This is a genomic window from Streptomyces sp. NPDC058697 (assembly GCF_042715345.1).
GTDB lineage: Bacteria > Actinomycetota > Actinomycetes > Streptomycetales > Streptomycetaceae > Streptomyces > Streptomyces liliifuscus.
In genome coordinates this window covers 339,934-454,101 of sequence record NZ_JBHXSU010000001.1, presented here as the reverse complement: position 1 = coordinate 454,101, position 114,168 = coordinate 339,934, and the positions used below count along the sequence as shown (strand labels likewise).

The 114,168-nt window shown below is 71.5% G+C and carries 95 protein-coding genes and 1 riboswitch (2 of these 96 cut by a window edge); of the genes, 38 read left to right on the top strand and 57 right to left on the bottom strand.

The features are described 5' to 3' along the window. The 3 genes from ACFWXQ_RS01990 to lanKC all read right to left on the bottom strand — a co-directional run. Positions 1-217 carry the 5' end (the start) of an ABC transporter ATP-binding protein gene (locus ACFWXQ_RS01990; RefSeq protein WP_386267312.1) on the bottom strand. The gene continues 1,505 nt to the left of window position 1, outside the view, so only the first 217 of its 1,722 coding nucleotides appear in the window; the start codon lies at positions 215-217; the stop codon falls past the left edge of the window. Between the two features lie 83 nt (positions 218-300). Next, positions 301-417 (bottom strand): SapB/AmfS family lanthipeptide, encoded by a 117-nt coding sequence (locus ACFWXQ_RS01985; RefSeq protein ID WP_055617622.1) that lies wholly within the window; start codon positions 415-417, stop codon positions 301-303. An 83-nt stretch (positions 418-500) separates the two neighbouring features. Next, complete coding sequence (gene lanKC / locus ACFWXQ_RS01980) at positions 501-3,254, bottom strand: class III lanthionine synthetase LanKC (RefSeq protein WP_383954060.1); 2,754 nt, start codon at positions 3,252-3,254, stop codon at positions 501-503. A gap of 292 nt (positions 3,255-3,546) precedes the next feature. Between lanKC and ACFWXQ_RS01975 the strand changes: the two genes are divergently transcribed. From ACFWXQ_RS01975 to ACFWXQ_RS01955, 5 genes are all read left to right on the top strand, one after another. After that, positions 3,547-3,936 (top strand): hypothetical protein, encoded by a 390-nt coding sequence (locus ACFWXQ_RS01975; protein ID WP_383954056.1) that lies wholly within the window; start codon positions 3,547-3,549, stop codon positions 3,934-3,936. Continuing rightward, positions 3,929-8,371, top strand: coding sequence for an AAA family ATPase (locus ACFWXQ_RS01970; RefSeq protein WP_383954054.1), 4,443 nt, complete (start codon positions 3,929-3,931; stop codon positions 8,369-8,371). The genes ACFWXQ_RS01975 and ACFWXQ_RS01970 overlap by 8 nt, the downstream gene beginning before the upstream one ends. A 120-nt stretch (positions 8,372-8,491) precedes the next feature. Next, on the top strand, positions 8,492-10,993 hold the full coding sequence (locus tag ACFWXQ_RS01965; protein WP_383954058.1) for a SpoIIE family protein phosphatase: 2,502 nt from the start codon (positions 8,492-8,494) through the stop codon (positions 10,991-10,993). 4 nt (positions 10,994-10,997) lie between these two features. Then, positions 10,998-11,513 (top strand): metallophosphoesterase family protein, encoded by a 516-nt coding sequence (locus ACFWXQ_RS01960; protein ID WP_383954052.1) that lies wholly within the window; start codon positions 10,998-11,000, stop codon positions 11,511-11,513. Positions 11,514-11,620: 107 nt separating this feature from the next. Continuing rightward, positions 11,621-12,559: an aminoglycoside phosphotransferase family protein gene (locus ACFWXQ_RS01955; RefSeq protein WP_386267309.1), complete on the top strand. Its 939-nt coding sequence runs from the start codon at positions 11,621-11,623 to the stop codon at positions 12,557-12,559. A 115-nt stretch (positions 12,560-12,674) separates the two neighbouring features. On the opposite strand, the gene ACFWXQ_RS01950 is transcribed toward ACFWXQ_RS01955, so the two are convergent. The 6 genes from ACFWXQ_RS01950 to ACFWXQ_RS01925 form a co-directional block, all read right to left on the bottom strand. Further along, complete coding sequence (locus ACFWXQ_RS01950; protein WP_386267307.1) at positions 12,675-13,778, bottom strand: XdhC family protein; 1,104 nt, start codon at positions 13,776-13,778, stop codon at positions 12,675-12,677. Beyond that, entirely contained in the window at positions 13,771-14,979 is a 1,209-nt protein-coding gene (locus tag ACFWXQ_RS01945) for a VWA domain-containing protein (protein WP_383954338.1), read from the bottom strand. The genes ACFWXQ_RS01950 and ACFWXQ_RS01945 overlap by 8 nt, the downstream gene beginning before the upstream one ends. Positions 14,980-14,989: 10 nt before the next feature. After that, positions 14,990-15,847 (bottom strand): AAA family ATPase, encoded by an 858-nt coding sequence (locus ACFWXQ_RS01940; protein WP_383954340.1) that lies wholly within the window; start codon positions 15,845-15,847, stop codon positions 14,990-14,992. A 568-nt stretch (positions 15,848-16,415) separates the two neighbouring features. Next, complete coding sequence (locus tag ACFWXQ_RS01935; RefSeq protein ID WP_383954342.1) at positions 16,416-17,276, bottom strand: FAD binding domain-containing protein; 861 nt, start codon at positions 17,274-17,276, stop codon at positions 16,416-16,418. Next, positions 17,273-19,654: a xanthine dehydrogenase family protein molybdopterin-binding subunit gene (locus tag ACFWXQ_RS01930; RefSeq protein ID WP_383954344.1), complete on the bottom strand. Its 2,382-nt coding sequence runs from the start codon at positions 19,652-19,654 to the stop codon at positions 17,273-17,275. Before ACFWXQ_RS01930 ends, ACFWXQ_RS01935 begins: the two co-directional genes overlap by 4 nt. Next, positions 19,651-20,202 carry a (2Fe-2S)-binding protein gene (locus ACFWXQ_RS01925; RefSeq protein ID WP_386267305.1) on the bottom strand — a complete coding sequence of 184 codons (552 nt, stop codon included), beginning with the start codon at positions 20,200-20,202 and terminating at the stop codon, positions 19,651-19,653. The genes ACFWXQ_RS01930 and ACFWXQ_RS01925 overlap by 4 nt, the downstream gene beginning before the upstream one ends. A 259-nt stretch (positions 20,203-20,461) precedes the next feature. Here ACFWXQ_RS01925 and ACFWXQ_RS01920 point away from each other — a divergent pair, with 259 nt between their 5' ends. The 3 genes from ACFWXQ_RS01920 to ACFWXQ_RS01910 all read left to right on the top strand — a co-directional run bounded on the left by ACFWXQ_RS01920 (position 20,462) and on the right by ACFWXQ_RS01910 (position 26,027). Then, positions 20,462-22,429: a GTP-binding protein gene (locus ACFWXQ_RS01920; protein WP_383954348.1), complete on the top strand. Its 1,968-nt coding sequence runs from the start codon at positions 20,462-20,464 to the stop codon at positions 22,427-22,429. Between the two features lie 98 nt (positions 22,430-22,527). Next, positions 22,528-24,387: a cellulase family glycosylhydrolase gene (locus tag ACFWXQ_RS01915; protein WP_383954350.1), complete on the top strand. Its 1,860-nt coding sequence runs from the start codon at positions 22,528-22,530 to the stop codon at positions 24,385-24,387. Between the two features lie 200 nt (positions 24,388-24,587). After that, positions 24,588-26,027, top strand: coding sequence for a M6 family metalloprotease domain-containing protein (locus tag ACFWXQ_RS01910; RefSeq protein WP_383957453.1), 1,440 nt, complete (start codon positions 24,588-24,590; stop codon positions 26,025-26,027). A 175-nt stretch (positions 26,028-26,202) separates the two neighbouring features. Here ACFWXQ_RS01910 and ACFWXQ_RS01905 read toward each other — a convergent pair whose 3' ends face one another. Beyond that, positions 26,203-27,087 (bottom strand): sigma-70 family RNA polymerase sigma factor, encoded by an 885-nt coding sequence (locus ACFWXQ_RS01905; RefSeq protein WP_383957318.1) that lies wholly within the window; start codon positions 27,085-27,087, stop codon positions 26,203-26,205. 105 nt (positions 27,088-27,192) lie between these two features. Between ACFWXQ_RS01905 and ACFWXQ_RS01900 the strand changes: the two genes are divergently transcribed. Further along, positions 27,193-27,954, top strand: coding sequence for an SDR family oxidoreductase (locus tag ACFWXQ_RS01900; RefSeq protein ID WP_383957316.1), 762 nt, complete (start codon positions 27,193-27,195; stop codon positions 27,952-27,954). Positions 27,955-28,078: 124 nt separating this feature from the next. Here the strand turns inward: ACFWXQ_RS01900 and ACFWXQ_RS01895 are convergent, their stop codons facing one another. Both ACFWXQ_RS01895 and ctaD read right to left on the bottom strand, forming a co-directional pair. Next, a complete protein-coding gene (locus tag ACFWXQ_RS01895) occupies positions 28,079-28,426 on the bottom strand; it encodes a hypothetical protein (RefSeq protein WP_383957319.1) in 348 nt (115 codons plus the stop codon). Positions 28,427-28,431: 5 nt separating this feature from the next. Further along, the gene (ctaD, locus tag ACFWXQ_RS01890; protein WP_386267301.1) at positions 28,432-30,114 is read right to left on the bottom strand and encodes a cytochrome c oxidase subunit I; all 1,683 of its coding nucleotides are present in this window, start codon (positions 30,112-30,114) and stop codon (positions 28,432-28,434) included. Between the two features lie 106 nt (positions 30,115-30,220). Between ctaD and ACFWXQ_RS01885 the strand changes: the two genes are divergently transcribed. Continuing rightward, positions 30,221-30,784 (top strand): RNA polymerase sigma factor, encoded by a 564-nt coding sequence (locus ACFWXQ_RS01885; RefSeq protein ID WP_383942075.1) that lies wholly within the window; start codon positions 30,221-30,223, stop codon positions 30,782-30,784. Next, entirely contained in the window at positions 30,777-31,814 is a 1,038-nt protein-coding gene (locus ACFWXQ_RS01880; protein WP_383942073.1) for a CU044_5270 family protein, read from the top strand. Before ACFWXQ_RS01885 ends, ACFWXQ_RS01880 begins: the two co-directional genes overlap by 8 nt. On the opposite strand, the gene ACFWXQ_RS01875 is transcribed toward ACFWXQ_RS01880, so the two are convergent. After that, positions 31,815-32,663 (bottom strand): bifunctional 5,10-methylenetetrahydrofolate dehydrogenase/5,10-methenyltetrahydrofolate cyclohydrolase, encoded by an 849-nt coding sequence (locus tag ACFWXQ_RS01875; RefSeq protein ID WP_383942070.1) that lies wholly within the window; start codon positions 32,661-32,663, stop codon positions 31,815-31,817. 20 nt (positions 32,664-32,683) lie between these two features. After that, positions 32,684-32,770, bottom strand: a riboswitch (ZMP/ZTP riboswitch). A 212-nt stretch (positions 32,771-32,982) separates the two neighbouring features. On the opposite strand from ACFWXQ_RS01875, the gene ACFWXQ_RS01870 reads away from it, so the two are divergent. Continuing rightward, positions 32,983-33,219, top strand: coding sequence for a hypothetical protein (locus ACFWXQ_RS01870; RefSeq protein WP_383942067.1), 237 nt, complete (start codon positions 32,983-32,985; stop codon positions 33,217-33,219). Between the two features lie 21 nt (positions 33,220-33,240). Here ACFWXQ_RS01870 and ACFWXQ_RS01865 read toward each other — a convergent pair whose 3' ends face one another. After that, positions 33,241-33,615, bottom strand: coding sequence for a nuclear transport factor 2 family protein (locus tag ACFWXQ_RS01865; RefSeq protein ID WP_383942064.1), 375 nt, complete (start codon positions 33,613-33,615; stop codon positions 33,241-33,243). Positions 33,616-33,801: 186 nt separating this feature from the next. Between ACFWXQ_RS01865 and ACFWXQ_RS01860 the strand changes: the two genes are divergently transcribed. Together ACFWXQ_RS01860 and ACFWXQ_RS01855 are read left to right on the top strand one after the other, a co-directional pair. Further along, on the top strand, positions 33,802-34,098 hold the full coding sequence (locus ACFWXQ_RS01860) for a hypothetical protein (RefSeq protein WP_189842815.1): 297 nt from the start codon (positions 33,802-33,804) through the stop codon (positions 34,096-34,098). Positions 34,099-34,238: 140 nt separating this feature from the next. Further along, positions 34,239-34,466 carry a hypothetical protein gene (locus ACFWXQ_RS01855; RefSeq protein ID WP_383942059.1) on the top strand — a complete coding sequence of 76 codons (228 nt, stop codon included), beginning with the start codon at positions 34,239-34,241 and terminating at the stop codon, positions 34,464-34,466. Between the two features lie 306 nt (positions 34,467-34,772). Here the strand turns inward: ACFWXQ_RS01855 and ACFWXQ_RS01850 are convergent, their stop codons facing one another. From ACFWXQ_RS01850 to ACFWXQ_RS01840, 3 genes are all read right to left on the bottom strand, one after another. Beyond that, entirely contained in the window at positions 34,773-36,011 is a 1,239-nt protein-coding gene (locus ACFWXQ_RS01850; protein WP_383942057.1) for a hypothetical protein, read from the bottom strand. 131 nt (positions 36,012-36,142) lie between these two features. Beyond that, on the bottom strand, positions 36,143-37,243 hold the full coding sequence (locus tag ACFWXQ_RS01845; RefSeq protein WP_383942055.1) for a polyprenyl synthetase family protein: 1,101 nt from the start codon (positions 37,241-37,243) through the stop codon (positions 36,143-36,145). Further along, the gene (locus tag ACFWXQ_RS01840; protein ID WP_386267295.1) at positions 37,240-38,403 is read right to left on the bottom strand and encodes a tetratricopeptide repeat protein; all 1,164 of its coding nucleotides are present in this window, start codon (positions 38,401-38,403) and stop codon (positions 37,240-37,242) included. The genes ACFWXQ_RS01845 and ACFWXQ_RS01840 overlap by 4 nt, the downstream gene beginning before the upstream one ends. A 900-nt stretch (positions 38,404-39,303) precedes the next feature. Between ACFWXQ_RS01840 and ACFWXQ_RS01835 the strand changes: the two genes are divergently transcribed. The 6 genes from ACFWXQ_RS01835 to ACFWXQ_RS01810 all read left to right on the top strand — a co-directional run bounded on the left by ACFWXQ_RS01835 (position 39,304) and on the right by ACFWXQ_RS01810 (position 55,123). After that, positions 39,304-46,500 carry an SDR family NAD(P)-dependent oxidoreductase gene (locus ACFWXQ_RS01835; RefSeq protein WP_383942049.1) on the top strand — a complete coding sequence of 2,399 codons (7,197 nt, stop codon included), beginning with the start codon at positions 39,304-39,306 and terminating at the stop codon, positions 46,498-46,500. Position 46,501: 1 nt separating this feature from the next. After that, the gene (locus ACFWXQ_RS01830) at positions 46,502-51,538 is read left to right on the top strand and encodes a beta-ketoacyl synthase N-terminal-like domain-containing protein (RefSeq protein ID WP_383942046.1); all 5,037 of its coding nucleotides are present in this window, start codon (positions 46,502-46,504) and stop codon (positions 51,536-51,538) included. Positions 51,539-51,663: 125 nt separating this feature from the next. Beyond that, on the top strand, positions 51,664-51,918 hold the full coding sequence (locus ACFWXQ_RS01825; RefSeq protein ID WP_383942088.1) for a phosphopantetheine-binding protein: 255 nt from the start codon (positions 51,664-51,666) through the stop codon (positions 51,916-51,918). Between the two features lie 3 nt (positions 51,919-51,921). After that, positions 51,922-52,770 (top strand): alpha/beta fold hydrolase, encoded by an 849-nt coding sequence (locus ACFWXQ_RS01820; RefSeq protein ID WP_383942043.1) that lies wholly within the window; start codon positions 51,922-51,924, stop codon positions 52,768-52,770. Continuing rightward, the gene (locus tag ACFWXQ_RS01815) at positions 52,767-54,023 is read left to right on the top strand and encodes a glycosyltransferase (RefSeq protein ID WP_383942040.1); all 1,257 of its coding nucleotides are present in this window, start codon (positions 52,767-52,769) and stop codon (positions 54,021-54,023) included. Before ACFWXQ_RS01820 ends, ACFWXQ_RS01815 begins: the two co-directional genes overlap by 4 nt. Further along, complete coding sequence (locus tag ACFWXQ_RS01810) at positions 54,020-55,123, top strand: class I SAM-dependent methyltransferase (protein WP_383942037.1); 1,104 nt, start codon at positions 54,020-54,022, stop codon at positions 55,121-55,123. The genes ACFWXQ_RS01815 and ACFWXQ_RS01810 overlap by 4 nt, the downstream gene beginning before the upstream one ends. 48 nt (positions 55,124-55,171) lie before the next feature. On the opposite strand, the gene ACFWXQ_RS01805 is transcribed toward ACFWXQ_RS01810, so the two are convergent. The 3 genes from ACFWXQ_RS01805 to ACFWXQ_RS01795 form a co-directional block, all read right to left on the bottom strand. Then, the gene (locus ACFWXQ_RS01805) at positions 55,172-55,681 is read right to left on the bottom strand and encodes a DinB family protein (RefSeq protein ID WP_383942034.1); all 510 of its coding nucleotides are present in this window, start codon (positions 55,679-55,681) and stop codon (positions 55,172-55,174) included. 88 nt (positions 55,682-55,769) lie between these two features. Further along, positions 55,770-56,180, bottom strand: a complete 411-nt coding sequence (locus ACFWXQ_RS01800; RefSeq protein ID WP_383942086.1) for a Zn-ribbon domain-containing OB-fold protein — start codon at positions 56,178-56,180, stop codon at positions 55,770-55,772. Positions 56,181-56,287: 107 nt separating this feature from the next. Continuing rightward, a complete protein-coding gene (locus tag ACFWXQ_RS01795) occupies positions 56,288-57,019 on the bottom strand; it encodes a TetR family transcriptional regulator (protein ID WP_383942083.1) in 732 nt (243 codons plus the stop codon). Between the two features lie 241 nt (positions 57,020-57,260). On the opposite strand from ACFWXQ_RS01795, the gene ACFWXQ_RS01790 reads away from it, so the two are divergent. Beyond that, positions 57,261-58,286: a hypothetical protein gene (locus tag ACFWXQ_RS01790; RefSeq protein ID WP_383942031.1), complete on the top strand. Its 1,026-nt coding sequence runs from the start codon at positions 57,261-57,263 to the stop codon at positions 58,284-58,286. Between the two features lie 55 nt (positions 58,287-58,341). Here ACFWXQ_RS01790 and ACFWXQ_RS01785 read toward each other — a convergent pair whose 3' ends face one another. The 3 genes from ACFWXQ_RS01785 to ACFWXQ_RS01775 form a co-directional block, all read right to left on the bottom strand. After that, a complete protein-coding gene (locus ACFWXQ_RS01785; RefSeq protein ID WP_383942028.1) occupies positions 58,342-59,610 on the bottom strand; it encodes a hypothetical protein in 1,269 nt (422 codons plus the stop codon). A gap of 59 nt (positions 59,611-59,669) precedes the next feature. Beyond that, positions 59,670-60,059 carry a hypothetical protein gene (locus tag ACFWXQ_RS01780; RefSeq protein WP_143641084.1) on the bottom strand — a complete coding sequence of 130 codons (390 nt, stop codon included), beginning with the start codon at positions 60,057-60,059 and terminating at the stop codon, positions 59,670-59,672. 282 nt (positions 60,060-60,341) lie between these two features. Beyond that, positions 60,342-61,274, bottom strand: a complete 933-nt coding sequence (locus tag ACFWXQ_RS01775; RefSeq protein ID WP_362076322.1) for a MurR/RpiR family transcriptional regulator — start codon at positions 61,272-61,274, stop codon at positions 60,342-60,344. Between the two features lie 257 nt (positions 61,275-61,531). On the opposite strand from ACFWXQ_RS01775, the gene ACFWXQ_RS01770 reads away from it, so the two are divergent. Together ACFWXQ_RS01770 and ACFWXQ_RS01765 are read left to right on the top strand one after the other, a co-directional pair. Beyond that, a complete protein-coding gene (locus tag ACFWXQ_RS01770) occupies positions 61,532-62,245 on the top strand; it encodes a ribonuclease H (protein ID WP_384085069.1) in 714 nt (237 codons plus the stop codon). A gap of 100 nt (positions 62,246-62,345) precedes the next feature. Further along, positions 62,346-62,540, top strand: a complete 195-nt coding sequence (locus ACFWXQ_RS01765) for an antitoxin (RefSeq protein WP_383942024.1) — start codon at positions 62,346-62,348, stop codon at positions 62,538-62,540. A 108-nt stretch (positions 62,541-62,648) separates the two neighbouring features. On the opposite strand, the gene ACFWXQ_RS01760 is transcribed toward ACFWXQ_RS01765, so the two are convergent. From ACFWXQ_RS01760 to ACFWXQ_RS01745, 4 genes are all read right to left on the bottom strand, one after another. Further along, the gene (locus tag ACFWXQ_RS01760; RefSeq protein ID WP_383942021.1) at positions 62,649-63,545 is read right to left on the bottom strand and encodes a hypothetical protein; all 897 of its coding nucleotides are present in this window, start codon (positions 63,543-63,545) and stop codon (positions 62,649-62,651) included. Between the two features lie 156 nt (positions 63,546-63,701). Continuing rightward, positions 63,702-65,039, bottom strand: a complete 1,338-nt coding sequence (locus ACFWXQ_RS01755) for an alpha/beta hydrolase family protein (protein ID WP_383942078.1) — start codon at positions 65,037-65,039, stop codon at positions 63,702-63,704. Between the two features lie 335 nt (positions 65,040-65,374). Further along, a complete protein-coding gene (locus ACFWXQ_RS01750; protein WP_383942018.1) occupies positions 65,375-66,253 on the bottom strand; it encodes an alpha/beta hydrolase in 879 nt (292 codons plus the stop codon). A 71-nt stretch (positions 66,254-66,324) separates the two neighbouring features. Further along, entirely contained in the window at positions 66,325-67,479 is a 1,155-nt protein-coding gene (locus tag ACFWXQ_RS01745; RefSeq protein ID WP_383942015.1) for a helix-turn-helix domain-containing protein, read from the bottom strand. A 323-nt stretch (positions 67,480-67,802) separates the two neighbouring features. On the opposite strand from ACFWXQ_RS01745, the gene ACFWXQ_RS01740 reads away from it, so the two are divergent. Continuing rightward, a complete protein-coding gene (locus tag ACFWXQ_RS01740) occupies positions 67,803-69,137 on the top strand; it encodes a helix-turn-helix domain-containing protein (RefSeq protein ID WP_383942011.1) in 1,335 nt (444 codons plus the stop codon). A gap of 34 nt (positions 69,138-69,171) precedes the next feature. On the opposite strand, the gene ACFWXQ_RS01735 is transcribed toward ACFWXQ_RS01740, so the two are convergent. The 3 genes from ACFWXQ_RS01735 to ACFWXQ_RS01725 all read right to left on the bottom strand — a co-directional run bounded on the left by ACFWXQ_RS01735 (position 69,172) and on the right by ACFWXQ_RS01725 (position 71,165). Then, complete coding sequence (locus ACFWXQ_RS01735) at positions 69,172-69,906, bottom strand: ankyrin repeat domain-containing protein (protein ID WP_383942008.1); 735 nt, start codon at positions 69,904-69,906, stop codon at positions 69,172-69,174. A 132-nt stretch (positions 69,907-70,038) separates the two neighbouring features. Further along, entirely contained in the window at positions 70,039-70,695 is a 657-nt protein-coding gene (locus ACFWXQ_RS01730) for a DUF3105 domain-containing protein (RefSeq protein WP_383942005.1), read from the bottom strand. Positions 70,696-70,784: 89 nt separating this feature from the next. After that, on the bottom strand, positions 70,785-71,165 hold the full coding sequence (locus ACFWXQ_RS01725) for a hypothetical protein (RefSeq protein ID WP_383942003.1): 381 nt from the start codon (positions 71,163-71,165) through the stop codon (positions 70,785-70,787). A gap of 161 nt (positions 71,166-71,326) precedes the next feature. Between ACFWXQ_RS01725 and ACFWXQ_RS01720 the strand changes: the two genes are divergently transcribed. Continuing rightward, entirely contained in the window at positions 71,327-71,905 is a 579-nt protein-coding gene (locus ACFWXQ_RS01720) for a TetR/AcrR family transcriptional regulator (RefSeq protein WP_383942000.1), read from the top strand. Then, positions 71,902-73,293 (top strand): MFS transporter, encoded by a 1,392-nt coding sequence (locus ACFWXQ_RS01715; RefSeq protein WP_383941998.1) that lies wholly within the window; start codon positions 71,902-71,904, stop codon positions 73,291-73,293. Before ACFWXQ_RS01720 ends, ACFWXQ_RS01715 begins: the two co-directional genes overlap by 4 nt. Here ACFWXQ_RS01715 and ACFWXQ_RS01710 read toward each other — a convergent pair. From ACFWXQ_RS01710 to ACFWXQ_RS01700, 3 genes are all read right to left on the bottom strand, one after another. Next, entirely contained in the window at positions 73,284-73,970 is a 687-nt protein-coding gene (locus ACFWXQ_RS01710) for a hypothetical protein (RefSeq protein ID WP_383946918.1), read from the bottom strand. The two genes, ACFWXQ_RS01715 and ACFWXQ_RS01710, sit on opposite strands and share 10 nt — an antisense overlap. 133 nt (positions 73,971-74,103) lie before the next feature. Then, positions 74,104-75,303 (bottom strand): damage-control phosphatase ARMT1 family protein, encoded by a 1,200-nt coding sequence (locus ACFWXQ_RS01705; protein ID WP_383946916.1) that lies wholly within the window; start codon positions 75,301-75,303, stop codon positions 74,104-74,106. 60 nt (positions 75,304-75,363) lie between these two features. Continuing rightward, positions 75,364-76,776, bottom strand: a complete 1,413-nt coding sequence (locus ACFWXQ_RS01700) for a S1 family peptidase (protein ID WP_383946913.1) — start codon at positions 76,774-76,776, stop codon at positions 75,364-75,366. Positions 76,777-76,998: 222 nt separating this feature from the next. On the opposite strand from ACFWXQ_RS01700, the gene ACFWXQ_RS01695 reads away from it, so the two are divergent. The 3 genes from ACFWXQ_RS01695 (at position 76,999) to ACFWXQ_RS01685 (ending at position 79,559) form a co-directional block, all read left to right on the top strand. Next, positions 76,999-77,616: an RNA polymerase sigma factor gene (locus ACFWXQ_RS01695; RefSeq protein ID WP_383946910.1), complete on the top strand. Its 618-nt coding sequence runs from the start codon at positions 76,999-77,001 to the stop codon at positions 77,614-77,616. Further along, positions 77,613-78,383, top strand: coding sequence for a hypothetical protein (locus tag ACFWXQ_RS01690; protein WP_383946908.1), 771 nt, complete (start codon positions 77,613-77,615; stop codon positions 78,381-78,383). The genes ACFWXQ_RS01695 and ACFWXQ_RS01690 overlap by 4 nt, the downstream gene beginning before the upstream one ends. 183 nt (positions 78,384-78,566) lie before the next feature. After that, positions 78,567-79,559 (top strand): alpha/beta fold hydrolase, encoded by a 993-nt coding sequence (locus ACFWXQ_RS01685; RefSeq protein WP_383946906.1) that lies wholly within the window; start codon positions 78,567-78,569, stop codon positions 79,557-79,559. Here the strand turns inward: ACFWXQ_RS01685 and ACFWXQ_RS01680 are convergent. Next, positions 79,549-80,208, bottom strand: a complete 660-nt coding sequence (locus ACFWXQ_RS01680; RefSeq protein ID WP_383946903.1) for a response regulator — start codon at positions 80,206-80,208, stop codon at positions 79,549-79,551. The two genes, ACFWXQ_RS01685 and ACFWXQ_RS01680, sit on opposite strands and share 11 nt — an antisense overlap. After that, positions 80,205-81,425 (bottom strand): sensor histidine kinase, encoded by a 1,221-nt coding sequence (locus ACFWXQ_RS01675; RefSeq protein ID WP_383946900.1) that lies wholly within the window; start codon positions 81,423-81,425, stop codon positions 80,205-80,207. The genes ACFWXQ_RS01680 and ACFWXQ_RS01675 overlap by 4 nt, the downstream gene beginning before the upstream one ends. A 132-nt stretch (positions 81,426-81,557) precedes the next feature. On the opposite strand from ACFWXQ_RS01675, the gene ACFWXQ_RS01670 reads away from it, so the two are divergent. Both ACFWXQ_RS01670 and ACFWXQ_RS01665 read left to right on the top strand, forming a co-directional pair. Continuing rightward, positions 81,558-82,466 (top strand): ABC transporter ATP-binding protein, encoded by a 909-nt coding sequence (locus tag ACFWXQ_RS01670; protein WP_383946897.1) that lies wholly within the window; start codon positions 81,558-81,560, stop codon positions 82,464-82,466. Continuing rightward, the gene (locus ACFWXQ_RS01665; protein WP_383946895.1) at positions 82,463-83,350 is read left to right on the top strand and encodes an ABC transporter permease; all 888 of its coding nucleotides are present in this window, start codon (positions 82,463-82,465) and stop codon (positions 83,348-83,350) included. Before ACFWXQ_RS01670 ends, ACFWXQ_RS01665 begins: the two co-directional genes overlap by 4 nt. A 37-nt stretch (positions 83,351-83,387) precedes the next feature. Here ACFWXQ_RS01665 and ACFWXQ_RS01660 read toward each other — a convergent pair whose 3' ends face one another. The 4 genes from ACFWXQ_RS01660 to ACFWXQ_RS01645 form a co-directional block, all read right to left on the bottom strand. Continuing rightward, on the bottom strand, positions 83,388-83,918 hold the full coding sequence (locus tag ACFWXQ_RS01660; protein WP_383946892.1) for a hypothetical protein: 531 nt from the start codon (positions 83,916-83,918) through the stop codon (positions 83,388-83,390). Between the two features lie 20 nt (positions 83,919-83,938). Then, positions 83,939-84,820: an oxidoreductase gene (locus ACFWXQ_RS01655; RefSeq protein ID WP_383946890.1), complete on the bottom strand. Its 882-nt coding sequence runs from the start codon at positions 84,818-84,820 to the stop codon at positions 83,939-83,941. 81 nt (positions 84,821-84,901) lie between these two features. Then, positions 84,902-85,684, bottom strand: coding sequence for a class F sortase (locus tag ACFWXQ_RS01650; protein WP_383946887.1), 783 nt, complete (start codon positions 85,682-85,684; stop codon positions 84,902-84,904). Then, positions 85,671-86,348 carry a hypothetical protein gene (locus tag ACFWXQ_RS01645; RefSeq protein WP_383946885.1) on the bottom strand — a complete coding sequence of 226 codons (678 nt, stop codon included), beginning with the start codon at positions 86,346-86,348 and terminating at the stop codon, positions 85,671-85,673. The genes ACFWXQ_RS01650 and ACFWXQ_RS01645 overlap by 14 nt, the downstream gene beginning before the upstream one ends. A 178-nt stretch (positions 86,349-86,526) precedes the next feature. On the opposite strand from ACFWXQ_RS01645, the gene ACFWXQ_RS01640 reads away from it, so the two are divergent. Further along, positions 86,527-86,913: a PPOX class F420-dependent oxidoreductase gene (locus tag ACFWXQ_RS01640; protein WP_383946882.1), complete on the top strand. Its 387-nt coding sequence runs from the start codon at positions 86,527-86,529 to the stop codon at positions 86,911-86,913. On the opposite strand, the gene ACFWXQ_RS01635 is transcribed toward ACFWXQ_RS01640, so the two are convergent. Further along, on the bottom strand, positions 86,899-87,369 hold the full coding sequence (locus tag ACFWXQ_RS01635; protein WP_383946879.1) for a GNAT family N-acetyltransferase: 471 nt from the start codon (positions 87,367-87,369) through the stop codon (positions 86,899-86,901). The two genes, ACFWXQ_RS01640 and ACFWXQ_RS01635, sit on opposite strands and share 15 nt — an antisense overlap. Positions 87,370-87,533: 164 nt before the next feature. Here ACFWXQ_RS01635 and ACFWXQ_RS01630 point away from each other — a divergent pair, with 164 nt between their 5' ends. Beyond that, complete coding sequence (locus ACFWXQ_RS01630) at positions 87,534-88,037, top strand: VOC family protein (RefSeq protein ID WP_383946876.1); 504 nt, start codon at positions 87,534-87,536, stop codon at positions 88,035-88,037. A gap of 82 nt (positions 88,038-88,119) precedes the next feature. Here ACFWXQ_RS01630 and ACFWXQ_RS01625 read toward each other — a convergent pair whose 3' ends face one another. From ACFWXQ_RS01625 to ACFWXQ_RS01605, 5 genes are all read right to left on the bottom strand, one after another. Continuing rightward, entirely contained in the window at positions 88,120-88,872 is a 753-nt protein-coding gene (locus tag ACFWXQ_RS01625) for a DUF4142 domain-containing protein (protein ID WP_383946873.1), read from the bottom strand. Between the two features lie 236 nt (positions 88,873-89,108). Further along, positions 89,109-89,921 (bottom strand): SAM-dependent methyltransferase, encoded by an 813-nt coding sequence (locus tag ACFWXQ_RS01620; protein ID WP_383946870.1) that lies wholly within the window; start codon positions 89,919-89,921, stop codon positions 89,109-89,111. A 212-nt stretch (positions 89,922-90,133) separates the two neighbouring features. Beyond that, a complete protein-coding gene (locus ACFWXQ_RS01615) occupies positions 90,134-90,487 on the bottom strand; it encodes a hypothetical protein (protein ID WP_383946866.1) in 354 nt (117 codons plus the stop codon). Between the two features lie 167 nt (positions 90,488-90,654). Continuing rightward, complete coding sequence (locus ACFWXQ_RS01610; RefSeq protein WP_383946864.1) at positions 90,655-91,332, bottom strand: hypothetical protein; 678 nt, start codon at positions 91,330-91,332, stop codon at positions 90,655-90,657. Between the two features lie 65 nt (positions 91,333-91,397). Continuing rightward, the gene (locus tag ACFWXQ_RS01605) at positions 91,398-91,868 is read right to left on the bottom strand and encodes a hypothetical protein (RefSeq protein WP_383946861.1); all 471 of its coding nucleotides are present in this window, start codon (positions 91,866-91,868) and stop codon (positions 91,398-91,400) included. Positions 91,869-92,102: 234 nt separating this feature from the next. Between ACFWXQ_RS01605 and ACFWXQ_RS01600 the strand changes: the two genes are divergently transcribed. Further along, positions 92,103-93,398: a sensor histidine kinase gene (locus ACFWXQ_RS01600; RefSeq protein ID WP_383946858.1), complete on the top strand. Its 1,296-nt coding sequence runs from the start codon at positions 92,103-92,105 to the stop codon at positions 93,396-93,398. Next, positions 93,395-93,997: a DNA-binding response regulator gene (locus tag ACFWXQ_RS01595; RefSeq protein WP_383946855.1), complete on the top strand. Its 603-nt coding sequence runs from the start codon at positions 93,395-93,397 to the stop codon at positions 93,995-93,997. The genes ACFWXQ_RS01600 and ACFWXQ_RS01595 overlap by 4 nt, the downstream gene beginning before the upstream one ends. A gap of 59 nt (positions 93,998-94,056) precedes the next feature. On the opposite strand, the gene ACFWXQ_RS01590 is transcribed toward ACFWXQ_RS01595, so the two are convergent. The 10 genes from ACFWXQ_RS01590 to ACFWXQ_RS01545 all read right to left on the bottom strand — a co-directional run bounded on the left by ACFWXQ_RS01590 (position 94,057) and on the right by ACFWXQ_RS01545 (position 105,671). Continuing rightward, positions 94,057-95,607 carry an ABC transporter ATP-binding protein gene (locus ACFWXQ_RS01590; RefSeq protein ID WP_383946853.1) on the bottom strand — a complete coding sequence of 517 codons (1,551 nt, stop codon included), beginning with the start codon at positions 95,605-95,607 and terminating at the stop codon, positions 94,057-94,059. After that, positions 95,604-96,461: an ABC transporter permease gene (locus ACFWXQ_RS01585; RefSeq protein WP_383946850.1), complete on the bottom strand. Its 858-nt coding sequence runs from the start codon at positions 96,459-96,461 to the stop codon at positions 95,604-95,606. The genes ACFWXQ_RS01590 and ACFWXQ_RS01585 overlap by 4 nt, the downstream gene beginning before the upstream one ends. Then, complete coding sequence (locus ACFWXQ_RS01580; RefSeq protein ID WP_383946847.1) at positions 96,458-97,411, bottom strand: ABC transporter permease; 954 nt, start codon at positions 97,409-97,411, stop codon at positions 96,458-96,460. The genes ACFWXQ_RS01585 and ACFWXQ_RS01580 overlap by 4 nt, the downstream gene beginning before the upstream one ends. Continuing rightward, positions 97,408-98,985: an ABC transporter substrate-binding protein gene (locus ACFWXQ_RS01575; protein WP_383946844.1), complete on the bottom strand. Its 1,578-nt coding sequence runs from the start codon at positions 98,983-98,985 to the stop codon at positions 97,408-97,410. The genes ACFWXQ_RS01580 and ACFWXQ_RS01575 overlap by 4 nt, the downstream gene beginning before the upstream one ends. A gap of 59 nt (positions 98,986-99,044) precedes the next feature. Continuing rightward, positions 99,045-99,824 (bottom strand): class I SAM-dependent DNA methyltransferase, encoded by a 780-nt coding sequence (locus tag ACFWXQ_RS01570; RefSeq protein ID WP_383946841.1) that lies wholly within the window; start codon positions 99,822-99,824, stop codon positions 99,045-99,047. Beyond that, a complete protein-coding gene (locus ACFWXQ_RS01565; protein ID WP_383946838.1) occupies positions 99,821-101,053 on the bottom strand; it encodes an MFS transporter in 1,233 nt (410 codons plus the stop codon). Before ACFWXQ_RS01565 ends, ACFWXQ_RS01570 begins: the two co-directional genes overlap by 4 nt. Beyond that, positions 101,037-102,137 (bottom strand): mandelate racemase/muconate lactonizing enzyme family protein, encoded by a 1,101-nt coding sequence (locus ACFWXQ_RS01560; RefSeq protein WP_383946920.1) that lies wholly within the window; start codon positions 102,135-102,137, stop codon positions 101,037-101,039. Before ACFWXQ_RS01560 ends, ACFWXQ_RS01565 begins: the two co-directional genes overlap by 17 nt. Next, positions 102,134-103,219, bottom strand: coding sequence for a PLP-dependent cysteine synthase family protein (locus ACFWXQ_RS01555; RefSeq protein WP_386267279.1), 1,086 nt, complete (start codon positions 103,217-103,219; stop codon positions 102,134-102,136). The genes ACFWXQ_RS01560 and ACFWXQ_RS01555 overlap by 4 nt, the downstream gene beginning before the upstream one ends. Next, a complete protein-coding gene (locus ACFWXQ_RS01550) occupies positions 103,216-104,073 on the bottom strand; it encodes a Rossmann-like domain-containing protein (RefSeq protein WP_383956074.1) in 858 nt (285 codons plus the stop codon). The genes ACFWXQ_RS01555 and ACFWXQ_RS01550 overlap by 4 nt, the downstream gene beginning before the upstream one ends. A 341-nt stretch (positions 104,074-104,414) precedes the next feature. Next, complete coding sequence (locus tag ACFWXQ_RS01545) at positions 104,415-105,671, bottom strand: ATP-grasp domain-containing protein (RefSeq protein ID WP_383956065.1); 1,257 nt, start codon at positions 105,669-105,671, stop codon at positions 104,415-104,417. A gap of 328 nt (positions 105,672-105,999) precedes the next feature. Here ACFWXQ_RS01545 and ACFWXQ_RS01540 point away from each other — a divergent pair, with 328 nt between their 5' ends. Next, positions 106,000-106,746 carry a methyltransferase domain-containing protein gene (locus ACFWXQ_RS01540; protein ID WP_383956069.1) on the top strand — a complete coding sequence of 249 codons (747 nt, stop codon included), beginning with the start codon at positions 106,000-106,002 and terminating at the stop codon, positions 106,744-106,746. A gap of 236 nt (positions 106,747-106,982) precedes the next feature. Then, positions 106,983-107,702: a peptidoglycan-binding protein gene (locus ACFWXQ_RS01535; RefSeq protein ID WP_383956072.1), complete on the top strand. Its 720-nt coding sequence runs from the start codon at positions 106,983-106,985 to the stop codon at positions 107,700-107,702. A 39-nt stretch (positions 107,703-107,741) separates the two neighbouring features. On the opposite strand, the gene ACFWXQ_RS01530 is transcribed toward ACFWXQ_RS01535, so the two are convergent. Next, on the bottom strand, positions 107,742-108,437 hold the full coding sequence (locus tag ACFWXQ_RS01530; protein ID WP_386267276.1) for an alpha/beta fold hydrolase: 696 nt from the start codon (positions 108,435-108,437) through the stop codon (positions 107,742-107,744). A gap of 74 nt (positions 108,438-108,511) precedes the next feature. Then, positions 108,512-111,799: a family 78 glycoside hydrolase catalytic domain gene (locus ACFWXQ_RS01525; RefSeq protein ID WP_386267274.1), complete on the bottom strand. Its 3,288-nt coding sequence runs from the start codon at positions 111,797-111,799 to the stop codon at positions 108,512-108,514. A gap of 284 nt (positions 111,800-112,083) precedes the next feature. Between ACFWXQ_RS01525 and ACFWXQ_RS01520 the strand changes: the two genes are divergently transcribed. Continuing rightward, positions 112,084-114,168 carry the 5' portion of an ATP-binding protein gene (locus ACFWXQ_RS01520; protein ID WP_383947428.1) on the top strand. The gene runs 516 nt beyond the window's last position, so only the first 2,085 of its 2,601 coding nucleotides appear in the window; its start codon is at positions 112,084-112,086; its stop codon lies beyond the right edge, outside the window.

The following is a 114,168-nucleotide window of genomic DNA, read 5'->3' as shown; positions in this document are numbered from 1 at the left end:
CGCCCAGTACCGTCTCGCACGCGTCGAGCACGGCGAGCACCAGTATCAAGGCCGTGCAGTAGAGCACCCAGTTGGTGGCCCGGGAGGGGGCCGCCAGCAGGGCGTCGAGCGCCCGGCCCAGTGCGGCCGGCAGTAGCAGGCCCGCCGCCGTCCCGGCCAGGGAGAGGAAGGCGAGGGTCGTGCAGCGGACGCCGCTGTGCCGGGTCGCCGCACGCAACAGCGCGCCACCGTGCGAGGCCCCGGGCGGCCCCTCCCCACTGGGGGTCGGGAACCGCCCGGAGCCGTGTGAACGCGGTGCTGTCAGAGACACAGGGTGACGCTGGCCGCGCTGATGCACGAGAGCAGGCTGAGGGTGCTGTTCGCGCCGCCGTCCGTCTGCTCGTCGGATTCCATCGTCTGCAGGTCGAGAAGTGCCATGGTGATGTCCTTTTCTCTGAGTGAAGTCGCCCTGTGGGGACGGGGTTTGGTGTCACGACTCCGCCGGACGGCGGAACCGCGTATCAGGGCCGCCGTGGAGGCGGCGGGAGGAACGGCAGATGGGCGAGGGCCTCACCGTCGAGTGCGGCGCCGAGCGCGAGCAGACACCCTGCCGTTCCGGTTCCCAGGTCCATGGAGAGGCGCATCATCTGGTGCCCGGGGAAAGCGAGTTGGCCCTGGTAGGGCATCGCGAACCAGCCGAGCCCGGCGATCTGCGCGGCGAGCTGTCCGGGGTCCGCGCCGGTGCGGCTGAGGTGCAGGATCATGCCCGCCCGGCCCTGGAAGAGCCCGGGCTGCGCGTAGAAGCGCGAGGTGGCGGCGGTCAGGATCTGCGACCGGACTCGCTCGAACTCGGCCCGGCCGTAGGAGTCTTGGCCGCGCGAGACTTGGCCGTTCACGCGCCGGCCGTTCGACCGCCGGCCGTGCTCGCTCCGGCGGTGCTCGTCTCCGCTGTCCTCGCTCCGGCCGCCGTCGGCGTGCGCGAGGGCGAGGTAGTCGTCGACGGCCAGGCCGATTCCGGCGCTGCCGTCGCCGAGGTAGGGGAGGGTGCGTCGGCCCTCGTCGACCTCCAGGCCGCCGCCCCGCTGGACGACGCAGCACTCCAGGTCCCGCCGCAGCGCCTCGGCGGCCGACGTCAGCAGCTCGGGGTCACCGGTCGACTCGTACCGGCGCAGCAGGAACAGCGCGGGCCCGCTCGCGCCGCGGAGGAGTCCGGCGCGGCGCTTCTTCGGTTCGGGCCGCGGCTCGGCCAGCCGTTCCCGGAGGATCCGCGCCACCTCAGCCGCCCGGAGGTCCAGCTCAGGCTCCCCGGTCGTACGCGCCAGCCGGTCGAGCACCAGGCCGAGCCCCGCGAGCCCGCCCTTCAGGTCGGAGGACAGCTTCCGCCACTTCTCCTTGAGCACGGTGTCGACGAGGTCCAGCGCCCGCTGCCGGTGCCCGAGCAGGTCGAGGACGTACGCGACACCCGCGAGACCGTCGTACAGGCCGAGCGGTGTTCCCGTCGGCACCGGGTCGGTGTGGTCGAGCAGCCAGCGCTCGCCCTCCTCGTACCGGTCCGCGCCGGTCTCCGCCAGGGCGTACAGCACACCCGAAGCCCCGTACGCGAGCCCGAGTCCGCCGCCGTCGGAGAACTGGGCGATGTCGCCCGGGAACAGCCGGTCGTCGCGCTCCGGGGTGGCCGAGGCGAGGATCGCCTTGACCATCGAGTCGCGGCTGTACGGCCAGTCACCGGGCTCGGCGAGTGCGGCGTACGGCAAGGCGTTCGACGGGGACGGCAGGACAGCCGCGGTGGCCGATGCGGCGGCAGGCGATGGCGGGGCAGGGGCGCGCGACGCCGGGTCCCGGGTGATCTCGGCGACCGCCTCGGCGAGGAACTCCTGTGGTACGTCCGGGAATTGGTCCGTGATGACCTCGGCGAGGTGTGCCGCCTTCGCGCGGTCCACCACGAACAGCGTGGTGACCGGCATGAACATCGCGAGCCGCAGACACGCCAGCGCGTACCGGTCCACGTCCGCGCCCCTCCGGTCCGGCGGCGCGAAGAACCCCGGATGGGCGACGACCTGGCGACCGTCCTCCTCGATCGGCGCCGCCGCCTCGAAGTCGAGGAGCGCGACCGACCGTTCGTCGGGGGCGACCATGATGTTGAACATGTGCAGGTCGTTGAAGGCGATGCCACGCGCGTGCACCGCCTCGACCGCCTCCTCGACAAGCCCGTGAATACGCAGCGCCCAGGCCGTGTAGTCGGCGACGGCGGCGGGGTCCGGGTCGGCGGTGAGCAGCGGATGGCGTTCGGCGAAGAAGGAGTTGAGGGGCCGGCCCTCCAGGAAGTCCATGACGAGGAAGCGATGCTCGCCGAGCATGAACCAGTCGCGCACCCCGGGCACCACACCGAGCCCGGACACTCGCTCCAGGGCGTACTTCTCCCGGGCGAGCCGGGCGACGGCGTCCGCCCCGTCGGCGGCGAGCCCCGCGTGCGGACGGCCCTCCTTGAGGACGACCCTGCTTCCGTCGCGGGTGTCGACGCCCGCGTACACACCACCGCCGTTGGAGAAGTGCAGCGCCTTCTCGATGCGGTACGGCAGTTCGCCGACCGTCGTCGTGTTGCGCGCGGCGAGCTGCGGTTCCAGGAACGCGGGCAGGGTCACCCACTCCGGCACCTGGAAGGAGGGCGCCCGCCGGTCCGGCACGAGCCGGCCCTCGCCGTCCGTCACCGCGGGCACCAGTGTGCCGCGCTCGTCCACGACGAAGGACCGAGCGAAGGCCCCGTAGCGCACGTACAGCGGACCGTCGTTCCAGCGCAGGTCGGTGAGGATGTACGGCCCTTCGAGACCGTCCAGCAATTCACCCAACTCATCCAATACGACCTGGAGTTGGGCCTCGTCCGCCGGATAGACGGTGACGAACTTGCCGCTCGCGTCGCGGGCGGCGTACTTGACGTTCCGCAGGTACAGCAGGTGCGGACCCGGCACGAACTTGAAGGGGATCAGCCGGGGCACGCAGTAGTCCCACACGGCCGCCGCGATCCGCTCCGCGTTCTCCCGCGTGGCCGAGGCGTGGATCTTCCAGCCCTGGACCGGGCCGGACCGTGGCCGGCCCTCCCCGTCGACGGGGGTCATCGTCAGCCAGTCCCCGATCCGGGACGCCCGCCATCCGTCGGGCACCGCACGCCGGGCCGTCTCGTAGTTGGACGCTTCGCCGCGTCCCTCCCCGGTCAGCCGGTCCGGCGTCTCGTAGAAGTACCTGTCGGCCAGCGCGTAGACCTCGTACCGCTCGTCCATCGCATTCCCCTCGACGGCTGCCGAGCCTTCCACCCCACGAAGGGCCCGCACAGTCACGGCTGTCACGAGGTGACCGTGAGGAATGCACGGGTCGGGTCCTATGAGGAGCGCACGGGTCGAGTCGTGTTCGGTCTCTTTCGGGCGGTCGTGGTCGAAGCGGTGCCACAGACCGCCGCATTTGCCTCATGGATAGTCAATTGGAGCTTGACCGGTGCTTATGGCGTGGACCGCTGGCACCATCACAGGTCTCTGCCAATGGCGGCGCGCCGATCACGGCGCGAAGGGGGACCCCATGGATGTGAGCGTGCGTCTCGACGGCGCCAACCAGTCCGGCCAGCTGCGTTCGCTGGCCCTGTGGCTCACCACGGAACGGGAGCTGCGCGGAAGGGTGCGAACGGTCGAACCGCCGCCGGAGGAAGGGACGTTGGGCCCGGTGGTCCAGGAGGTCCTGATAGCCGTCGCCCAAGGAGGCATAGGGGCCCTCGTCGCCGCTCTCGTCGGGTGGATACGCCAGCGCGGTGTCGACATCACGTGCTCGCTCACGACGGCGTCCGGTATCACCGTCGAGGTGTCCACCAGCCGGGTCCGGGCGGCGTCCCCGGAGGAACTGCAGGCCCTGGTCGCCGACTTGGCGGAGGGCCTCGGCCGCACCCACGAGCTGCGGGGCCAGTCCGATGAGTGACCTCTCCGAGCGTCCCGGACGGCTGCTTCTGCCCGCGCTCGCCTCCCCCGGGAGTCGTGCGCTGCTCATCGGCACGGGTTCCCATCCCGACGGCTCCGGGCTGCCCTCGGTGCCGGCGGTCGCCGGTACGCTCACGGATCTGGGGCAACTGCTCGTGGAGCGGTGCGGCCTGGCCGAGGAGAACCTCGTCGTCGTCCGCGACCCGGCCGACTCCATGGAACTGGGGCTCACCCTCGCGGACCAGGCCGAACAGGCCGAGGACGTCCTCTTCGTCTACTACGTGGGCCACGGACTCGTCAGCCCCGGCGGAGGCCTCCATCTGGCCACGCGGTACACCGACCGGCGCGCCAACCGCCTGTCCCACACGGCCCTTGCCTACGCCGGTGTGCGGGACTGCCTGCTCTCCAGCCCCGCCCGGTCGATCGTGGTGGTGCTCGACTGCTGCTACTCGGGCCGCGCGATCGGCACACTGGGCCCCGCGGCCGGCGAGGGCACGGAAGGCGAGGTCTCCGACAGTGAGGCCGCCCAGCTGGCGAGGGTGCACGGCGCTTACGTACTGACGTCGACGGGCAGCGAGGCGCGCGCGCTCGCGCCGCCCGGACAACCCCACACGGCCTTCAGCGGCGAACTCATCGCCCTGCTCCGCGAAGGCGAGCCGGACGCCCCCGCCTATCTGACCCTGCGCGACCTCTACCGGGGCCTGGACCGCCGCCTGCGCGCCCGGGGTTTCCCGCGCCCCAGCCAGCAGGTGAGCGACTGGGCGGAAGACCTCGTCCTCGCGCCCAACCCCGCCTACGTTCCCCCGCAGCGGCGCAACGGCCGGGGGCCCGCGGTCGACGACTCGCGGCAGCCGCCCGCGCTCTCCGGTGTCTGCCCCTACCCGGGACTGGCCTCCTTCGGCGCGGGCGACAGCCAGTGGTACCGCGGTCGCGAGGCGCTGACCTCGGCACTGGCCGGGCGCCTGGGCGAACAGCTGGCGAAGAGCGGGCCGTTGTTCGTGCTCGGTCCGTCCGGGTCGGGCAAGTCGTCGCTGCTGCGCGCCGGTCTGCTGCCGGCCCTGGCGTCGGGCGCGGTGCCCGTTCCGGGCTCCCGCACCTGGCCGCACGTACTACTGACACCCTCCGCCACTCCCATGCGGGCCCTCGCCACGGCGCTGTCCGCGGTGACCGGAAGCTCTCACGAGGAGCTGGCCGACCGGCTGACGGCGGATCCGTCGGAGCTCGCGACCGTCGTGCACGACACGATGCAGGCCAGGGGCGGCGGAGCGGTCACCGGTGCCCGGATGGTGCTCCTCGTGGACCAGTTCGAGGAACTGTTCACGCAGTGCGAGTCGGAGAGCGAACGGGAGGCCTTCGTACGGGCGTTGTGCACCGCGGCGGCCTCTCCGGCGCCCGGACAGGAGCCCTCGGCCCTGGTGGTCCTGTCCGTACGGTCCGACTTCTACGACCGGTGCGCCCGCATCGCGGAGCTGCGTGAGGCACTGGAGGGAGGGCAGGTCGTCGTCGGGCCGATGAGCGTGCCAGAGCTGCGGGCGGCCATCCAGCAGCCCGCCGACGCGGTCGGCCTGTCACTGGAACCCGGTCTGGTGGAACTCCTGCTCACCGACTTCGGCGCCGTCGAGTCGACCGGAGCTGACGGGACAACGGCGGACACCGCCGACGAGCAGGACACCGACTCCACGGCTCTGCCCCTGCTGGCCCACGCCCTGCTGACCACCTGGGAACGGCGTGACGCCGACGGCATGACCGTCGACGGCTACCGCTCGACCGGCGGCATCCAGGGAGCCGTGGCCGCCACCGCGGAGCGGACCTTCGACCGACTGGACGCCGAGGAGCAGGCCTGCGTCCGCGACCTCATGCTGCGCATGGTGCGCGTCGGCACCGGCACCGCGGCGGACACCGGGCAACGCGTCCCGGTCGAGCGGCTGATCGCGGAGCATCCCGACCCCGCCAGGGCCAGGGCGGTACTTGAGGCGCTCACCGGCTCCCGGCTGGTCGTGGTCGCCGAGACCGGCGCGCAGATCATCCATGAGGCGCTGCTGCGGGCCTGGCCGCGCCTTCGGCAGTGGGTCAACGCCAACCGCGCCGGACTGCTGACCCGTCAGCACCTGCTGGAGGACGCGGAGGAATGGGACCGGCAGGGGAGGGACACCTCCCTGCTGTATCGCGGCACCAGGCTGGCCGTCGCCCGCGACTGGGCCGACACCGAGGGCCGCGACCTGCTCGGAGGACCGCTGGCGTCGGCCTTCCTCGCGGCCGGCGACGAGCTGGAGGAGCGGGAGCGGCAGGCGGCCAGGAAGCGCGCCAACCGGCTGCGCAGGCTCGCCGTGACGCTGGCCCTGCTGCTCGTCGCCTCGGTGACGTCCGGCGCCATCGCCGTACAGCAGCGGCAGGCCGCCGAACACGGCAGGCACACCGCCACCTCGCGCGAACTGGCCACGAAGTCGACCCTGCTGGCCACCGCGGAACCGGACGCCTCCATGCTGCTGGCCGCCGAGGCGTTCCGTCAGGGGCGTACGACCGAGGCGCGCGGCGCACTGCTCAGCGCCCAGAGCCAACGCCTGGCCGGGGTGCTTCCGGGCCACCGGGGGAGCGTGAGGTCTCTGGCGTTCTCGCCGGACGGCACACTCCTCGCGACGGCCGCCGCGGACCGGACCGTACGGCTGTGGGAGGTCTCCACGCGTCGCCGCGTCGCCGTCCTGACGGGGCACCGGAAGTCCGTCTCGTCCGTGGCCTTCTCGCCGGACGGGCGGTACGTCGCGGCGGGCGGCGCGGACGGGACGGTGCGCCTGTGGAACACCTCCACCCATCGTGGTGGTGCCGTCCTGAGCGGGAATCAGGGAGCGGTCACGGCGGTGGCGTTCTCGCCGGACGGCAAGTTGCTGGCCGTCGGGGGCAGGGACGCCACCATCGCCCTCTGGGCGCCGGAGAAGAACAAACGGCTCGCACGGCTGACGGGCCACGGAAAGGGCGTCGAGAACGGCGGTGTCCTGGCCCTCGCCTTCGGCCCGGACGGCCGGACCCTGGCCAGCGGCGGCGACGACAAAACCGTACGCCTGTGGGACACGCGGAAGCGAGAAGCCCTCGCGGTGCTCGAAGGACACAGCAACAGCGTGACCACCGTGGCCTTCGCCCCCTCCGGAGCGTCGGTCGCCTCCGGAGGGACGGACGGTGGGGTGAAGCTCTGGGACGTCGCCCGGAGACGGCTGCGCAGCGACGTCGACGCCAACCCCGCGCAGGTCCGGTCGGTCGTCTTCAGCCCCGACAGCCGGCTGATCGCGGTGGGGAACGACACCGGGGACACCGAGATCTGGACCGTCGAGGACGGGCAGTACGTCACCGAGTTCACCGGCCACGCCGACGCCGTGCTCACCGTCGCGTTCAGCAGGGACGGCAAGAGGATCGCCACCGGCGGCGTCGACCGCACGGTACGCCTCTGGTCCACCGACACCTCCGTCCTGACGCTCCGCCCCGATGCCGCGCAGTACCGCGTCGCGGTCAGCCACGACGGCCGGTGGATCGCGGCCTACAACGGCCACGACGACGCCGTCGACCTGTGGGACCTGAAGACCCAACGGCACGTCGCCGCGCTGCCCGACGCCGGGGAACTGACCTGGGGCCTCGCCTTCAGCCCCGACGACGGCCTGCTGGCCTCCGCCGGACCCGCCGGGAAGGTGCGGGTCTGGGACACCGGAACGCGTCGCTCCGTCGCGGTTCTCGACACGACCAGCCCGAAACGCAAGGCCCAGGCCGTCCACTTCAGCCCCGACGGGCGCAGCCTGGCCGCCGCCGACGGCGCGGGCGACGTGACGGTGTGGGACACGGACAGGTTCCGGACCCGGCTGACGATGAAGGGCCACGAGGGCGCGGCGTTCGGTGTGAAGTACAGCCCCGACGGCCGGACGATCGCCTCCGTGGGCGAGGACAGCACCCTGCGCCTGTGGGACGCACGGTCGGGCCGTTCCCTGGCGGTCCTTGACAACCACGCCGGCATGACGTTCGACCTCGCGTACGCCCCGGACGGCCGCACGCTGATCACGGGCAACAACGACGGGACGGTCCACCTGTGGGACGTCCGTACGCGCACCGGTCGCGCGACGCTCGACATTTCGGCCGGAACGGTCTACGGGATCGCGGTGGACGCCAAGGGCACCTCCCTGGCCGTCGCGAACTCCGACGGGACGGTCCAAATCTGGGACATCGCCTCCGAGCGGCGCACCGCCACGCTCACCGGCCACACACTGGGCGCCATCACGGCCGCCTTCTCCCCGAACGGAAGCACCCTAGTGTCGAGCGGCAACGACACGATCCGCCTCTGGGACCTCGACGCCGGCCGGGCGACGCGCCACATCTGCGACGTGGTGGGGCCCGCCGTCGACCGGGACCGCTGGCGCAAACTGATGCCGGACGTTCCCTTCCACACGCCGTGTTCCTAGACATACGGAGACATACGTACCGGCGGTCCCGCCCGGAGGCCCCGCTTCCGGGCCCCGTCCGACCCATGACCTGCCTCCGAACGGTCACAGGGGCTGCGCAGCCGTCCCGGAAGCGCTGTAATTGCGGACGTGGTCAGTGAGGGCGCTGCGGAACGCAGAACGAGAACGCTGCGTACCGAACTTGCCCTCAAGACGCTTCACGCGGACCTCGGGGCCCCCGAACGGCTACGGAGCGTGCTCGAACAGGCACTCGTGTTCAGTGGCGCGACACTCGCCACCGTCTACGCGCCGGGCGACAGCGGTGACCAACTGTGTCTGATCGAGGCGGCGGGCGTACCCCGGTCCCTGTACGGGCTGCGCGACAGCTACCCGCTCTCCGGCGGCTCGCCCGCGGCGGACGCCTACCGGCTCGGCCGGCCCCTGTGGCTCAGTCCCGAAGAGCTCGCCGTGCGCCCCGGCGCCCGCCCGATGCCCGCGGGCGACTTCTGGCTGGCCGCCCTGCCACTGCCCCCGGACCCGCGCGGCGGTGGCTGTCTGATCGCCGTGAACGAGAACCCGGGCGGCTTCGACACCGAGGACCGCACCTGTCTCGAACTGCTCGCCGGGGCAGTCTCCTTCCCGCCCTCCACCGGAACCGCGGACTCGGACGACCTGCCCAGCAGTTCGTTCAGCCTGGCCATGGACACCGGGCGCGTCGAGGTCGACGACGAGATGCTGGAGCTGTTCGGCCTCGCCCCCGACGAGTTCGACGGCAAGGTCGAGACCCTGCTGGGCATGGCCGTGCCGGAGGACCTGCCCTCGCTGATGTCCGTGGTGGAGTCCGACCACCTGTCCATCGGCGAGCGCGAGCTGGAGTTCCGCATCCTCCAGCCCTCGGGCGACCAGAGGTGGCTCAGGCTCCGCGCGCGACTGCTGCCGGCCGCCGACGGACGCCCCTCCCGGCTGGTGGGCACCGTCGCCGACGCCTCCAAGCTCCGCTCCGGCGGCAACGAGGTCGCCCGAGTCCAGCGCCTCGCCGCGGCCCTCGCCACCGCCGGTACCGTCCACGACGTCAGCCAGGCCGTCGTCACCGCCCTGCGCCGCCCCCTGAAGGCCGACCGGATCGCCCTGGCCGAACTGGAGGGCGACCGACTCGTCGTCACCGTCCTGGACCCGCCCGAACCGGAGGCCTGGCCCGAGGTCTGGCGCTCGGAATGGCGCTCGGAGTGGCCCGACGCGCCCGTCCGCACCATGCCGACCCTCGCGGCCGCCCTGCGCGACGGACGCGCGGCCATCTGGCCGGCCGGAACCCCGCTGGAGGCCACACTCGCCGAGGTCGGCCCCGGCGGCCTCGCCATCCTCCCGCTGCCCGCCGGCGGCAGAATGGCCGGCGCCTGCCTCATCGGCTGGGACACCCCGCACGACTTCGGACCCGACGAGCGCGCCCTGCTCACCGCCTCCGCAGGCCTCGCGGGCCAGGCCCTGATGCGCGCCCACGCCTTCGACGCCGAACACGAACTCGTCGGCATGCTCCAGCGCACCCTCCTCCCGCGCAGACTGCCGCCCCTGCCGGGCGCGGAGGCCGTGGCCCGCTATCTGCCCACCACTGCGGGCCTGGAGGTCGGCGGCGACTGGTACGACGTGATCCCGCTGCCCGACAGCCATGTCGCCCTCGTCATCGGCGACGTCCAGGGGCACAACGCCCAGGCCGCCACCCTCATGGGCCAGATGCGCACCGCGCTACGCGCGTACGCCGTCGAGGGCCACCCGCCGGACGTGGTCGTCTCGCACGCCAACCGGCTGCTCATGGACATGGAGACCGACCTCTTCGCCACCTGCTGCTACGTCGACGTCGATATGGCGGAGGGCACGGCCTGGTGCGTACGCGCCGGACATCTGCCGCCCGTCCTGCGCCACCCGGACGGCACCACCGAGATCGTCGTCACCGAGGGCGGACCACCGCTCGGCGTCATCACCCAGGCCGACTTCCCGATGAGCCCCATGCCGCTGCGGCCCGGCACCATCGTGGCCCTCACCACCGACGGCCTGGTCGAGTCCTCCGAGCTCGACATGGAGGACGGCCTGAACCGGCTGTGCGACGAACTGTCCGCCGCCGACCCCGCCCACCTCGGACTCGTCGCCGACGCCCTGCTCGCGGGCGCCAACCGCAGCGACGACGTGGCCCTGCTCCTCATGCGCTACGACGGACTCGACCTGCGGCCGCTGCGCGAGAGCTGGACCGTGTGGCGCGTACCCGAGGCCGTCCGCCACGCCCGCCGCTTCACCCGGCGCACCCTGCGCGTCTGGGGCATCACGGAGGAGTCCGACGCCATCCTCCTGGTCGTCTCCGAACTCGTCACCAACGCCCTCGTGCACACCGACGGCCAGGTCCGCCTCGACCTCACCCTCATCAACGACCGCCTGCGCATCGCAGTCGCCGACTCCTCACCGCGTTCGCCCATCAAGCCCACCAGCATCGGCTGGGAGGCCACCGGCGGCCGCGGCATCCTCCTCGTCGAGGCCCTCTCCGCGACCTGGGGAACGGTCCCGGTCAGCGGCGGCAAACAGGTGTGGGCCGAGATCGCCGTGACCGAACCGCCCCCGGCCGAACCGCCCCCGCCCGGACCGCCCGTCCTAGGCTGATCACGTGCGCCTCCTCCTGATGTCCGACACCCACCTCCCCAAGCGCGCCAAGGAACTCCCGGCGGCGCTCCTCGCCGAACTCCCGCGCGCCGACGTCGTGATCCACGCGGGCGACTGGGTGGACACCGCCACCCTCGACCTCCTGGAGAGCCGCTCGAACCGGTTCATCGGCGTGTACGGCAACAACGACGGCCCCGAGCTGAGGGCCCGCCTCCCCGAGATCGCCCGGGCCGACCTGGCCGGCCTGCGCGTCGGAGTCGTCCACGAGACCGGCGCCGCCCAGGGCCGCGAGGCGCGCTGCGCCACCCGCTTCCCGGACCTCGACGTCCTGGTCTTCGGCCACAGCCACATCCCCTGGGACACCACGGCCGCGACCGGTCTGCGCCTTCTCAACCCGGGCTCGCCCACCGACCGCCGACGCCAGCCGCACTGCACGTACATGACGGCGGTGGTGAAGAACGGCGAGCTCACCGAGGTCCGACTCCACCGGCTGCCGCCCCGAGAACCGGCGGACGGCTGACGGCTGACGGCGGACGGCGGACGGTCCGGCGAAAATCAGTGGACGGTGAATGGTCCGCCGGATGGGATGGGTCGGCCGCTTCCCGGTCCGCACCCAGGAGTTGACCCTTGTCATCCGGTGACCCGCACGCCCACGACGACGTGACCATCGACGCCGGTCTCGTCCGCCGTCTGCTCGCCGTCCAGTTCCCCCAGTGGGCCGAACTCCCGATCTCACCGGTGCCCCGCTCAGGAATGGACAACGCGACCTTCCGGCTCGGCAACGTCCTGTCCGTACGACTGCCCCGCTACCCGCGCTGGGTCGGGCAGGTGGAGCGGGAGCACCGCTGGCTGCCGCTGCTCGCCCCGCATCTGCCGCTGACGGTGTCCGAACCGCTCGCGATGGGGGTGCCGGGGGACGGCTATCCCTTTCCCTGGTCGGTCTACCGGTGGCTGGAGGGCGAGACGGCGACCACCGAGGGGCTCGCGGATCCGGTGCGGGCGGCCGGACAACTGGCCGAGTTCATCAGGGCGTTGCGGAAGATCGACGCCACCGACGGGCCGGGACCGCAGTGGAGCAACGCGTTCCGCGGGATGCCCATGGGCGACGAACGCGACTCATTGGCCGCCGACGCCGTGGTCCGGCCGAAGATCGCCAAGCTGAAAGGAGTGGTCGACACCGACGCGGTGACAGCCGTGTGGGAGACGGCACTCGCGGCACCGGCCTGGGACGGACCGCCGGTCTGGTTCCACGGCGACCTCGCGACGGGCAACCTGCTGTCCGTCGACGGCCACCTCAGCGCGGTCATCGACTTCGGCACGCTCGGCGTCGGCGACCCCGCCGTCGACGTGCTGCCCGCGTGGAAGTTCCTGCCCGACGCGGCGCGCGGCACCTTCCGCGAGGCGCTCGGCGACGACGACGCCACCTGGGCACGCGGACGCGGCTGGGCGCTCGCCGGATCACTGCCGGCACTCGACGACCCCTTCTTCCAGGAGGACCCGGCCCGGGTGACCGCCGCCCTGCGCCACCTCGAAGCGATCATTGCCGACCACCGCGACGAGACCTGACACGACGAGATCTGACGCGACGAGTCCTGACGCGGCGAGTCCTGAGGCGCTGGGTCCTGAGGCGCTGGGTCCTGAGGCGCGGGACGACCGGCGCCGCCGCGACGGCCGTGGCTCGTCACCGTACCCGCGGGTGGATCTCCCCGGCCGTCGCCATCAGCGGGGCGCCGCTGCCTCCCCAGCGCAGCGCGACGATCTCGGCGGCGACGGACACGGCCACCTCCTCGGGCGTACGCGCCCCGAGGTCGAGGCCGACCGGCGAGCGCAGCCGGGCCAGTTCGGCCTCGCTCAGCCCGCCGTCCCGCAGCCGTTTCATCCGGTCGTCGTGCGTACGCCGACTGCCCATGGCCCCGATGTACGCGGCCGGGCGGCGCAGCGCCTCCTCCAGGAGCGGCACGTCGAACTTGGGGTCGTGGGTGAGGACGCAGATCACCGTGCGCTCGTCGGTCGGGGTGGCGTGCAGATAGCGGTGCGGCCACTCGACGACGACCTCCACACCCGCCGGGAAGCGCTTCGGGGTGGCGAAGACGGGCCGTGCGTCGCACACCGTGACCCGGTAGCCGAGGAAGGCGCCGATCCGGGCCACGGCGGCCGCGTAGTCGATCGCCCCGAAGACCAGCATCCGTGGCGGGGGAGCGAAGGAGTGCAGGAAGACCGTCACGGCGTCCTCGCGCCGCTCACCGCGTGGGCCGTAGTGCCGCTGTCCCGTGGCGCCCAGGGCCAGTTCGCCCCGGGCGTCGGCGGTCACCGCCACATCCAGGCCTGTCGTGCCGAGCGTGCCCGACACCTCGTCCTCCCAGACGGCGAGGGTCGCACCGAGCCGGGCCGGGCCGTCGATCACCGTGGCCACGGTCACCGGGCGGCCCGCGGCCACCGACTCCGCGACCGCCCCGAAGGACGGATCGAGGGCGGCGGTGACGGGCCGGACGAGGAGGGTGATCTCCCCGCCGCAGGTCAGACCGACGGCGAACGCGTCCTCGTCGCTGTACCCGAAGGTTTCGAGTCTGGCCTCGCCGGTCTCCACCACGTCCTGGGCCAGCTCGAAGACGGCGCCCTCGACACAGCCGCCGGAGACGCTGCCCACGACCTCGTCACCGGGTCCGACGGCCATGGAGGCGCCCGGATCCCGTGGCGCGCTCCGGCTGACGGCGACCACCGTGGCGAGACCGAACGGCGACCCCTCCGCGTACCACCGGCCGAGCGCCGGGAGGATCTCACGCATCGCCCGCTCCTCTCACCACCGCCGCCAGACGTTCCAGCGCGGCCAGACTGTGTCCCTCGACGAATGAGTCAACGCTCGGCAGCGCCGCCGCCATACCCGCGGCCAGGGGCGCGTAGCCGGGACGGGCCTTGCGCGGATTGGCCCAGATCACCCGGTGCGCCAGCCGGTGCAAGCGTCGCATCTGGGCCGCGAGCAGCTCGGGATCGCCACGCTCCCAGCCGTCCGACAGCACGACGACCACCGCGCCGCGCGCCATACCCCGCTGCCCCCACCGGTCGAGGAAGCCCCGCAGCAGTTCGCCGAGCCGGGTGCCGCCGCGCCAGTCCGGCACGGCCGCCGCGACGGCGGCCAGCGCGGTGTCGGGGTCGCGGTGCGTCAGCTCGCGGGTCACCCGGGTCAGCCGCGTCCCGATCGTGAACACCTCCGTACGCGCCCGGCCGACGCCGTGCGGGGCTGCATGCGCGGCGGCGTGCGCGAACCGCAGCAGCGCGTCCGCGTACGCGGCCATCGAGCCGCTCACGTCCACCAGCAGCACCACCCGGCGCGGTCGCTCGGCCCGCGCCCGCATCCGGGGCGGCGCGGGCTCGCCACCCCGCCGCAGCACCTCCCGCACAGTGCGTCGCGGATCGACGACCCCGCGCCTGGCCGGACGCAGCCGGGCGGTACGCCGCAGCTCGCCCCGCAGCGCGAACGCGGCCAGCAGCCGCCGGAGTTGACCCCGCTCGGCGTCGGTGAGCCCGGCGAAGTCCCGGTGCCGCAGCACCTCGGCGGAGCTCGCGAGGACCGCCGTGGGTACGGCATCCCGCTCGCCCTCGACCTGCGCACGGGGAGCGGGCCCCGCCTCCCGTACGGTCATCCGCAGCCTCGGCGGGGGAGCGGCCCGCATCCCCCGGCCCTCGGACTCCGCGCCCCCGAAACAGGCGGCGAACACCCGGTCGTACCGCTCCAGATCGTCCCGGCTGCCGCACAGGGTCAGCCGCCCCGACCAGTACACGTCGGACCGCATCCCCGGTCGCAGTACGTCGAGCGCGCCGAGGAAGGCCTGCACGCGGTCGGGCCCCGCATCGACCCCGGCGGCGCGCAGGGCACGGGCGAAGCCGACGAGGACGGCGGGCACGTCGACGGACCCCCCGGCGCGGTCCTCGACGCCGGCCCCGCGCTCCGCCCCGGTCACCTCACGCCCCGCTCGCTCCCCGCACATCCCACGCACCTCACGCGCCACGCACCGCGAGCAGTGCCGCCAGATCGAGCCCCCGGGCCCGTTCCAGGTCCTCCCGGTACTTCAGCACCGACCCCAGCGTGGAGATCGCCAGCTCCGCGTCGACCTCCGTCGCGCCGAGCGCGTCCAGGGCCTCCGCCCAGTCGATCGTCTCCGCGACTCCCGGCGGCTTCACCAGATCCTCCGTACGCAGCGCCTGTACGAGGCCGGTCACCTGCTCGGCGAGCCGTGCCGTCACACCCGGCAACCGCCTTCGCACGATGGCGAGTTCGCGGGCGAAGCCGGGATGGTCGAACCAGTGGTAGAGGCAGCGCCGCTTCAGCGCGTCGTGCACCTCGCGGGTCCGGTTGGAGGTGAGGACCACGACGGGCGGCGACTCGGCGCGCAGGGTGCCCAGTTCGGGGACGGTGACCGTGTACTCCGACAGCAGCTCCAGCAGGAACGCCTCGAACTCGTCGTCGGCACGGTCGATCTCGTCCACGAGCAGTACGCACGGCTGGGTCTCCAGGGCCCGCAGCAGCGGCCGGGCGACCAGGAACCGCCGTCCGTACAGCTCGCCCTCAAGGCGGTCGGCGTCGGTGACACCGGCCGCCTCGGCCGCCCGCAGATGCAGCAACTGGCGTGGGAAGTCCCAGTCGTACAGCGCCTGCGAGGCGTCGATGCCCTCGTAGCACTGAAGTCGGATCAGTGGAGCGTCCAGCGCGGCGGCGAGGGCCGACGCGAGCGAGGTCTTGCCCACACCCGCGTCCCCCTCGCAGAAGATCGGCCGACGCAGCCTCAGAGCGAGGAAACACGCGACCGCCAGACCGTCATCGACGAGATACCCCGTCCCCTCAAGCCGCTCCCGCACATCCCCGGGCCCCTTCGGCCAGGCGACCCCGCCACCGGGAGGCTCGCCCCCGACCGGGCCGCCGGGGGACGCCTGACGGCTGCTCGGTCGGTCGTCGGAGGGCCTGTCGGCGCTCACTTGGCCGTCGGGCAAGGCGCCATGGCTTGAGCCGGGCCCGGCACCTGAGCCTGTACCCGGCCCCGGCCCCGGCCCCGGCCCCGGCCCCGGCCTCGACTCGGGCGGCCGGCCCCCGTCCGGGCCGCCGGGGGACGCCTCATGGCTGCTCGGTGGGTCGTCGGAGGGCCTGTCGGCGCTCACTTGGCCGTCGGGCAAGGCGCCATGGCCCGAGCCCGGCCCGGAACCCGACCTCGGCCCCGGCCCCGGCCCGGAGCCCGAGCGTGCACCCGACTCCGACTCCGGCCCTGGCCCGGAACCCGGGCCTGCACCCGACCTCGACCCCGACCCTGGCCCCGAGCCCGCCCCGGAGCCCGAGCCTGCACCCGACCCCAGCCCTGACTCCGAGCCTGCCCCCGGCCCCGGCCCCGGCCCCGACTCCGCGCCCGCCCCGTCCATGCTTGCGATCGGCTCCTCACCCCATCCCCGCGGCGGCCAGCACCGAACGCCGTGTGAGTACTCGTGCCAGATGTGACCGGTACTCGGGTGAGGCGGACGGGTCGCCGGTCGGCCGGGTTCCCTCGGCCGCTGATCGCGCGGCCCCTGCCACACCGTCCGGACCCACGCCCACCAGTGCCTCCTCGGTTGCCGTGGCCCGCAGTGGAGTGGAGCCCATGTTGCCGAGACCGATCCGGGCCTCGGCGATGTGCCCGTTGTCGCGCCGCACCAGCGCCGCGACGCCGACCACGGCCCAGGCCTGTGCCACCCGGCTGAACTTCTCGTAGCGGAAGCCCCAGCCGTCGGCCACATCGGTCTTCGGGACCCGCACCTCCACCAGCAACTCGTCCGGCCGCAACGAGGTCTGGAGGTAGTCGACGAAGAACTCCCGTGCGGGGATGGTCCGTTGGCCACCGGGCCCCGCCGCGACCAGTTCCGCGTCCAGAGCCAGAGCCACCGCAGGCAGATCACCCGCGGGGTCGGCATGGGCCAGCGAGCCGCCCAGGGTGCCCCGATGGCGTATCGCGGGGTCGCCGACCGTCGCCGTGGCGGCCGCGAGGAGGCCCGCGTGTCGGCGTACCAGCGGATCCGCGAGGACGTCGTGGTGTGTGGTCAGCGCGCCTATGACCAGCGTGCCGCCGTCCTCACGCACCCCGCGCAGCCCGGGTATCCGGCCGACGTCCACGACCAGTTCGGGGAAGGTGAGCCGCAACCGCAGCAGCGGCAGCAGACTCTGCCCGCCCGCCAGTACCTTCGCATCCTCGCCCGCGTCGCCGAGCGTCCGTACGGCCTCCTCGACGCTCGCGGGCCTGACGTACTCGAATGCCGGAGGAATCATGACCGGGTCTCCTCCCTGGTCTGAGCGGCCTGAAGGGCCTCCCAGACCCGCCCCGGCGAGCAGGGCATCGCGATGTCCTGGACGCCCAACGGCCGGAGCGCGTCCACGATCGCGTTGACGACGGCGGGCGTCGAGGCGATCGTCCCGGCCTCGCCAACTCCCTTCACCCCCAAGGGATTAGAGGTGGCGGGCGTCTCCGTGCGACCGGTAGTGAACTCGGGCAGATCCACCGCGGAGGGCACCAGATAGTCGGCCATGGTGCCCGAGACCAGGTTGCCCTCGGCGTCGTACACCGCCTCCTCGTACAGCGCCTGCGCGATGCCCTGGGCGAGCCCGCCGTGCACCTGTCCCTCGACGATCACCGGGTTGATGACCCGGCCGACGTCGTCGACGCACACGTACGAACGGATCGACGTCCGCCCGGTCTCCGTGTCGACCTCGACCGCGCACAGGTGTGTGCCGTGCGGGTAGGAGAAGTTGTCCGGGTCGACCAGGTGCTCGGCGTTGATGGTCGGCTCCATGCCATCGGGCAGGTCGTGCGAGGAGAACGTCTCGAAGGCGACCTCCTGGATCGTCTTCCGCGCCTCGGGCGACCCCTTCACGGAGAACGCGCCGCCCGTGAACTCCAGGTCGTGCTCGCTGGCCTCCAGCAGATGCGCGGCCACCCTCCGCGCCTTGTCGACGACCTTCTGGGCCGCGTGATGGACGGCCGAGCCTCCGACGACGAGCGACCGCGAGCCGTACGTGTCCATGCCCTGCGGCGCCGACCTGGTGTCGCCGTGCACGACCTCGACGTCCTCGAAGGGCACCCCGAGCACATCGGCGGCGATCTGGCTCCAGCAGGTCTCGTGCCCTTGCCCGTGCGGGCTGGTCCCGGTGACCACCTCGACCTTGCCGGTGGGCAGCATACGGATGCTCGCCGCCTCCCAGCCGCCCGCCGCGTACCGCAGATCCCGCAGCACCCGGCTCGGCGCGAGCCCGCACATCTCGGTGTACGTGGACACCCCGATCCCGAGCCGCACGGAGTCGCTGCTCTCGTTGCGCTTGGCCTGCTCGGCGCGCAGCTCGTCGTACCCGAAGAGAGTGAGAGCCTTGTCGGTGGCGGCCTCGTAGTTGCCGCTGTCGTAGGTCAGCCCGGAGACCGACGTGTACGGGAACTCGTCGTGCCCGATCCAGTTCCGGCGCCGCAACTCCACCGGATCCAGGCCGAGTTCGACGGCCAGCTCGTCCATGATCCGCTCGATGGCGTACGTCGCCTCCGGGCGCCCGGCACCGCGGTACGCGTCTGTGGGCGTGCGCGTCGTGAAGACACCCGTGCACGTGAAGTCGTACGCGTCCATCTTGTAGATCGCCGGATACATGAAGGCGCCCAGGATCGGAATGCCCGGCGTGACGAGCATCAGATAGGCGCCCATGTCGGCGAGCAGGTCGACCTTGAGACCGAGCAGTCTGCCCTCGCGGGTCGCGGCGATCTCGATGTCCTGGACCTGGCCGCGCCCGTGGTGGGTGGCGAGGTAGCCCTCGGAGCGGGACTCGGTCCACTTGACCGGCCGGCCGAGGCGCCGCGCGATGTCGAGGGCGATGACCTCCTCGCCGTACACCTGGAGCTTGGAGCCGAAGCCGCCGCCGACGTCGGGGGCGACCACACGCAGTTTGTGCTCGGGGACGCCGGTGACCATGGAGAGCATCACCCGCAGGACGTGCGGGACTTGGGTCGCCGAGTACACCGTGTACTCGCCGGATGCGGCCAGCGGGGTGACGACCACCGCGCGCGGTTCCATGGCGTTGGGGATGAGCCGCTGCTGGAGATAGCGGCGGCGCACGACGACATCGGCGCGCTGCCGAACCGTCTCGTAGTTCTCGCCCGTGGCCAGCGGCCAGACGAAGCAGCGGTTGGTTCCCTTGTCCGAGTGGACCAGTGGCGCGTCGTCGGCGAGCGCGGCCTCCAGATCGAGCACCGGGGGCAGCGGCTCGTAGTCGACCTCGATCGCTTCGAGCGCGTCGGCGGCCGCGTACCGGTCGCGGGCCACGACGACCGCCACCGGGTCGCCCGCGTACCGCACCTCGTCGACTGCGACGGACGGGTGGTCCGGCAGCACGATGTCCTCGGTCACCGGCCAGGCGCACGGCAGCGAGGCCGTCCCCTCCGCGAGGTCGCGGCCGGTGAACGCGGCGATGACACCGGGCCGTTGGAGCGCGGGCGTCACGTCGACACGGTCGATGCGGGCGTGCGCCATCGGGCTGCGCAGGATGGCCAGATGCAGCAGCCCGTTGACGCTGATGTTGTCGGTCCAGTTCGTCTGACCAGTGACAAGCCGGGCGTCCTCCTTGCGGGCCCGGGACCGGCCGACCTCGCGCTCGGTGATCTGCTCGCTCATGTCCTTGCCTCCTGGCCGGAAGCCGCAGAAGCCACGGAAGCCGCAGAAGCCACGGAAGCCGCAGAAGCCACGGAAGCCCGATCCGCCTCGGGGGCCCCGGAAGCGGCGAGCACCGCGCGCACGATGTTCTGATAGCCCGTGCACCGGCAGAGATTGCCTTCCAGCGCATGCCGGACGTCGTCCGCGCTCGGCTGCGGATTCTCGCTAAGCAGATCACGCGCGGCCATGATCATCCCCGGCGTGCAGTACCCGCACTGCAGGGCGTGGTGCTCGTGGAACGCCTTCTGCAGGGGATGCCACTCCCCGTTCGTGGCCAGCCCCTGGACGGTGGTCACTTCGCTCCCGTCGGCCTGGACCGTGAGCACCGAGCAGCTCTTGACGGTCTCGCCGTCCAGATCGACCGTGCAGGCCCCGCAGTTGGACGTGTCGCAGCCAATCGGGGTGCCGGTCAGACCCAGCCGGTCACGCAGATAGTGGATCAGCAGAAGACGGGGTTCCACCTCGTCCTCGTACGTCGTGCCGTCCACCTTCACCGAGATACGGGTCATGTGCCCTCCCAGAGAACGGTGCGAGGGAAATCAGCCACCGGACGTGATGGGCGTCACTCTAGGACCGTGTCCCGGGAGGGGCGAGTGCCGCGACAGGCTTTGTTGAGCGTTAATCCGTTGCTCGCAGCTGCCAGGGCCTGATGCACTGAAAGGGATCAGCCGCGAGGCACAGTCGACCGGAATCAAGGAGCAGCAATGCGCGCACCGTTCATGTCCACCCAGGAAGGAATCCCCCTCACTTCAAAGGACATGACAAGCGGTGCACACGCTGAACCTTGGAATTCTGGCGCACGTAGACGCCGGTAAGACAAGCCTGACCGAGCGGCTGCTGCACACCGTCGGGATCATCGACGAGATCGGCAGCGTCGACGACGGCAGCACCCAGACCGACTCCCTCGCGCTGGAACGACAGCGCGGTATCACCATCAAGTCGGCCGTCGTCTCGTTCGAGATCGACGACGTCACGGTCAATCTGATCGACACACCCGGTCACCCGGACTTCATCGCCGAGGTGGAGCGGGTCCTGAGCGTGCTCGACGGCGCGGTGCTCGTGGTCTCGGCCGTGGAGGGCGTCCAGGCGCAGACGCGTGTCCTGATGCGGACGCTGCGACGGCTGCGCGTTCCCACGCTCGTCTTCGTCAACAAGATCGACCGCCGGGGCGCACGGGACGAGGCCGTGCTCCGGGCCGTCACCGAGCGCCTCACCCCGGCCGTGGTCCCGATGGGCCGGACCGCCGCACAGGGCACGCCCGAGGCGCGTTTCGTCCCGGGGATCGCCCCGGACGCGCTCGACGTGCTGGCCGACCACGACGACCGGCTGCTCACCGCGTACGTCGAGGGCGGAGTGCCGGACGGTCTGCTCCGCGCGGCACTCGCGGACCAGACCCGGGGTGCCCTCGTGCACCCGGTGTTCTTCGGCTCCGCCATGACGGGCGCGGGCGTGGACGAGCTGATCGCCGGCATCAGGGACCTGCTCCCCGCCGGCGAGAGCGACACCGCAGGACAGGTCTCCGGCACGGTCTTCAAGGTCGAGCGGGGCCGGGCGGGGGAGCGGGTCGCGTACGCGCGGATGTTTTCCGGGGCCCTCCGCACCCGGGACCGGGTGACCTTCGGAGGCGGCAGGGAAGGCAAGGTCACCGCGGTCCGTGTCTTCGAACGCGGCTCGGACGCCAGGGACGGCCTGCTGTCCGCCGGCCGCATCGGCAAGCTGTGGGGCCTCGACGGCATCAGGATCGGCGACAGCATCGGCGCCCCCCGCCCGTCGTACGAGCACTTCTTCGCTCCGCCGACTCTCGAAACCGTCGTTGTGCCGAACCGCCTCGCCGACACGGGCGCCCTGCACACCGCACTCACCCAGCTCGCCGAGCAGGACCCGCTGATCAACCTGCGTCTGGACGACACACGGCGGGAGATCTCCGTGTCCCTCTACGGCGAGGTGCAGAAGGAGGTCGTCCAGGCGACCCTGGCCGACGAGTTCGGCCTCGACGTCGGCTTCCGCGAGACGACGACGATCTGCGTCGAGCGGCCCGTCGGCAGCGGCACGGCGGTCGAGTTCAACGGCAAGGAACCCAACCCGTTCCTCGCCACGGTCGGACTGCGCGTCGACCCGGCGCCGGTCGGCTCCGGCGTGGAGTTCCGCCTGGAGGTCGAGCTGGGTGCCATGCCGTACGCCTTCTTCAAGGCCGTCGAGGACACCGTGAAGGAGACCCTGGACCAGGGAATCCACGGCTGGCGGGTCACCGACTGCACGGTCACCATGACCCACTCCGGCTACTCGCCCCGGCAGAGCCATGCGCACCAGGGCTTCGACAAGAGCATGTCGAGCACGGGAGCGGACTTCCGAGGCCTCACCCCGCTCGTGCTGATGGAGGCGCTGCGAGAGGCCGGCAGCCAGGTGTACGAGCCGATGCACGGATTCCGCCTGGAGGCCCCGGTGGACACACTGGGCGCCCTGCTCCCGGTCCTCGCCGGGCTGCGGGCGGTGCCCAGGACGACGGAGACGCGGGGCACGTCATGTGTGCTGGAGGGGGCCATCCCCGCGGCTCAGGTGCACGGCCTCGAACAACGGCTACCGGGTCTGACCAGCGGAGAGGGCGAGCTGGAGGCCGCGTTCGACCACTACGCGCCGGTCGCGCGCGGCACGGTCCGGGAGCGTCCGCGTACCGATCACAACCCTCTCAACCGCAAGGAGTACCTGCTGAACGTGACGCGGCGAATCGGCGGGTGACCGGCGGGTGATCGGCACAACTCCATTCCGGAAAAGGTGACTTACTCTCAAGTCAGGAGTCTTGACGGGCCGAAGAGGCACCCGCGACTGTTGTGCGCATGTCGAAGTTGCGTGTGCATCTGCTCGGCGTCCTCGTCCTCCTGACCGGTCTCCTGACGACCACCGGAGCTCAGCCCGCCGCAGCCCTCCCCGACGATCTGTGGTTCGACCCGGCCGCCGCCGCGACCCTCACGGTCCAGAACGGCCGCTTCACCGACGGCCTCGGCCGCGAGGTCGTGCTGCGCGGCTACAACGTCTCCGGCGAGACGAAACTCAAGGAGAACAACGGCCTCCCATTCGCGTCGGTCGCGGACGCCAAGAAGTCCGCGACCGCGCTGCGGGCGCTCGGCGGCGGCAACTCCGTCCGCTTCCTGCTCTCCTGGGCCTACGCGGAGCCCACGCGCGGCCAGGTGGACCCGGCCTACCTGGCCGCCGCCACCGACCAGATACGCGCGTTCCTGGACGCCGGCATCCGCGTGTACCCCGACTTCCACCAGGACCTCTACTCCCGCTGGCTGTTCGACTCGGACAGCTGGTACACCGGCGACGGCGCCCCCAAGTGGGCCGTCGACCTCGGTGACTACCCCGACGAGTACTGCGGCATCTGCCCGTTCTGGGGCCAGAACATCACCTCGAACGCGGCCGTGACACAGGCCACTTACGACTTCTGGCACAACGAGTACGGCCTCCAGGACGCCTTCCTCGACACCGCCCAGAAGACGATGACGTATGTGAAGCAGAACCTCACCGCTACCCAGTTCGCGGGCGTCGTCGGCTTCGACCCGTGGAACGAGCCGCACGCGGGCACCTACGACTCGGGCCAGACCAGCCGGGCGTGGGAGAAGGACGTCCTGTGGCCGTTCTACGTCAAGTTCCGTGCCCGCATGGACGCGGCGGGCTGGCAGGCCAAACCGGCCTTCGTCGAGCCGAACCTCTTCTGGAACGCCAACATCGACTTCCAGAAGCAGGAGGGCGGACTGCTCGACGCGACCCTCGGCTCGCGCTACGTCTTCAACACCCACTTCTACGACCAGAAGGCCATCTCCGGCGTCTTCATGTGGGGCAAGGCCGAGGACGGCCAGTACGTCGGCGACTTCGGCACCGTCCGCGACCGGGCCACGGCCACCGGGACGACGGCCATCATCAGCGAGTTCGGACACCCGCTCACCGGCTCCGTCTCCGACAAGGCGCCGACGGTCTACAAGGCGATGTACCAGGCCCTCGACTCCCGGGTGAAGGGCGCCAACTGGTGGGCGGAACCGGCGAGTTCGGGTCCCGTCCTGTCCGGCTCCCAGTGGCAGTGGGACATCTACAACGGCCGCCACCACGAGCTGATGAACGACAACCCGAACGAGGTGCAGACCGAGGGAGACGCCTGGAACGACGAGGACCTCTCCGCGGTACGCCTCGACGACTCCGGCAAGGCCGTACTGCGCCAGGACGCGCGGATGCTCGACCGCGTCTACCCCAGCGCCACCGCGGGCCGCTCGCTGGCGTTCACCTTCGAGGACCGCTCACGGGACGGTTCCACGACGCTGACGTGGAACCCGGTGCCGAGCTCCCTGCCGAACGTCGCGCAGCTGGTGGGCTCCGGCCAGTACGCGCTGCAGGTCTGGCGCTCCGACGGCAGCGCCGAGCCGACGGAACTGCACCTCCCGGCGTCCTTCCCGAACGCGTCGACCACGGTGGTCTCCGACCTCGGAACGGTGTTCGGTCCGCCGGCGTACACCCGCACCACTCCGATCGCCACGGCGGCCGAGCCGGGCGGCACCGGTAGCCGCCGGCTGCTGCTCACGGCCCCCGACTCGGGCACGCTGCACTATGCCCTGGTCACCAATGGTGCGACCGCCCCGTCCGCCGCGGTGCTGAGCGCGGCGCGTTCGGAGCTGGCTTCTTGGATGGCGTCCGAGTTCAACTAGGGGCTCCGCCGGGAGCTTTGTCCGTTGGCTGCGGATTCGTTGTGGCTGGTCGCGCAGTTCCCCGCGCCCCTTTGGGGCGCGGGGACGTTGACATTAATCTCACCCCCAACTACTAGAAGGCGTACGGCCTTCGCACGGCCGGATCTTTCTGGATGTTCCGTGTCCGGCAAGAGGGGTTCGTCCCCTGAAGGGGGTGCCTGATGCGTCATACGCTCAGCCCTGTACGACCAGTCCACGACTGTGCCGCAGCCTGCCCGGTACCGCTGTCGCCCCAGGCCCTGGCGCAGCTGTACGCCCGCTATCTCGAACTGCTCAAGCAGCGCCGCCTGCCCGGGAACACGACGTTCGAGGAGTACTACACCGTCTGGCGCGCGGGACGACGGGGCGAGAACCTCGTCGGCCTCGACGACGGAGCCCTCGACCCGGGTCCGAGCACCGACAAACAGCTCATCACCCGGCCGTCGTCCCAACTCCGCGGAACCATACGGACGTTGGTGCTGCTCGTCGACTTTCCCGACCAGCCGCACGAGGTCGACCACGGCCCCGGCCACTACGACAGCATGCTCTTCGGCCTCGACGAGTTCCCGACGGGCAGCATGCGTTCGTTCTACCGCGACGTCAGCGCCTTCGACACCTCACCGAGCACCGGAATCGACGTCCAGGGTGAGGTGCACGGCTGGTTCCGGATGCCGCAGCCGCTGTCCTTCTACGCCGACGGCAACTCCGGCATGAACGCCAACTTCCCGCGCAACTCACAGGGGTTGGCGCGCGACGCCGTACTGGCGGCCCGCGACGCCGGAGTCGACTTCACCTCCTTCGACGCACTCGACGAGGGAGTCGTCACCGCCCTGTTCGTCATCCACGCCGGACGCGGCGCCGAGCAGACGACCCAGCGCGGTGACCTGTGGAGCCTCAAGTGGACGATCCCCGGCGGCGTCGAGGTCGCTCCGGGCCTGTCCGCGCGCACCTTCCTGACCGTCCCCGAGGACAGTGCCGTCGGCGTCTGCGCCCATGAGTGGGGCCACCTCGCGGCACGCTGGGCCGACTACTACGACACCGGCCAGCAGCAGCTGACCCGCTCGGCCGGACTCGGCAACTACTGCCTGATGGCTGGCGGTTCATGGGGCAACGGCGGTCTGACCCCGGTCTTCCCGACCGCCATGCTGCGTATGTTCCACGGCTGGATCGAGCCCCAGGTGGTGAACAAGACCACCCGGGACATCAGGCTGCGGCCCGCCGCCGAGGACGGCGAAGCGGTGTTCATCCAGAACCCCGCGACCATGTCCGACAGCCAGTACATACTCGTCGAGTACCGCCGCCGTCGCGGCCAGGACGCCTTCCTGCCCGACGAGGGGATCGCCGTCTACGTCGTCGACGAATCGATCGACAACGTCAACGACGAACAGAACCTGGCCATCGAACTCCTCCAGGCGGACGGCCGCGGCGACCTCTCCCGGATGTTCGGCCGGGGCAACCGCGGTGACAGCGACGACCTGTACCCGTTCAAGGACAACACCACCGTCGGCGAGAAAACGGCTCCCGCCCTGAACCTGCCCCAGGGCACCTGGACCGGGGTCACGATCGAGACGGTGGGCACCCCCGGGGCCGACGAGATGACGGTGCACGTCACGGTGGCGTAGAGGGCCGTCGCCGGGGCCGCGGCGCCCTGACCTGCGGGTCAGGGCGCCAACGGCTCACGGTGCTTCGGTTTCCTCCGGCCGACCGGTCGGTGACCTCGTGCCCGCCCCGTCCCGACCCGCGCCGGCCCGTGCCGTACGGGTCATAGGGTCCCTACGCCGACGCGCCCTACCGTCGTCAGTCGTCGAGCACCGCGAGCTCCAGTGCGGCGAGGCAGTCGGGGTCCGCGACGACGTCGATCCTGGTGATCATGTCGTCCGTGATGGTGAAGGCGAGCACCAGGAAGAGCCGCCCCTGCGGAGCCATCGCGAGTCCGACCGAACCGTTCACCAGCGCGGGACCGGTGAACCGGGCCCGGCCCGTGGCGGCCATCGCGCCCTCGGCGACCGTACGCGCCCCGCTCACCACGACGGGCTCGGGCGTCGGGATGACCGACCTGTCGGCGTGCAGCACCACGTCCGGGTGGAGCAGGGCGACCAGCGCGTCGAAGTTCCCGCCGCGGGTGGCGGCCAGGAAGGCGTCCACGACGCGGCGCCGACGGGCCAGATCGGCCTCGGGCAGCGGTGAGGCCCCCTTGACCCGGCGCCTGGCACGGCTCGCGAGCTGTCGGACGGCGGCCGGAGAACGCTCCAGCATCGGGCCGATCTCGTCGAAGGGCACGGCGAACATGTCGTGCAGGACGAAGGAGAGCCGCTCGGCCGGGGACAGCGTGTCCAGCACGACCAGCAGGGCCACCCCGACCGAGTCGGCCAGCAGCGCCTCCTCCTCGGGATCGCGCCCGTCGTCCCGACCGTGGGCCGGAACGGGTTCCTGCGCTTCGAGCGACTCCTCACGCCGGTGCTCCCGCGAGCGCAGCATGTTGAGGCACACCCGCGCCACCACCGTCGTCAGCCACCCGCCGATGTTCTCCACGCCGTCGGTGTCGGGGCGGCCCACCCGCAGCCAGGCGTCCTGAAGAGCGTCGTCGGCCTCACTCGCGGAACCGAGCATCCGGTACGCCATCGCGTGCAGCCGGGGCCGGTGCTCCTCGAATCCCTCGGTCAGCCAGTCGAGCTCGTTCACGTGTCACATTCCTTCGTCGGCCGGGGTCATGGCAGTAGATCCACAAAAACCCAGCCGAAGGTACCGGGAGCCGGACTCCCGGGCCGAGCGATTTACGGAGGAACCATGACGACTCCCATCCTGGTCACCGGCGGTACGGGCACCCTCGGCAGCCACGTCGTCCCCCTCCTGCGGGAGGCCGGCCACGACGTGCGGGTCCTCAGCAGGCACGGCCGCGCATCCGATGAAGGCGTCGAGTACGTGACCGCCGACCTTCTCAAGGGCGAGGGCATCGAGGCCGCGCTGGCCGGAGTCGAGACAGTCCTCCACCTCGCGGGCGGCCCCAAGGGCGACGACGAGGCGACCCGCAACCTGGTGCGGGCCGCGTCCGACGCCGGGGTACGGCACCTGGTCTACATCTCGGTGACCGGCGCGGACGCGGTCCCGCTCGGCTACTTCCGGGCCAAGCTGGGCGCCGAGCGCGCCGTGGCAGACTCCGGCATCCCATGGACGACACTGCGGGCCGCCCAGTTCCACGACCTGGTCCTGAAGATGGCACAGGGGATGGCGAAGCTGCCCGTGATCCCGGTCCCGGGCGGACTCCGCTTCCAGCCGGTCGACTCCCGTGACGTGGCCGCCCGACTGGTCGAACTGACCCTCGCCGGGCCGGCCGGCCTGGTCCCCGACCTGACCGGCCCAACGACCTACACCCTGACCGACCTCCTCACCACCTACCTGAAGACCCACGGCAAGCGCCGCCCCATGCTCCCCGTCCGCATACCGGGAAAGGCCGGCCGCGCGTACCGCGCCGGCGACAACCTCTCCTTCACGAACACCACCGTGGGCAAGCGGACTTGGGAGGACTTCCTGGCGGAGCGGGTCGGCTGAGCGCGACTGGTGAGTTCCGCTGCAGTACAGCGCGCCCCGTAAGGGGCGCGGGGAACTGCGCGACCAGCCACGGCCGGCCCGCAGCTGTCGAACGACCCTCCCGCGGAGCGGAACACTCACCACGTCATGGCCGGACCAGAGAGAGGACCGCCACGCCGGCCGCGCTGAGGAGCCCCATCCCAAACAACCACCCCGCAAGCAGCCGCCGACGCAACACCCGATACGCCCCCTCATACTCACCCCGCAACTCAGCACCCCGCTGAACCGTCCGCCGCCACGAAACCCCCGCAAGCGCCACGTACACCTCCGCGAACCGCTCCTCGACCTCGACCCGCTGACTGTCGGTCAGCCACCCGAACTGCCGGGTGAAACGGCCCGCTTCGGCCCGCCCCTCACCCCGGGTGGCCTCGATCAGAAGATGACCCTCCAACTCGTGGATCAACGCCCCCGCATCGACCGGCCGTTCGTCCATCGCCGTCACCGCAGGACCCTCTCCGGCGCAGGCAACTGCCCGGCCACGGCACCGATTTCGGGATGGTGCAGGTCGAACGCCGGGGACTCGGAACGGATCCGCGGCAGGACGACGAAGTTGTGCCGCGGCGGCGGGCAGGAGGTCGCCCACTCCAGCGAACGGCCGTAACCCCACGGGTCGTCGACCTCGACCTTCTTGCCGTACTTCGCCGTCTTCCACACGTTGTAGAAGAACGGCAGCAGGGACAGCCCGAGGACGAAGGAGAAGATGCTGGACACCGTATTGAGGACCGTCAGTCCTTCCACGGCCAGATAGTCGGGAATCCGGCGCTGCATCCCGTTCGTGCCCAGCCAGTGCTGGACGAGGAAGGTGCCGTGGAAGCCGATGAACAGCGTCCAGAAGGTGATCTTGCCGAGGCGTTCGTCGAGCATCTTGCCGGTGAACTTCGGCCACCAGAAGTGGAAGCCGGAGAACATCGCGAACACCACCGTGCCGAACACCACGTAGTGGAAGTGCGCCACCACGAAGTACGAGTCCGAGACGTGGAAGTCCATCGGCGGCGAGGCCAGGATGACACCGGTCAGACCACCGAAGGTGAAGGTGATCAGGAAGCCCGTCGCCCACAGCATCGGGGTCTCGAACGACAGGGACCCCTTCCACATGGTGCCGATCCAGTTGAAGAACTTCACCCCGGTCGGCACGGCGATGAGGAACGTCATGAAGGAGAAGAACGGCAGCAGCACCCCGCCGGTGACATACATGTGGTGCGCCCACACCGTCACCGACAGGCCGGCGATGGCGATGGTCGCGCCGATCAGGCCCATGTAGCCGAACATCGGCTTGCGGGAGAAGACCGGGATGACCTCGCTGATGATGCCGAAGAACGGCAGCGCGATGATGTACACCTCTGGATGCCCGAAGAACCAGAACAGGTGCTGCCACAGCAACGCTCCGCCGTTGGCGGCGTCGAAGATGTGTGCGCCGAATTTCCGATCCGCCTCCAGCGCGAACAGCGCGGCGGCCAGGACGGGGAAGGCGAGCAGCACGAGGACCGAGGTGAGCAGCACGTTCCACACGAAGATCGGCATGCGGAACATCGTCATGCCGGGGGCGCGCATGCAGATGATGGTGGTGATGAAGTTGACCGCGCCCAGGATGGTGCCGAAGCCGGAGAACGCCAGACCCATGATCCACATGTCGGCGCCGATGCCCGGCGAGCGCACCGCGTCGGAGAGCGGGCTGTAGGCGAACCAGCCGAAGTCGGCCGCGCCCTGCGGGGTGAGGAAACCGCCGACCGCGATCAGCGAGCCGAACAGGTACAGCCAGTAGGCGAACATGTTCAGCCGGGGGAACGCCACGTCGGGCGCGCCGATCTGCAGCGGCATGATCCAGTTGGTGAAGCCGGCGAACAGCGGCGTCGCGAACATCAGCAGCATGATCGTGCCGTGCATCGTGAACGCCTGGTTGAACTGCTCGTTCGACATGATCTGCGTGCCCGGACGGGCCAGCTCGGCGCGCATGAACAGCGCCATCACGCCACCGATGCAGAAGAACGCGAACGACGTGACCAGGTACAACGTACCGATCGTCTTGTGGTCAGTGGTGGTCAGCCAGCGGACGGCGGCGAGGCCCGGGCGACGGCCCGCACGCGGGGGCGCGAGCGCCGGGGTGACAGTGTTGCTCTCCATACCCCGCCTGTGTCCGCGGCCCGTCCCGGCGTCACACTGGAGCCGAGCGACAAGGATCACCGCATGCGGGTGTGACGATCGAGGGACTGCCGGACACCTACGGAACATGAGCAACGACGAGACCTTCGCCGCTGCCTATCGCGAGCACTACTGGGCGGTCAGCCGGTACGTTGCGCGGCGACTGGACGGGCGGACGAGTGAAGTCGAGGAAGTGGTGGCGGAGGTCTTCACCGTCGCCTGGCGACGCCGTTCCGACCTGCCCGCCTCCCCTCTTCCCTGGCTGTACGGCGTGGCACGCAACTGCCTGTCCAACGCGGTACGCGGCTACGGACGCCGCCGGCGACTCGTCGACAGGCTCGGTCACGACGAGACCGCGCACGGCCGGCAGATCGTGGACAGCCCCGACTCGGAGCGGCCCGGCGCCTGGGTGCACGAGGCGCTGGCCCGGCTTGCGCCCGCCGACCAGGAGGTTCTGCGGCTCACCACCTGGGAGGAACTCGGCATCGACGAGGTCGCCGTGGCCCTCGGCTGCGGCAGCAGGGCGGCGGCGATGCGGCTGCACCGGGCCCGCCGTCGGCTCAGAGCCGAGATCGACAGCATGCGCACCGCCGTGGCCGCCGGTCCCACCACTCCTCGCCGCGACACCCCGAAGGAGCAGCGCCATGGCTGACGAACTCGAACTGCTGCGCCGCGCCAACCCGGTGCCGTCCGGCGACCCCCGCTTCGGCGACGGACCGCTCGGCCACGACGCCGAGCGCCGCCTCAACCAGCTCGTGGGCCCGGCGGCCGACGAGCGCCCGAAGCCGGGCCGTTTCCTGCCCGGCGGTGCCAGCCTCGGCCGGCTGCTGCGCGGCCCCCGCCCCCGTCGTACGCGTCTGGTGTGGGCCCTCGCGACGACCGCTGCCGTCGCCGTGACCTCCCTCGCCCTTCTCCTCGCGGGACCGAGCACCACCCCCGCGGTGGCCGCACCGCGCCCGCTGGTGGTCCGGGCCGACTCCACCCCCGTACCGCTGGACCGGCTGGCAGAGCGGGCCGACGCGGCCGCGGCGGACGGTTCGGCCGGGCTGCGCAAGGGCACGCATGTGCAGTCGTGGAGCATGGGCATGTCGGAGGACAAGCCTCCGATCACGCTCCCCGTGGAGCGCATCGTGCGCTGGAACGCGGACGACAGCCACACGGAACTGGTCGTCGCGACCGACCCGCGTCACCCGGGCCGTCCGGTCTTGTCCGACGAGGACGGCGATTCGCGTCTCGTCGACGACGGTCACGTCATCAGCGAACAGACCTTCCCGCCGAGCTGGAGCGATGCCCCGCCCGAGTCGCCGCCCCCGCACGACGCCGAGCGGCTGCGCGCCTATCTGCAGGAGGCGCAGTACACCGACACCCCCCTGACCACGCGCGAACTGCTCGACGCCACACGGTTGTTGCTCGACACCTGGACCCTCGGCACCCGTGAGGTCGCGGCCCTCGCCCGGCTCCTCGCGGACGCCGACGGGCTGCGGCCCGTCGGCCAGGTGACCGATCGGCTGGGCCGGCACGGTCAGGCGTACGTGTACGACGGCACCGGCTACCACCGGATGCTGATCATGGATCCGGTCAGCGGTGCCGTCCTCGGCCTGGAGAGCACCGCCTCGGTCGCCGAGCCCGAGTACGGGCTCAGGGCGGGTGACGTCGTGGACTACAGCGCGTGGATGCGGTGATCAGGCGCCGGTCTGCCGCGTGGCCGCCTCGACGGTCTGGGCCAGCAGCGTGGCGATCGTCATCGGACCGACGCCGCCCGGTACGGGAGTGATCAGCGAGGCCCGCTCCCGTGCGCTGTCGAAGTCGACGTCGCCGATGTTGCCGGGGTTGTAGCCGGCGTCGACGACGACCGCGCCCGGCTTGATGTCCTCGCCGCGGATCAGGCGGGGCCGCCCCACCGCGGCCACCACGATGTCCGCCTCCCGCACGACCGCCGACAGGTCGGCCGTGCGCGAGTGGCAGTACGTCACCGTGGCGTCCCGGCCGAGCAGCAGCATCCCCACCGGCTTGCCGAGGATCGCGCTTCGGCCCACCACGACCGCCCGCTTGCCGGCCGGATCGACGTCGTACTCGTCCAGGAGCCGCATGATCCCGCCGGGCGTGCACGACGCGAAGCCCGGCAGCCCGAAGCTCATCGCGGAGAACGACGCCAGAGTGACCCCGTCGACGTCCTTCTCCGGAGCGATCGCCTCGAACGCCGCGCGCTCGTCGATGTGGTGACCCATCGGGTGCTGCAAGAGAATGCCGTGCACGGCCGGGTCGGCGGACAGCGCGGTGAGCGTGCCGACCAGCTCGGCCGTCGTTGTCGCGGCAGGTAGAGCCACGTGCCGCGACTCGATACCCGCCTTGCGGGAACGGTTCTGCTTCATGCGTACGTACGTGACGGAGGCGGGGTCCTCACCCACCAGCACGGTGGCCAGACAGGGTGCCACTCCGGTGCGTTCGGTGAGGTCGGCCGCCCGCTTGGCCGTCTCCTCGACGATTCGCCGGGCGGGACCGGTGCCGTCCATCAACTGGGCCTGGGACATGAGCCACTCCTGAGCGTCGTAGAAGATGCCCAGGCGCGCGGCGAAGACGTGTGCGTCGGGCCGCTCCCCGGTGGTACTCCACCTCAGCGCCAGTCACGGCCTGCGACCACAGTACGCTCCCGCTGGTATGCCGTTCTTCTGCGGGCCGTCCGTGGCTGGTCGCGCAGTTCCCCGCGCCCCTTACGGGGCTTGGTCGAGGGTCAGGAGTCCTCCTCCGGCCCGGCCGTCGGGTCCAGGCCTGCCAGGAACCGATGCCGGGGACGTTCCCCGCTCGGGCGCCGAGTGCGGTCGCCCGGGTCCAGCGCTCCCGTGCCCGTATGTGGTCCAGGTCGTCGTGGCCGACCGACGCCGGGTCCACGTACGGCTCACCGAGGCGGGATACGACGCGTTCGAGCGGCACGCGGCCTGCGAAGAACATGGCGAGAACGCGCTGCTCTCAGTGCTGTCAGAAGGAGAGAAGCGGACACTCGCCGACCTGCTCCGGAAGCCGGTCGAGGCCGCAGAGGCCGCCCCGGACGGCTCCGAGCCGAAAAGGTCCAGGTCAGACGGGTCGTGATCCGGACCCCCGGCATACCCCTCACTGCTCTACGTCGTCCCATGCCTGCAGCACCGTCTGGCCGACGATCTTGCCGTCGCGCAGCGACATCATCGAGTTCGCGAGCACCCTGGTGCCGTCCGCGTACTGACAGGACTCGGTGAAGGCGACCTGGTCGCCCTGGACCACACACTGTTCCAACTTGTGTGTCATGTCGCGGCTGTAGACGTCGTCGAGCATCTCGCGGATCTGCTCGCGGCCGTGCATGACCTTGGGATGGCTGGGCTGGGTGTTGCGGTCGACGACGCGCATTTCCGCGTCGTCCGCGTACAGCGACAGGAGCGCCGACGCGTTCTGGCCTTCGATGCCCCGGCGCAGCGCTTCGGTGTCGAAGCCGGGGTTTTCCGCAGTGCCCATGATGGACCTCCTTGTGGACCACTGGCGAAGGCCGCGGCCCGGTACGGAGCGGGCCGCAGTGGGCCTCTCCCTCTGAGACTCCTCCGGCGCGGCGGCCACGGCAAGCGCAGCCGGGCCGATGAGCCTGTCGGGTGAGGGGCCGGATGCGGCCGTGTCCGTGGGCGGCCCGCCACCGTTGCTGAAGGCATGATCTCAACACGACGTATCGTCGCCGCCGTTGGCCTCGCCGTCGGCGTCACGGGCCTTGCCGTACCGTCCGCGAGCGCTGCCACCACCCCGGAGACGGGAAAGGTGAACCCCATCGCGATGCTCGACTCGCTCGCGGTGAGCGACCTTCCCGCGGAGCACAAGGCCCAGATGCCCAGGGTCTCCGACCAGCTCGACAAGCTAAACGAGCTGAACGGCCTCTACCAGCTGGAGCAGCTCCACCAGGTGACCGACCTCGCGGCCCCCGCCATGGGACTGGTCGGGGCCGTCGAGTAGAGCCGTCGCGTAGCGAACGGCCCGGTCCGTCGGCGTGCGTCTCGTGGGGAGGCGCACGCCGACGTCGTTCTCGGCGAATTTCCGGCGGCCCCCAGTGGCCCCCGGATGCGCGCCGGGGCGGTCCGGGTGAGGCTGAGGGCATGCCGGAACATCCCGTAGTGATCATGCACCCGCCGCAGGAGGAAGGCGGGCGGCGCGTGACGGTCCACGGCGAGTCGATCGGCGTCGCCATGAACCTCCCGGACGTCGTCGAGTTCCTGCGCCGCGCGGGCCTGGAATTCGACGAGAACGAGGCCGCGGTGTCACCCCTCATCGAATGGCGCGGCGGAGGCCCGTCCTACTGGGGTCCGGAGCCGCGCCGCCCCTGACGGCCGTACGCAGGTGAGAGGGCGCGTGTAGGGGCCCACGTCCTTCCTCGGTAGTACCTCGTCCACGGCGACTGCCGCCACGGGACCAGGGCGAAGGCCTCCATGGGCACGATGTGCGGGACCGCGGCGGCGCGGAGGCTGGTGGTACCAGGAATGAGGAGGCCGCCATGAACCGCCGGATCCGCATCCGTCCCACCCGCCGCACGACGACCGCGCGCGACACGACGATCGACCGCAGGACCCCCTCGGGCCGCCTCCTGCCGTACTGACCGCCCTGCCGACTGCCGGACCGACCCCCGGCGGACGTCAGCAGATGGTCTGGGTGCTGTTGACCAGGGTGTTGTTGCGGAACGTGGTGTTGATACCGCAAGGGCTCTCCCTGATCGAGGAGTTGGTCACCCTCAGGTTCTGGACGGTGATGTCCGAGTTGTTCGGGAATTCCGAGCGGGCGGCCAGCCGGATCTCGCCGCCGCCCGTGACACTGCCGCTCTGGGCGGCGAGGTTCACGTTGTAGCAGTTCTCGATCAGGATCGCGTTGTTGCCGGTGTCGGAGATGGTGACGCGGTCGATGGTCGCGCCGCCGCTCTCGGAGACGCAGAAGACACCCCGCCCGCCGCCGCGCGCGACGACCTCGCCGACCCGCACATTGGTCGGGTACGCGCTGCCGATCCGGCCGTTGCGGTTGGCCATGCGGAAGGCCGCGTAACCCGTACCGGCGCCCGCGCCGTCCGCGTCGACCTTCGTGACCGTCGCGTTGACGGTCTGGTTCAGCAGGAGACCGGACTCGCCCACGTTGCGTGCGGTGACCGTGCCGATGGTGAGGCCGTCGACCCCGTACGTCTCCACGGCGTGGCTGCTCGCCCCGGAGACGTACACGTTGTCGATCCGGACATTGCGTGTCCACTGGCTGGTGTCGCCGCGGTTGTCGATGCGTACGCCGAGACCGCGGGAGAGACGCATGTCGATCTGGCCGAGCACGACGTTGGTGACGTTGCGCATGAAGATCCCGTACAGCGGCGTGCCGGTGAGGTTCAGATGCTGGACCTCGATGTCCCGGGCGCCGCGTGCGTAGACCGGGGCCTGGTCGCCGGAGCCCGAACCGGTGACATTGATGGTGCCGCACACGTCGAGCACGGTGTAGCTCGGCAGGGAGACCCGGGAACCCGCGCCGATGGCGCCCGAGCCGCGCACCACCACCCGTTCCTTCGAAGTACGGCCCGCCGTAAGGCTGTTGACGGCCGCCTGCATCGCGGCCCGCATGTCGGTACCGGTGTACGTGACACTGCTGCCCCGCCGGGCGGTCCAGGTGCTGCCGTTCAGCACGGCCTCGGCCTGGTACGAACCCTCGCCGCACGCTGCCGCCGCCTGTCGCGGGGCCGCACTCGCGGGGGCCGTGAGCAGGGCTGCCCCGGTGAGCAGGGCGGTCGCGCATGCGACGGTGACGCCGGCCCGCCTCCCGCGGGCTCCGGCGGCCGTGGGGGGTTCGGTGGTCCTGCTGGTCCTGCTGGTTTTGTGGATGAGGTGAGGTGCGGCTCTGCGTCCCATCTCGTCTTCTTCTCCTGTGTGGGGGTCCACCGCCCGCGCGACAGCGTCGCAGCAAGCGTTTTCTATGGCGGGCGGTGAGTGTGGCAAGGGCTTTCTGCGGCGTCAAGAGGTCGGTGTGACAAAGGAGTTGGTCACATCTCGCGACGTACGAGGAAGGCCAGCAGCGCACGCAGATCGTCGACCGCGCGCGGAGCCGTGGGGAGCGCGTGCGGACCCGTGGGGAGGCCGTCGAGGCACGCGTGGACGTGGGCGATGTGACGGTGGGCCTCGGCCAGCGCGGTGCTCCGGCCACCTGCCTCCTCGATCAGGGCCGCGGCCCGGCGGGCGGCCGCGTCGTCGAGGTCTTCGGTCCCCTCCAGTAGGCGGGTGAGGGGGCGGTCGGCGGCCGAGGTGTCGAGAGCCGCCAGAACCGGGAACGTCTTCTTGCGCCGACGCAGGTCCGCGTGGACCGGCTTGCCCGTGACGGCGGGGTCGCCCCAGATGCCCAGGAGGTCGTCGATCACCTGGAAGGCCAGGCCGAGATGACGGCCCGCCCGGTCGAGCGCGGTGACCGTCTCCGCCGGGGCTCCGGCGAGTACGGCACCCAGGGCGGCGGCACAGCCCAGCAGCGCGCCGGTCTTGTGCTCGGCCATCGCCCGGTACTCGTCGGGGCGGACGGCCTCTGGACCGGTCCACGGGCGCGACTCGAACAGCAGGTCGTCGGCCTGACCGCTCACGAGGTCGTTGAGCGCGGTGGCCAGGTGACGGACGGCTGCCGGTACGTGGCTGCCGGGCGCGGAGGCCAGCGTCTCCACGGCCAGGACGAACAGGGCGTCCCCCGCGAGCACGGCAGGGCCGGTGCCGTACGCCTTCCACACCGTGGGGCGGCCACGCCGGGTCGCGTCGCCGTCCATGATGTCGTCGTGGAGCAACGAGAAGGTGTGTACCAGCTCCACCGCCACGGCCGCGCTCACTCCCGCGCGCGCGGGTGCCCCGGCCGCCTCGGCGCCCAGGACGGCCAGGGCCTGCCGCAGCCCTTTGCCGCCCGCCGCGGCGGCGGTAGGCGCGCCACCGGCCTCGCACCAGCCGAAGGAGTACGCCGCCATCTCAGCCACCCACGGATGCAGCCGCCCCACCGCCTCGGTCAGCGCGGGGCGCACCAACGCCCGGCTGCGGTCGAGGAGTTGAACGGCCCGCTCGGTATCGGCCGTGGTCGAGACGGTCGGATGCGGGGCGGAGGTCGTCACGGTCATCGCCGAACCTCCGTGCCTGCCGGGGGAGTTGCGGGGGTGCCGACAGCTGCGTCCGCGGCCGTATCTGTTTGGGTGGCGGTGGCGGTGCTGGTGGTGGCGGTCGGGGCCGGGGTGCCGGGAGTTGGCGGGCTGGTGGTCACGATGCCGAACTCCGCCTGTGCGCGAGCCACCATCTGTCGTGCGTGCCGCAGGCCGATGCGTTCCAACACCTGGGCGAGATCGGCCAGTTCGGCCGCCGTGTCGTCGAGGTCGTGGCCCAGGTGGGCGAGGGACTTGGCGAGGCCGAGCCGGGAGAGCGCCTCCCCGCGGGGCTCGCTCATCGCCCGGAACTCCGCCAGCGCCTGGGTGTAGACGTCCCGGGCCTCCGCGTAACGCCCGGCCCGGTAAAGGACGTTGCCGCGCATCTTGTGGTTGTACGCCAGCGCGCTCGACAGGTTCATCTCCCGGCAGGTCACCTCGGCCTCGGCGAGCAGACCGAGCGCGCGCTCGGCATCCCCGTCGCGGACGGACACGATGTCGGCCAGGCCGCGCAGCGCCCACGCGTGGCCGCGCCGGTCGTCGGCCCGGCCGGCGATCTCCGCGGCCTCCTCGAACATCGCGTACGCCGTGTCGTACGAGCCGGTGTTGCGGTGTATCTGAGCGATGCCCTCCAGGGCCCACACGGTGTGCCGCGCCTCGCCGCGCTTGCGTGCCTCGGCCAGGAGTTGCTCGTGCAGCGCGCCGACCGCCTCGTAGTCGCCCTGGATGCGGCCCGTCTCCGCCATGCCGGCGAGCGAGTAGCCGCGTACGACGATGTCGCCGCCGCGTTCGCCGAACTCGGCCGCGAGACCCAGCAGTCGCCAGGCGAGAGGGAAGGCGCCGCGCTGGCGGGCCAGCGTGCCGCCGCTCCACAGGGCCCATGCCATCGCGGCGGTGTCGCCGGCCTCCCGGGCCGCGCGGTAACTCGCCTTCCACGCGCGGTCGGCGTCGCCCACCTGTCCGAGCCGCCGGTGCGCCTCCGCGACCGCGAGACCCGAGCGCGCCACCTCTCCCCGTGCTCCGGCGCGCTCGGCGGCGGCCAACTGCTCGGTGCCCGCGGCCAGTACGTCGACCAGGGAGGAGTTCACGGACAGGGTGGTGAGCGCACCTTGGTACTCGGGTGCGAATGCCTTGCCGTACATGCGTGCCTTTCGGTCTGTCGATGCTCGGACGAGGCGGCGGACCTGGCTTCGCACACGTATACACGTTGTGTATACGCGATGTGTATAGTGCCCTGCTTTCCACCCCGGGTCATGTGTCCTGGGCTGACGGGTCACCGGCGCCGCCGCGCCACCTCGTTGTCGATCAAGACGTTGGTCCCGGCGGCGGGGTTGCCTCTGCGGTGTAGATCACAGTCGGGGTGGGGGAGGCGTTGTGGTGCATCCGGACCCGCGGCCTGATTGTCGTGGTCGGCCCGGAGCGATTGGTTCCCTGAGAGCGATTCGACCGATTGGTCCGAAGTGCGGTCTCCTGGTGTCGGCGGAAAGATTCCTGAAACGTCTTGCGGTTGCGGAGAGGTAAAATTCTGCTGGCTGTTCGGGGGGAGAGGGCGGGTAAAAGGGAAATCCCTGTGAATGGGCCGGAGCGGTGTCCCGTGATGGAGTCAGGTGTGTGGGGATTTGTTTCTCGACATCGTGCCGCGTGCCGATCTTCGGCGTGTCGTCTCACGGGGACTTCTCTTGCGGACATGTGAATTTTACAGAGTGGCGTTGCGCTGCCCTCCGTGTTTCACGAGGGTGAATCATTGCGCTGCTTTTGGCGGATTTGCGGCGCTGTCGTCCGGCTAGCGTAGTGACTGATTGCAATTGGCCGGGTTTTCGGTTCTTGAGGGCCGACGGGGGTCTGGCTGGATCGATTCCACGGTGTAGCGCGAGGTCGGTGCCATGTTGACCGACGGGTAACTGTGGCGCTAGCTTCCAACGGGTTGGTTTTCGCGTGGGAGTTTCCCCCGACGCCGCGTAAACGGTGTATGTCCGCGTGGACCAATTCGTCGTCTCCAGGCACCCCCCACCGTGCAGTCTCACCGATTATTTCGGAGAATCATGACGTCTGCTGTGCGCGCCGAGGACATGATCATTGGAATCACCCCGTTCGGTGAACCCGAAGCCAGGCTTGCCGCAGCGGTCAGCCGTGCGGGCGGCCTAGGGGTACTTGACCTGGGGGTCGGTGACCGAAGAGCCAGAGAGGCGCTGGCATCCCTCCGGCGGTGGGCACCGGGACCGTTCGGAGTGCGGGTCGGAGCGCACTGCCGGATCGCTCCCGGAGAACTCGGTCCAGGGAAACTCGAGCCCGGAGAATTCGCTTCCGGAAAGAAGAGCGGAAAGCCGGGAAAGCGAGAGGACGGTGGCCTCCATACCGTCGTCCTCGGCACGGATTCGCCATGGCAGATCGACGAGGTCACCGGCACGTACCGGGTCCTGGTGGAGGTCACGGACCTGGACCAGGCTCTGGCGGCGGTCAGCGCCGGAGCGCACGGTCTGATCGCCCGTGGCAGCGAGAGCGGCGGCCGGATCGGCGAGCTCAGCACCTTCGTCCTGCTCCAGCACCTGCTCGCCGAGCCCGGCGTGGACCTCCCCGTCTGGGCCTGCGGCGGCATCGGGCCTCGTACGGCAGCGGCCGCCGTGGCCGGTGGGGCGGCCGGAGTGGTCCTGGACAGCCAGCTGGCGCTGCTCGCCGGGGCGAGGCTTCCGGAGCCGGCGGCCGCGGCACTGCGGTCCATGGACGGTTCGGAGACGATTGTCATCGGCGAGCACCGGGTGCTGCACCGCCGGGGCCCGGACACGCCGCGCGTTCCGGCCGGCGATCCGCTGCTGGTGTCGGGGATGCTCGGTGCCCAGGACCCGCGTACCCAGCTCCTGCCGGTCGGTCAGGACGGCTTCCTCGCCGCCCGCTTCGCCGAACGCTGGGGCGACGCGGGCCGCACGGTCCGCGCCCTGACCGCCTCCGTACAGGACGCCGTACGCGACGACGGGCCGGCCGGGGCACTGCGCCCGGGGTCCCCGATGAGCCGGGCGCTCGGCACGCGCCTGCCCGTCGCCCAGGGGCCGATGACCCGGGTCAGCGACCAGGCACGGTTCGCCGCGGCCGTCGCCGGGGACGGTGCCCTGCCGTTCATCGCGCTGGCCCTCGCGAGCGGCGAGCAGACGCGTACCGTCCTGGAGGAGACCCGCGCCGCCGTGGCCGGCCGGCCCTGGGGTGTCGGCGTGCTCGGCTTCGCACCCGAGGAGACCAGAAACGCCCAGCTCGAAGCCGTACGGGAACTGCGGCCCACGCATGCCATCATCGCGGGCGGGCGACCGTCCCAGGCCGAGGCGCTGGAGCGGGCCGGGATCAGCACCTTCCTGCACGTGCCCTCGCCGGGACTGCTCCGCCAGTTCCTCGACGCCGGAGCCCGCCGCTTCGTCTTCGAGGGCTCCGAATGCGGCGGCCATGTCGGCCCGCGCGCGAGCTTCCCGCTGTGGGAGGCCCAACTCGCCGTGCTGGAAGACTTCTTGGACGAGTCGGACGCCGAAACGGCCGAACGCGTCGAGGTGTTCTTCGCGGGCGGCGTGCACGACGAGCGCTCGTCGGCGATGGTCGCCGCGCTCGCCGCTCCACTGACCGCGCGCGGGGCCGCCGTCGGCGTCCTCATGGGAACCGCCTATCTGTTCACCGACGAAGCGGTGGAGTGTGGAGCGGTCCAACCGCTCTTCCAGCAGCAGGTCATGGCCGCCACGCGTACCGCGCTGCTGGAGACCGCGCCCGGCCACGCCACCCGCTGTGTGCCCAGCCCGTTCAGCGAGAACTACCGGGAGTTCGAGGCGGAGTTGCGCGAGCGAGGCGTGCCCGAGCGGCGGATCTGGGAGGAGTTGGAACGGCTCAACGTCGGGCGGCTGCGCATCGCCAGCAAGGGGATCGAGCGGGACGCCACCGGCGAACTGGCGGCCGTGGCCGAGGAACGCCAGCTGTCCGAGGGCATGTTCATGGCCGGGGAAGTGGCCGTGCTGCGCTCGGTGACCACCACGATCAGCGCGCTGCACGGCTCGGTCACCACCGGCGCGGCGGGCTTCCTCGCCGCCCGCACGGCTCTGCTCCGGGAACGCCTCGGGATGGACACGGCCGAGGAGCCCGCGGCGCCCGAGCCGCTTGACGTGGCCGTGGTCGGCATGGCCTGCATGTTCCCCGGGGCCCCCGACCTCGCCGCCTACTGGGCGAACATCCTCGGCGGCCACGACGGCGTCGGTGAGGTCCCCGCCGACCGCTGGGACCCCGCCGTGCACTACTCGCAGGACACGGACGGCGCCACCCCGTCGAAGTGGGGCGGCTTCCTGCCGCGGATCCCCTTCGACCCGCTGCGCTACGGCATCCCGCCGACCTCACTGGGCAGCATCGAGCCCGTACAGCTGCTGGCACTCGAAGCCGCGCGGCGGGCACTGGAGGACGCCGGCTACGGGGAGCGGGGCCGGGGCTTCGACCGTTCGCGGACCTCCGTGGTCTTCGGCGCCGAAGCGGGCAGCGACCTCTCCAACGCCGCCACCCTGCGTGCCGTACTGCCCTCCTACTACGGGGAGGTTCCCGCAGGTCTGGACAGTCAACTGCCCCGGCTCACCGAGGACTCCTTCCCCGGCATGCTTGCCAACGTCATCTCGGGGCGGATCGCCAACCGGCTGGACCTGGGCGGCGCCAACTACACCGTCGACGCCGCCTGCGCGTCGTCACTGGCCGCCGTCGACGTGGCCTGCAAGGAACTCGTCGGCGGTACGAGCGACGTCGTGCTGTGCGGGGGCGCCGACCTGCACAACGGCATCAACGACTACGCCCTCTTCTCCTCCGTGCACGCCCTCTCCCCGACCGGCCGGTCGCGGGCCTTCGACAGCTCGGCGGACGGGATCGCCCTGGGCGAGGGCATCGCCTGTGTCGTGCTCAAGCGGCTCGCGGACGCCGAACGGGACGGCGACCGGATCTACGGCGTGATCAAGGGAGTCGGCAGTTCCAGCGACGGCCGCTCGCTCGGACTGACCGCTCCCCGCCCCGAGGGCCAGCGCGCCGCACTGGAGCGGGCCTATCGCAACGCGGGGATCTCACCTGCCGATGTCGGCCTGGTCGAGGCCCATGGCACCGGGACCGTGGTCGGGGACCGTACCGAACTGACCATCCTCAGCGAGGTGTTCACCGAGGCCGGGGCCAAGTCGGGCGGCTGCGCGCTCGGTTCGGTCAAGTCGCAGATCGGGCACACCAAGTGCGCCGCCGGTCTCGCCGGTCTGATCAAAACCGTCCTGTCCCTCTACACCGGAGTCAAGCCGCCCACCCTGCACATGAAGCGGCCGAACTCAGCATGGCAGGAAGAGGCCAGCCCGTTCGTCTTCCACGCACGGCCGCGGCCCTGGGCGGCCCCCGCCGAGGAACGGGTCGCCGGGCTCAGCGCGTTCGGCTTCGGCGGGACCAACTTCCATGTGGTGCTCAGCGCCCACACGGCCGCCGAACCGCCCGCCCATGGCCTGGACAACTGGCCCGCCGAGCTGTTCACCTTCCGCGGTACGGATTCGGCGGCGGCCCGGCGAGCCATCGAGGACGTACTCGGGGCCGCCGAGACCGACGGCCGCCCGTGGCGCCTGCGCGACCTCGCGCTGAGCGCGTCCCGCCGCGCCGACACTCGCCATGAACCGGTCCAAGTGGCCGTCGTGGCCACCGACGTCGACGAGCTGATCGGCCAACTGCGCCGGGCGCTGGCGGGGGAGCACGATCCGGCCGGAGGCATCCACCTCGCGGACGTCGGACGAGCCCCGGCCGACGGGAGCGAGCAGGCGAGCGCGAACGTGGGACAGGCGGGGGCGGACGCGGAGCAGGCACGGGCGGATGCGGTGCAGGCGAGCGTGGACGCGGGGCAGGTGCCGTCCGGTTCGCGTCGGACGGCGTCGGCCGACGGCAAGGTCGCGTTCCTCTTCCCGGGCCAGGGCAGCCAGCGGCCCGGGATGCTCGCGGACGTGTTCATCGCCTTCCCCGAGCTCCAGCACTACCTGCACCTCGGCCGCGACTACGCCGACGCGCTGTACCCGCCCGCCGCGTTCGACACGGACGCCAGGGACCGCCAACGGGCCGGGATCACCGACACCCGGGTCGCCCAGCCCGCGCTGGGCATCGCCGGACTCGCCGCCCACGCACTGCTCACCGCGGCCGGGATACGGCCGGACATGGCAGCCGGACACAGCTACGGCGAACTGGTCGCCCTCTGCGCGGCGGGCGCGATCACACCGGAGGCGCTGCTTGAGCTGAGCGCCGAGCGGGCGGCGGCGATCCTCTCGGCCGTCGGCGAGGATCCTGGAACCATGGCGGCGGTGGCGGCCGGTGCCGAAGACGTCGAACGGGCCCTGCGCGAGACGGGCGCCCCCGGCACGGTCGTCGTCGCCAACCACAACTCGCCCCGGCAGACGGTGATTTCCGGCCCGACGCAGGCGCTGGCCACCGCGGTGCAACTGCTGCGCGCGGCGGGACACCGCGCCGAACGGATCCCCGTCGCCTGCGCCTTCCACAGCCCGGTGGTGGCCGCCGGCGGAGAGCGGTTCGCCGAGGCACTCGCGAGCCGGCCCGTGCGTACGCCCGAGTTCCCGGTGTGGTCCAACCGCACGGCGGCTCCGTACGGCGACCGTGCTGACGAGATCCGCGCCGAACTCGCCGCCCAGATAGGCGCCCCCGTCGGATTCGTCGCACAGATCGAGGCCATGTACGAGGCCGGGGCGAGGATCTTCGTCGAGGCCGGCCCCGGCTCCGTACTCACCCGACTGGTCGCGCAGATCCTCGGCGACCGCCCGCACCGCACCGTCGCGTGCGAGCCGCGCCACGACAGCGGACTGCGCGGCTGGCTCGACGCACTGGCCCAACTGGCCGTGGCGGGGCTGCCGGTACGCACCGGTCGGCTGTTCCAGGGGCGCGACGCCGTCGACGCGACCCGGACCCCGGAGCCCAAACGGCCCGGATGGACGGTCGACGGGCAACTGGTCCGTACGGCCGCCGGCGAACTCCTCCCCGGCGCCCTCGCGCCGGCCCGACGCGTTGTGGAGACGACAGTGACGACGAGCCACCCGAACCACGGAGAGGGCGCCCCGGCCGACAGGGACGCGCTGATCGTCGAATACCTGCGCACCAGCCGGGAGATGGTGGCCGCCCAGCGGGACGTGCTGCTCACCTACTTCGGCGCCGCGCAGGGACAGTGGATTCCCGCGCCTGCCGCGGTCGGCACCCAGCAGCAGCCGGTACCGGCCGCCGAGCTTGCTGAGGCCCAACAGCAGGTTCCACGGCTGGAGTTGGCACCTGAGATCGCCATCCCCGAGGCGCCCGCCCCTGAGGCGGTGACGGAGGTGGTCACGAAAGCCGTCACGGAAGCGGACGTCCTGGCGGTCGTGCTGGAGATCATCAGCGAGCGCACCGGCTATCCCGTGGACATGATCGAGCCCGATCTCGACCTGGAGGCCGACCTCAGCATCGACTCCATCAAGCGGGCCGAAATCGCAGGCGAACTGGCCAAGCGGCTGGGCGCCGGGGGCGGCGTGGACATTGCCGGGCTCGACGACGCGGAACTGGAGGACCTGGCGAAGGCCCGTACGGCCGCGTCGGTGACGGGCTGGCTCGCCGCGCGTCTGGCGGGGCCCGCCGAACCGTCCGGCGGTACGGCTCCGAGTACGACTCCTGCTACGACCGGACAGCCGGCAGGGCCGGGGAACGGCACGGCGGTCGGGCGGACCGAGACGCCGGAGTCGGTGGCAGTCACCGGCGAGGCGCCGAAGCGGTTCCAGCTGCGGCCCGTGCTGCTGGAGCAGCAGGACGGCGACGGCTCGGTGGACGCGTCCGCCGTACTGGCCGGAAAGCGGTTCGTCCTCCTCGGCGACGAGAGCGAGGACGTCGCCCGGGAGGTCCGCTCCCGGCTCGCGGGGCACGGAGCCGACGCCGTGGTCCTCGGCCCGGAGCACCTGCTCACCGACGCGGACGGCCGGGTGGACGGGGTGCTGTACCTCGACTCCCTCGCCGATTCCCCGTCACTGGTACTGCCCCACGCCTTCCCCGTGTTCCAGGCCGCTCTGCGCCGGGGCCCGCGCTGGCTGCTCGCCGCCCGGCCCGCCGACGGGGACTCCCCGGGCCTCCGGTCGGCGGGGCTGCACGGCCTGTTCCGTACGGTCGCACGCGAGTACCCGGAGACCGTCGCACGGGTGGTCGACGTTGAAGACACCACGCCGGCCGCCGTCGCCGACGCGCTGCTCGCCGAACTGCTCGCGGCCGAACCGGCACCGGTCGTCCTGCGCACGGCAGCCGGTCGCCACGGACTGGAGCTCGTGGAGACACCGTTGGGTGCCCTCGGCACCACCGGCGCCGGACCGGCGGGTGACGGCGCCGCCGAGGCCGCCGCCATCGGCCTCGACCGGGACTCCGTGGTGCTGCTGGTCGGCGGAGCCCGCGGCATCACCGCGACCTTCGCCGCCGCACTCGCCACGGCCTCCCGGTGCCGTATCGAACTGCTCGGCAGGACGCCGGCGCCGACCGGATCCGAGGATCCGGCCATCGCCGCCGCCGCGGACCGTGCGGCGCTGCGTACGGTACTTGCCGCCCGCGCGGGCGGTGGCCTGACGCCCGCCGACATCAACCGCGAAGCCGAACTCGTCCTGGCCCAGCGGGAGATCACCGCAACCCTGGCCGAACTCACGGCGCTCGGCAGCCCGGCCCGCTACCACTCCGTGGACTTCCGGGAGCCGGACGCCGCGCTCCAGGCGGTGAAGGAGATCCACGCCGAGCACGGCCGGCTCGACGGTGTCGTCTACGCGGCCGGAGTGATCGAGGACCGACTGATCGCCGACAAGACCGCCGAGTCCTTCCAGCGCGTGTACGAGACGAAGACGAGCGGCGCCGAGACCCTGCTGACAGCGCTGGAGGAGTTCCCGAACGGGCCCGCGTTCGCCGTCCTGTTCGGCAGCATCTCGGCCGTCCTCGGCAACCGCGGCCAGGTCGACTACGCGGCCGCCAACGACGCCCTCCAGAGCCTCGGCACCGACTGGGCCGCCCGCACCGGCCACCGTGCCCTGACCGTGCACTGGGGACCGTGGGCGCCGACCGGCGGTCACACCGGAATGGTGACCCCGGAACTCGGACGCGAGTACGCCAGGCGCGGGATCAAGCTCATCGACCCCGAGGAGGGCACCGCCGCGCTGCTCCGTGAACTCGCCTGGGGCGACGAGTCCGCCGGAGCCGTCGTCTACACCTCGTCGGGCTGGTGACATGAACGACTTGACCGACCTGACGGATCAGGCGGATCGGGATCAGCTGAGCCGGGATGAACTGAGAGGGCGTCAACTTCCTTCTTCCGTCGCCATTGTGGGGATGGCGGTGCTGCTGCCCGGCGCCGCCGACCTCGACGCGTACTGGCGGAACCTCCTGGCGGGCACGGACGCCATCACCGACGTACCCGACGGGCGCTGGGACGCCGACTACTACCGCCCCGATTCCGCGACCGGGCCGGCCGTCGCCGACCAGGTGTACTGCCGGCGCGGCGGCTTCGTCGACGAGCTGGCCGACGTGGAGGTCACCCGGTTCGGGATCATGCCGAACTCGGTGCCCGGCACCGAACCCGACCAGCTCATCGCCCTGAACGTGGCCGCCGCCGCCCTCGCCGACGCGGGCGGCGAGGACCGGCTGCCCGACCGGCACCGCATCGGCGTCGTCCTCGGCCGGGGCGGCTACCTCACCCCCGGTCTGGTCCGCCTCGACCAACGGGTCCGCACCGCCGGTCAACTCGTGCGCACGCTCGGCGAGTTACTGCCCGACCTGGACGCCGGCCAACTCGACCGGGTCCGGGCGGCGTTCACCGAACGGCTCGGGCCCGACAGCCCAGAGTCGGCCATCGGCCTGGTGCCCAACCTCGCGGCCTCGCGCGTCGCCAACCGCCTCGATCTGCGGGGCCCCGCCTACACCGTGGACGCCGCCTGCGCGTCGTCGCTGGTCGCCGTCGACCAGGCGGTGCGCGAACTCGCCTCCGGGCGCTGCGACTTGATGCTCGCCGGGGGAGTGCACCACTGCCACGACATCACGCTCTGGAGCGTCTTCTCCCAACTCCGCGCGCTCTCCCCGAGCCAGCGGATCCGCCCCTTCCACCGCGGCGCCGACGGCATCCTGATCGGCGAGGGCACCGGTGTGGTGGTGCTCAAGCGACTGGCGGACGCCGAACGCGACGGCGACCGGATCTACGCGGTCATCAGGGGCACCGGCGTGGCGAGCGACGGCCGCGCCGCCGGTCTCGTCAACCCCGACCCCGGCGGCCAGGCCCACGCCGTACGCCAGGCCTGGCAAGCGGCGGGCCTCGATCCCGCCCGGCCCGGATCCATCGGCCTCCTGGAGGCCCACGGCACCGCGACCCCGGCCGGTGACGCGGCCGAACTCGCCACCCTGGCCGAGGTGTTCGGCCCCGGCACGGACGATGATCCCGCGGTGATCGGTTCGGTGAAGTCGATGATCGGCCACACCATGCCCGCCGCCGGAGTGGCCGGCCTGGTGAAGGCGGCCCTCGCCGTCCACCACGGAATGCTCCTTCCGACGCTCCACTGCGACGATCCGCACCCCGCGCTCGCGGCCACCCGCTTCCGTCCGCTGGAGACGGCGACGCCCTGGGAGACCGGTCCCGGGCAGCCGGTGCGCCGGGCAGCCGTCAACGCGTTCGGCTTCGGCGGGATCAACGCGCATGTCGTACTGGAGCAGGCGCCTGGCGTACGGGCCGTCCGGCACGCGGCGATCGTTTCCCCGCCCTCGCCCTCGCCCTCGCCGCCGTCCCTGCTGCTGCCCCAGTCCGAGTCCGAGTCCGAGCCCAAGCCCGTACCCCCGTCGTCCCTTTCTCGGACCGGCGCCGCGACTGTGACCGCCTCCGTCGCCGAGCCGGAGCAGGTACTCCTGCTCGCAGCCGACAGCCCCGAGCGCCTCGCCGCCCTGCTGGAGGCCGACGACTCGGCCCTGCTCGCGGCCGGTCTCGACAGCGGCCGGACGCATCCGGACGCGGGCCGGGCCCGGCTCGGCATCGTGGCCCCCACCGCCAAGCGGCTCGCCCTGGCCCGTCGGGCCGTCGCCAAGGGACGCGCCTGGCACGGCCGCAGTGACGTCTGGTTCACGCCGAGTCCGCTGCTCGGCGGCGCTGAGGACGTGAACGAGCGCGGCAGGCTGGCCTTCGTCTTCTCGGGGCTCGAAGGCGACTTCGAACCCCATGTCGACGACGTCGCCGCCCACTTCGGCCTTCCCCGCGTCCCGGGGCCCACCCGGAACATCGAGGGGGCGGCCCGGGTCTCGGACGTGGGCCGCCACGGATTCGGTGTCGTCGGCGTCGGCCGGCTGCTCGACGGAGCGCTGCGCCGCATGGGCGTCGTCCCGGACGCGGTGGCCGGGCACAGCGTCGGCGAGTGGACGGCGATGGTGGCCGCAGGGATCTACGCCGGGGACGAGGTGAGCGACTTCATGGCGTCGTTCGACCCCGACGCGCTGACCGTCCCCGGCCTGTCCTTCGCCGCTCTCGGCGCCCCCGCCGGACGCGTCCTGGAGGCCCTCGACGACGGGTGGACGGACGCCGGAATAGTCCTCTCCCACGACAACTCGCCGAAACAGTCGATGGTGTGCGGACCGCAGAACGCCGTGGAGGAGTTCGTACGCTCCTTCCGCGCCCGGGGCGTACTCAGCCAGGTGCTGCCCTTCCGGTCCGGTTTCCACACACCGATGCTGAAGCCCTACCTCGCACCCATCGAGGAGGCGGCGAACCGGTTCCGGCTGCATCCGCCGACCGTGCCCCTGTGGTCGGGAACGACCGCGGCACCCTTCCCCGCCGAAGAGGCCGCCGTACGCGACCTGTTCGTCAGACACCTGCTGGAACCGGTCCGCTTCCAGCAGTTGATCGAGGCCATGTACACGGCGGGCCATCGCACCTTCGTCCAGGTCGGCACGGGGCAGCTCGGCTCACTCGTCGGCGACACGCTGAGCGGGCGCGATCACTTGGTCGTGGCGGCCAACTCGCCCCACCGCACCGGCCTCGCCCAGCTCCGCCGGGTGGCGACGGCGCTGTGGACCGTGGGAGCGGCTGTCGCTCCGGCGCTGCCGCCGTCTGCGGCGGTCGCACCCGCGCTGCCGCCGTCCGCTGTCCGTTCCGCCAGTCCCACCGATTCCGCCAGTCCCTCCGCTTCCGCTACTGCCTCCGCTCCTTCCGTCGGTCCGTCCACTCGCTCGGCGGAGGCCGTCGAACCCGTGCGCCCCGCGCGGACGGCCCGGCCGAAGGTCCGCCTCGACCTCGGCGGGGCGCTCGTCTCGCTCGACGGCCCGGCCCTCACACAGTTGCGCACCGAGCTGTCGGCATCCCGGGCCGTGGCTTCGCCCACTCACCGAGTTCCGGCAGGGACAGGCACACCGGCCCCGAGCGACGCCGTCCCCACGGCGGTCGCCGCCGGCCCGTCGCCCCTGGAAGCCCTCGCCACGCGCATGCCGGTCGCCGCCGAACTGAGCGCGCTGTTGCGGGACACGGCCGACACGGCCGCCGCACTGATCACGGCAGGCAGCCGCCGCTCCGGCTCGGCCACGACCTCTCCTCCTGCTCGCGCGGTGCCGCCTTCTCCGGTCCGCGCCCCCGCCCGGGCAGCCGCTCCCGCCCAAGCCCCCGCGTCCCCCTTCACGCCCCCTGCTCCCAAGCCACCCGCCCAGGAATGGCACACCACCGTCCGCGTATCCCCAGAAACGATGCCGTACCTCCTCGACCACTGCTTCTTCCCGCAGCGGCCCGGCTGGCCCGATGTTGCCGACCGCTGGCCGGTCGTCCCTGCGACCACGATCGTTCACCACATCATGGAGGCGGCTCAGGACGCGGCTCAGGAAGCGGCCCAGGACGCTGCCCCCGGCATGCTGGCCGTCGCGGTGCACGGGGCCCGGTTCGACCAGTGGCTCACCGCCACCCCGGCAGTCGAGGTACCGGTCACCGCCGTCCCCGACGGCCCCGGCCGCCTCGCGGTCTCCTTCGGCCCCCGGGCTCGTGCGGTGGTAGAACTCGCAGCCGACTATCCGGTGACACCCCCGTCCCCGTGGCATACGGACCCCGCCTCCGAACGAGCCCCCGACCACACCGCGGCCCAGCTCTACGACGAGCGCTGGATGTTCCACGGACCAGCCTTCCAAGGGGTCACCGAACTCACCGCGATCGGCGATAGGCACGTACGAGGCGTGCTCACCACGCCGCCCGCCCCCGGCGCCCTGCTCGACAACGTGGGCCAGATACTCGGCTACTGGATCATGGCGACCCGCACGGAACGGACCGTCGTGTTCCCTGTCCAGATGCGGCACATGCGGTTCTACGGACCGCACCCGCGCCCCGGGACCGATGTGGACTGCCTGGTGAGGATCACCTCCCTCACCGACACCGTGCTCGAAGCCGACGTCCAACTGGTCGTCGCGGGGGAGGTGTGGGCGGAGCTCACGGGCTGGCAGGACCGTCGTTTCGACAACGACCCGCAGACCAGGCCTGTAGAGCGGTTCCCCGAGCGCAACACCCTCTCGCAGGCGCGGCCCGGCGGCTGGTCCCTGCTCCACGAGCGCTGGCCCGACCTCGCCTCGCGCGACCTGATCATGCGCAACTCCCTGAGCGGCGCGGAGCGTTCGGAGTACGAGCGGCACGCTCCCCGGGGGCGTAGACAGTGGCTGCTCGGGCGGATCGCCGCCAAGGACGCCGTACGGCAGTGGCTGTGGGACCACGGCGAAGGGCCGGTCTTCCCGGCCGAGATCCGGGTGCGCAACGACGAGTCGGGGCGGCCGTACGTGACCGGCCTGCACGGCCGGACCCTGCCGCAGCTGGACGTCTCGCTGGCCCATCGCGCGGAGGCCGGGGTCGCGATCGTACGGCCGCACAGGCCCGAGCCGGGGCCGGGCATCGACATCGAAGAGGTCGTCGAGAGGGATGCGCAGACCCTCGCAGTCGCCCTCGGCGAGGACGAGTTGAGGCTGCTGAGCGCCCGCTGTGCCGCCACCGGCGAATCGGAGGCGCTGTGGTTCACCCGGTTCTGGGCGGCCAAGGAAGCGGTCGCCAAGGCGGAGGGCACCGGCTTCCGCGGACGCCCCCGGGACTTCACCGTGCTCGAAGCGACGGCCGAAGACGCCTCCGGACACCGGCTGTTGGTCTCGGGGCGCCTCGAACGCGCGTACACCGTGCACTGCGAGCGGACCGGCAACCCGCCGGGACTGCCGGACAGGGACTACGTCGTGGCCTGGACGACCGGACCGACGGACCAAGAGGAGAGCGATCGATGAACCCGAGTCAGCCGACCGGTGCGACCGACGACGAACTCGTGCCTGCGGAACTCGTGCGTGTGGAACCCGAACCTGCGCAACTCGTGGGCGCGGACGAGGAGTCGGTCCTCGCCGATCTCACCGGCATGCTCGCGACCCTCCTTGACGAGTACGGCCTTGACGACGTCGAGGTCCGCATGGAGACCACGTTCAACCGCGATCTGGAACTGGAGAGCATCGACCTCGTGACCCTGGCGGGCCTCCTGGAGGAGCGGTACGGGGAACGGGTCAACTTCGCCGAGTTCCTGGCCGGTATGGAGTTCGACGAGATCATCGAACTCACCGTCGGCAGGCTCGTCGAGCATGTCGTGCGGAGCCTCGAAGCGGCTGAGGCGGTCTGAGCCATGGCGATGGTCGACACCGGCGACGTCCGGCTGCACGTCCAGCGGATGACCCCCAAGGCAGGGCGCCCGGTCACCGCGACCGCGGTTCTCGTCCACGGTCTGCTCACCGACAGCCTGGCCAGCTACTACTTCACCCTGGCACCGGTGTTCGCGGTGTCCGGCATCGACGTGATCATGTACGACCTGCGCGGCCACGGCCGCAGCGAGCGCCCGGAGAGCGGCTACCGCCTCGACGACCACATCGACGACCTGGAGGCGCTGCTCGACCGGCTGGAGGTGACTGGACCGGTCCAACTGGTCGGCAACTCCTTCGGCGGGTCCGTCGCCTTCGGCTACGCAGCCCGCCACCCGGAGCGTGCGGCCGGTGTCTCCCTGATCGAATCGGAGCCGGCGACCGCGGGCTGGGCGGCGACCATGGACGGAGTGCTCCAGCAGGTGCTCACCGAGCTGGCGCACAACGAGGCCGCCGCGCTGGCCTGGATCGCCGCCAACCGCAGCCAGAACACCGCCCGCCTGGCGAAGGGCGCGGCCCGCCTGGCCCGCGAGACCACCCTCGCCCGGGACATCCCGGTCAGCCAGGTCCTGACCGAGGACCAGATCCGGTCCGTACGCTGCCCGGTACTCGCCCTCTACGGTGGCGAGTCGGCCCTCGTCGAGCGGGCACCGTGGCTGGAGTCGCTGTTGCCCGACTGCCGGACCGTCGTGGTGCCGGGGCACGAGCACTCCGTGCTCGTCGAGGCGCCGGGGGCGGTCGGCGGCCACATCCTTTCCATGATCGGTGAGGAGACGCACGAGCAGGGCGTGGCGGAGCCGGGCGTGGCCGAGCTCGTGAGGGTCGAGGGCCGGTGAGCGGCTTCCTGTTCGTCGTGCCGCCCCTGGTCGGTCACGTCAACCCGACGGTGGGCGTCGCGGCGGAACTCACCGCGCGGGGCCACCGGGTGGCCTGGGCGTCGGCCGATCCCGGGCTCGTCCGGCGGCTCGCGGGGGACGAGGCACTGGTGTTCCCGTGCGCGGGACCGGTCCTGACGGGGGAGGACGGAATGCGGCCGGCGGAGCTTCGGGGTCCGGAGGCGCTGAAGTTCCTGTGGGAACGGTTCCTGGTGCCGCTGGCCGAGGCGATGGCCCCCGGCGTACGGGCGGCCATCCAGGAGTTCCGTCCCGATGTCGTCATCGCCGATCAGCAGGCCTTCGCCGGAGGACTGGTCGCCGAGCAGCTGCGCGTGCCGTGGGCCACCTCGTCCACCACCTCCGCCGAATTCACCTTCGCCGACGCGCTGACGGGCATGCCCAAGGTCGCGGACTGGCTCGACACGCTGCTTCACGATCTGCGCGGCCGCATCGGTGATCCGTCGGGCACGGCCGATCCGCGGTTCTCTCCGCACCTGGTGCTCGCCTTCAGCACGCCGGAGTTGGTCGGCGCAGGCGCAGGCGCAGGCGCGGGGTCGGGGGCCGGGTCAGGGGCCGGTGACCGGATCCGCTGGGTCGGTCCCTCGATGGCTCCTCGGCCTGCCGCTGCCGACTTCCCCTGGGACTGGCTCGACCCCGCCCGTGCCACGGTGCTCGTGACCCTCGGCACCGCCAACACCGACGTCGGGGCCCGCTTCCTCGCCGAGTGCCGCGACGCCCTCCGCGGCCGTGCGGACCGGGTGCAGGCGGTGATCGTCGATCCCGCCAACGTGCTCGGCGCGCATGCGGACCTGGACGACATCGGCGACGAGGACGACAAGGACGTACTGATCCGTTCCTCCGTCCCCCAACTCCCGCTCCTCGAACGGGTCGACGCGGTGGTCTGCCACGCGGGGCACAACACCGTGTGCGAGGCGCTGTGGCACGGCGTCCCCCTGGTGGTGGCCCCCATCCGCGACGACCAGCCAGTCGTCGCCGGGCAGGTCGTCGACGCGGGAGCGGGCATCCGGGTCAGGTTCGGTCGGGTCACCGCGCCGAAGCTGGGCGCGGCGATCGACGCCGTACTCCACGAACCCGGCTACCGCGCCGCCGCCGAGCGGATCCGTACCGCGTTCCGTGCCGCGGGTGGCGCCCGTGCGGCAGCAACTCACCTTGAAGAACTGGCCATCGGCGCGCCCTCCAAGGAGGCCCCATGAGCGACGCAGAGCACGAACCACAACAGGCCGACGCCGAGCCGGAACCCAGCCGCACCGAACAGGTCGCCGTGTTGCGCCCTGCCTACCAGGCAGACCTGGCGCGCGGCCTGGACCGGTTCTTCGAACCCCGGCGCTCCGACTGCCCCTGGTGCGGTTCGGTACGGCTGAAGACGCGTCTGCGCACCACCGACGTGATCCAGCACAAGCCGGGCCACTTCGTCCTCGACCGCTGTCAGGACTGCCGGCACACGTTCCAGAACCCCCGACTCAGCGCCGAGGGGCTGGAGTTCTACTACCGCGACTTCTACGACGGCCTCGGGGAGAAGCAGGTCGGCAAGACCTTCGGGGACCGGACCACGATGTACCGGCAGCGCGCGGAGTCCCTGCTGCCGTTCGCCGAGACGCCCAAGAACTGGCTGGACGTCGGCACCGGCCACGGCCACTTCTGCGAGTCGGCGCGGACCGTCTTCCCCGGCACGACCTTCGACGGGCTCGACTTCACCGACGGCGCCGAACTCGCCGAGCGCGAGGGGCGGGTGGAGCGGGGCTACCGCGGCAGCTTTCCCGAGCTGGCACCTGAACTCGCCGGCCACTACGACGTGGTGAGCATGTTCCACTACCTGGAACACAGCACGGAGCCCGGCCGCGAACTGGAGGCCGCGCACCGGGCGATACGGCCCGGCGGCCATCTGCTCATCGAGGTCCCCGACCCCGACAGCCGCTATGCCCGCCTCCTCGGCCGCTGGTGGCTGCCCTGGCTCCAGCCGCAGCACCTGCACCTGGTCCCGGTCGAGAACCTGCGGCGCAGACTGACCGACCTCGGCTTCACGGTGGTGGCGGAACAGCACGCCGAACCGCACGATCCGGTCGACCTCCTCGCCGGCACCTGGCTGGCCCTCGACACGGCCGCTCCACGCGAGGACCTGCCGTGGCTGCCGCACCCACCGAACCGCCGGCAGCGGACACTGCGCACGACGATGCTGATCGCCGGTGTTCCCGTCCTGATCCTGGCCACCCTGCTGGACCGGTTCGTGATCAGACCTCTGTCGCACCGGCTGGGTCTGTCCAACGCCTACCGGCTCCTGGCGCGCCGCGACTGACACGGCAATTGAGCCGGCGGTGCCGACATGCTCACGGCACGGCCGTCCTCAACGCCCCTCCAGGATCCCCCGTACGAACGCCGCTTGCCCCACGTGCTGCAGATCGTCGGCCAGGACGCTCACCAGGCGGGCGCCCAGTGTGACGGGCGGGGACCAGTTCTCGTCGACGATCCGGTCCAGGTCGTCGGCGCGCAGGTCGCGCAGGGCGGCCACCGTCTGCTCGTGGACGGCGTCGTAGTAGCCGAGCAGCAGGTCGCCCGCATCGACCTGGACCTTGGCGACCTGCCGCGGGGTGTGACCGTAACCCGTGTCCCGGCCGGGCAGGCCCAGTGCGAAGCGGTCCGGCCAGTCCTGCGACAGCCAGACCTGTTTCAGGCCGAAGGCGTCGGCGATGTGGTCGTCCTGGACACGGGTGAGATGCCAGACCAGCCAGGTGATCGAGTTGGTCCGGTCGTCGAGGCGGGCGTTGAGATTGCCGGGGGAGAGGCCGTCGACTGCGGCGTGGACCTCTTCCCGGATGCGACCGTACGCGTCGACGAGAACGTCCTTGGCGTGCATGGGCTCCTCCACGCTCTCCGCGGGTTCCTGTCCCTGCCCAGTGTCCCCCGCGGACCCGCCGCGCGCGTCGCGCCGGGGGGAGAGCCGGTCAGTGCCAGCCGGAGTACGGCTCCTCGACGAGCTTGAACACCGGTTCGCGGCGGACCGGGTCCAACGCGGTGGTGAGCTGGACGCGGTCGCCGGTACGGATCGCTATGAGCGGTCCCGTGACCCGGCCCCGGACGGTGAAACCCTCCGCCATCTCGACGAGCGACACATTGCGCGCGCCCGGAGTGTTGCGCTGGACGACGGTGGCGTGGCGGATGACGCCCAGGCCCGCGCTGCGCTCCGTCCGCAGGTCGCTGCCCTGGCAGACCGGGCAGAGCAGCCGGTGGAACATGGCGGTCCCGCACCAGCGGCAACGCTGGTAGAGGAGCCCTTCCTCGGCGGCCGGGCCGGCGGTCGTCGCCTCCGGGTCGAGTACGCCCGTCGTGGTCCCGCTTCCTCGGTGGAACACGATGTCATCTCCCTGCGCTGGGCCGGAATCTGAAGAAGTGCGCGGAGCACCGTGCACGACCCCAGAATATGGCACGCAGTGTCACGCGTAAAGGCACTCAGTACCCTCAATCATTCGGGATTTCGACCGAGAGCCGTCTCGACCTCCTGGACGACCCGCCACATCGGCGCACCGCGCCTGGAGATGACGACGACCACGTCGTCCTCCGTGGGCTCCTTCGCCGGCTCGCCGGCCGGCTGCTGTGCCGGTCCGACGGACCCGGGGCCCGCACCGAAGATCTGCTGGACATGGGCGAGCGCGTGGTCCACCTCCGCGGACGCGTCGCTCTGGCCGTCCGAACGCAGCCAGGACCGCAGCCCGTTGTTGTGCGCGGCCACCACGGCCGCGGCGATCACGTCGGCCCGCAGCGTCCCGTCACGACGACCGGTGAAGCGCCCGCGCAGATACTCGGCGAGCGCGCGCTCGTACCGCCAGACCACCGACAGTTCGTACGTCCGCAGTCCTGGGACCTTCTTGGTCAGGCGGTAGCGCTGGACGGAGAACGTGGGGTTCTCGGCGTACATGCGCAGCACGACACGAGCGGCGTCGCAGACCCTGGCCACCGGGTCGTCCGCGTCCCCGCCACCGCTGTTGCCGCTGCCGTTGTCCTTGCCGAGGAAGTCGTTCATCTCGGCCAGGCAGCGCTCGTGGTCCGGGAAGACCACGTCCTCCTTGGAGGGGAAGTAGCGGAAGAAGGACCGCCGTCCGACCCCCGCGAGAGCCACGATCTCGTCGACGGTGGTCTGCTCGTACCCCCGCTCCAGGAACAGCTGGAACGCCGCCGCGACGAGGGAGTCCCGCATCGGCGGCTTCGGAGGTGTCGCGTCGGCCGCCTGGTCAGGGCGGGGTGCCTCGCTCATGGTGGGGAACCTAGCACCGGACGAGGCACGGATGGCACTCGGTGTGCTCCGATCAGGGAACTGAGTGCCATGCCCGGTGTGGGTCGGGTGCCGGCCGGTCCGAGGCGCCGAGTAGGGTCCGGGCCTGTGCCCGGCCGTGAGGCCGGAGCGAACGCTGGTGCGGGTGTGACGGGGGTCGGAAACGGTGCGGCGCTGGATCAAGGTGTCGGTGGCGGCTGCGGTGGTGCTGGGCATCGGCGGCTACGTGGCCGAGCCGTACGCACAGGACTGGATGCTGGCCGGCAGCGCGTGCGGCGGGGCACTGCCCCGGGACGTCGTGGACCGGCTCACCCCGGACGACGCACACCTGGAGAGCGAGGAGTCCCGGCAGACCGGCGCCCTGGGCTCGTACGCGTGCGACCTCACCATGGAGGGCGACGAGGTGAACGACTCACGCCTCATCGGCATGGAGGCGTACACCCGGCGCGACGACCAGGACCGGGAGTTCTTCCGGGCCTTCCCCGAGGAGGGGTTCTCCTCGCAGTCCGCGGTGCCCGAGGGGCTGCCCGGATTCATCGACCGCCTCGGCGCGATCCAGCTCCTGATGCCCTGCCCCGACCTCCCGAAGGACGCCGCGGGGCGGCAGAGCAAGCTCCTGGTACGCACCTGGATGGGCCGCGACACGCTGTACGGGGTGCCGGGAGCCGCGTACCAGGCGGTCGTCGCGCTCGCCAACTCGGCCTCGGACCGGCTGGGTTGCGGCGCCGAGCCGCTCAGGGCGCCGAAGGGGAACCCGGTGCCGCCCGCCCTCGGGGACGAGCCCGAGGCCGTGCCGCTGGCGCGGGCCAAGGGCACCGCCTGCGAGTGGGTGACCGGAGCGGGCCTGCCGGAGAGCGGCGACTGGCGCGTGGAGGCCGGCATGAACGACTCCGCGCCGACGGGACAGTGCGACCTGAGCAGCGAGTCGGGCGACGACGGAAACGGCATGGGGATGTACTTCGCCGCCTGGTACGGCGACTGGAGCAACCGCCTTGTCTTCGAGGACAGCAACGGCGAGTTCCTGTCGACAACGGCCACCGCCCGCTGCGACGGCGAGGCCGCCAACTTCGCCCTCAGCGCCTCCGACGACATACCCGGCGTCAACAAGGCGGCCAAGCAACGCATGTTCAAGCGGTTCGCGCAGAACCAGGTGGACCGGCGCGGCTGTTCCGAGCTCCGGTTCCGCTTCTGACCGCGCGGGTGCCTCGTCCGGTTGGCAGACGGTCACCCCTGGTCGATGGTCATCCCTAATAGATGGTCATCCACAGCGCCCGTACGTACCAGTCGTCCACCAACTGCCGCATCGCGGCGGTGCGTTCTGCGGACACGTTCCGTTCCTCGGCCCACCCTTCGAGGACCGTGAACAGCTGATGGCGGCCGTCCATCAGGTCGCCGCGCACCGGATCTGAGGCCTTCCGGTCCGCGATGTCTCCCATCGGCGGGCGGTCGTCGAGCTGCCGGGACGCGGGGCGGAAGGTGCCACGCGTGTGCTCGCGCACCGCCTTGTCGAAGGCGGCGAGGTCGGGGATCGTCCCGTTCCTGACGTACGCGGCGCGGTACTTCATGAGGTTGCCGATCCGGCCGGACATGTCCTGGAGGTCGTTGTCCGGCCAGTCCTGCGGGGTCGACTCGAAGCGCTTGTCGGTCGAGGGACGGAAGTCGGGGTCGCCTCCCGAGTCGGTCAGCCGCTCCAGGTAGTGGGCGAAGTGGGCGCGCTCGGCGTCGTAGAGGATCGCGAACGCCTCGGGATCCTTGGCGAGTTCGGCGACGAGGTACTCGATGTTCGCGTCGGCCTCCGCGTAGCTGTCGCTGTGCTCGAAGACGACGTGCGCCTCGCCCGCGGCCAGGAAGCGTCCGTACGGGGAGTAGCCGTTCGGGTCGAGCCGGGCCTCCTCGTCGGGCACCGCGGGGCGGTTCGCGTCGTCGTCACCGAGCGAGCTGTCGCGTCCAGCGTCCACCACGTACTCGGCCAGCATCCGCGCCACGCCGGGCGCGAGACCGTCGGGTATCTCCGCGTTGTGGAGGACCGCCGCCACCGCGTACGCGCCGCGGGCCTGCTCCAGGGTGTGCGGTGCGCCCGAACTCTTCGCCCGGGTCGCCGTGTTCACGATCTCGCCGAGTACGCGAGCGCCGTCGTCGCACACCTTCTCGTGCGCCAGCAGCTTCCTGACCGAGCCGAGCCGTTCGAGGTCCTCGCCGGGATCCAGTGCCCTCGTGGCGGCCGTCGCGTCGTCGGCGAGAGCCCGCTTCGAGTCGGGCAGCCGCCAACAGGGTTTGTCGTGCCCGGAGTCGGCGAGCGCGAGCGGAAGGGAGACCCCGGCCGCGAGGACGACCACGGCCCCGCCCACGACGGCCCAGCGACGCTTGCGCGGTTGCCCGCGCAACGAGAGGCGCCTCCTCAACGATCCGAACCGGCCCCGAGGTCCGACGGACGTCTCCTCGTCGAGACCTTTGACGGATGTCTCCTTGCCGAGACCGTCGACGCCACCGTCACTCCCGCTTCCCCCATCACGCATCCCGGCAGACTAGCGAGCCGTCCGCAGTCGCGAACGCGCCGGGGCCGCGGGGGACCGGCTCAGTGGCCGTGGCGCGTGTTGTGGCTCTCCACCAGGGCCTGGGAGACGACGCGTACACCCCGGGCGATGTGGTTCAGCTGCGTGAGCTCGGCCGCGTACAGCTTGATCGTGTTCTCGATGACGGACTCCGGCATGCCCAGGGCGGGCAGCTCGGCCCGGGCGCTGTGCAGCGCGGTCCGCACGACCCGGATCTCCTGCTGGAGCTGGATCTGCGCATGACGGGCGAGCAGCACGGGCTGACGGATCAGCAGCGGATAGCTGGCGTAGCGGGAGGGCACCAGGTCGCGCAGCCATTTGGCAGCCGATCGTTCCCAGTCCCGGTTGCCGGGCGTCTTGACCTGACACGGCCAATCCGTGCTGATGGGGGAGTACGTCAGGGACATGGACATCGCTTCCGAGGTGGCCGGCGGGTGGTGAGGGTCGTTCTTGGCGGCCCCGGTCTAGGGGATGGACCGGGGCCGCCACGGGCGTGCGCGAGCGGTGCCCGTTCAATGCACCCGGGGCCGATACGAGAAGGGAGCGTCGTTCCCGGGCCGACCAGGACCCCACCGGATCCCGATCAGCGAGAAGTATTCATATATACCGTCCGGTACGCAAGGGTATGAAAAAATTCATGTGGAGGTACGGCTGAATCGCCCCTTGCGGACTTCGATCACCACATGCCTGGGAGGTCAGTCCTTGACGAAGAAGGCGTGCTCGTCGGCGACCTGTTCGTAGTCCTCCAGGCGGGCCTGCGTACGCTCGGGATCGGCGTCGGTCATGGCCTGGAGCAGGGCCGCGGACAGCACGACGGGCGCCGCGTACGAGTCGAAGACGAGGCGTGAGCCGGTGCCGGTGGCGAAGACGACGTCGGCCTCGTCGGCCAGCGGTCCAAGGCCCAGGTCGGTGACCAGGGCCACACTCAGCCCGGCCCGCCGGGCGACCCGCATGGCCGTCAGCGTCTCGTGCGCGTGCCGGGGCATGGTGAAGGCCAGCACCCAGGTGCCGCCCGCCTCGCGCGACTGCAGCAGGGCGTCGTACGCGACACTGCCGCCCCGGGTGACCAACCGGACGTCCGGGTGGATACGGCGGGCCGCGTATGCGAAGTATTCGGCCAGTGAACCGGAGATCCGCAGCCCGAGGATGGTGAGCGGGGTCGATCGCGAGAGCGCGCGGCCGGTCTCGATGACCTGCTCCGGGTCCGCGAAGTCGCGGCGCAGGTTCTCCAGGTTGTCGATCTCGGCGTCGACGGCCGCCTGCAGTTCGTTCGGCCGGGCCGCCTCTGCCTCCTCGGCCGCCTCGGGTGTGCTGGCCAGCTTGCTGAGCGCGATCGACTGGAGGCGCTCGCGCAGCGCGGGATAGCCGCTGAAGCCCACCGCCGTGGCGAAGCGGGTCACCGAGGGCTGGCTCACGCCCACCCGCTCCGCGAGGTCGGTGATCGACAGGAACGCGGCTTCGGTGATGTGCTCGATCAGGTACTGGGCGATGCGGCGCTGTCCGGGAGAGAGCCGGGGGCCGTCGAACAGTGCCCGCAGCCGTGTGGTGGGAGCGGCCTCCGCCTCCGGGACCGGTTTCCCCGAGCTGATCGCAGACGCCTGCGCGCGGGCCTGCTGCGGCGATGGCACCGATGCGCCTCCTTCGTGTCCCACTCAGGTTCAACATAGCTCACAGGAAGGAGGGTCCGACGGACAGTTGCGCGTGGTCAGAGAGCCATCGTCCGGACGGTTTTCCGGGGTGTGCTGCGATGCCACGACGAGGAGCGGGAGCGGGACTCGGTCCATGGCTGCGCAGCAGCCTTCCAGGGGCGCGGGGAACTGCGCGCTCAGCCACGACGTACCCGCACCCGACCACCCACCGTCCCGGAGGCACCCCGGCCCCTGGCATGATCGAGCCCATGGCTGAACGCGTAATCGCCGCATGCGACGGTGCATCGAAGGGCAACCCGGGCCCCGCAGGCTGGGCCTGGGTCATCGGCGACGGGACGGGTACGACGCCCACCGACTGGGAGGCGGGCCCGCTCGGCACGGCGACCAACAACGTCGCCGAACTGACCGCGCTGGAGCGGCTGTTGACCTTCGTGGCCCCGGATGTGCCGCTGGAGATCCGGATGGACTCGCAGTACGCCATGAAGGCCGTCACGACCTGGCTCCCGGGCTGGAAGCGCAAGGGCTGGAAGACGGCGGCGGGCAAGCCGGTGGCCAACCAGGAACTCGTCGTACGGATCGACGAACTGCTCGACGGCCGCTCGGTCGAGTTCCGGTACGTGCCCGCCCACCAGGTCGACGGCGACCCGCTGAACGACTTCGCGGACCGGGCGGCGAGTCAGGCGGCCTTCGTCCAGGAACCGGCGGGCAGCGAGCACGGCTCTCCGGAACCGCCGAAGTCGCCCGCGGCCAAGAAGACGGCCAAGAGCGCGGCGCCGGCGCGCAAGCGGGCGGCGTCCTCCTCCGCCTCGCCCTCCTCGTCGTCGTCCTCGCGCACGCTCAAGGCCAAGTTCCCCGGCCGCTGCCGCTGCGGTCGCTCGTACACCGCGGGCGAGACCATCGCGAAGAACACGGACGGCTGGGGCCACCCGGAGTGCCGCACCGAGGCCTAGGATCTGGCCTCTGACCTGCTGTTTTCCCGCCCGGATGCGAAATGCTCCACCTGCGGTGACCCTGGAGGCGTGGGGGGTGAACTGATCAGGAGGATGAGTCATGTCCGTTATGGACAAGATCAAGGGCATGCTGAAGGGCCACCCGGACCAGGCCAACAAGGGTGTCGACAAGACCGGAGACTTCGTCGACGACAAGACCCAGGGCAAGTACAGCGGTCAGGTCGACAGCGGCCAGGAGAGGCTCAAGGACCAGTTCGGTTCGAACCCGGACCAGGACCGGCCGCCGCAGTCCTGACACCGTCACACCGCGAACGAGCACCGGCGGCCAGGGCCTGCCTCGCCGCCGCCACGGGCCGGTCCCCTCGTTGGGGACCGGCCCGGTGGTGTTCGTGGCGCCAAGTGGTCAGTGTCCGCGGGTACTTGAGGGCGCACAGGTGGCCGTCGGGCCGGCCAGCATGCCTCCGGTGTAGAGGCTCTGACCCCGGGGCATCCAGTAACCCAGCTTGGACACGACAGTCGTGCAGGTGTCCGCGAGCCGGGCCCGGACGACGACCGTGGAGGGCCTGCCGGGCTGGAGGTCGGTGAGGGCGCAGTCCAGGGCGTACATGCTGCGGGCGCTCGACGGATAGCGGCCGACGAGCGGATTGACGCAGCGCGGGTCCGCCGTTGTCAGCTCCACCCCCGAGGCCTCCTCGCCGATGAGCCCGAAACGGGCGCTTCCGTCGCCCTCGTCGCTGTCGCGCGAGACGGTGTACGTCACCGTCGTGGTCGCGTTCGGCCGCAGCACCTGCCGGTCTGCCTCGATGCGATGGGTGGCGACGGGCTTCGGGTCGGTGAGGGTCAGGGTGGCGCGGACCGTGCCCCGCAGATCGACGCCCGCGGGCGACGAACGGACGTGCACGGTGCCGCTGACCTCGTACGTGCCAGGACCGGGGTGCTCCCTGCCGCCCGGGAGCGGGCCGGTGGCCACGGTCCTGCCGTCGCGTCGCAGGGTCCAGGTGCCGGACGTCCGGCAGGTGTACCGGACGGAGGACCCGGTCCGCCCGCAGGTGGCCGGAGCCGACAGGGACGTACCGGCGCCTCCGCCGCTCGCGCACAGGCTGACGGAGGCCCGCTGCCCGCCTCCGCCCTTCAGGGTGCCCGCGGGGGCGCAGAGCATGGCCGGCGGGGGCGGCTCGGGTGCCAGGGTCCGGTGTGCGGCTCCCGCCGGCCGGCCCACGGCGGTCAAGGCCGCTGCGGCCAGTACCGCCACCGCGGTCAGCAACAGGGGCGTCCTGCGAGGCGTGGGGTGGGACGGCATCGGCTCCTCCTCCGGCTCCGGGGCGCCAACGGCCGGACATGCACCGGTCGCGTGCGCTCAGATGTGGTCGCATGCGGTCGAATCTGGTCGCACGCGTCGAGGAGAGGATGCGGGAAGCGCCGACGGCCGGGCCGTTCCCACGCCGGGCCGGACGGGTCAGGGCCGGTACGCGTCGCCCGGATGGGCCAGGTCGTAGGGGCGCAGGTAAGGAGTCGGGCGGTACGCGGTGTAGCGGGCCGGAGTCGTCGGATCGGCCTGCGCCGCCCGTGAGTTGAGGGTGTCGGCCCCCGTGTCGCCCCATCGGCCCGTGTCGACCCGGTGTTCCAGCGTGTCCAGGGCGGCGACCTGTTCGGCGGGGCTGAACGTGCAGTGACCGGCGTTGTCGACGTACGCCTGGCGCAGCAGCGGGCGCGAACCGCCGGCCGTGGCGGCGCGCAGATAGGCGCTCTCGGTCTGTACGGGGACGAGGGCGTCGCCGGTCGTGTGGATGGTCAGCTGAGGCTTCGTCAGCCGGCCGGTGAAGGTGCTGGTCCGGCTCATCCAGTCGACCGCGTTCTTGTCGGCCTTGACGCGCGGGGCGGTGTTGAGCGCCTTGAGGTCGGCCTTCAGGGAGCGCCCGGCCGCCTTGTAGAGGCCCTTGACCTCCTTGTACGCCGAGGATGTGCGCAGCAGCTTCGCGTAGTCGACGCCCGTGTTCCAGGACGAGTTGCCGCCCGCCAGAACCTCCGTGTCCTGGCGCCAGCTGAACGCCGCGGTCGCGAGGAGGCCCCGGACGGCCGTGTACTGGTTGGCCTGCTGGGCGTTCCAGTCGTCGCGAGCGGGACGGGGCTGGGAGGGGTCGTTCCAGCCGGGGATGTTGTGCAGGGCCGCCGCGAGTGCGATGCGGGCGCGGCCGTCCGCGGAGGTCTGGGCCTCGGTGACGACGCCGGCCAGGGTTGCGGCGGCGGTCGTGGCGGCCGCCTGGTCCTGGAAGCCGGCCAGCGGTATCGAGGCGTCGGGCGCCAGGAGGGTCTTGAGGGCGAAGACCGGATCGAGCGTGTTGTTCCAGTTGGCCACGCCGCCGTGGACCAGCCCGCAGACGGACAGCGATCCGTCGATCCGGTCGCCGTGCCGCTCGGCGATCCTCGTGGTGACGAACCCGCCGTACGACTGACCCCAGGCGAGGGTCCGCCGGGCCGCCCCGAACCGTTCGGTGAACGCGTCGAGCGTCGCCAGCTGGTCCGGCACCGCGTGCTCCACCGCCCAGCCGGTGGTGGCGTACGAGGAACCGACCAGCGCGTAGCCGTCCTTGAGGAGGAGCGCGCGGGTGGCGGGGTCGGTGACGTTCTGGGCCGGGTTGGGCGCGCCCTTCGGCCGGAAGCCGTGGCTGAACAGGAGGACGGTGCCGTTCCAGCCGGCGGGGACGTCCATGACGTACGTCGCGCCGGAGGCGAGCGTGCCCTCGATGTGGACGTCCTCTGCGGTGGCTGGATGGGCCGGGGCCGCGGTCACCATCAACAGGACGGCGACCGAGAGGAGGAGTCGGCGATTCACGAGGGGATCCCTTCGGCGGTGGGGGGCATGGCGGCGCAACTGGGCCTGCTTTTACGGCGGTTGGCGCGGCATGTGCACAGCGGGCTTCCTGTGACGGGGCAGCACAGTGAAGCTAGGCATGATTGCGGCGGTGGTCAAGAATCTGCGCAACATGACTTCGCGGTGATGTGCGCGAACCGCGGTGCCCGCCTGCGTGCACACGTGTACTCGCCGAGGTCCGCCGGGACCTCGGCGAGCACATGTGGGCCGCGCGGCCCGCGTACGGACCGCGCGGCCGTCCCTCCCTCGGGCGGGGGCTATCCCGTGGGGCAGGTGTTCCGGTATTCGCTGATCTGCGTGTTGGGCGCGGGTGCCGGGCAGAGGAACTGCTCGTACCGCACGTCCTCGTCGACGAACCGCTTCAGCCAGGCGATGCTGTACTTCGCGATCGTCACGTTGGAGCCGAGCGCCACGTTGTGGTCCGCGCCCCGGAGCTCCAGATACGCCTTCTCGGGTGCGGCGGTGAGGCTGTTGTAGAACACCTCCGCGTGCGAGGCGGGCGAGGCGATGGCGTCGTTCTCGGCACCGATGATCATCGTGGGCACCCGGTCGGTCCCCCAAGTCTTGTCGTTGCTCCACGGCATCAGCGGCACGGCTGCCTTGAGCGAGGGACGCGACTCGGACGCCTTGAGCGAGCCGCCCCCGCCCATCGAATGGCCCATCACCGCAAGGCGGTTGGGGTCGATACGGGTGCGTACGGAGCTGGACTGGACGAGGTAGTCCAACGCGTTGAGCATCTGGGTCGCGCGGTCGTCGGGCTGGTCGAAGCCCGAGTTGGTCTCCAGCGTCAGGACGACGAAGCCCTGCGACGCGAGGCGGGGGCCGTACCAGCTGATCAGTGCCTCCGGCGTCACGAAGCCGGGGCTGACGACGACGGCTCCGAACGTGCCCTGGCTGGTGTCGGTGGGGTAGTAGGCGGTGCCCGACTTGAAGGTCGGACCGTCGACGGTGGTCTGAGCCGTGGCGAAGGGACCGCGTTCGGCGGTGATGGACTGTTCGGTGGGGTCGGGGCCCCGTTGGAAGTCTCCGGGCCCGGCCTGAGCCTCCTGGGGAAGGAGGCTCAGGCTCACCGCCAGTGCGGCGGCGCCGGAGAGAAGGCCTAGGCGTTTCGCTGCGCGGGTGCTGGCATGTCTCATGCGGCCAGAGCATGCTGACCGAAAGTCAGTACCGCTTCTGGCTCAACTGCTGAATTCCGTACGGAAGTTTGTCAGGGCAGCAAGGAGCGGCGCACTGACCTGCTGCGCAGCGCGAGCTGAACGTCGAACCGGAACGCCGGGTCGTCGAGCCTGTCGCCGTACAGCGCGGCGAGTTGGCGCAGCCGGTTGCGGGCGGTCTGCGGATGGATGCCCAACGCGGCGGCGACCTCCGGAGCGGTCCGCCCACCGGAGGTGAGCAGCGCGTCGAGGGTGTCCGTGAGCCGCTCCGCCTTGCCCGGCGGCAGGGTGCGCAAGGGCTCAAGTACCTGGTCGGTCAGGAGAGTTCCGATCGGCGAGCCGTGCAGGAGGTGCAGCTCCGCGAGATGGTCCTCGGCCCTGAGCCGGCCCAGGCGCCGCCCCAGCCGGGCACAGTGCAGCGAGACCCAGGCCTCGTTGAGCAGCACGCTCGGTCCCATCGCCACCTCCGTGCCCTCCAGAACGGCCAGCAGGCTGTCGTCGGGCGCCACCAGATGCAGCTCGCCGCCGCGGCTCACCCGCAGTACGTCCTCGTGGACCGCGGTCAGGTCGGCGGAGGCGGGCAGTACCGCACACCGCACCCGTTCCGGCAGCGGCCAGGCGGCCCTGCGGGCGAGATCGGGCAGCGGTTCCGCGAGCGGATCCCGGTTGCGTTCCAGCAGCCGCGCGGCGAGCAGCCGCCGGGTGCGCAACACCTCGTCGGCGGCCCCGGCCCGCGCCTCCTCGAAGCCGGCCACCGACCCCTCGGCCATGGCGTGGATGTGCGTGAGCACGGCCTCGCTCAGCGGGACGGCGATCTCGCCGGAGAACGCGGCCTCCCGGGCCACGTCCATGTAGCGGCGGCACGCCACCCGGGCGCCGATCCGGTACGCGGCCTGCAGCCCGTCCATGCCGCGCCCGCTCAGGTACTCAAGTCGGCCCAGCCGCTTGAAACGCGGCACATAGTGCTGCTGCGGGGCATCCGGCTCCTCCACCAGCTCGGTGAACTGCGTCGCGGCCAGCCGGACCGCCTCGGCGAGGTCATGGGCGACGGCGGAGCCGATCGGCTGCCGGTAGCCGCGTACCTCTCTGCGAATGGCCTGCACCATCTCCGTGGTGAGTTCCGGGAGTCTGGCCCGGAGCAGCGGGGCGAGCGCCGGAGGCAGGTCGTGCCACGGGCGCCTGGATAAGAGCGGATCGACAGCTGACACGTCCAACTCCCTTGCTCGGCCCTCTAGTCGAACTCCCGTCTGCCCTTGCGACACCGGGCGCGCATGCGCGCCCGGCACGCCGAGAGCGCGCTCGTGCCGGCTCTCGACCTCGCTCGACCAGGGGGACCCCCATACCGCCGAAGGGCCCGCCCTCCGGGCGGACGACGGGAGTTGGCGACAGGGCCTAGCACGGAACAGTGAGTCGTCGTGGTCCGGAGTGTAAGCCGGGTGACACTTTCACCGCCGGTCCGCGCGCGGAATCTGGCGTACGTCACACCGGTCCCGGAGGCTGCCCAGCCCCACGGGAATCCACGGGAGGCCCCTTGACCCCCACGCACGAACGGGCCGCGCGCACCAACACGCACGAACGAGCCGCGCGCACGAAAGACCCGCACCCCCAGTACGCCGCGCCGCTCCCGGGCGAGATGCGGCGGATGCTGCTGCGGCACATGCCGGCCGCCGTCGACGAGATGGAGGAGGCCGTCCGCACCGGTCTGCCGCACTACACGCACATCGTCGACGGCACCTACGGCTACTCGGTGCGCCAGATCATCGACCGCACGGTCAACTGCTTCATCTCGATCCACGACACCGGGCTGCGCGGCCCGGCCGCCACCGCCGAGATCATCGCCCTCTACGAACGCATCGGCGCGCGGCACGGCCGCCTGGGCTGCCCCCTCGACGCCCTGCGGGACGCCCTCGACCTGGCGGGACGGGTGGCCTGCCGCCGCCTCATCAAGGACGCGTACCGCCTCCACTGGCCCGCGCCCCTGCTGGCGACGCTCACCGAGGACACGTTCACCCTGATCGGGACGGCCATCGCGGCCGCGACACGCGGCTACGCCGAGGAGAGCCACCGCGCCCCGCTCGACGTACAGCGGGACCGGCTGCGTGACGCCCTGGTCGCCGAGCCCGACGACCGGGCCCGGCCGCTCGCCGAGCTGGCCGCGGCGGCCGACTGGCGGCTGCCCGGCACGCTCGCCGTCCTCGCCCTGCCACCGGGCGACCATCCGCAGACACACGTCCTGCCGCCCGAGGTGCTCGCCGACCGCAGCCCCGCCGCGCCCTACCTCATCCTGCCCAACCCCCGTACGCCGGGCCCGCGTTGGCTGCCGAAGACCAAAGGGGCGGCCCTCGGGCCCGTGGTGCCCGCCGACCGGGGCGCGGTGTCGCTGCGATGGGCACGGCGCGGCCTGGACCTCGTCGAACGCGGGACACTGCCCGCCGACACGCCGCTGCGCTGCGTCGACCACGTGGCCGTCCTCACCGCGTTCCGGTCGGGCGACCTCCTCGAAGCGGCCGCGGCCGAGCTCCTCGGGCCGCTCCTGGAACTTCCGCCCCGCCGCCGCGAGCCGCTCCTCGAAACCCTGCTGGTGTACCTGCGCTGCGGTGACAACGCCGTCCTGACGGCGGAACGCCTGCACGTCCACGAACAGACGGTCCGCTACCGCCTCCGCCAGATCACCCAGCTCACCGACGGCAACTGCCCGGACCCCGAACGCCACTTGGAGACCATGCTCGTACTGACCCGGCTGCTGTCCCCGGGCACCGCGGACGAGGGGGCGGGCGCGGGCAGATGGCGGGCCAGGGCCCGAGCCCGGGAGGCGGGCGGCGCGACGGCCCGGATGCACCCGCCCGCCCGGCCGAAGCAGGCGTAGGCGCGGGCGCCTGGCCCGGATCCCGTGCGAACGGTCAGGGCAACTCGGCGCGGCCCTTCGCGCCGTGCTCCCGCAGCCACTGGACGACCCCGTCCGCGTCGGCCGACCGCGCGATGTCGAGAGGGGTCTTGTTGTCGTAGCCGACCCAGTCGAGATCGGCTCCCCGCGCCAACAAGTAGTCGGCGGCGGCCAGTTGGCCGCCCTGGCAGGCACCCCAGAAAGCGCGGGTGACTGCGACCCGGCCCGGCGGTTCGGCGCCCTCCACGACCTCCTTCACCCGGTCCAGCAGACCGAGCGTCGCGGCGTCCATCAGCGTCGTACACGCGCCCAGTTCGACCAGCCGGTACGCCGCACGCCACTGGCCGAAGCCGCGGGCGTCGGCGAGCGGTGTGCCGCCGCCGATCACGGCACCCGTGGCCTCGATGTCGGCGCCCGCCTCGACGAGGGCGTCCAGTACGGGCACGTCGTTGCTGCTGGCCGCCCAGTGCAGCGGGGTCTCCGAATGGGCGCCCTCGAAGCGGGCGTTGGGGTCGGCGCCCCCCTCGATGAGGGCGGCGACGACCGCGGGGCCGTTCGGGTAGTGGCCGGGCCAGTCCGCGGCGATGTGCAGCAGGCTGAGCGTCCCCGCTCCGGTGCCGCGCCGCACGATCCGGGTGTCGGCGAGGCCGGGGTGTTCGGCGAGGCACTGCCGGAGCGTGGCCAGGTCACCGCCGCGGATCGCCTCGGTCACCGCGACGGCGAGCGGATCCTGCGAGTCGAGCGTCTCCATCTCACGCCTCCTGCCGAGGACGCCCTGTCGGGGGCGTCCTGCTCGGGATCGGAACGATGCGCCTGGGGTGAGCCTGCCAGAGACGGAGACACGGCGTGGCGCCGGGCCCTCGGAAGAGCCCGGCGCCGCTCGTCAGGACGCGTCGATCCCGTTCGTGCACGCGGCCCCCGGCTCCGGGGTCTGCGCGCCCTGCACGTACTTCGTGAGGAACTGCTGGACCCGCGGATCGGACGCCTTGGCCACGGTCAGCTGCTTGCCCCAGGCCGACAGCATGATGGCCCCGGCCTGGTCCTTCACCGGACTCATCAGCGTGTACGGGGTCTTGGCGACCTTGTCGGCGAGCGTCTTCACATCGGCGTCCGCGGCCTTGTCGTTGTACGTCACCCAGACAGCGCCGTGCTCCAGCGAGTGCACGGCGTTCTCGTTCGGTATCGCCTTCGTGTAGACCGAGCCGTCACAGGTCATCCACGCCTGGTTGTGGTCGCCGCCGACCGGCGGGTTCATCGGATACGACACGGCCTTCGCGACATGGTTCTGCGTCAGCTTCTTCGCGTTCCAGGACTTCTCGCCCTTCACGGGCTTCTTCACGGCCGCCTGCTGCTGCTCGTCCTTGTCGTTCGCCTTGTTGAGGCCGTAGGCGCCGAAGGCGACAAGACCGGCGACGATGACCGTACTGGCCGTGATCGTGAGGATGCGGCTTCTGCGCTCGCGGGCCTTCTCCGCCCGCCGCAGCTCCTCGACGCGCGCCTTGCGCGCCGCGGAGGCCGACTTCTTGCTGGTCTTGCTCATGGGAATGCGTTCCTTGTCCCCGCCGCTCCGGTTCCTTCGGGCGGCAGTGGGTGAGGGGTCGGACGGACGTCGTGGGCATGGACGTCGGTCTAGATCCGCTGCACCTGGAGGACATGGAGATCGGGAGCGCCACGCGCGGGCGGCAGGACGGGGACGTACGAAGCCACGGCCTGGCGCGCCACGACCGGCATGCGCGGCAGCACCGCGGGCAGCGGGTGCGCCCCCACGGGCAGTACGGCCCGCGCCTCCCGGGTGGGCAGGCCGCAGCACCGGTCGTGCTCGGCGGGGGAACCCAGCCGCTCCTGGGCGACGGAGACGGTGACGACGGGCTCGGCGACCGGAGCCGCCCGGCCGTGCGAGGGCACGTACCCCAGACACATCACCAGCGCCGCGAGCAGCACGGCGAGGGCAGGGCGCAGCACCGCGTCCCGCGTGACGCGGTGCGGTCCTCGGGGCGTCCTGCTGCTCATCACGGTGATGGTATGCGGTGTGCGCGACAGCGGTTCGCGGACCCCGAGGATCGGCCGGCCGCGCACCTCCGCCCGGCGGGGAGCGCGCTGCCGGCCGCGAGCGGGCACTGTCTGCGAACCGTCGGTAGACACTGTCTACTCGCGACTGGTAGACAGTGTCTATGACCGAACAGGAGGCGGGACTTCGAGCCCGTCTGGTGGCCGTGGGCGTGGACCTGGTGACCCAGGAGGGGGCGCAGGCCCTCTCGTTGCGGGAGATCGCCCGCAGGGCGGGTGTCTCGCACGGCGCCCCGCGCCGCTACTTCCCGACCCACCTGGAACTGCTCTCCGCGATCGCGCGGGAGGGCTTCGCCGAACTGGGAGCCGAGGTCGCCGAGGAGCTGCGGGGCGGCGAGGGGAGCCCCCGTGCCCAACTCGCGGCGCTGGCCCGGATCTACGTCGACTTCGCGCTGTCCCACCGCGGTATGTACGAGCTGATGTTCCGTCACGATCTGCTGGAGAGCAACAGCCTGGGCCTGCGCGAGACCAGCCTGCCGCTGTTCAACTCCCTTGTGGACCTGGTGAGTCGGGTGCGCCCCGACGTGCGGGCACCGGACGTGGCGGGCGCCCTCTGGGCCAACCTGCACGGCATCGCCCAACTGTGGGGCTGGGGCAGTCTCCAGCTCGCGACAGGGGCGGACGGCGTCGAGCCCCTCGTGCGAGCGGCACTGGACGCCCACCTCGGGCCGGAGCCCCGGTGAACTCGGCGCGCGACCAGCGGCTCACGCTCACCGCAGGCATCACCGGGGCCGCACTGGTCGCCCTCGACGGGACCGCGCTGACCGTGGCGCAGCCCAGCCTGCGGAGCGACCTCGACGCCTCGTTCGTCCAGATGCAGTGGACGAGCACCGGCTATCTCATCGCGGTCGCGAGCCTGCTCGTGTTCTCCGGACGCCTCGGTGACCGGTACGGACACAGGCGGGTCTTCGCCCTCGGAATGCTGGGCTTCGCCGTCACCTCTGCGGCGATCGGCCTGGCGCCGGGCGTGGGCTGGGTCATCGGACTGCGCGTCGTGCAGGGGGTGTTCGGCGCGCTGCTGCAACCGGCGACCCTGGGAATGCTGCGCGCCGCGTATCCGCCCGACCGCCTCGGCATGCCGATAGCCGTGCGCACCAGTGCCATCGGGGCCGCCGCCGCGCTCGGCCCGCTGGTCGGCGGGGCGCTGGCGACCCACTTCGGCTGGCGGTCGGTCTTCTTCCTGGGGCTCGTCCCGGCGCTGGCGGCGGTGGTGCTCGCCCTGGTGGCGCGGGTGCCGAGGGAGGCCTCGGACGTGCGCCTCGACCTGCCGGGCGCGTGTCTGCTGGGGGTGACGCTGGTGTGTCTGGTCCACACCCTCGTCGGTCTGCCGGACACTGGCTGGACGGCCGCGAGCGCGCTCGGACTCCTCTGTACGGCGGCCGCGTGCGCCGCCTTCGTCCGCCACGAGCGGCGTACGACAGGGCCGTTGGTGCCGCCCGACGTGTTCCGCTCGACCGCGATCACCTCGGCACTCGGCGTCCTGCTCACCGCGTCGGCGGTGCTGTTCGGCACGCTGTTCCTCAGCACGTACTACCTTCAGGACGTACTCGGCCTGGACCCTCTCCACGGCAGCCTGCACGCGCTGCCGCTCGCGGTGGCGATGGTGGTCGGCGCGCCGGTCTCGGCCGTGCTGTTGCGACGGTACGGTCCGCGCCGAACGACCGTGGTGGGCATGGTCGTTGTGGCCGTCTCCACCCTTCTGATGTCCCGGCTCGACCAGACCTCTGGCTCCCTGGTGATCGGCGGCTGCTTCCTTCTGCTGGGGGCCGGCTTCGCCCCCGTGATGGTCACCGCGACGGCGGTCGTTGTGCGGGAGGCCTCCGTGCGGTCGGCGGGCGTCTCGGGCGGACTCCAGCAGACCGCGATGAACATCGGTCCGGCCCTCGGGGTGGCCGTGGCCACGACGCTCGCACCGGCCGGTGCCTCCGCGAGGGGAACCGCGCTGGTCGTCCTCGCCGCGATCGCCGCACTCGGCGCGCTACTGGCCGTCAGGCTGCCTGCCGTGGCAGCGAAAAGGCGCCCGGACCCCGCCGTGGGCCCGGGCGCCAGAAGCACGGCCGGTCACCCGTAGAACGGCCCCGGCGTACTCCACGTCGTCGTACCGAAGACGTTCGCGTCGTCAATGCTGATGTTGACGTTGCTGACCTTCAGCCCGTACTGGGTCGCGGTCATGCCCGCCGGGCAATTCACTTCCACAGGAGCGAAGTTGACGAAGAAGTGCGGGCCGAACTCGCCCTCGTAGTTCCGGTGCGCGTACAGGATCCAGTTGCTGTCCGGCTCGTAGTACGTCGAGCCGAGGCGCTGCTGCTCGGTGCGCACGACGAAGCTCGTGCCGTGGTCGAAGCTGCCGTCGGGACGGAGGCATCCGAAGGTGCGGGCGGTGTCGGCGTGCGCCTGGAAGTAGTTCCCGGTGCTGTTGAGCCCGGCCAGATAGCCGGGCTGGTTACGGACGTTGTGCAGGACGACGCCGAGCTTGAAGCCCCCGCAACCCGCTGTCGGGTCGTAGTCGTGGTAGATCAACTGGCACTTGCGGTCGCCGAAGTAGGCGGTCGGATCCGGGTTGTAGGGCTGAGGCACCACGGTTCCGTAGAACTTCACGGTCGCCGAGACACCGCCCTCGGTGCCCGCCGGGATCTCCACGGTGGTCGTGGCGTGGGCGGCGCCCGTGCCGGTCAGGACCAGAGCGAATCCGGCGAGCAGCGCGACGATCAGCCGTGCCGGATGTCTCGGCACACGCTTCGTCCCCATAGCTGACTTCCCCCCTGTGCATGTCATGCACATTCACGCGAATGGTGACCAGCGCACGCTAGCGGCACCACCGCCCCACGAGGGGACAAACAGCCCCATCCTCACAACCGGAACGCTCACGCGCCGAACTGGATCATCGCGCGCTGAACTGGATCAGGGCGTGTGTCCCGCTCGTGCGCCACGCCTCCTCGCCCGCGTCCAGCTCCTCCAGCGTCCGGGGCGCGAGTCCGGTGACGACGTCCGACTTGAGCGTCCGCAGCGCCGCCACCGGGCCCGGGAAGTACGCGGTGGCCTCGGCGAACGGTGTCGTGGCCGGCCAGTGGCGGTCGCCCACCAGACGGCGGTAGTTGAGGTCGCCCTTCATCACGGTGAGCGTGGCGGACGCGAAGTCCTCCCGGAGGTCGGCCGGCATCCGCTCGTAGGGATGCGGCGCGCAGGAGAACGGGTGGGTGCGCAGGATCAGCCTGCCGCCGGCGACGGCCTGCCGGAGCCGCTCGCCGATCTCCGCCGCGTGTCCGGCCGCCCCGGTCATACGGTCGAGACAGGCCAGGGTGTCGGTGGTGGTGGCGTCGGAGACGTAGTACGGGTACGGCTTGAGGTGCAGGACGACGGTGGCGGCCCGCCGAGTGGTCAGGAGATGGTCGGCGAGGACGAGGTCGGGAAGCAGCTCGGGACCGGCGTTGTCGGCGACCAGGCAGACCTTTCCGGGCTCGCCGGCTTCGAGGCTCTCCAGGAGCGCGGGGGAGTCGTCCACGACGAGGCCCGTCACGCGCTCGCCCAACCCGCCGGCGCCCGCGGACAGTTGGAAGCCGAGATCGGCCCGGTTGCCCCAGAGGGACGAGAGCAGGAGCGTGCGGTCCTGTTCCCCCACCGGGAGTTCGGGCAGACGGTCGAGCGCGGAGAGCTCTTCGTCGACCTTGGAGCTCATGAGTTCGGCGTTCTTGAAGGGCGCGAAGGGGTCGATGCCCTGCCAGGGCCCCGGTGTGAAGTGCCGCAGGGCGGCCAGGAGTTTGCGGTAGAAGAAGCTCTCCGCCCACAGGAACGGCACGTCCGGCCAGCGCTGCCCGTAGTAGGGCTCGTCCCGCCACCGCTCGGCGCCGGGCTCGCCGTCGTCGAGCCGCTCGATGACCCCCTTGGTGATCTCCTCCAGGAGGGAGTCGAGCGCACGCTGCTGCTCGGGCGGATAGGGAGTGGCCCGCCGTACGCGCTCGATGAGGGCGGGGTGCCGCTCGTCCAGCACGCTCCGGGCGAAGGACCCGGGGGAGCTGAGGATGACGGGGGCGTGATCGGAGCTGTGGCTGCTGGGGGTGGGGCTGGGGCTGGGGCGCGTCATGCCCCCAGTAAACCGTCCACGCATTCCGGCGGACGGGAGCCGGGACGGAACCGCCTGCCGTCAGCCCCAGCTCTGCGAGTACTGGTTGCGGTACCGCCTGCGCCCGCGTTCCGAGCGGATCCGGAGGGCCACCAGGGCGATCAGGCTGCCCGCGATGACGAACAGTCCGGGACCCAGGCTCCTGAAGTCCGCGACCCGCTCCAGTGCCGAGGCCAGGCTGTCGGTCTGCCCCTCGGGCACCGTGTCCACCGATCCGCCCCCCGCCCCGGGCAGGACCGCGCCGCCGGGAGCGGTGGAGGACGTGCCGGGAGGAGCCGCCGCGCCCGCGCCGTTGTCGGCGCTGCCCGTGCTCCCGGAGGAGGGCGCCGCCTGGCCCGACCCGGGCTCGGTCACCAGCTTCACACCGAGCGAGTCCAGCGCCTTGGTGACCGGCTGGAAGAACGTCGTACCGCCGCTCTGGCAGTCCCCGTTGCCGCCCGAGGTGACGCCCATGGCCAGCCCGTCGGCGAACATCGGGCCGCCGCTGTCGCCCGGTTCGGCGCACACCGTGGTCTCGATGAGCCCGGTGACCGTGCCCTGCGGGTAGTTCACGGTGGCGTTCAGCCCGGTCACCTCGCCGGACTGGAGACCGGTGGTGCTGCCGCTGCGGAACACCTTCTGTCCGACGGCGGCGTCGGCCGCTCCGATGATCCGTATGCCCTCGCCGTTGCCGACGGCCACGAGGTCGGCGCCGCTGAGATCCACGCCGGGGCTGTACTGCACGAGCGAGAAGTCACCGCCGGGGAACGAGCCGGAAACGGTCGCTCCGACCTGCCGGCTGCCCTGCTGGTCCGAGAACCACGTCGTGCCCACCGGGCCGCAGTGTCCTGCCGTGAGAATGAAGTTGGCCTGTCCGTTGGTCACGTTGAAGCCCGCCGAACAGCGCCCGGCGCTGGCGAAGAGCGGCGAGGCACCGTTCACCCGCGGGGTGAACGTGCCCTCCGTGCGCTCCATCCGCACGGACTTGCCGAGGGTCTCGGCGACCTTGGCCAGCCGGTCCCACTCGGCGGCGGAGACGGTGGTGTCGGCGCGGACCACCACCTGGTTGGAGGCGTAGTCCATCGACCATGAGGTGCCGGCCACCTTGGGCGCGTCCTTGAGGGTGTCGGTGGCGGAGCGCAGATCCTTCATGGCGTAGCGGACGACCTTGGGGACGGCACCCGCGCCTCGCACGTCGGCCGCCGCCTCCTCGTCCGTCACCGCGACGACCGGGCGCCCCTTCGCGTCGATCCAGCTGCCCGCCGTACGCGAGGTGCCCAGCTCGGCGACCAGTTCCTGGCCGGTCCGGGCGGCCCGGGTCTCGGCGTTCGGAGCCTTCGGATCGTCAGGCGTCTCGCTCGCCACGGCATGCGAGACCATCAGCCCCCCGCACACCAGTCCGCCGACTGCGGCGAACCGTGCGATCCGCTGAACGTTCCGTCGTGCATGCCTCATCCACGGCTCCCGTGCGACTGTCCTGACCCAGCGTCACTGCTGTGGACGTTCCCGTGAGGTGAACGCCCTCCTTCAGTACGTGCCTCCCCCCGGTCTGGTTCACCGGCCCGCCCGAGTGTTCGCCAGTCGGCGAGAACTCGCCTGTAACTCCGGCCGTCCCGCCGGACATAGGTAGGCGCGACAGACAGTCGGCAACACTGCGGGGGATGAAGGGAGACGGGTGTGCCGGGAGACGGAGACCCTTCCGAAGAGACGAACGAAGCCAGACTGAGTGCCCTGTTCGAGGCGCACTACCGGCAGGTGCTGCGCTTCGCCGAACGGCGGGCGGGGGACGCGGAGACGGCCAAGGACATCGCCTCCGAGACCTTCGTCGTCGCCTGGCGACGCCTGGACAAGGTCCCGGACACGCCGGAGGAGTCGTTGCCCTGGCTGTACGGCGTGGCGCGAAACGTCCTGGCCAACGAGCAGCGCGGCCTCAGGCGCGGGGGCAGGCTGAGCGCCCGGCTGCGGCGTACGACACCGGTGGCGCCGGCCGCGCCCGACCACGCCGAGGGAGTGGTCACGGGTCTGCATCTGCGGGAGGCCCTCGGCACGCTCTCGGAGCGTGACCGGGAGGCGCTGCAACTCGTCGGCTGGGAAGGCCTGGACACCCAGCAGGCGGCACGCGTCGTCGGCTGCTCGGCACGGGCCTTCGCCGTACGGCTGCACCGGGCGCGCCGACGGCTGGAGAGCGCGCTGGAACGTACGGAGCAGGAGGAGCCGCGCGGGCGGTTCCACGAACTGGACGGGGAGCTGGGGGAGTTGGGAACTGGTCTGCGACTGAAGGGGAGGCGGACATGAGGGCACGCGAGGAGACAGTGGAGACGGAGGCACGGGTGCGTCAACTGCTCGGCCCCGCCGACCCGTTGGCCGACCGGGTGGTGACGAGCGAGGCGGACCGGGTGGTCCTGGCCCGGGTGCTCGCCACGGATCCGCGCCCGCGCGGGTGGCGCCGGGCCGACGCGTACCGGCCGCGGCGCAGGCGTGGCTGGGTGGTCGCGGTGGCCACGGTCACGGCCCTGGCGGGGGCGGGACTCGCCGCACAGGCGTCGGGGATCATCCCGGACAACGTGATCTGGGGGCTGAACCGCGCGGGCCACGGACCTGGCGCCGAGGGTCTGGAGGCCGACATCGCCAACGCCCGAAAACTGTTCCAGGGCAAGGCCCCGAACGGCGATCTGCTGGAGTACTGGCAGGCGCCCAATCCGTCCGGCGGTCAGTGCGCGTATCTGCGCGTCATCGACGCGAAGAGCGGCGGGTCCGATGGCGAGTCGAGCTGCTTCCGGGGCGGTGAGAACTACGACCCGCCGGCGGTCTGGGCCGAGGCCAACACGAACGCCCTGGACGACTGGACCGCGCTCTACGGCAAGGTGCCCGACTCGGCGGTGAGTGTCCGGGTGACCTTCGAGGACGGCGGGGTCGTGGGACCGGTCAAGGCCGACGCGCGCCACTACTTCCTGACCTTCCTGCCCCTCCACGAACGGAGCAACTGGGACTGGGCGGCCTACAAGACCGAGGCACTGGACGCGGAGGGGAAGGTCGTCGCGACCGAGCGCTCCTACCGCTGACGGCCGAGGGGGCGCAGCCAGGGGGGGGCGGGCGCCCAAGAGGGAGCAGAGGGGGCGGAGGGGGCACATCCACGGGGGTGGTGTGCCCCCTCCGGCGTTGTTGCCGAAACAGCAACGTCCCTCGCCCCCTCCCGGGAGCGGAGCAATGATCGGTAGCAGTACATCCCAGTCAGAGGAGGACCCATGCCGCAGTCCGTAGACCCGTTCACCCCGGCCGGTGCCCAGCATCGAACGGTGGACGTCCCCGGTGGCCGTATCCACCTCGTGGAACAGGGCACCGGCCCCCTTGTCCTGCTGGTCCACGGCTTTCCCGAGCTCTGGTACTCGTGGCGCCACCAGCTCCCCGCACTCGCCGAGGCGGGCTACCGCGCCGTCGCCATCGACGTACGCGGCTACGGGCGCTCCTCGGTGCCCGACGCCCTGGACGCGTACCGCATCGGGGCACACGTCGAGGACAACGTCGCCGTCGTCCGCGCCCTCGGCGAGGAGACCGCCGTGATCGTCGGCCACGACTGGGGCTCGACCATCGCCGCCGACTCCGCGCTGCTCAGGCCCGATGTCTTCACAGCGGTGGGACTGCTCGGCGTGCCGTACGCGCCGCGGGGCGGGATCCGCCCGACCGACGCCTTCGCCATGATCGGCGGGGACGAGGAGTTCTACGTCCGCTACTTCCAGGAGCCCGGCCGCGCGGAGTCGGAGATCGAGCCGGACGTACGGGCGTGGCTGACGGGCTTCTACGCCACGCTGTCGGCCGACACCATGCCCGAGTCGGGCGAGGCCGGCGTCTTCTTCGTCCCGAAGGGCGGCAAGTTCTCCGACCGGTTCGTGAAGGACCGGCCGTCCTGGCTCTCGGACGAGGAACTCGACTTCTGCGTGGGCGAGTTCGAGCGCACCGGATTCACCGGCGCCCTGAACCGCTACCGCAGCATGGACCGGGACTGGGAGGACCTCGCCGAGTGGGACGGCGCCCCGATCACCCAGCCGTCGCTCTTCGTAGCAGGCCAACTCGACGCCTCCATCGCCTGGTTGGCAAGTGCCATCGAGGCCTTCCCCACCACACTCCCCGGGCTGGTCTCCTCGCACCTCGTCGAGGGCTGCGGCCACTGGGTGCAGCAGGAACGCCCCGAGGAGGTCAACCGGCTGCTGACCACCTGGCTGGGCTCCCTCAACGCGTAGCCGCGACCAGGCCCGCCTCGTACGCGATGATGACGAGCCGCACCCGGTCCCGGGCGTCCAGCTTGGCGAGCAGCCGGGTCACATAGGTCTTCGCGGTGGCGACACTGATGGACAGCCGCGCGGCGATCTCCGTGTTGGACAGCCCGCTTCCGATGAGGGTGAGCACCTCGCGCTCGCGGTCGGTGATGCCCAGAGCCGGACGGACGGCGGGCGGGTTGGACACGGGACGCTCCGCGAACTCCCTGATGAGACGGCGTGTCACACTCGGCGCGAGCAGCCCGTCCCCGGTGGCGACGACCCGGATCGAGTCGAGGATGTCGTCCAGGGCCATGTCCTTGACGAGGAATCCGGCCGCGCCCGCGCGCAGCGCCCCGTACAGACAGTCGTCATCGTCGAAGGTCGTCAGCACGATGACCTGGGCTCCGCCGGAGCCCTCCGTGATCAGCCGGGTGGCCTCGATGCCGTCCATGCCGGGCATGCGGATGTCCATCACCACGACGTCGGGGTGTTCCGTCCCGGCCAGGGCGACCGCCTCGGCTCCGGTGCCGGCCTCGCCGACGACCTCCAGGCCGGGGGCCTCGCCGATCACCATGCGCAGGGCCGCGCGGACGAGGGGCTGGTCGTCGGCCAGGACGACCCGGACCGTCATCGCACACCCGCCGGTACGGGCAGGCGCGCCGCCACCCGGAATCCGCCCTCGGGGCGCGGCGCGGCCGAGAACTCGCCGTGCAGCAGGCCGACCCGCTCGCGCATCCCGAGCAGGCCGTAGCCGGTGGTGGCGGCACGACCGGGGCCGTTCCCGCTGTCGACGACCTCGATGGCCAGCTCCTCGTCCCGGCAGTCGACGGTCACCCGGCAGGAGCGGGCGCCGGCATGGCGTACGACATTGGTGACGGCCTCCTGCACGATGCGGTACGCGGACATGCCGATCTCCGGGGGCAGTGTGCGCCGTTCGCCCTGCCAGCGGACCTCGACGCGGACGCCCGCGGCCGTCGTCCGCTCGGCGAGCCGGTCGATGTCGGCCAGACCGGGGGCGGGGGAGGGATCGAGCGGAGTCGCCTCGGGGGCCTGGCCCGGTTCGGCCCGGCGGAGCGCGCCCAGCATCCGGCGCAGGCCGGACAGCGTCTCCCGGCTCGCGTTCTCCACCTCTCCGAGGGCCTCTCGCGCCAGCTCGGGCCGGGTGTCGATGACCCGCCGCGCGGCACCGGCCTGGAGGGCGACGATGCCGATGGTGTGGGCCACCATGTCGTGCAACTCCCTTGCGATGCGCAGCCGTTCGGCGGTGACGGCCTGGGCGGCGGCCTGGGCGCGCAGCCGTTCGGCGTGGATCCGGGACTGGCGCATCTGGTGCCCGGCGAGCCAGGCGATGACGACCACCAGCGCCATGAACGGCTCCGACGGCGTCCCGTCGTCCCGCCCGACCCCGAACAGCATGCGCGGAAGCAGGAATCCGGCCAGGACACCGAGCGTGGCGGCAGCGGCGGAGAGCGAGACCCGGCGCGGCTCGGCGGCCGTGAGGACCGCGAGGGCCAAGCACACCGCCAGGAACTGCATCCCGACGACCTCCGTCTGCTTCCAGGCCGGCGCGAGCACGACCGTACCCGCGAGGACGAGGGCGTAGGCCGGTCGCGGCCTGCGGCGCAGCAGTGCGCTGCCGGCCAGGACGAGGACGGTGGCCAGGGCGAGGAGCGCCCGGGCCGCGTACGAGTCGAGGCCGTGCCGTGGATAGGCGTACGAGTACTCGTGGGGCGTCGGGAACACGATGTAGTCGACGACCGGGTACACCGTCGCCGCACACCAGATCACCGCCGTCCAGGCGCCCGGCGGTATGCGCTTGAGCAGCGGAAGTCGCGGTGTGGCGGGCATACGCCGATCGTAACGACGTGAACCGCGCGGGGCATCGGACCGTGGGTGTACGACTGTGGTCGACACCCGCCCGCGCGATTGTCGGCGCCGGTCCGATGCCGAACAGCCGTGCTCCCGGGGACCGTTGGGCCCGTGATCGAAGTCAACGAACTGACGAAGCGATACGGCGGTACCACGGCCGTCGACCATCTGAGCTTCACCGTGCGGCCCGGACACGTCACCGGGTTCCTCGGCCCCAACGGCGCCGGAAAGAGCACCACGCTGCGGCTCATGCTCGGGCTGAACGAGCCCACGGGCGGATCCGTCACCATCGACGGCCGCCGCTTCCGGGACCGCCCGCGCGGCCTGCGCCACGTCGGCGCGCTGCTCGACGCCCACGAAGTGCACGGCGGCCGCAGCGCCCTGGCGCAGCTGACCGTGCTGGCCCGCTCCAACCGCATCCCGCGCCGCCGGGTGGACGAGGTGCTGGAGGAGGTCGGTCTCGCGGGCGCGCGGCGGCGCCGGATCGGCGGCTTCTCGCTCGGGATGAAACAACGGCTGGGCATCGCGGCGGCGCTGCTCGGTGACCCTCCGGTGCTGCTGTTCGACGAGCCCCTCAACGGGCTGGACCCGGAGGGGGTGAAGTGGCTGCGCGGCCTGTTCCACCGGCTGGCCGCCGAGGGCCGGACCGTGCTGGTCTCCAGCCATCTGATGTCCGAGATGGAGAACACCGCCGACCAGCTCGTCGTCATCGGCCGCGGCGCGCTCATCGCCGCCGAGAGCCTCACGGAGTTCGCGGCCCGCGGCACCCGTTCGGCCGTGACCGTGCGGACGCCGGACCCCGCGGCGCTGACGGCACTGCTCACCGGGGCGGGAGCGTCGGTCCGCCAGGACGCCGGCTCGCTGACGGTGACCGGCATGGACGCGGACCGGATCGGTGAACTCGCCCTCCGGCACCGGGTGCTGCTGCGCGAACTCACCACCAGGACCGCCTCTTTGGAGGAGGCCTTCATGGAACTGACCGCCGACAGCGTCGAGTACCTCGCGGGAGAGGCCCGATGACCACCACCCCCGACAGGGCCACTGCCCCTGCCACTGCCGCAGCCACGGCAACGGCCGAGTTCGACCTGGCTCAAGTCACCGAACCCCGCGCCCGCTTTCGCGATCTCGTCGCCGCCGAGTGGGTCAAGCTGTGGTCGCTGCGCTCCAACAACTGGGCGTTCGTGATCGGCGCGTTGGCCGTCATCGGGTTCAACGTGGGGACCGCCTGGGACACTTACCGCTACTGGACGGCCCAGGACGCGCGTTCCCGGGCCGACTTCGTCCAGGACGGGATCCCGTTGTCGATCGCCTTCACCGCGAACGCCGCCATGGTCCTCATGCTCGCCCTCAGCGCCATCGGCGCCACGGCGATCGTGGGCGAGTACAGGACCGGGACGATCCGCACGACGTTCACGGCCGTCCCGGCCCGGCGTTCGGTGATGGCGGCGAAGGTGTGCTTGGTCACGGCCGTCACGACGGCGTTCGGCGCGGTGGTCGCGGCAGCCTCGTTCGGTCTCACCCAAGCCGTCCTGTCCGGCCGGCACATCGGCGTCCCGATCGACCACCCCGGCGCGCTGCGCGTAGTCGTGGCGTCCGCGCTCCTCGCGCCGGTGTCCGCGCTCCTCGGTATGGCCCTCGGCACCCTCATCAGGCACAGCGCGGCCACCATGACCGCCAACGCGGTGATCCTCCTGCTGCTGCCCCTGGTCTTCAGCGCCGACCGCCACTGGGCGGCCGTCGTCGACCACGCCCTGCCGACCGGCGCGTGGCTGCGTCTGGTCGACGTCGGCCGACAGGCGGTCGCGTACCCCTGGACGCTCACCGGCGCTTGGACCGTCTACGCGGTCTGGGCCCTGGCCGCCGCCGCTGTCGCGGTGACCTCGGTGCAGCGGCGAGACCAATGACCGTCAGGACACGCGGATCACCACATGTGCGCTGTCCTTACGTACGTGTCTCGTTCAGGGCGGTGCGCGCGAGGCCGACGAAGGTCACGACCGACTCCCAGAACGGGCGGTAGCAGTCGTCGAACCGCTGTCCCGCTCCCTCCTCGCCCTGGATCATCGCGCGGAGCGCCCGCCAGTTGTCGCCGGTCGCGAGGCGGACCCGGTCCGCGGCCGCGGCGGCCTCCGCCGACCCTTCCAGGTCCACCACCCAGACCCGCTGACGCAGCACGGCGTACTCGCCCTGAAGCCGTATCCGCAGATCCCTGAGGGCGGCGAGCCGCTCGACCGGGTCCTGGATCCGATCGGCGTCGGTGACCTTCCAGTAGAGGTCTCCCATGCGCTGGGCCTGCTCGATGACGTCCACGTACGCCGATCGCCGGGTCGCCCTGAGCCGGTCCGCCTGTACGGACGCGGCGGCCGCGTCCGCCTGGATGCGGGCGGCCCGGTAGGTGCCGCGGCTGGTCACCCAGCTGGCGAGCACGGCGGTGCCGGCCGTCAGCGCGGCCACCCACAGTGTGCTGTCCCCCATGTCGAAGAGATCCTCAACCCTCAGGCGAGCCGGGCGAGTTCGTCGTGCGACAGGCTGATCGCGCCCGCGGCCACGTTCTCCACGAGGTGGTCCGGATCGCCCGTGCCCGGGATGGCCAGGACGTGCTGGCCGCGGTGCAGTGTCCAGGCCAGCCGGATCTGCGCGGGGCTCGCACCGTGCGCCCTGGCGATGTCGAGGACCTCGGCGTCCTGGGCATCGGCGGTGCCCTTGCTGCCGCCTGCGCCCGCTATCGCGAAGAACGGCACGAAGGCGATGCCCTGTTCACCGCAGATCCGCAGGACGTCGTCGCTCTCGGTACGTGTGTCCAGGGCGTACCGGTTCTGGACGCAGACCACCGGGGCGATGGTCTGCGCCTCGGCGAGCTGTTCCGCGTCGACGTCGGACACGCCGAGGTGGCGGACGAGCCCGGCCTCGCGCAGTGCGGCCAGTGCCCCGAAGTGCTCGGCGATCGAATGGCGGCCGTGCGTCCGGAGGTTGACCACGTCGAGGTGGTCGCGGCCGAGCTGGCGCAGGTTCTCCTCCACCTGGCCGCGCAGCTGCTCGGGCCTGGCCCAGGGCAGCCACTCACCCGACGGATCGCGCCCCGGCCCCACCTTGGTGACGATGACCAGGTCGTCCGGATACGGGGCCAGCGCCGAGTTGACCAGCTCGTTGGCCGAGCGCAGGGACGAGAAGTAGAAGGCGGCGGTGTCGATGTGGTTGACGCCCAGTTCCACCGCGCGCCGGAGCACGCCGAGCGACCGGTCGCGGTCGCTCGGCATGCCCTGGTGGAATGGGCCGCTTCCGGTCAGCCGCATGGTCCCGAAACCCAGCCGGTTGACCGTGAGGTCGCCGAGCCGCCACGTGCCCGCTGCCGCCGCGTTGATCGTCTCCGAGGTCATCTTCGGAGTCTTGCACGGAGGTTCGGACCATGGGGGCGGACGGTGAAAAGTGATCTTCACGGGCCCTGCGGATGCGGACCATCAGCGTCGAGGGGGCGCCTGGGCGGGGCGGTCCGGCTCGCGCGTCCCGGTCAGATGCGCGAAGACGACGACATTGCTCCGGTAGCCGGTCCTCCGGTCGTACGCCCCGCCGCAGGTGATCAGCCGCAGCTCGGGACGCTTTCTGGCGCCGTACACCTCCTGACTGGGGAACTGCTCCTTGTCGTACGTGCGGACGGCGTCCACCGTGTAGACCGCGGTGCGGCCGTCGGCGCGCCGGGCCTCGACCAGCCGGCCGGGCGTCAGTCCGCTCAGGCCGACGAAGACGGCGGGCCCGGTGGCGGTGTCGAGGTGGCCGACCACCACGGCGGTGCCGGCCTCGCCGGGCGAGGGGCCGCCCTCGTACCAGCCGACGAGTTCGGGTTTGTCCACGGGCGGAGTGGTGAGCTGCCGCTTCCGGTCCAGGCGCAGGCCGACGACCGGGGCCTCCAGACCGAGATACGGGATCCTCAGGACCGTCGCCCTTGACCGCGGGAGCGGCCGGGGCGCCGGGCTGGGGCGCCGGACGGGAGGCGGCACACGGACGTGACCGCGCCGGGGCTCGGGTGTCGTGGCGGCGGAGGGACCCGGGGCGGGGGAACCCGGGGACGCCTTGGCGTCCCCGGGAGCCTGGGCGGGTGCGGCGGCCGGGTCCGGGGGCCGGCCGTCGTCCTCGGCCCACCAGAGGCCGCCCATCACCAGCGAGAACGCCAGCACGGCCGTCCTCGTCAGCCGGTAGGCGCGCGTCCGGTACCAGGGCCTGGGCGCGCGCCTACGCGGCGCCATCGGGCCGGCGGCGCAGCATCCGGAAGTAGACGAAGCCCGACACACCGACCAGGCCCAACGCCGACGCAGCGCCGAACGCCGACACGCTCGCTGGCTCGGCGAGGCCGCCGCCGCCCGCGGGCACCCCGCCGTTGGGGCCGCCGAGTGCGTTGTTCTCGGGTCCGCCGGCGGGCGGGGTCTTCTTGCAGTCGACCTTGAACACCTTGTGCTTGCCCGCGCCCTTGCCGTCCACGATCTGCCACGTGAGCTTGTACTGGCCGTCGGGCAGGGCCAGCAGGCCGGTCGTCCGGCCGGTACCGGTGGGCAGCGCGAGGGTGCCGGTGAGCGTGGCGCTTCCCCGCTTCGCCGGCTGGGGCTCGATGATCCAGGTGACACCCTGGCCCCGGTCGAAGTTGAAGGCGGCGAGGTAGAACTGGCAGACCTTCGGGTCGTTCCGCTGGTCGGCGTCGGGCGTCGAATCCGCGTGGATCTTGACATCGCCGTTGTCGCCGGGGGCGGCGAAGGCGGCCGGGGCCCCGAGAAGGGCGGTTCCGGCGAGGGTGAGCGCCGTGAGCGCGGCGGCTCCCGTGCGGGCGGTGCGTGCGGTGCGGGTTTTGCGGGCGGTGGGGTTGGTGCGTGAGGTGCACGAGGTGCGTGAGGTGCGGGGGAGCGGCGAGGCGGACATGGGGGATCCTCCGAGCGGGATGATTGTCGTACAAATTGGCTCTTTGTCTGACTCCCTTTCACATCCCGCGTCCGAAAGCCCGGCGCATCGCTGACAAGCCGTCAGGGATCGCCCGTCCGGCCCAGGTTTCCGGCGGCCCGGGATCCCGCCGGGCGGGCCCGCGGCCTAGACTCACCGCGTGGACAACGCAGCGTTGGAGCGGCTCGGTGCCGGCAAATATCTGCTGGTGACCAGCTATCGGAAGAACGGCACGCCGGTCGCGACCCCGGTGTGGGTGGTCCGTGACGGCGACACGCTCGGCGTCTGGACCGTCGCGGACTCGTGGAAGGTGAAGCGGATCCGCAACCGCGCCGACGTCCTGGTCGGCCCCTGCGACGCCCGCGGCAACCCGACCGGCGAGCAACTCCCCGCCACCGCCGAGGTCTGCGCCCCGGACGTCACCGCGCACTATCGCCGTCTCATCGCCCGCAAATACGGCATCTCCGGCCGCCTCGTCCTGCTCGGCAGCCGACTGCGCCGAGGGAAGAACGGGACGATCGGCATCCGGGTGTCACTGGTGCCGTAGCCAGACGTAGTCGACGGGCTGTACGGCGTTCCAGGCCTTGGCCAGTTCCGGGCCGACAGGGGCGAAGCCGGCTCCCCGGTAGCAGCGCAGAGCCCGGTCGTTGTCGGGGTGCACCCGCATGAACACGTCCGAGTGTCCCGAGCCGCGGGCCTCGCCGAGCAGCCCCCGGACCAGTACGCGCCCGAGACCACGCCCGCGGGACTCGGGCGCCACGATGATCCGCGCCAGCTCCACCTCGTCCTCCTCGGCGTCGAACCACAACTCCCCGTACGCGACGGGCCGTTCGTCCTCGACGAGCAGGTGAGCGGTCACGTCCGTGTCCTGCTGCCATGCCGCGACGGTCTCTCCGGCCACGGGGAACTCCCGCCGCCCGCACCACATCGCGACCTCCGCGGCGGAGACCGGCCAGGTCGCCACGGTCGTCGCGTGCGCGGCGCTGAAAGGAAGCAGATCCATGATGTGACTCCGTTCGTCCGGCTCCGCGGCCCTTGACCGGACCGAGGGGATGCCTAGAGTGACCGGTGGTTGAACGGCAAACCGCTTTCGCGATGCCGGTGACGCGCCGGCCCCGCCCGTCGCGGTCGGCGTCCCATTCCCTTGTGTGAGGAGTGTCCGCACACGTGTCGAGCCAGGAGAACCCCTTGGACCTGACGGCGATCGAGACCGAGAGGGCACGGATCCGGGACGCCTATCTGGCCCCGGACAGACGGCCCAGTTCGGCCCGGGGCGTGCACCATGTCGCGCTGCTCTCCGGAGACGTCGAGAGGACGGTGCGTTTCTACCAGGAACTGCTGGAGTTCCCGCTCACGGAGATGTTCGAGAACCGCGACTACAAGGGCTCGACCCACTTCTTCTTCGACATCGGTCACGGCAACCTGCTCGCCTTCTTCGACTTCCCGGGCCTCGACGTCGGACCGTACGCGGAAGTCCTCGGCGGCCTCCACCACCTGGCCATCTCCGTCGAACCGGCGGCCTGGACCCGGCTGCGCGACCGGCTCGACGCGGCCGGGGTGGACTACCAGGAGGAGAGCGGCACCTCGGTCTACTTCCGCGACCCCGACGGAACCCGCGTCGAACTGATCGCGGATCCGCTCGGCGAGATGTACGGCACGAGCGTGCGGTGAAACGGAGCGACGTCGACGTCCGGTGATACGGCACGACGTGCGGAGAGTCGCGCGGGAGGGCCTGCGGCGCCGGGCCGGAGGCCTACCCCACCGTCGGTGACGAGGTCGAGGTCGAGGTCGGTGTCGCTGTCGGGGAGGCGCTGCCGGCCGGCGGAGTGAGAGCGACGACCGGCGCTCCCGGCTGGGGTGCGGGCGGTGTGACATCGCCGGCGGGCAGCTTCGGAGGGGTCGTCTCCTGGAAGAGGACCGAGTCGAAGTTGACCAGCCCGGTCTTCTCCATGACGGAGATGTGGTCCAGGACGGTGTCGTTGGCCTGGTCCGCCAGTTCACGGACCAGGCTGTTCTCGGTGGTGGCACGGATCTTCGCGACGGTCGGGAAGATCTGGCCGTGCGTCACGCGCAGGATGTTGGCGAGGTCCGTGTCGAACTGCTTGCCGTGGTCCGCGGTCAGGGTCGCCACGAAACCCTGCTGCTGCGGGGACGCCTGGTTGGGCAGCGTGATCCCCAGCCGGGGAGCGATCAGCCGGCACTCGGCGTCGAGTGCGGCGTGGCCCGAGATCAGATGCTCGCCCGCCGTTCTGACGGGCTGGGTCGTGCCCTTCGTCAGGGCCAGCTCGCCGGAGGGGAACTCCCACAGCCCGGCGGCCCGCACCTTGACGACGAAATCGCGGTCCGCCTCCGTGAGCGGGCCGGTCGGGGTGCGGGCGATGATGCGCGACGGGGAACTCGACACGTTCTGCACCCCGAGCATCGCGGGATACGCGAGCGCGGCGAGGGTCACCGCCAGGCTGCCGACGACGAAGACCGTTCCCGCCGCGTTCCGGGACATACGCATGGTGCCTCCTGGCCCAGGACATCCGTCCCCGAGGCGGAGGCCTCGGGAACGCTGTTTCGCACCGCGGTGAGCGGTGCGGATGCCGGGGAGTACGGCTTCGCCGGTTCAGGAGATCCTTTGGTCCGGGCAAAGAGTGAGCCATGGACAAAGACTGAGCCGTGGAGGGCGGCCCTCTGCCGGGACCTGCCGGACTCCTACGGACAGCGGCTTGCGGCTTGCGGAGTATGGCTTGCGGACTACGGCTTGCGGCCGACGCCGCCGAGGGCGATCACCTCGGACGGGAGCGCGGCGGCGCCCGGGTCGGGACGCCACTCCGCGAGCGGGACCACGCCCGGCTCCAGCAGCTCCAGGCCCTCGAAGAAACCGGCCAGTTGTTCCGGGCTGCGGAGGAAGTACGGGGCGGCGCCGCTCTCGTTGTAGCGCCGGGTGGCCTCGGCGTTGGCCTTGTGGGTGTCCACGCTGTCGTTGAACGCCAGGAAGCTGCCGGACGGCAGGGCCTCCAGCAGCCGGGTCACGATGGACCGGGCCTCGTCGTAGTCGGCGATGTGCCCGCTGACCTGCATCAGGGTGAGCGCCACCGGCCGGGTCAGATCCAGCGTCGTGGCCGCCTGGCGCAGGATCGCGTCGGGATCGTGCAGGTCCGCGTCGATGTAGTCGGTCACCCCCTGCGGGTCGCTGGTCAGCAGCGCCCGGGCATGGGCCAGCACCAGCGGGTCGTTGTCGACGTAGACGATGCGTGCCTCGGGGGCCACCCGCTGGGCTATCTGATGCGTGTTGTCCACGGTGGGCAGGCCGGTACCGACGTCCAGGAACTGCCGGACACCCGCTTCGCCCGCCAGATGACGCACGGCCCGGCCGAGGAAGGCCCGGGAACCCCGGGCGAGTTCCTCGATGCCGGGGAAGAACTCACGGAACGCGTCGCCCACCTGGTGGTCGACGGGGTAGTTGTCCTTCCCGCCCAGCCAGTAGTTCCAGATCCGGGCCGAATGCGGCACCGATGTGTCGATCTTCGACCACGGGCCCGCGGGTGCGGACGAATCGTGAGTCACTGAACAGCCTCCTCAGCACGCGCCGTCGCAAGTCTCACCACACAACGTAGAGCCGCCGCCCCGGCTGCCGGACGGGATCCGGCCAAGTGCCGGAGGCAAAAGCCAGGAACAGCGGATCGGGCTCCGCGCACTCGGCCGGAAGACGTGCGCCGCCTCCCGTGCCCGTCTTCCTGCCGTCTTCCGTGCCGCCTCCTCTGTCTACCCCGCGCCTCTCAGCGGAACTCGTGGACGAGCTGGATCTCTCCCACGATGTGGGCGTTGAAGTCATCGAGTTCTTCGGCGGGCACCCACAGTTCGAGGATCGTCCGTCCGCCGGCCTGCTGGACGGGATACCGGCCCAGGAAATCCGACTCGACCTCGAATCGCGTGACGAAGCCGACGCCGTCGTGCTTCACGTTCCAGTCCCGAGCGATCCTGATCGCGTAGTCCTCGTTGAGGACCGGGTAGAAGATCGGCTGCTCGGGGAGGCGGGGCGGCCAGGCGCGCCAGTTGAGTTCCCGGACGAGTTCCAGCTCCTTCGGGCCGACCGGGCGCCAAAGGGTCGTCGTCGCGTGCCGGCTGGTCATGGGAGCTGCTCTCCGAGCGTAGGAAGCCACTGAAACGGCTGGTCGGAAGACCGAACGATAGCGGCCCTGCCCGCCGGACGGCCACGCGGTTTCCCGTCCCCGGCTGCCTGCCGATGATGACGTTCGCCCACCTTGTTCCCGAGCGGGAGGCGTGGAATGACGAGCGGTCACAATAGGAAGAGCAGGTGGACGGCGATCAGTACGTCCACGACCCCGCACCACTCGGCGAACGAACGGGCGACGACCTTGTCGAGCTTGAGATGGACGAAGTCCCAGACGCCGTGGAAGAACCAGCCTGCCGCCACGAGGTAGCGGCCGAGGTCCGGATCGACCGCGAGTCCGACCAGCGCGAGCGCACCGAACACGAACGCTCCCGCCGCCTGGACCCCGAAGGTCGCCCGTCCGTGCGGCGTTCCGCGTACGGCACCCCAGACCAGGACCGCCAGCGCGATGGCCACGAGCGCGACGGGCTGCGAGACCACGTCCTGCGCCCGCAGTGCGACCATGGCGGCCACACCGGCGCCGAGCACGGGCCAGGTCACGCGGGGTTTCCCGATCTGATGGATGATCACGTACAGCAGCGGCAGCAGAGGCAGGGCGTCCCCGAACGCGCCCACGGTGTCGGCGAGTTCGCCCGAACCGTCGGCCGTCGTAAGGATCACGAGTGCGACGGCCAGAACTGTCGGCCAGCGTCGCCTGAGCATCTCGACGGGGCGCCGCCCGTTCGAAGCCGGGCGGCCGGACGCCGTGCCGGATGCCATACCGGACGCCGTGCCGGATGCCGGAGCGTATGCGGGGGCGTCGACGGTCGCTTGCGGAACCGCGGTGATGTGCGTGGCAGTCATGGCAACTCCAGGTCATGAGGCGGTAGTTGTGGGAGCGGGGGATAGCGGGATAGCGGGGGATTCGGTCAGCAGCCGTACTCGCTCCGGCGGCGGAGCATGACCAGGAACATCAGCGGGAGCATCACGAGGTGTTCCAGAGCGATCATCGAGTCGCCGGCGATGACGCCGAGCCAGAGCAGCGGGAACAGCGCGAGCGCGGGCACGAACATCGCACCGCACATCTCCAGCGTGCTCGCCCAGCCGTGGCCGCGCCTGCGCATCCAGACGGCCATGCCCACCGACATGTCGAACGCCATCTCCAGGGAGGTCAGTTCGGGATGCCGGCTCGCGGAGAGCTCGGTTCCGGCGAGTGCCAGCACGCCGCGTGTCACCGTGCCGAGGACCAGCATCCCGACGACCATCGCGACCACCATCTCCAGGTAGTGGCGAGCGAAGCGCCGCTTGCCACCGTGCCGCTCGGCCGGCGTCCGTCCGGAGTCGACCGGTGCGGCGCCCTGGGTGTGCTGCGTCTGCTGCCGCATGGGCTGGGTCTGCATGACGGGCTCTCCTTCTGCACGGCCTGAACCGGCTGTACGGGTTCTCTCCTACCGGGTGGGTAGTGTGCGGTGGCTCCAGACTGCTTCGGGGCGAGGACCGCGCGTAGTGCCGAACCCCCATGCGGGCGCGTGGAGTTGTCACGTCCGCGGATGACATCTGTCATGTCGGGACCGGCCGCACGGCCCCATGGCAGCGACCACGCCCGATCGGCCGGCTTCGGGGACAATGGCCGGATGGGGGACGGGGCGAACGACCGTGGTGCGGGGCTGACGAGCTTCCGCCGCCATACGTGGCTGACCGTGCCCGGCATGGCCGCGTGCGTGCTGGTCCTCTTCGTCGGGGAGTGGATCCTCGACGAGGACGTCGAGCTGTGGGCCCGGGGCCCGGCCGCCGTCGCCCTGGTCGTCGCGGTGGTGGCGAGCGTGGTGCTGCTCGGCCGGCGGCTCGCGCTGTTGCCGGTGGCCGGGACGCGCCCCGGCAGGCCGCCCATGGGGTGGCTGATCGCCGCGTGCGCGGCCGGTGCCGTGCTCGCGGTGTGTCCGCTGGCCGTGCGGAACTACGGGTTGTGGGCGGTCGCGCCCGCCATGGTGGTGGCGATCGTCGCGACCTACCTCGCACCGGGCAGCAGAAGGCCGCTCATCGCCTGCGCCGTCGTCCTCGCGTCACTGCCCGGCGGTGTCGTCAGCCTGGTCGCCGGGGACGGGGAGCTGCTGTACGCCGCACTGTTCCCGCCGGGGCTGGTCGCGTTCACCGTCTGGGTGATGCTCGGGCCCCTGTGGGCCTGGGACACCGCGCGCCGACTGGACGAGGCACGGCGGCTGGAGGCGGAGGTCGCGGTCAAGGACGAGCGCCTGCGGTTTGCCGCCGACCTGCACGACATCCAGGGCCATCATCTCCAAGTGATCGCGCTGAAGAGCGAGTTGGCGGCACGGCTCGTCGAGGTGGACCCCGGTCGCGCCGCCGCGGAGATGAAGGAGGTGCGGCGGCTGGCAGCCGACGCCCTGGGCGACACCCGGGCAGTGGTGCAGGGCTACCGCCGCACGAGCCTGGACGACGAGATCACCAACGCGACCCGGGTGCTGGCCGCGGCCGAGATCGACGCCCGGATGACCGTCGAGCCCGCCACGGCCGTCACCGAACTCGCCGAGCCGGCCCGCCATCTGCTGGGCCTCGTGATGCGGGAGACCACCACCAACGTGCTCCGGCACAGCAGCGCACGGCACGCCGAGGTCGACTGCCGCGTCACCGGCGGCCTGGCCCGACTGCGGGTGAGCAACGACGGCGCCGACGGGCACCCGCCGGCCACCAACGGCACCGGACTCGGCACGCTCAAGGAGCGACTGCAAGCGGCGGGCGGCGAGTTGACCTGGAACCGCGACGGCGACCGCTTCGTGGTCGAGGCCGCGCTGCCGGTAGAGCCGACAACGTCGACGAAGCCGAAGCAGAAGCCCGAGCAGCAGCCGAAGCAGAAGCCCAAGCAGAAGTCGAAGCCGAAGCCGACGAACGCCGGGAACGGAGCGGCACGTTGATCCGACTGCTGATCGCCGACGACGAGGACCTCCTCAGAGGCGCGCTGGCCGCACTGCTCGGCCTGGAGCAGGACCTCGTCGTGGTCGCCGAGGCGTCCACGTCCACCGAAGCGGTACGGCTGGCACGCGAGCACCGCCCCGACATCGCGGTCCTCGATCTGGAGATGCCGCCCACCGACGGGCTGCGCGCCGCCGAGGAGATCCGGGCCGAACTCCCCACCCAGATCGTCCTGGTCACCCGGCACGCCCGCCCCGCCGTGCTGCGCCGCGCGCTGGCCGCCGGCATCAGGGGCTTCGTACCCAAGACCACCGCCGCGACCAGACTGGCCGAGATCATCCGCGATGTCGCCGCCGGCCGCCGCTATGTGGACCCCGACATCGCCGCCTCCGCCCTGACCGAGGACGACTGCCCCCTCACCGACCGCGAACTGGAGGTCCTGCGCGCCGCCCGCACCGGAGCGTCGGTCGTCGAGATCGCCGCGGCCGTCCATCTGGCCCCGGGCACGGTCCGCAACTACCTCTCCGCAGCCATGTCCAAGCTGGGAGCGTCCACGCGCCACGCCGCCGCGCATTACGCGTGGGAACAGGGCTGGATCTGACGCCCGGCGACTTCACGGCGCACAGGATCCGCCGGTCACCGCCGCACAGGATCCGCCGGTCACCGCCGCACTCTCGAACGCCCCGAAGCCTCCACCAAGGACACGGTGAACGGATGCGCCGGCGCTGTGAGAACGTCCTCGGCCGGACCCTGCTCAACCACCTTCCCGGCATCCAACACCGCGATCCTGGAGGCGAGTCGGGCGGTGTCCAGGTCGTGTGTGATCAGTACGAGGGACAGGTCGCCGCGGTCTCGCAGCAGCCCCGCGAGCAGGTCGAGGATGCCCCGGCGGGTGACCGTGTCGAGCCCGGAGGTGATCTCGTCGCACACCAGAACCCGAGGCCGGGCAAGCAGGGCCCGGGCCAGCGCCGCCCGTTGAAGCTCGCCACCGGAGAGCCGGGCAGGTGAGCGGGCCGCCAACTCGTTAGCCAGACCAAGGCTGTTGAGCACCTTCGACGCTTCGGCCAGCGCCTCCCGAGGGGGGACCCCACGCAACCGAACCGCCGTACGGGCCACCTGGTCGAGCACCGGCCGATGCTCGTCGAAGGAGGCACGTGCGTCCTGGAACACGTACTGCACAGCCGCCAGTTGACCGCGAGTACGGTCGCGCAGACTCGGCGGCAGCGCGACCCCGTCGAGCAGCACCTCACCTTCGTACCTTCGATGGAGTCCGGCCACGCACCGGGCGAGGGTCGTCTTTCCGCTGCCCGAGCGGCCGAGAACGGCGAGGCACTCGCCGGATCGGAGGGCGAGTTCCGGCGTATGCAGTACCTCGACATCGCGGTGCCGGGCCAGGAGATCGCGGACGTGCAGGACTGTAAGCGAATCCGACCTCGCCGGTGTATCACCCCTCAACGTCGGCTGCTCCGCGAGGAGTTCACGCGTCCACGGATGCGAGGGCGCGAGCCACACCCGTTCCGTCGGCCCTGACTCCACGACCCGGCCGTCCCGCATGACGAGTACCTCGTCGGCGAGCGCGCGTACGGTCTCAAGGTCGTGGCTGAGAAGGACGACGCCGATACCCCGCGCGGCCACGGCCGCCAGCTCGTCGACCACGCGTCGCTTCGTCAGAGCGTCCTGCCCGGTGGTGGGCTCGTCCGCGACGACGACCCGCGCACCGAGGAGCAGAGCCTGAGCGAGGACGACGCGCTGCTGCTGCCCGCCCGAGAGCTGATGCGGAAAGCGCCTCAACAGCCGCGATCCATCCGGCAGTTGTGCCATCTCCAAGGCGTTCAGGACCTGCTCCCGCGCCGCTGCCCGGCGGGCACGGCGAGGCAGTTCACGCACGCGGCACCGCGCGATGTCGTACAGCAGCGCACCCACCCGCCGCGCGGGATTGAGCACCGCCGCCGGATGCTGCGGAACGTATCCCACCAGGACCTCGTCCGCCCGTACGGAGCCGGTCACCCGTACGGAGCCGGTCACGCGCGCGCCCGCCGGGAACTCGCCGAGCAGCGCACGCCCTGTAGTCGTCTTCCCGCTGCCGGAAGCACCCACCAGCGCGGTCACCCTCCCCGGCAGAACCCGCAGGCTCACCCCGTCGACGATCCGTCGCCCCCCGACCTCGACGGTCAGCTCCTCGATCTCCGCCACCGCGGTCGACTCGCTCACGGACGCGGCTCCTTCACCAGATCACGTACACCGATGTCACGACGAACACCGTCTCGTTGAGTCCCCAGCAGCGCGTCGAACAGCAGATTGCACCCCATCGTCAGCGTCACGATCAGCAGTGCCGGGACCACCACGGCCCACGGCTGCACGAACAGGCCCGTACGGTTGCGGTCCACCATCACCGCCCAGTCGGCCGCGTCCGGGGCCACTCCGATGCCCAGGAACGCGGCCGTGGCCACCAGATAGAGGACACCTGTCAGCCGTACGCCCGCGTCGGCGGCGAGCGGTCGCAGGATCGACCGGCCGACATGGCCGACGGCGATGCGCCACCACGACTCGCCCTGCATCCGCAGCGCCTCCACCGCCGGACGCGAGGCCACATCGGCCGCCGCGGCGCGCACGATACGTGCCGCGTCCGGGATGTTGACGAGCGCCACCAGCAGGGCGAGACCCGCCGCCCCGGGTGAGAACACGGACGCGACCAGCAGGATCATCAGCAGCGACGGCACGGCGAGGAGCACGTCCAGCGGCCGCATCAGCACTTCCTCCAACCAGGTCCGATGGGTGAGTGCGCTGATCAGCCCGACCGGCAGCGCGACCAGATAGGCCAGCGTCGTCGCCGCGAGTGCCACGACCACCACGGGCCGGCCACCGAACAGCACCTGCCGCCACACGTCACGCCCCACGAAGTCCGTGCCGAGCCAGTGCCCGCCGCCGAGCGTGAACGAGACGGCCCGCGGCCCGGGTTCACCCGCCAACAGCGGCCCGAACAGGGCGAGTACCAGCGGTACACACACCAGGGCGGCCCCGAGCGCGAAGCGCCCCGACGGCAGCCACTTCGTCCGCCCCCTCACGCGGCCACCTCCGCCCGTGGCGCGAACCGGTGGGTGACCAGGTCGGCCCCCAGGTTCAACACCACGGTGATCACCCCGAAGACCACCGCGAGCCCCTGCACCACCGGCACATCCCGTTCGGCGACGGCGTTCATCAGTACGGTCCCCAGCCCGGGAATCACGAACAGCGCCTCCACCACGATCACCCCGCACAACAACCAGTCGACAGTGCGGGCGAGTTGCTGCGCCGCGGGTGCCATCGCGTTCGGCAAGGCGTGCGCGTACCGCACCCGGGCGCCCGGGATCCCGTACCGGCGGGCCTGCGCGACGTACGGCGAGGCGAGTGCGTCGATCATCCCGGCGCGCACCAGCCGGGACAGCGAGCAGACCGGCCGGGACAGCAGGACGAGCACCGGCAGCACGAGCGCGGCCGGATGCGCGAGCAGATCCGTGCCGTAGCCGACCGCCGTCGGCGGCAGCCAGTCGAGCCGCAGCGCGAACACCGTCACCAGCAGCACCCCGAACGCGAACTCCGGTACCGCGTACACCCCGAGCGTCACCGAACTGACCAGCCGGTCCACGAACCGCCCCTCGAACCGCGCGGCCAGCACCCCGAGCCCGACCCCGACCGGCACCAGCAACGCGACCGTGAGACCGGCGAGGAGCAGAGTGGGACCGAAGGCGCCGGAGATGTACGAGGAGACGGGCCGCCCGGACGTCAGAGAGTTGCCGAAGTCCGCGTGCAGCAGGCCCGTTGCCCAGTCGGCGAGCCGTTCGTACGCGGGCCGGTCAAGGTCCAGCGCCTCGCGGATGGCGGCGATCCGCGCCGGATCCGGCTGGTCCCCGGCGAGGGCCACCGCCGCGTCGCCCGGCAGCGCCTCGGTGAGAGCGAAGACCAGCACCACCACGGCCACGGTCTGCGCGCCACCGAGCAGCAGCCGCCGGGCGGCCCACGAGCCAAGTCCGCTCACGCCAGCCAGACCTTGTCGAACCGCGCCCAGTCGAGCGTGTTCGCGGGCGCCTTCCGCTCAACTCCCCTGACCGTACGGCCCGTTCCGATGATCCAGTCGGCGAACCCCCACACCAGGAAACCGCCCTCGGCGTACAGCCTGCGCTGCATCCGCCCGAACACGGCGGCGCGGTCCTTCTCGTCCTTCGTGGACTGCGCCTGCTGGTAGAGCGCGTCGAAGTCCTTGTGGTGCCACTTGGTGGCGTTGGTGGTGGAGTCGGTGAGCAGCCGCTGCGAGATGTGCGACTCGATGGGCATGGCCCCCGAGCGGTAGCAGCACAGGGTTCCGGAGTTGAGGATGTCCGCCCAGTACGAGTCCTTGCTGCCCATTTTCACCTCGACGGTGACACCGGCCTTGGCGGCCTGATCGCGGAAGATGCCAGCAGCCTCGGTGAATCCGGCCGCGACCGCCGAGGTGTCCAGCGTGACCCTGAGCTTCTCCGCGCCCGCCTTCTTGAGGAGGGAACGGGCCCGGTCGAGGTCCTGCTCGCGCTGCGGCAGGCCGTCCGCGTAGTACTCGTACCCCTTGCCGAACAGGTCGTTGCCGACCACGCCCGCCCCGGACAGCGCGCCGTCGATCAGCTCCTGGCGGTCGGCGATCAGGAAGAACGCCTCCCGGACCCGTTTGTCGTCGAAGGGCGGCCGGTCCGTCTTCATGGCGAAGGCCTGCATGGCGCTGTTCCGCAGCCGAACGATCTCGATCTGGCCCTTGCCCTCATGGGCGCGCGCGGTCGTCGGGTTGAGTTCATGGGCGTACTCGACCTGTCCGCCGAGCAGCGCGTTGACCCGCGCGGACTCCTCGTTGGCGACGACGAACTCCACCTCGTCGAGGTGCGGGGCGCCGTCCCAGTAGGCGTCGTTGCGCCGGAAGACCGCCGAGCGGCCCGGCGCGAACGACACGAAGCGGAACGGCCCGGAACCGACCGGCTTCTTGTCGAAGTCGGCGTCCGTCGTCCCGGCGGGCACGATGTATGCGCCGAACGCGGCCAGCACGTTGGGGAATTCGGCGGTCGGCCGCTTGAGGACGAACTCCACGGTCCGCTCGTCGATCGCCCGGCTCGCCTTGACGTCGATCGGTTCGAGGGAGGCCTTCGCGCGGAACGCCTTCTCGGGATCGGCGATACGGCGATAGCTGAACAGGACGTCCTCGGCGGTGACGGGCTTCCCGTCGTGGAAGTCCGCCTTGCGCAGGGTGACCTTCCAGCGGTCGAGGCCCGCGTTCGGCTCCCATCCGGAGGCCAGGCGCGGCAGGGCGGAGAGGTCGTCGCCGTAGTCGGCGAGCTTGTCGAAGAGCGCCTTGGCACGGGCCACGTCGGCGAACAGATTGGCCAGATGCGGATCGAGGGTCTCGCTCGCACCGCCGCCCGCGAACGCGGCCCGCAGCCGCCCGCCGCGCCGGGGCTTCCCGTCGTTGCCGCTCCCCGCGCCCGAGCCCGAGTCGTTGTCCGAACTGCCGCAGCCGACGAGGGCGAGGGCGCCCACCCCCGAGGCGGCGGCGAGGAAGCCTCTGCGACGGAGGCCGGGGTATTCCTGCATGACGATGTCCTTGCTCTGTGAGATGGATGAAGCGGTTGGGGCAGGGATGCGTCGTGCGGTCACGCGTCGAGCCGGGCCACCACGTGCAGCCGGTCGGCGTCGGCCGCTGTCCCGGGCAGGTCGCCCTCCTGCCACGGCGGTTCGGTACGCGGCCCCGGACCGTCGTGCAGCGCGAGCACAGTGAAGCCGTGAGACGTCAGGAAGTGGCGTAGCTCCAGCGGGAGGAGCAGCCGCCAGGCCGACCGCTGTTCGACGGGAGCCGAGTCGTCGTCGGCGGTCCACACACGGGTACGGCGCAGGAGTTGCGCGGTGCGGTCGACGTACAGCGTGGTCGTCGACCGGTACGAAGTCCCCTGCCAGGCAAAGGAGTTGACGTTCGGCGTGTTCAACAAGTCGTCGCGGCCCAGGAAGTAGGCCCCGTTGCGCATCTCGGCGACGAGCAGCCCGCCGGGTGCCAGGCTCCGGCGACAGGAGGTGAGGAAGCCGTCGAGGTCGTCGTTGGTGTGGCAGTACAGCAGCGAACTGTCCAGACACACCACGGCGTTGAAGACTCCGAGCGAGAAGTCCCGCAGATCGGCGCGCACGTACTGCGGGCCGGGGTGCCGGTCGCGGGCGTACGCCAGCATCGCCTCCGAGAGGTCGGCCCCGACGACCGTCCGCCCGGACGCGTGCAGTTGGGCCGCGTCCCGGCCGGTGCCGCAGCCCAGGTCGAGGACCCTCGGACCGGCCGCGTACCGCCGCAGACAGTCCTCGGCCCATCGCCCGGCCAGCCGCTCGGAATCGGGGAACCGGGCCTCGTACAGCTCCGGGTTGTCGGTCAGCAGATTCCCGCTCGTCATACCGTCGCCCCCACGGGCACGGGCCGCTCGGGCAGCGCCCTGAGGCGACGCAGCCAGGTGACGCCGGCGGCCGACACCAGACCGAAGACCAGGCAGCAGGCCCACGGCAGCCAGGAGGCTCCCCGCTGGTCACCGGTGTCCATGGTCCAGCCGACGACCGTGTTGCCCACGGCCGCCGCGATCCCGGACACCATGTAGAAGATCCCGAAGTACGTGCCGGTCAGCTCCGGTCGCCCGAAGCCGGGGATCAGCTCCATCACGAAGGGCTGGGCGACCATGACGCCGACGTAGAGGAACAGGACGCCGACGAGGACGGGCACGGCGTGCCACACCTCCGGCGAGGCACCCGACACCAGCATCGGCGGCAGGAAGGCGAGGCCCATGAGGGCGAGCCCGACCCCGATCGCCTGATGGCCGCGGTCCTTGAGAGCCCGCGTCAGCCGCATCTGCAGGGCGAGATTGGCGAGCGTGCCCACCAGGAAGACGAGCCCGGCCGCGCCGTCCCAGCCGGTGGCCCGTTGGGCGCCGTCGGGCAGCAGCAGATACAGCTGGTTCTCCAGGGTGAACATGCCGACCATGGCGAGCGAGAAGGCCAGGAACGCGCGGTTGCCCACCACCTCACGCCAGTCCGCGAGTACACCGCCTGTGCTCTTCGGCACCGCACGGGCCGGCAGCACCAGCGCCTGAGCCACGGTCAGCGCCGCGAAGATCCCGGCGGCCGTGAGCGCGGAGGCCCGGAAGTCGAACAGCAGCAGCACACTGCCGAGCAGCGGCCCGATCAGCGCGCCGGTGGTCGCGAAGACGTTGAACAGCGCGAACGCCTCGGCCTTGCGCTCACCGGCCTCCTGCGACAGATAGGCCCGCACGGCCGGGTTGAACAGTGCCCCCGCGAGCCCGCTCAGCACGGACGCGGCGAGCAGCACGGCGAGCCCGTCCCCGAGCGCGAACAGTGCGAAGCCGACCGTACGCACCGCGCACCCGGCGATGATCACGCCGCGCGCACCGAGCCGGTCCGCGGCCGATCCGCCGATGAGGAACAGCCCCTGCTGGCTGAGGTTGCGCACCCCGAGCACGATCCCGACGACGGCCGCCGACATGCCCAGGTCCTCGCCCAGATGCGTGGCCAGATAGGGGATGAGCAGATAGAAACCGGTGTTGACGCCGAGCTGGTTGACCAGGAGCAGCCGGATCGCGGGCGAGAAGCCACGTATCTCATGCAGCGTCTTCACGTCCCACCCGCCTCTCCCGTACTCCGAGCCCGGGCAGAGCACTGGCCCGTACGACGCCGTCGGCGCCCCCGATGCCGGTCCACGGGTCGTCGGCGAGCAGCAGATGTCCGTCGAGGTCGGCCCAGCGGGCACGGTCGGCGAGATGCACGGCGGGCGCCAGGCCGAGGGTGCTGGCGGTGAGACAGCCGAGCATCAGCTCGGTGCCGCTGCCCGCGATCAACTCGGCGATCCGCAGGGCCGCGTACGGACCGCCGCACTTGGCGAGCTTGACGTTCACGCCGTGCACGCGGCCCGCGAGACGGCGTACGTCCTCGTACGTGACGGCGTCCTCGTCGGCGATCAGGGGCAGCGGTGAGCGCTCGGCCAGCCGCGCCAGCGCCTCCGGGTCACCGGGGGCGAGGGGCTGTTCGACGGCCTCTACGCCCAACTCGGCGTAACGGGGGAGCAGTTGCAGGGCCTGGGCGGACGTCCAGGCGCCGTTGGGGTCGAGGAGCAGCCGGACCCGGGGCGCGGCCGCGGCTATGGCTCGTATGCGGTCGAGGTCGTCCTCGGGGTCCGGAGTGCCCGCCTTGACCTTGATGAGGGTGAAGCCGCTGTCCGCGAGCGAGCGGGCCTGCACGGCGGCGCGCTCGGCGGGGACGATCCCGATGGTGCGGGCGGTCCGGGCACTCGGAGTGCTCGGACCACTCGAAACACTCGGCCCGCTCGGACCACTCGGAGCGGTCCGGGCGTTCTTCGCGTCGAGCAGCCGGTGCACGGGGACACCGGACCGCTTGCCGCACAGGTCGAGCAGCGCCGCCTCGACGGCGGCGGTCACCGCCGGCGGCCGGTCGCCCGCGGGCCGCTCGCGCAGCGCGCTCTCGGGGTCGCCGAAACGGCCCAGATCCAGACCGGCCTCGTACAACTGCCGTTGCAGCTCTGCGGTGTTGAGACCGTAGTAGACGCTGGTGACGGCCTCGCCGTGGCCGGTCATGCCCTCGTGCTCGACCGTCAGCCAGACGGCGTCGCGGGCGGTCATCGTCGAACGGGATATGCGCAGCGGCTCGGCGAGTTCGAGCCGCACGGTGCGCAGGGTGGCCTTCACGGGCTCCCTTCCAAGGAGGTGTGCAGGGGGTCGGTGACCGTGGCGCAGCGGACCCAGCCGGTGGCCTCGACGGCACGCGGATGCGGGATCTCGACGGGCCGGGTGGCGGCACCGGCCGGGTCGAGGCCGTGCGCGGCCGTGAAGTCGTCGTCGTAGACCGTGCCGAGATAGCGGTGCGGCCCGTCGGGAAAGACGGTCGCGACCACGGCCCCGGGATGGACACGGGCGGCCCATGCCGAGACGAGCGCGACCGCTCCGGTACTCCAGCCGCCGCTGACGAAGCTGCCGCGAGCGAGGCGCCGACAGGCGTCCGCCGACTCTGCCGGGCCGACCCAGTGCACCTCGTCGAAGGCCTCGTACGCCACATTGCGCGGATGGATGCTGCTCCCGAGACCGCGCATCAGGCGGGGCCTGGCGGGCTGGCCGAAGATCGTGGAGCCGGTGGCGTCCACACCGATCAGGCGCAGCCCCGGCCAGTGCCTGCGCAACGGCCCCACCACGCCGGCACTGTGACCGCCCGTGCCGACACTGCACACCAGGACGTCCAAGTGGTCCAGCTGGGTGGCGAGTTCGGCGGCGAGCGAGGCGTACCCGGCGATGTTGTCGGGGTTGTTGTACTGGTCGGGCCAGTACGCGTCCGGCAGCACCGCGAGCAGCTCCCGCAGCCGGGCCAGCCGCGCCGCCTGCCAACCGCCCACGGCCGCCGGACGGTCGACGAGTTCCAGACGGACCCCGTACGTGCGCAGCAACTGCCGCATGGACGGCTCCAGTTCGGTGTCGCCGACCAGCACGATGGGATGGCCCAGTGCCTGCCCGGCGAACGCGAGACCGATGCCCAGCGTCCCCGAGGTGGACTCCACCACCGGTGCGCCGGGCCGGAGTTCACCCCGCTCGCGGGCGCCGAGCAGCATGGACACGGCGGCCCGCGCCTTCATGCCACCGGCGCCGAGCCCTTCGAGCTTGGCCCAGAAACCGGGCTGGGGGCACGGCAGATCGGTGGTCACCCGGGCCAGCGGGGTGCGGCCGAGGAGCGCGAGGAGATCGGGGTTTGCGGTGAGGGGGTGCAGCGCGGCCGTCGTCACAGCGCGGCCTCCGTAGAGCCGTCGCGATGTCCGGACGGGCGACCGGACTCGTAGCCGCGTCCATGCCCATGCACGTGTCCGTGTCCGTAGCGGTGGATGACGCCGGGACCGCCGTCGAGCCAGAAGAACGGGTACGGCTCCGCGCACACCGCACTCACTCCGGCGCCGAGGAAACGCGGCAGGACGGCACTTCCCGTCTGCGCGAACATCACCAACTGCTTGCCGGTGCGCAGGGAATGCTTCCGCAACGGCTCGAAGGACCCGTTGCCGAGCGTCATACCGGACGCCAACACGGCATCACAGCGGTCGAGTTCGGCCAGCGCGTCCGACACGATCGGCTCGCCCCACTCCGTCCGGCCACCCTTGAGATCGCACGGTATGTACGGGATCCCACGTGAACGAAGCGCCTCCAGAAGGGAGTTGACGACCCCGACGACGAGCACGGTCTGCCCAGGCAGGACGTCCAGCAGCTCGACGACCGCCTTCGCCCGCTCGCGGGACTTCTCCAGGGAGCTCCCGGCGGGCAGCGGCCGGGGGAGTGCCCCGTTCTCCGGCGTGTGCGGAGTGACATGCATCAGATACGCGTCCAGCGCGGCCACCCTGACCGGCGCCAGCGGATGCTTGAGTAGCCGTGCCACGTCCGCGCCGACACAGTCGTCCACCGCGCCTTCGGACAAGGCCCCCGGTTCGACCGCACACGAGCCGACGGCCCGGTCGAGGCGCAGACTGAGCACCTCGTTGCGGTATCCGCCGCGGCGCCCGTCATGACGTACCACCTGGCTGGTGGTGAACGCGACGGAGATGTGCAGGGTGTGGGGGTCGGGGCCGAGCCGGCCGGCCAGGGCACGGCTCATCAGGTCGTCGTACGAGGCCGGGGCCGTGGTGCCGGACAGAGCCGGCGCCGTGGTGTCGGACGGAGCCGGGGCCAAGGTGTCGGCCGGACCCGGAGCCGAGGTGTCGGCCGGAGCCGGGGCCGAGGTGTCGAACGGGGCCTGGGCCGTGGTGCCGTCCGAGGCTGAGGGCGTGGCGCCGAGCGGGGCTGAGGGCGTGGCGTCGGAGGGGGCCTGGGCCGTGGTGCCGTCCGAGGCTGAGAACGTGGCGTCGAGCGGGGCTGAGGGTGTGATGTCCGACGCGGCCGGGGCTGCCCTCTCCTGGACGGCGGGAGCCGCTGCCCCCGCGCCGACGACCGTCCCGCTCATCGGGCGCTCACCCACGGCTTCAGCCCGGACAGCAGCGACTCGACACGGGCCCGTGCCCCGAGCCCCTCCGCGTCACCCGCCATCACATGACCGAGGTACTCGTTGTTGCTCCCCGCGGCCTTGACCACCCGCCCCGGCTCGGCGAGCTGGACCTCCAACACGCCCTGAGAACCGCGTACTTGGTCGGATCCGTCGATCGACTCCAGCGTCCCCGCCGTGTCGGGCACCAGGAAGCCGACGGCGGCGCTGCGCAGCCCGGTCTCGCTCCGGCGCAGGTCGGGGGCGCGGCCGAGAGCGACCTCCACGCAGGCCGCGGCCAGGTCGACTCCGGTGACGTGCCTGATCAGCTCGGTGATGCGGTTTCCGGCCGGGCGGGGGTTGACCTCGACGAGGCGCGGACCGGCGACGGTGAGCTTGATCTCGGTGTGGGCGACCACGGAGTCGAGGCCGAGTGCCTTGATCGCCTGCACCGCGGTGTCCTGGGCGGCCTCCGTGTCGGCAGGGGCGAGCGCGGCCGGGAACATGTGGCCCGTCTCGATGAACGCGGGCGTTCCGCCGACGCTCTTGTCGGTCACGCCCACCACATGGGTCGTGCCGTCGAACGACACGGTCTCCACGCTGACCTCGGGCCCGTCCAGGAGTTCTTCGAGCAGGAGGACGGGCGCCCGGACCTGGCCGCGGGCGTTCACCGGGAAGCCCGCGATCGCCCGACAGGCGTCCGCCAGCTCGCGCTCGTCGTCCACGCGCCGCACATACATGCCCGCGCACAGGTCGACCGGCTTGACCACCAGCGGAAAGCCGAGCTCCCGCGCGGCTTCCTCCGCCTCTGCCCGGTCGGCGCAGACGGCGAAGCGCGGGCCTGGGACGCCGGCCTCGCCGAGAACGCGGCGGGTCGTGTCCTTGCGGCAGGCGTTCTCCACCGACTCCGGCGTGGGACCGGGGAGCCCCAGCCGGGCGGCGATCCGGGCCACGGTCGGCAGGTAGTAGTCGCAGGACGTGACCACCCCGTCGAAGCCGAGAGCCCCGTGCAGCCGCTCGGTCTCCGGCAGCAGGGTGTCGACGTCGTTCGTGTCGGCGGTCAGTACATTTCGGGCCGCGAGCAGGGGGTGGGCCGTGCCCTCCGGGGCGGAGCGCAGGTAGTGGTGCAGATCGCGGGTGAGGAACGTGAACTCGTGCCCGCCCTCCCGGATCGCCCGTGGCAGCAGTCTGCTCATAGACCCGACCCAGCTCTCGACCACCAACAGATGAGCCACAACTCCCCTTTCGTGCATGCCGGTTGAGGTTCCGGGCACGCCAGGGGCGCCCCATGGCGGGGCGCGGACGGCGTGACCGACGCACACGTTATCGACAATCATTTTCATTGTCATCTGATTGCCTGCCCTTGTTGCCGACGCGGCAAAAATCCGGTGGACAGGGCCGGACGGGCGGACCTAGCCTCGCCCGGTCCGAGTGATGAGTGACGAGTGATGGTGTGTCTACCGAATGAGGTGCGGGAGATGACGGTTCAGACGAGCGCGGCCGCGTACGACGGGCTGCGTACTCCAGCCACCACGACCTCCTCGGACCGAAGGAATCCCAGAAGTGGATCTTCCACGTAGCTTCACCATCCGCGAGAGCGGACACCGCATTCACAACCCGTTCACCAGCGAGAAGCTGGCCACCCTCGGCAGGGCCCTCGGCCTGGCACCCGGGACGAGCGTGCTCGACCTCGCCTGCGGCAGCGGCGAGATGCTGTGCACCTGGGCACGCGACCACCAGGTGACCGGCACCGGAGTGGACATCAGCACCGAGTTCCTCGCCGCGGCGCATGCCCGCGCGACGGAGCTCGGGGTCACCGACCGCGTCGCCTTCCGGCACGGGGACGCGACCGGCCATGTCGCCGACGAGCCCGTCGGCGTCGCGGCATGCCTCGGCGCCACCTGGATCGGCGACGGGGCGGCCGGCACGGTCGAACTGCTCCGCCGGAGCCTCGCCCCCGGCGGGATCATGCTGATCGGCGAGCCGTACTGGCGCCGGGAGCCCCGGGACCAGGCCACCGTCAAGGGCTGCTACGCCACCACGAAGGACGACTACCGCCCGCTCCCCGAGCTGCTCGAACTCTTCGGCCGGCTCGGCTGCGACGTGGTGGAGATGGTCCTCGCCGACCAGGACAGCTGGGACCGGTACGTGGCCGCGCAGTGGCTCAACACCCGGCGCTGGCTCGACGCGCATCCCGACGACGAGATGGCGGACGAGATGCGCGAGGACCTCACCACCGGACCTGTACGTCACGTGCGCTATCAGCGTGAGTACCTGGGCTGGGGTGTGTTCGCGCTGATGAACCGCTGACGGGTGCCGGGTCGGCTCCGCCGGTACGACGTACTGGCGGAGCCACCTGGTTGTCGGCTGTAGCTGTCGGTTGCCGACTGCCGGCTGCCGGCTTCAAAAGGGGGCCGGTCCCGTCGAGAAACCGACCTCGCGCGGAGGTCGCCCGCGCCCAGGGCGATCAACTCGGCGGGCCGCTGTTGAACTTCCGGGCGGGGGTACCCGTATCACTCCTCAGTACCGCCCGGAGGGAGAGCAGGTTGTCGACACCGTCCGACCCACAACTGCCACCGAACCGTTCGGCGCTGGAACCTACCCACGTCATGCGCCGCCGCCGGTCCGGAGCCCTGTCGGAGCTGGTGCGGCAGGTCCAGGAGAGGGAACGCGACCCGGACGACGGGTACGAATTCGTGGCGGTCCCGGTAGCGGACACCGCCGCACTGCCTCGTACGGCGGAGGACGACACCCAGGAACTGCCGCCGTACATCGCCGACTTCGCCAGCGAGGACCACTACCAGGGCGGCACAGGCGGCCGCAAGGTCGCCCGGACGTCGGCGCACGGACATACGTCCTTGTTCCGCCGCACGGCGATCGCCATCGCCGCGGTGGCCGCCGCCCTGGCGGGATTCAGCGCGGCTCTCGTGCTCACCTGGGACCGCGACGCCACCGACGACAAGGCACAGGCACCGCCCCCGGCCGCGTCGTCGGCCCCGACACCGTCCCAGCCCGCCGCCGCCCCCGACCCCGACGGAGCCGGCACCCTCCGCGAGGGCGACAGCGGCCCGGAGGTGAGCGACCTCCAGGAACGACTGCTCCGCATCCCCAACGTGTACGAGGGCGGCACGGCCTCCGGCCGCTACGACGCCACACTCACCGAGGCGGTGGCCCGCTTCCAGCTCTGGTACGGCATCCGGGGCGACGAATCAGGCGTCTACGGCAACGACACCCGCAACGATCTCGAATCCCGCACGGCCTCCTAGAACGGCGGCGCCGCGCCTCCAACTCCTTGTCCTGGCAGGTCAGATCCAGCCCTCCAGCGACTTCATGAAGCCGTCGAAGTCGTCGCGGTGGATGGTGTGGCCCGCGCCGGGGACCGTGCGGACCTCGAAGTGGCTCTTTCGTAGGTGGGCGGCGTCCTCGGGGCCGATGAGGAAGCTCGGGTCGGCGAGTTGGACCAGTGAGGGGACCACCGGCTGGGCGGGCAGGAAGCCGAGCAGGGGGCGGTCGCCGAGGAAGTGGGCGGTGTCGGGATCCCAGTCCGCGAGGGTGGCGAGTTCGATGTCGATGTCGGCCTCGTCCCAGCGGGGGTTGAGCCGGGCGATGTGCTCGCGCGTCGCGTTCCTGCCCTCGACGAACGCGGCCGCGTCGACCCGCCGGTCGGGCGCGGAGGTCGCCCAGACCGGGTCGCAGTACACCGCCCGGCACGGCCGCAGCCGGTCGACGGCCAGCGAGAGCGCGAGTCCGCCCAGGGAATGCCCGATGGCCACGTCGGCGCGCCCGGTCAGCGTGTCCACGAGGTCGCGGGCGAAGAGCGCGGGGCTGTACTCGCCGCGAGGCGACGCACCGTGCCCGCGCAGATCCACCGCGACCACCCGGTACCCGCGCTCGGCCAGCGCCGGTCCGACCCGCCGCCAGGTGCGGGAGTCGGACATGATGCCGTGAACGAGCACGGCGCTCTTGTCGCCGGATCCCCACGTACGGGTGTTGAGCTGCACGTTGATGCCCTTCTCGGTCCGAGGTCCCAGGCCGTGGCGCGGTCGGTGGCAGCCGTTCCCGCCACCGACTCACATCAGCCGGCGGCCCGGGCCCGGGCCACGAACTCCCAGCCGCCGTGCGCCACTTCATACACCACGAACCCCGGCTCCACCCGCACGAATTCCGCCCCGCCCGGCGCCTTCACGGCCGAGCGACTCGGCGCAGGCACGTACACCTCGGCCGTCGAACCCACCGGCACCCGCACCGACAGCCGCGTCGAACCGTCCACGACCGACCACGCCGCCGAAGCCTCGCCGCGCACCGTACTGACCGACGTGCGGGCCCAGTTCACGCCCGTACGGCCGTCCGGGCGGACCGTGAAGGTCCGGTAGCCGGCGTCTCCGGGACGCAGTCCGGCCACGTTCTCGTACAGCCACTGCACGACCGTGCCCTGGAAGTAGTGGTCGCGGGAACGCGAGTCGAGCGGCCACATCTCCCACATGGTGTCGGCGCCGTTCTCGAACCAGTAGCCCCAACTCGGGTACGTGCGCTGGGTGGCGATCGCGTGGGCCACCTCGGGATGGCCCTGCGCGGACAGCTGCCGCAACAGCACACTCGTCCCGAGCGCACCGGTGTTGAGATGGTTGCCGCGCTGCTTGATGTCGGCGAGGAGCGAGTCGACGACCGTGGCCCGGGCGCCCGGCGGGACCAGCCCGAAGGCGAGCGGAATGCAGTTGTTGGTCTGCCGGTAGCCGGGGTCCTTGGCTGTGCGGTAATGGCCGTCCGGGCCCAGGAAGGCCGCGTTGAACGCCGCCTTGAGCCCGTCGGCGGCCTTGCGATAGCGGTCCGCGACCTCCGCGTCGCGCAGCAGGTCGGCCAGTTCCGCCGTGTCCGTGAGCGCCCGGTGCAGATACGCCGTCGCGGTCAGCCGGGTGTCCTCGGGCGGGTTGCCGCCGTACCCCGGCGGCAGATAGTCACCCAGGGCGGTCACCGCGAGCCCGTCCCTCAGCCGGGAGATCTCCCAGTCCAGATAGCGCGTCAGCGGCGCCCAGTGGTCGCGGGCCAGCCGCTCGTCCCCGTAGACGCGGTACATCTCCCGCAGCAGGAAGGGATACACCGTCGTCCACTCCGGCGACGGACCGAGGTCGCCATAGCCCCAGCCACCGCTCGGCACGATCACCGGCAGCTGCCCGTCCGCGTTCTGACTGTCCTTCAGGTCCCCGAGCCACTTCGACAGGAAGCGGTGCACGCCGAGCGCGTACGTCATCACCGGCGCGCCCAGCTGCGCGTCACCGGTCCAGCCGTTCTTTTCGTACATCGGCGTGTCCGTCGGAATGCCGTGCAGGTTGTTGAGGACCGTGCGCCGCATCGCCCCCTCCAACCGCTCGTAGAACGGCTCGGAACAGGCGAAGGTGCCCGTCTCCGCCACGCGCGTATGGACGACCCGGCCCAGCACCTGTGACGGCTTGGGCTTCGCGGGCAGCCCGCTGATCTGCACGTAACGGAAGCCCTTGTACGAGAACTTGGGCTCCCACACCTCGTCGGCGCTGCCGCCCGCGCACACGTACTCGTCGGTCTGGAACCGGCCCGGCACGTGCCCGGTCTCGGCGTGGACGCTCCCGTCGGACTGCAGCTTCTCGCCGTGGATCATGCGCACGGTCGTCCCGGCGCCGGCCCGCACGGTCAGCTGTGTCCAGCCGGCCATCGTGCGGCCCATGTCGACGACGTACACACCCTCGCTCAACTCCTCGACGGCGACCGGGCGTACGGTCTCGATGATCTCGATCGGATCGTGCGGCTGTGCGTGCAGCGTGCCCTTCGGGGCCGACTGCCGCTGGACCTTCCGCCAGCCGCTGTCGTCGAATCCGGGGCGGGACCAGGCCGCGCCGGGCGCCTTGCGTGCGTCGTAACTCTCGCCCGCGTAGAGGGAGTTGGAGAGGGTCGGGCCTTCGGTGATCCGCCAGCGGTCGTCCGTGGCGATCGTGGTGCGGGAACCGTCCGGGTGGTCGATCTCCAGCTGGCCGAGGAGTCGCGGCTCGCCGTGCCACGGCGGGCGGTGCCAGTTCCACACGTTCGGTGTCGTCATGCCGAAGAAGCCGCGGCCGAGAGTCACCCCGATCGCGTTGGTGCCCCGGCGGATGTGGTCCGTCACGTCGTGCACCGCGTACAACACGGTCTCGTCGTAGTCGGTGAAGCCCGGGTCGAGGACCTGGCGTCCGACGCGTCTGCCGTTGATCTCGGCGTCGTAGTAGGCGAGGCCGCTGATGTAGAGACGGGCGCGCACCACGGGCTTCGGGAGGGTGAACTCGCGTCGCAGGAGCGGAGCGGGCTGTTCGGTCGCCGTGATCGACACACCGTTGCCCCAAGGCCCCTGCCCGTACGCGGCGAGCACGGCCGCCTCGGGCCACCCGCTGTCGTCGAACTCCGGCCGCTGCCATCCCTCTTGCTCATTCCCGGCGGAGCGCCACCCCTCACCCGTGACCAGTTCGACCGTGTCCGATCCGGTCTCCACGACGAGCCGTACGAGCAGTCCCCCGGGGTTGACAGAGGCGTTGCCGCGGTTCGTCGCCAGCGCGGCGACCACGATCGGCCCGGACCCGGCGGCACGCAACTGATCGGTGACGTCGACGAGATGGCCCTGCCGCCAGGCATCGGTCTGCTCGGGCTGGTGCGCCACCTTCTCGCCGTCGAGATACAGGGTGAAGTCGTCGTCGGCCGTGGCGAGCAGTGTCGCCTTCCGGATCTCCGCACCCGCGGCCGGCGTCAGCGAGCCGCGGAACCAACGGGGCCCGGCGGGCGCGCTGTTGGAGGTCGAACCGGGTGACCATATCCAGGACGCGCCGTCGAACGTCGGCGGCTGCGGAGCGGCCGCCGCGCCGATCCAGTACCCCTCCCAGGCATCCTTGGACAACGTTGTCTCCCACCAGCGCGGCGCACTCCACGCCGACGGCCGGCCCTCGCCGTCCCACACCCTGACGTGCCAGTGGTAACGGGTGCGCGGATGGAGGGCCGGGCCGTCGTAGGCGATACCGACGGTACGGTCCGACGCGACCCGCCCGGAGTCCCAGACCGTGCGCCGCCCCTGACGCAGCCCCTTCTCGCTCAGCGCCACTCTCACCTGGTACGCGCTCTGCCGGGCCCCGCGCCCCTCGGCAGCCAACTCCCAGGTCAGTCTGGGCTTTTCGACCTCGGTGCCGAGCAGTGTCTCGGCGTACTCGACGGTCGTGCGCTCGATCCGCAGCCGGCCGGCCCCTGAGGCGTCGGCGGCGGTCCCCGCGGACGCGGTGGCGGTCTCGACCGCCCCGGAACCCAGAGCGGCGGAGGCGCCCGCTCCGGCGACGGAGGTGCGGAGGAAGGCGCGGCGGTTCCAACCCATGGTCATCTGTGGCCCCTTGGTTGCGTACATGCGTGCACGGATGCGGGTGACGAAGCGAGGAGGGTGTCCGAGGTTCGTTGAAACGATTCATTCGACTGCGGACGATCCTATGCAGTGCGGCTGTCGGCCTTCAAGAGGCGTGCACGGTGTGGCCGTCGGTGCCGCAGGGGATGGTGAGGTCGGGGACAGGTGTCTGCGGCCGGGCCAGAAGACGCCGCCGGCCGCGTCCCTGCTTGGTTCAGGTGGTTTGCGACCGACCGGAACAGCCCGGTTCGTGCCAGAATCACAGCGTGGATTGGGGGATCCTCGAACGAGACGACGAGCTGGACCAGCTGGCCGTCGCCGCGCGGGACGCGGCCGACGGAGCCGGTTCGGTGGCGCTCGTCTTCGGCGAGGCGGGTATCGGCAAGTCGAGCCTGGTGAAGGCCATGCCGGCCGTGCTGCCCGAGAAGGCCCGCGTCCTGGTGGGGGAGTGCGACGACCTCGCGACCCGCCGGCCGCTCGGCCCCTTCCGCGACCTCGTCGGCAGCGTCGGCGCCGAACTGGCCCGGGCTCTCACCGTGGGCGGCGACCGGCCCCGGGTGTACGACGCCCTGCGGGCCGAGCTGACCGCCGCCCCGCACCCGGCGGTCCTCGTCGTCGAGGACGTGCACTGGGCCGACGAGGCCTCGCTCGACGCCCTGCGGTTCCTGGTGCACCGGGTGGAACGCCTCCCGGCCCTCCTGGTCCTCACCTACCGCGACGACGAACTGGACCGCCGCCATCCCCTGCACCACCTCCTGGGCCAGGTCTCCCGGGCCGAACGCGTGCACCGACTCCCGCTGTCCCGCCTCTCCGCGGGCGCGGTGCGGGAACTGAGCTCCGTGAGCCGCCTGGACCCGGCCGAGGTGTACGAGGTGACCTCCGGCAACCCGTTCTTCGTCGCCGAGGTGGTGGCGGCCGGCGGCACCGGCGGGGTCCCGCCGACCGTGGTCGACGCCGTCCTCGCCCGGCTGCGGGGCCTGGACGACCGCACCCGCGACGCCCTGGAACAGCTCGCCGTGGTGCCGTCCGCCGTCGAACGGCCCCTGGTCGACGCGCTGTTCACGGACGGAGTGGCCGAACTGGCCGCCGCCGAACAGCGCGGACTGCTCACGGTGACACCCGAACGGGCCGGATTCCGGCACGAGTTGATCCGCCGGGCCGTCGCCGACTCGCTGCCCGCCGCACGGCGCATCGAACTCAACCGCCACGTCCTCGCCGCACTCGTCGCCAAGTCCGGCTCCGACCCGGCCCGAGTCGTCCACCACGCGGCGGAGGCCGGCGACCAGGAGGCCATCGCGCGGTACGGTCCCGACGCCGCCCGGGACGCCTCAGGCGCAGGCGCGCACCGGGAGGCCGCCGCCCACCTGCGGCTCGTCCTGCGACAGCGCGACCGGTTCGAGGCCGCCGAACTCGCCGACCTGCTGGAGCGGTACGCCGTCGAGAGCTACACCATCGCCGATTCCGCGGCCGCCGTGGACGCCGAACGGGACGCGGTCGCGCTGCGCCGGTTCCTCGGCGACACCCGGGCACTCGGCGCCGACCTGCGCTGGCTGTCCCGTATCCACTGGTGGGCGGGCAACGCCGACGAAGCACAGTGCGCCGCGCGCGAGGCCATCGCCGTACTGGAGGAGGCGGGCGACGACCGGCTGCTCGCGCTCGCCCTCAGCAACACCTCCCAGCTCCACATGCTCTCCGAACGCTCCGCCCTGGCCATCGACTTCGGTGAGCGCGCCATCGCGCTGGCCCGCAGCACCGGCGACGACGCGATCCTCGCGCACGCCCTCAACAACGTCGGCTCCGCCCGCTGGCGCGACGGCGACCCACTGGGCCGCGCCCAACTGGAGGAGAGCCTGAAGGTAGCGCTGGCCGCGGGTGAGGTCGAGCACGCCTGCCGCTCGTACGCCAACCTCATCTGGACGCTGCTCCAACGCCTGGAGTTCACCGAGGCCGACCGCTTCCTGGCACCCGGTATGGCGCTGGCCGACCGGGCGGAACACGTCGGCTTCCTCAGCTATCTCCATGTCGCCATGGCGTTGCGCCGGTTCGCCGCCGGGGCCTGGGACGACGCGGAGCGGCACGCCGAGATCGGCGCCCACGACTTCGTGCCCGCCCGCTGTCCCGCGCTGACCGTGCTGGCCCGGGTCCGCGTCCGCCGCGGCCGGGACGGCGGGGAGGAACTGCTCGACGAGGCCTGGGAGATCGCCGTACGCACCCGCGAACTGCAGCGCACCGGGCCGGTCGCGGTCGCCCGGGCGGAGGTCGCCTGGCTCCGGGGTGACCATGCGGCGGTGGTCGCGGTCGCCGGTGAGGTCTTCGAGGAGGCACGCCGACTGTCCGCCATGCCGCACGTG

What these genes read in the sequence shown, in the direction of transcription:
- ACFWXQ_RS01910 (WP_383957453.1), top strand. Translation starts at nt 24,588, where the DNA reads ATGCGTCATACGCTCAGCCCTGTACGACCAGTCCACGACTGTGCCGCA.
- ACFWXQ_RS01700 (WP_383946913.1), bottom strand. Translation starts at nt 76,776, where the DNA reads ATGAGGCATGCACGACGGAACGTTCAGCGGATCGCACGGTTCGCCGCA.
- ACFWXQ_RS01885 (WP_383942075.1), top strand. Translation starts at nt 30,221, where the DNA reads ATGAGCAACGACGAGACCTTCGCCGCTGCCTATCGCGAGCACTACTGG.
- ACFWXQ_RS01935 (WP_383954342.1), bottom strand. Translation starts at nt 17,276, where the DNA reads ATGATTCCTCCGGCATTCGAGTACGTCAGGCCCGCGAGCGTCGAGGAG.
- ACFWXQ_RS01665 (WP_383946895.1), top strand. Translation starts at nt 82,463, where the DNA reads ATGACCACCACCCCCGACAGGGCCACTGCCCCTGCCACTGCCGCAGCC.
- ACFWXQ_RS01915 (WP_383954350.1), top strand. Translation starts at nt 22,528, where the DNA reads ATGTCGAAGTTGCGTGTGCATCTGCTCGGCGTCCTCGTCCTCCTGACC.
- ACFWXQ_RS01690 (WP_383946908.1), top strand. Translation starts at nt 77,613, where the DNA reads ATGAGGGCACGCGAGGAGACAGTGGAGACGGAGGCACGGGTGCGTCAA.
- ACFWXQ_RS01645 (WP_383946885.1), bottom strand. Translation starts at nt 86,348, where the DNA reads ATGTCCGCCTCGCCGCTCCCCCGCACCTCACGCACCTCGTGCACCTCA.
- ACFWXQ_RS01760 (WP_383942021.1), bottom strand. Translation starts at nt 63,545, where the DNA reads ATGCCGTCCCACCCCACGCCTCGCAGGACGCCCCTGTTGCTGACCGCG.
- ACFWXQ_RS01615 (WP_383946866.1), bottom strand. Translation starts at nt 90,487, where the DNA reads ATGACCAGCCGGCACGCGACGACGACCCTTTGGCGCCCGGTCGGCCCG.
- ACFWXQ_RS01575 (WP_383946844.1), bottom strand. Translation starts at nt 98,985, where the DNA reads ATGCAGGAATACCCCGGCCTCCGTCGCAGAGGCTTCCTCGCCGCCGCC.
- ACFWXQ_RS01805 (WP_383942034.1), bottom strand. Translation starts at nt 55,681, where the DNA reads ATGCACGCCAAGGACGTTCTCGTCGACGCGTACGGTCGCATCCGGGAA.
- ACFWXQ_RS01650 (WP_383946887.1), bottom strand. Translation starts at nt 85,684, where the DNA reads ATGGCGCCGCGTAGGCGCGCGCCCAGGCCCTGGTACCGGACGCGCGCC.
- ACFWXQ_RS01600 (WP_383946858.1), top strand. Translation starts at nt 92,103, where the DNA reads ATGGGGGACGGGGCGAACGACCGTGGTGCGGGGCTGACGAGCTTCCGC.
- ACFWXQ_RS01855 (WP_383942059.1), top strand. Translation starts at nt 34,239, where the DNA reads ATGCCGGAACATCCCGTAGTGATCATGCACCCGCCGCAGGAGGAAGGC.
- ACFWXQ_RS01865 (WP_383942064.1), bottom strand. Translation starts at nt 33,615, where the DNA reads ATGGGCACTGCGGAAAACCCCGGCTTCGACACCGAAGCGCTGCGCCGG.
- ACFWXQ_RS01895 (WP_383957319.1), bottom strand. Translation starts at nt 28,426, where the DNA reads ATGGACGAACGGCCGGTCGATGCGGGGGCGTTGATCCACGAGTTGGAG.
- ACFWXQ_RS01850 (WP_383942057.1), bottom strand. Translation starts at nt 36,011, where the DNA reads ATGGGACGCAGAGCCGCACCTCACCTCATCCACAAAACCAGCAGGACC.
- ACFWXQ_RS01985 (WP_055617622.1), bottom strand. Translation starts at nt 417, where the DNA reads ATGGCACTTCTCGACCTGCAGACGATGGAATCCGACGAGCAGACGGAC.
- ACFWXQ_RS01840 (WP_386267295.1), bottom strand. Translation starts at nt 38,403, where the DNA reads ATGTACGGCAAGGCATTCGCACCCGAGTACCAAGGTGCGCTCACCACC.
- ACFWXQ_RS01825 (WP_383942088.1), top strand. Translation starts at nt 51,664, where the DNA reads ATGCTCGCGACCCTCCTTGACGAGTACGGCCTTGACGACGTCGAGGTC.
- ACFWXQ_RS01765 (WP_383942024.1), top strand. Translation starts at nt 62,346, where the DNA reads ATGTCCGTTATGGACAAGATCAAGGGCATGCTGAAGGGCCACCCGGAC.
- ACFWXQ_RS01900 (WP_383957316.1), top strand. Translation starts at nt 27,193, where the DNA reads ATGACGACTCCCATCCTGGTCACCGGCGGTACGGGCACCCTCGGCAGC.
- ACFWXQ_RS01570 (WP_383946841.1), bottom strand. Translation starts at nt 99,824, where the DNA reads ATGACGAGCGGGAATCTGCTGACCGACAACCCGGAGCTGTACGAGGCC.
- ACFWXQ_RS01755 (WP_383942078.1), bottom strand. Translation starts at nt 65,039, where the DNA reads ATGGTGACCGCGGCCCCGGCCCATCCAGCCACCGCAGAGGACGTCCAC.
- ACFWXQ_RS01925 (WP_386267305.1), bottom strand. Translation starts at nt 20,202, where the DNA reads ATGACCCGTATCTCGGTGAAGGTGGACGGCACGACGTACGAGGACGAG.
- ACFWXQ_RS01860 (WP_189842815.1), top strand. Translation starts at nt 33,802, where the DNA reads ATGATCTCAACACGACGTATCGTCGCCGCCGTTGGCCTCGCCGTCGGC.
- ACFWXQ_RS01610 (WP_383946864.1), bottom strand. Translation starts at nt 91,332, where the DNA reads ATGACTGCCACGCACATCACCGCGGTTCCGCAAGCGACCGTCGACGCC.
- ACFWXQ_RS01525 (WP_386267274.1), bottom strand. Translation starts at nt 111,799, where the DNA reads ATGACCATGGGTTGGAACCGCCGCGCCTTCCTCCGCACCTCCGTCGCC.
- ACFWXQ_RS01635 (WP_383946879.1), bottom strand. Translation starts at nt 87,369, where the DNA reads ATGGATCTGCTTCCTTTCAGCGCCGCGCACGCGACGACCGTGGCGACC.
- ACFWXQ_RS01945 (WP_383954338.1), bottom strand. Translation starts at nt 14,979, where the DNA reads ATGTGCGGGGAGCGAGCGGGGCGTGAGGTGACCGGGGCGGAGCGCGGG.
- ACFWXQ_RS01710 (WP_383946918.1), bottom strand. Translation starts at nt 73,970, where the DNA reads ATGGGGACGAAGCGTGTGCCGAGACATCCGGCACGGCTGATCGTCGCG.
- lanKC (WP_383954060.1), bottom strand. Translation starts at nt 3,254, where the DNA reads ATGGACGAGCGGTACGAGGTCTACGCGCTGGCCGACAGGTACTTCTAC.
- ACFWXQ_RS01780 (WP_143641084.1), bottom strand. Translation starts at nt 60,059, where the DNA reads ATGTCCATGTCCCTGACGTACTCCCCCATCAGCACGGATTGGCCGTGT.
- ACFWXQ_RS01660 (WP_383946892.1), bottom strand. Translation starts at nt 83,918, where the DNA reads ATGGGGGACAGCACACTGTGGGTGGCCGCGCTGACGGCCGGCACCGCC.
- ctaD (WP_386267301.1), bottom strand. Translation starts at nt 30,114, where the DNA reads ATGGAGAGCAACACTGTCACCCCGGCGCTCGCGCCCCCGCGTGCGGGC.
- ACFWXQ_RS01735 (WP_383942008.1), bottom strand. Translation starts at nt 69,906, where the DNA reads ATGGAGACGCTCGACTCGCAGGATCCGCTCGCCGTCGCGGTGACCGAG.
- ACFWXQ_RS01930 (WP_383954344.1), bottom strand. Translation starts at nt 19,654, where the DNA reads ATGAGCGAGCAGATCACCGAGCGCGAGGTCGGCCGGTCCCGGGCCCGC.
- ACFWXQ_RS01785 (WP_383942028.1), bottom strand. Translation starts at nt 59,610, where the DNA reads ATGCGTGATGGGGGAAGCGGGAGTGACGGTGGCGTCGACGGTCTCGGC.
- ACFWXQ_RS01680 (WP_383946903.1), bottom strand. Translation starts at nt 80,208, where the DNA reads ATGACGGTCCGGGTCGTCCTGGCCGACGACCAGCCCCTCGTCCGCGCG.
- ACFWXQ_RS01820 (WP_383942043.1), top strand. Translation starts at nt 51,922, where the DNA reads ATGGCGATGGTCGACACCGGCGACGTCCGGCTGCACGTCCAGCGGATG.
- ACFWXQ_RS01720 (WP_383942000.1), top strand. Translation starts at nt 71,327, where the DNA reads ATGACCGAACAGGAGGCGGGACTTCGAGCCCGTCTGGTGGCCGTGGGC.
- ACFWXQ_RS01845 (WP_383942055.1), bottom strand. Translation starts at nt 37,243, where the DNA reads ATGACCGTGACGACCTCCGCCCCGCATCCGACCGTCTCGACCACGGCC.
- ACFWXQ_RS01725 (WP_383942003.1), bottom strand. Translation starts at nt 71,165, where the DNA reads ATGAGCAGCAGGACGCCCCGAGGACCGCACCGCGTCACGCGGGACGCG.
- ACFWXQ_RS01835 (WP_383942049.1), top strand. Translation starts at nt 39,304, where the DNA reads ATGACGTCTGCTGTGCGCGCCGAGGACATGATCATTGGAATCACCCCG.
- ACFWXQ_RS01605 (WP_383946861.1), bottom strand. Translation starts at nt 91,868, where the DNA reads ATGCAGACCCAGCCCATGCGGCAGCAGACGCAGCACACCCAGGGCGCC.
- ACFWXQ_RS01875 (WP_383942070.1), bottom strand. Translation starts at nt 32,663, where the DNA reads ATGTCCCAGGCCCAGTTGATGGACGGCACCGGTCCCGCCCGGCGAATC.
- ACFWXQ_RS01830 (WP_383942046.1), top strand. Translation starts at nt 46,502, where the DNA reads ATGAACGACTTGACCGACCTGACGGATCAGGCGGATCGGGATCAGCTG.
- ACFWXQ_RS01625 (WP_383946873.1), bottom strand. Translation starts at nt 88,872, where the DNA reads ATGCGTATGTCCCGGAACGCGGCGGGAACGGTCTTCGTCGTCGGCAGC.
- ACFWXQ_RS01880 (WP_383942073.1), top strand. Translation starts at nt 30,777, where the DNA reads ATGGCTGACGAACTCGAACTGCTGCGCCGCGCCAACCCGGTGCCGTCC.
- ACFWXQ_RS01685 (WP_383946906.1), top strand. Translation starts at nt 78,567, where the DNA reads ATGCCGCAGTCCGTAGACCCGTTCACCCCGGCCGGTGCCCAGCATCGA.
- ACFWXQ_RS01750 (WP_383942018.1), bottom strand. Translation starts at nt 66,253, where the DNA reads ATGAGACATGCCAGCACCCGCGCAGCGAAACGCCTAGGCCTTCTCTCC.
- ACFWXQ_RS01770 (WP_384085069.1), top strand. Translation starts at nt 61,532, where the DNA reads ATGATCGAGCCCATGGCTGAACGCGTAATCGCCGCATGCGACGGTGCA.
- ACFWXQ_RS01970 (WP_383954054.1), top strand. Translation starts at nt 3,929, where the DNA reads ATGAGTGACCTCTCCGAGCGTCCCGGACGGCTGCTTCTGCCCGCGCTC.
- ACFWXQ_RS01950 (WP_386267307.1), bottom strand. Translation starts at nt 13,778, where the DNA reads ATGCGTGAGATCCTCCCGGCGCTCGGCCGGTGGTACGCGGAGGGGTCG.
- ACFWXQ_RS01795 (WP_383942083.1), bottom strand. Translation starts at nt 57,019, where the DNA reads ATGCGGGACTCCCTCGTCGCGGCGGCGTTCCAGCTGTTCCTGGAGCGG.
- ACFWXQ_RS01975 (WP_383954056.1), top strand. Translation starts at nt 3,547, where the DNA reads ATGGATGTGAGCGTGCGTCTCGACGGCGCCAACCAGTCCGGCCAGCTG.
- ACFWXQ_RS01705 (WP_383946916.1), bottom strand. Translation starts at nt 75,303, where the DNA reads ATGACGCGCCCCAGCCCCAGCCCCACCCCCAGCAGCCACAGCTCCGAT.
- ACFWXQ_RS01810 (WP_383942037.1), top strand. Translation starts at nt 54,020, where the DNA reads ATGAGCGACGCAGAGCACGAACCACAACAGGCCGACGCCGAGCCGGAA.
- ACFWXQ_RS01550 (WP_383956074.1), bottom strand. Translation starts at nt 104,073, where the DNA reads ATGAGCCGTGCCCTGGCCGGCCGGCTCGGCCCCGACCCCCACACCCTG.
- ACFWXQ_RS01655 (WP_383946890.1), bottom strand. Translation starts at nt 84,820, where the DNA reads ATGACCTCGGAGACGATCAACGCGGCGGCAGCGGGCACGTGGCGGCTC.
- ACFWXQ_RS01730 (WP_383942005.1), bottom strand. Translation starts at nt 70,695, where the DNA reads ATGAGCAAGACCAGCAAGAAGTCGGCCTCCGCGGCGCGCAAGGCGCGC.
- ACFWXQ_RS01675 (WP_383946900.1), bottom strand. Translation starts at nt 81,425, where the DNA reads ATGCCCGCCACACCGCGACTTCCGCTGCTCAAGCGCATACCGCCGGGC.